This is a genomic window from Brevundimonas lenta, assembly GCF_014196335.1.
Lineage (GTDB): Bacteria > Pseudomonadota > Alphaproteobacteria > Caulobacterales > Caulobacteraceae > Brevundimonas > Brevundimonas lenta.
This window is the reverse complement of the sequence record NZ_JACIDM010000001.1, coordinates 1,330,106-1,436,953: the sequence shown is the minus strand read 5'-3', so window position 1 is coordinate 1,436,953 and position 106,848 is coordinate 1,330,106. Positions and strand designations below refer to the sequence as shown.

Annotated in this window: 124 protein-coding genes, 7 tRNA genes and 2 pseudogenes (2 of these 133 only partly in view); 52 read left to right on the top strand and 81 right to left on the bottom strand. The window is 67.8% G+C overall.

What is annotated here, in order from left to right:
• On the top strand, positions 1 to 255 hold the 3' portion of the coding sequence (locus tag GGR12_RS07205) for a hypothetical protein (RefSeq protein WP_183203646.1). It extends 624 nt beyond the left edge of the window; 255 of the gene's 879 nt are visible here — the last part of the coding sequence; the start codon falls outside the window, past its left edge; it ends in the stop codon at positions 253 to 255.
• A gap of 3 nt (positions 256 to 258) precedes the next feature.
• Here the strand turns inward: GGR12_RS07205 and GGR12_RS07200 are convergent, their stop codons facing one another.
• The 30 genes from GGR12_RS07200 to rpsJ all read right to left on the bottom strand — a co-directional run bounded on the left by GGR12_RS07200 (position 259) and on the right by rpsJ (position 18,575).
• The gene (locus tag GGR12_RS07200; protein WP_183203645.1) at positions 259 to 732 is read right to left on the bottom strand and encodes a GNAT family N-acetyltransferase; all 474 of its coding nucleotides are present in this window, start codon (positions 730 to 732) and stop codon (positions 259 to 261) included.
• A 95-nt stretch (positions 733 to 827) separates the two neighbouring features.
• The gene (locus GGR12_RS07195; protein WP_183203644.1) at positions 828 to 3,215 is read right to left on the bottom strand and encodes a TonB-dependent receptor; all 2,388 of its coding nucleotides are present in this window, start codon (positions 3,213 to 3,215) and stop codon (positions 828 to 830) included.
• Between the two features lie 284 nt (positions 3,216 to 3,499).
• Positions 3,500 to 3,919, bottom strand: coding sequence for a 50S ribosomal protein L17 (gene rplQ, locus GGR12_RS07190; protein ID WP_183203643.1), 420 nt, complete (start codon positions 3,917 to 3,919; stop codon positions 3,500 to 3,502).
• 108 nt (positions 3,920 to 4,027) lie between these two features.
• Positions 4,028 to 5,047, bottom strand: coding sequence for a DNA-directed RNA polymerase subunit alpha (locus tag GGR12_RS07185; RefSeq protein ID WP_183203642.1), 1,020 nt, complete (start codon positions 5,045 to 5,047; stop codon positions 4,028 to 4,030).
• An 86-nt stretch (positions 5,048 to 5,133) separates the two neighbouring features.
• Positions 5,134 to 5,523 (bottom strand): 30S ribosomal protein S11, encoded by a 390-nt coding sequence (gene rpsK, locus GGR12_RS07180; protein ID WP_183203641.1) that lies wholly within the window; start codon positions 5,521 to 5,523, stop codon positions 5,134 to 5,136.
• A 16-nt stretch (positions 5,524 to 5,539) separates the two neighbouring features.
• On the bottom strand, positions 5,540 to 5,908 hold the full coding sequence (rpsM, locus tag GGR12_RS07175) for a 30S ribosomal protein S13 (RefSeq protein WP_183203640.1): 369 nt from the start codon (positions 5,906 to 5,908) through the stop codon (positions 5,540 to 5,542).
• A 128-nt stretch (positions 5,909 to 6,036) separates the two neighbouring features.
• The gene (locus tag GGR12_RS16825; RefSeq protein WP_221212215.1) at positions 6,037 to 6,786 is read right to left on the bottom strand and encodes a TonB family protein; all 750 of its coding nucleotides are present in this window, start codon (positions 6,784 to 6,786) and stop codon (positions 6,037 to 6,039) included.
• 72 nt (positions 6,787 to 6,858) lie between these two features.
• Positions 6,859 to 7,419, bottom strand: a complete 561-nt coding sequence (locus GGR12_RS07165; RefSeq protein WP_183203638.1) for an adenylate kinase — start codon at positions 7,417 to 7,419, stop codon at positions 6,859 to 6,861.
• Between the two features lie 21 nt (positions 7,420 to 7,440).
• Positions 7,441 to 8,817 (bottom strand): preprotein translocase subunit SecY, encoded by a 1,377-nt coding sequence (gene secY, locus GGR12_RS07160; protein ID WP_183203637.1) that lies wholly within the window; start codon positions 8,815 to 8,817, stop codon positions 7,441 to 7,443.
• Positions 8,818 to 8,924: 107 nt separating this feature from the next.
• Complete coding sequence (rplO, locus tag GGR12_RS07155; protein WP_183203636.1) at positions 8,925 to 9,515, bottom strand: 50S ribosomal protein L15; 591 nt, start codon at positions 9,513 to 9,515, stop codon at positions 8,925 to 8,927.
• A 172-nt stretch (positions 9,516 to 9,687) separates the two neighbouring features.
• On the bottom strand, positions 9,688 to 9,885 hold the full coding sequence (gene rpmD / locus GGR12_RS07150; protein ID WP_183203635.1) for a 50S ribosomal protein L30: 198 nt from the start codon (positions 9,883 to 9,885) through the stop codon (positions 9,688 to 9,690).
• Positions 9,886 to 9,887: 2 nt separating this feature from the next.
• Positions 9,888 to 10,493 carry a 30S ribosomal protein S5 gene (gene rpsE / locus GGR12_RS07145; RefSeq protein WP_183203634.1) on the bottom strand — a complete coding sequence of 202 codons (606 nt, stop codon included), beginning with the start codon at positions 10,491 to 10,493 and terminating at the stop codon, positions 9,888 to 9,890.
• Positions 10,494 to 10,505: 12 nt separating this feature from the next.
• On the bottom strand, positions 10,506 to 10,862 hold the full coding sequence (rplR, locus tag GGR12_RS07140) for a 50S ribosomal protein L18 (RefSeq protein WP_183203633.1): 357 nt from the start codon (positions 10,860 to 10,862) through the stop codon (positions 10,506 to 10,508).
• Positions 10,863 to 10,865: 3 nt separating this feature from the next.
• Positions 10,866 to 11,399: a 50S ribosomal protein L6 gene (gene rplF, locus GGR12_RS07135; protein ID WP_183203632.1), complete on the bottom strand. Its 534-nt coding sequence runs from the start codon at positions 11,397 to 11,399 to the stop codon at positions 10,866 to 10,868.
• 1 nt (position 11,400) lies between these two features.
• Positions 11,401 to 11,799 (bottom strand): 30S ribosomal protein S8, encoded by a 399-nt coding sequence (rpsH, locus tag GGR12_RS07130; protein ID WP_141626265.1) that lies wholly within the window; start codon positions 11,797 to 11,799, stop codon positions 11,401 to 11,403.
• 14 nt (positions 11,800 to 11,813) lie between these two features.
• Positions 11,814 to 12,119 (bottom strand): 30S ribosomal protein S14, encoded by a 306-nt coding sequence (rpsN, locus tag GGR12_RS07125; RefSeq protein WP_183203631.1) that lies wholly within the window; start codon positions 12,117 to 12,119, stop codon positions 11,814 to 11,816.
• A gap of 19 nt (positions 12,120 to 12,138) precedes the next feature.
• A complete protein-coding gene (gene rplE / locus GGR12_RS07120; RefSeq protein ID WP_183203630.1) occupies positions 12,139 to 12,696 on the bottom strand; it encodes a 50S ribosomal protein L5 in 558 nt (185 codons plus the stop codon).
• Positions 12,696 to 13,004: a 50S ribosomal protein L24 gene (gene rplX / locus GGR12_RS07115; RefSeq protein ID WP_183203629.1), complete on the bottom strand. Its 309-nt coding sequence runs from the start codon at positions 13,002 to 13,004 to the stop codon at positions 12,696 to 12,698. The genes rplE and rplX overlap by 1 nt, the downstream gene beginning before the upstream one ends.
• A 1-nt stretch (position 13,005) precedes the next feature.
• Entirely contained in the window at positions 13,006 to 13,374 is a 369-nt protein-coding gene (rplN, locus tag GGR12_RS07110) for a 50S ribosomal protein L14 (protein ID WP_055832151.1), read from the bottom strand.
• An 18-nt stretch (positions 13,375 to 13,392) separates the two neighbouring features.
• On the bottom strand, positions 13,393 to 13,641 hold the full coding sequence (gene rpsQ / locus GGR12_RS07105) for a 30S ribosomal protein S17 (protein ID WP_183203628.1): 249 nt from the start codon (positions 13,639 to 13,641) through the stop codon (positions 13,393 to 13,395).
• 10 nt (positions 13,642 to 13,651) lie between these two features.
• A complete protein-coding gene (rpmC, locus tag GGR12_RS07100) occupies positions 13,652 to 13,849 on the bottom strand; it encodes a 50S ribosomal protein L29 (RefSeq protein ID WP_183203627.1) in 198 nt (65 codons plus the stop codon).
• Entirely contained in the window at positions 13,849 to 14,289 is a 441-nt protein-coding gene (rplP, locus tag GGR12_RS07095; protein WP_183203626.1) for a 50S ribosomal protein L16, read from the bottom strand. The genes rpmC and rplP overlap by 1 nt, the downstream gene beginning before the upstream one ends.
• 3 nt (positions 14,290 to 14,292) lie before the next feature.
• A complete protein-coding gene (gene rpsC, locus GGR12_RS07090) occupies positions 14,293 to 15,048 on the bottom strand; it encodes a 30S ribosomal protein S3 (protein WP_183203625.1) in 756 nt (251 codons plus the stop codon).
• A complete protein-coding gene (gene rplV / locus GGR12_RS07085; protein WP_056450358.1) occupies positions 15,048 to 15,428 on the bottom strand; it encodes a 50S ribosomal protein L22 in 381 nt (126 codons plus the stop codon). The genes rpsC and rplV overlap by 1 nt, the downstream gene beginning before the upstream one ends.
• A gap of 3 nt (positions 15,429 to 15,431) precedes the next feature.
• Positions 15,432 to 15,710, bottom strand: a complete 279-nt coding sequence (gene rpsS / locus GGR12_RS07080) for a 30S ribosomal protein S19 (protein ID WP_183203624.1) — start codon at positions 15,708 to 15,710, stop codon at positions 15,432 to 15,434.
• A gap of 2 nt (positions 15,711 to 15,712) precedes the next feature.
• Positions 15,713 to 16,546: a 50S ribosomal protein L2 gene (rplB, locus tag GGR12_RS07075; RefSeq protein ID WP_183203623.1), complete on the bottom strand. Its 834-nt coding sequence runs from the start codon at positions 16,544 to 16,546 to the stop codon at positions 15,713 to 15,715.
• 4 nt (positions 16,547 to 16,550) lie between these two features.
• Positions 16,551 to 16,856: a 50S ribosomal protein L23 gene (locus GGR12_RS07070; protein WP_056450366.1), complete on the bottom strand. Its 306-nt coding sequence runs from the start codon at positions 16,854 to 16,856 to the stop codon at positions 16,551 to 16,553.
• Positions 16,856 to 17,494, bottom strand: coding sequence for a 50S ribosomal protein L4 (gene rplD, locus GGR12_RS07065; protein ID WP_183203622.1), 639 nt, complete (start codon positions 17,492 to 17,494; stop codon positions 16,856 to 16,858). Before rplD ends, GGR12_RS07070 begins: the two co-directional genes overlap by 1 nt.
• Positions 17,494 to 18,249 (bottom strand): 50S ribosomal protein L3, encoded by a 756-nt coding sequence (rplC, locus tag GGR12_RS07060; RefSeq protein ID WP_183203621.1) that lies wholly within the window; start codon positions 18,247 to 18,249, stop codon positions 17,494 to 17,496. The genes rplD and rplC overlap by 1 nt, the downstream gene beginning before the upstream one ends.
• Positions 18,250 to 18,269: 20 nt before the next feature.
• Positions 18,270 to 18,575, bottom strand: coding sequence for a 30S ribosomal protein S10 (gene rpsJ, locus GGR12_RS07055; protein ID WP_003164367.1), 306 nt, complete (start codon positions 18,573 to 18,575; stop codon positions 18,270 to 18,272).
• A 620-nt stretch (positions 18,576 to 19,195) separates the two neighbouring features.
• On the opposite strand from rpsJ, the gene GGR12_RS07050 reads away from it, so the two are divergent.
• Together GGR12_RS07050 and GGR12_RS07045 are read left to right on the top strand one after the other, a co-directional pair.
• Entirely contained in the window at positions 19,196 to 19,966 is a 771-nt protein-coding gene (locus tag GGR12_RS07050) for a hypothetical protein (RefSeq protein ID WP_183203620.1), read from the top strand.
• 289 nt (positions 19,967 to 20,255) lie between these two features.
• The gene (locus tag GGR12_RS07045; RefSeq protein ID WP_183203619.1) at positions 20,256 to 21,038 is read left to right on the top strand and encodes a hypothetical protein; all 783 of its coding nucleotides are present in this window, start codon (positions 20,256 to 20,258) and stop codon (positions 21,036 to 21,038) included.
• A 145-nt stretch (positions 21,039 to 21,183) separates the two neighbouring features.
• Here GGR12_RS07045 and GGR12_RS07040 read toward each other — a convergent pair whose 3' ends face one another.
• The 3 genes from GGR12_RS07040 to GGR12_RS07030 all read right to left on the bottom strand — a co-directional run bounded on the left by GGR12_RS07040 (position 21,184) and on the right by GGR12_RS07030 (position 24,285).
• Entirely contained in the window at positions 21,184 to 22,068 is an 885-nt protein-coding gene (locus tag GGR12_RS07040; protein WP_183203618.1) for a GIN domain-containing protein, read from the bottom strand.
• A 148-nt stretch (positions 22,069 to 22,216) separates the two neighbouring features.
• On the bottom strand, positions 22,217 to 23,125 hold the full coding sequence (locus GGR12_RS07035) for a cupin-like domain-containing protein (RefSeq protein ID WP_183203617.1): 909 nt from the start codon (positions 23,123 to 23,125) through the stop codon (positions 22,217 to 22,219).
• An 8-nt stretch (positions 23,126 to 23,133) separates the two neighbouring features.
• On the bottom strand, positions 23,134 to 24,285 hold the full coding sequence (locus GGR12_RS07030; protein WP_183203616.1) for a GNAT family N-acetyltransferase: 1,152 nt from the start codon (positions 24,283 to 24,285) through the stop codon (positions 23,134 to 23,136).
• Between the two features lie 169 nt (positions 24,286 to 24,454).
• Between GGR12_RS07030 and GGR12_RS07025 the strand changes: the two genes are divergently transcribed.
• The 3 genes from GGR12_RS07025 (at position 24,455) to GGR12_RS07015 (ending at position 26,443) form a co-directional block, all read left to right on the top strand.
• Positions 24,455 to 24,622, top strand: a complete 168-nt coding sequence (locus GGR12_RS07025) for a hypothetical protein (RefSeq protein ID WP_183203615.1) — start codon at positions 24,455 to 24,457, stop codon at positions 24,620 to 24,622.
• Positions 24,619 to 25,362: an SGNH/GDSL hydrolase family protein gene (locus tag GGR12_RS07020; protein ID WP_183203614.1), complete on the top strand. Its 744-nt coding sequence runs from the start codon at positions 24,619 to 24,621 to the stop codon at positions 25,360 to 25,362. The genes GGR12_RS07025 and GGR12_RS07020 overlap by 4 nt, the downstream gene beginning before the upstream one ends.
• A gap of 64 nt (positions 25,363 to 25,426) precedes the next feature.
• Positions 25,427 to 26,443 carry a L,D-transpeptidase family protein gene (locus GGR12_RS07015; protein WP_183203613.1) on the top strand — a complete coding sequence of 339 codons (1,017 nt, stop codon included), beginning with the start codon at positions 25,427 to 25,429 and terminating at the stop codon, positions 26,441 to 26,443.
• A gap of 9 nt (positions 26,444 to 26,452) precedes the next feature.
• Here the strand turns inward: GGR12_RS07015 and GGR12_RS07010 are convergent, their stop codons facing one another.
• From GGR12_RS07010 to GGR12_RS06995, 4 genes are all read right to left on the bottom strand, one after another.
• Positions 26,453 to 26,977, bottom strand: coding sequence for a hypothetical protein (locus GGR12_RS07010; protein WP_183203612.1), 525 nt, complete (start codon positions 26,975 to 26,977; stop codon positions 26,453 to 26,455).
• Between the two features lie 79 nt (positions 26,978 to 27,056).
• Positions 27,057 to 28,247: an elongation factor Tu gene (gene tuf / locus GGR12_RS07005; RefSeq protein ID WP_183203611.1), complete on the bottom strand. Its 1,191-nt coding sequence runs from the start codon at positions 28,245 to 28,247 to the stop codon at positions 27,057 to 27,059.
• A 51-nt stretch (positions 28,248 to 28,298) separates the two neighbouring features.
• Positions 28,299 to 28,372: transfer RNA gene (locus GGR12_RS07000), tRNA-Gly, on the bottom strand.
• Between the two features lie 76 nt (positions 28,373 to 28,448).
• Positions 28,449 to 28,532 (bottom strand) — tRNA-Tyr (locus GGR12_RS06995).
• Between the two features lie 148 nt (positions 28,533 to 28,680).
• On the opposite strand from GGR12_RS06995, the gene rlmB reads away from it, so the two are divergent.
• Genes rlmB through GGR12_RS06975 form a run of 4 tightly spaced genes read left to right on the top strand, consistent with a single transcriptional unit; the run spans position 28,681 to position 31,900 of the window.
• Complete coding sequence (gene rlmB / locus GGR12_RS06990; RefSeq protein ID WP_183203610.1) at positions 28,681 to 29,571, top strand: 23S rRNA (guanosine(2251)-2'-O)-methyltransferase RlmB; 891 nt, start codon at positions 28,681 to 28,683, stop codon at positions 29,569 to 29,571.
• A 49-nt stretch (positions 29,572 to 29,620) separates the two neighbouring features.
• Entirely contained in the window at positions 29,621 to 30,466 is an 846-nt protein-coding gene (locus tag GGR12_RS06985) for a TerC family protein (protein WP_183203609.1), read from the top strand.
• Between the two features lie 14 nt (positions 30,467 to 30,480).
• Positions 30,481 to 30,768, top strand: coding sequence for a hypothetical protein (locus tag GGR12_RS06980; RefSeq protein ID WP_183203608.1), 288 nt, complete (start codon positions 30,481 to 30,483; stop codon positions 30,766 to 30,768).
• A gap of 4 nt (positions 30,769 to 30,772) precedes the next feature.
• Positions 30,773 to 31,900: a glutathionylspermidine synthase family protein gene (locus GGR12_RS06975; protein ID WP_183203607.1), complete on the top strand. Its 1,128-nt coding sequence runs from the start codon at positions 30,773 to 30,775 to the stop codon at positions 31,898 to 31,900.
• Here GGR12_RS06975 and GGR12_RS06970 read toward each other — a convergent pair.
• The gene (locus GGR12_RS06970) at positions 31,890 to 32,336 is read right to left on the bottom strand and encodes a hypothetical protein (protein ID WP_183203606.1); all 447 of its coding nucleotides are present in this window, start codon (positions 32,334 to 32,336) and stop codon (positions 31,890 to 31,892) included. The genes GGR12_RS06975 and GGR12_RS06970 overlap by 11 nt on opposite strands.
• Before the next feature lie 91 nt (positions 32,337 to 32,427).
• Positions 32,428 to 32,802, bottom strand: a complete 375-nt coding sequence (locus GGR12_RS06965) for a UrcA family protein (RefSeq protein ID WP_183203605.1) — start codon at positions 32,800 to 32,802, stop codon at positions 32,428 to 32,430.
• A gap of 388 nt (positions 32,803 to 33,190) precedes the next feature.
• On the opposite strand from GGR12_RS06965, the gene GGR12_RS06960 reads away from it, so the two are divergent.
• Positions 33,191 to 33,946 (top strand): winged helix-turn-helix domain-containing protein, encoded by a 756-nt coding sequence (locus GGR12_RS06960; RefSeq protein ID WP_246328815.1) that lies wholly within the window; start codon positions 33,191 to 33,193, stop codon positions 33,944 to 33,946.
• On the opposite strand, the gene metG is transcribed toward GGR12_RS06960, so the two are convergent.
• Positions 33,937 to 35,643 carry a methionine--tRNA ligase gene (metG, locus tag GGR12_RS06955; RefSeq protein ID WP_183203603.1) on the bottom strand — a complete coding sequence of 569 codons (1,707 nt, stop codon included), beginning with the start codon at positions 35,641 to 35,643 and terminating at the stop codon, positions 33,937 to 33,939. The two genes, GGR12_RS06960 and metG, sit on opposite strands and share 10 nt — an antisense overlap.
• A 159-nt stretch (positions 35,644 to 35,802) precedes the next feature.
• Between metG and GGR12_RS06950 the strand changes: the two genes are divergently transcribed.
• A complete protein-coding gene (locus GGR12_RS06950; protein WP_183203602.1) occupies positions 35,803 to 36,171 on the top strand; it encodes a glyoxalase superfamily protein in 369 nt (122 codons plus the stop codon).
• On the opposite strand, the gene GGR12_RS06945 is transcribed toward GGR12_RS06950, so the two are convergent.
• On the bottom strand, positions 36,162 to 36,656 hold the full coding sequence (locus GGR12_RS06945) for a GNAT family N-acetyltransferase (RefSeq protein WP_221212214.1): 495 nt from the start codon (positions 36,654 to 36,656) through the stop codon (positions 36,162 to 36,164). The two genes, GGR12_RS06950 and GGR12_RS06945, sit on opposite strands and share 10 nt — an antisense overlap.
• Before the next feature lie 17 nt (positions 36,657 to 36,673).
• Positions 36,674 to 38,014, bottom strand: coding sequence for an MATE family efflux transporter (locus tag GGR12_RS06940; protein ID WP_183203601.1), 1,341 nt, complete (start codon positions 38,012 to 38,014; stop codon positions 36,674 to 36,676).
• A gap of 320 nt (positions 38,015 to 38,334) precedes the next feature.
• On the opposite strand from GGR12_RS06940, the gene GGR12_RS06935 reads away from it, so the two are divergent.
• The 7 genes from GGR12_RS06935 to GGR12_RS06905 all read left to right on the top strand — a co-directional run bounded on the left by GGR12_RS06935 (position 38,335) and on the right by GGR12_RS06905 (position 47,066).
• A complete protein-coding gene (locus GGR12_RS06935) occupies positions 38,335 to 39,927 on the top strand; it encodes a carboxyl transferase domain-containing protein (RefSeq protein WP_183203600.1) in 1,593 nt (530 codons plus the stop codon).
• Between the two features lie 3 nt (positions 39,928 to 39,930).
• Positions 39,931 to 40,611, top strand: a complete 681-nt coding sequence (locus tag GGR12_RS06930) for a restriction endonuclease (protein WP_183203599.1) — start codon at positions 39,931 to 39,933, stop codon at positions 40,609 to 40,611.
• Between the two features lie 10 nt (positions 40,612 to 40,621).
• Positions 40,622 to 41,521, top strand: a complete 900-nt coding sequence (locus GGR12_RS06925) for an enoyl-CoA hydratase-related protein (RefSeq protein ID WP_183203598.1) — start codon at positions 40,622 to 40,624, stop codon at positions 41,519 to 41,521.
• Positions 41,522 to 41,545: 24 nt separating this feature from the next.
• Positions 41,546 to 42,643 (top strand): DUF3667 domain-containing protein, encoded by a 1,098-nt coding sequence (locus tag GGR12_RS06920; protein WP_183203597.1) that lies wholly within the window; start codon positions 41,546 to 41,548, stop codon positions 42,641 to 42,643.
• Between the two features lie 36 nt (positions 42,644 to 42,679).
• Positions 42,680 to 44,578 carry an acetyl/propionyl/methylcrotonyl-CoA carboxylase subunit alpha gene (locus GGR12_RS06915; protein WP_183203596.1) on the top strand — a complete coding sequence of 633 codons (1,899 nt, stop codon included), beginning with the start codon at positions 42,680 to 42,682 and terminating at the stop codon, positions 44,576 to 44,578.
• 203 nt (positions 44,579 to 44,781) lie between these two features.
• A complete protein-coding gene (locus tag GGR12_RS06910; RefSeq protein ID WP_183203595.1) occupies positions 44,782 to 45,177 on the top strand; it encodes a DUF1489 family protein in 396 nt (131 codons plus the stop codon).
• 41 nt (positions 45,178 to 45,218) lie between these two features.
• Complete coding sequence (locus GGR12_RS06905) at positions 45,219 to 47,066, top strand: patatin-like phospholipase family protein (protein ID WP_246328743.1); 1,848 nt, start codon at positions 45,219 to 45,221, stop codon at positions 47,064 to 47,066.
• A 253-nt stretch (positions 47,067 to 47,319) separates the two neighbouring features.
• On the opposite strand, the pseudogene GGR12_RS16550 reads toward GGR12_RS06905, so the two are convergent.
• From GGR12_RS16550 to GGR12_RS06830, 15 genes and pseudogenes are all read right to left on the bottom strand, one after another.
• Positions 47,320 to 47,736, bottom strand: a pseudogene (locus GGR12_RS16550) (methyltransferase domain-containing protein); the annotation flags it as partial.
• A 29-nt stretch (positions 47,737 to 47,765) separates the two neighbouring features.
• A tRNA-His gene (locus tag GGR12_RS06895) sits at positions 47,766 to 47,842 on the bottom strand.
• A 207-nt stretch (positions 47,843 to 48,049) separates the two neighbouring features.
• Complete coding sequence (locus GGR12_RS06890; protein WP_183203593.1) at positions 48,050 to 48,793, bottom strand: M48 family metallopeptidase; 744 nt, start codon at positions 48,791 to 48,793, stop codon at positions 48,050 to 48,052.
• 120 nt (positions 48,794 to 48,913) lie between these two features.
• Positions 48,914 to 49,630: a TonB family protein gene (locus GGR12_RS06885; RefSeq protein WP_183203592.1), complete on the bottom strand. Its 717-nt coding sequence runs from the start codon at positions 49,628 to 49,630 to the stop codon at positions 48,914 to 48,916.
• 13 nt (positions 49,631 to 49,643) lie between these two features.
• Positions 49,644 to 50,081, bottom strand: coding sequence for a biopolymer transporter ExbD (locus GGR12_RS06880; RefSeq protein WP_183203591.1), 438 nt, complete (start codon positions 50,079 to 50,081; stop codon positions 49,644 to 49,646).
• A 5-nt stretch (positions 50,082 to 50,086) separates the two neighbouring features.
• Positions 50,087 to 50,992 carry a tonB-system energizer ExbB gene (gene exbB / locus GGR12_RS06875; protein WP_183203590.1) on the bottom strand — a complete coding sequence of 302 codons (906 nt, stop codon included), beginning with the start codon at positions 50,990 to 50,992 and terminating at the stop codon, positions 50,087 to 50,089.
• Positions 50,993 to 51,372: 380 nt separating this feature from the next.
• Positions 51,373 to 51,448: transfer RNA gene (locus tag GGR12_RS06870), tRNA-Phe, on the bottom strand.
• Between the two features lie 64 nt (positions 51,449 to 51,512).
• Positions 51,513 to 51,677, bottom strand: a complete 165-nt coding sequence (locus GGR12_RS06865) for a DNA gyrase inhibitor YacG (RefSeq protein WP_183203589.1) — start codon at positions 51,675 to 51,677, stop codon at positions 51,513 to 51,515.
• A gap of 2 nt (positions 51,678 to 51,679) precedes the next feature.
• Positions 51,680 to 52,705, bottom strand: coding sequence for a ribonuclease E/G (locus GGR12_RS06860; RefSeq protein WP_343053132.1), 1,026 nt, complete (start codon positions 52,703 to 52,705; stop codon positions 51,680 to 51,682).
• Positions 52,702 to 53,280, bottom strand: a complete 579-nt coding sequence (locus tag GGR12_RS06855; RefSeq protein ID WP_183203588.1) for a Maf family nucleotide pyrophosphatase — start codon at positions 53,278 to 53,280, stop codon at positions 52,702 to 52,704. Before GGR12_RS06855 ends, GGR12_RS06860 begins: the two co-directional genes overlap by 4 nt.
• Before the next feature lie 12 nt (positions 53,281 to 53,292).
• On the bottom strand, positions 53,293 to 53,511 hold the full coding sequence (infA, locus tag GGR12_RS06850; RefSeq protein ID WP_003164348.1) for a translation initiation factor IF-1: 219 nt from the start codon (positions 53,509 to 53,511) through the stop codon (positions 53,293 to 53,295).
• A 102-nt stretch (positions 53,512 to 53,613) separates the two neighbouring features.
• Positions 53,614 to 54,075, bottom strand: a complete 462-nt coding sequence (locus GGR12_RS06845) for a UPF0262 family protein (RefSeq protein WP_343053131.1) — start codon at positions 54,073 to 54,075, stop codon at positions 53,614 to 53,616.
• A complete protein-coding gene (locus GGR12_RS06840) occupies positions 54,072 to 54,563 on the bottom strand; it encodes a DUF2948 family protein (protein WP_183203586.1) in 492 nt (163 codons plus the stop codon). The genes GGR12_RS06845 and GGR12_RS06840 overlap by 4 nt, the downstream gene beginning before the upstream one ends.
• Positions 54,553 to 55,842, bottom strand: a complete 1,290-nt coding sequence (murA, locus tag GGR12_RS06835) for a UDP-N-acetylglucosamine 1-carboxyvinyltransferase (protein ID WP_183203585.1) — start codon at positions 55,840 to 55,842, stop codon at positions 54,553 to 54,555. Before murA ends, GGR12_RS06840 begins: the two co-directional genes overlap by 11 nt.
• A gap of 115 nt (positions 55,843 to 55,957) precedes the next feature.
• Positions 55,958 to 56,170 carry a hypothetical protein gene (locus tag GGR12_RS06830; protein ID WP_183203815.1) on the bottom strand — a complete coding sequence of 71 codons (213 nt, stop codon included), beginning with the start codon at positions 56,168 to 56,170 and terminating at the stop codon, positions 55,958 to 55,960.
• 114 nt (positions 56,171 to 56,284) lie between these two features.
• On the opposite strand from GGR12_RS06830, the gene GGR12_RS06825 reads away from it, so the two are divergent.
• Positions 56,285 to 56,359 (top strand) — tRNA-Thr (locus GGR12_RS06825).
• A gap of 155 nt (positions 56,360 to 56,514) precedes the next feature.
• On the opposite strand, the gene GGR12_RS06820 is transcribed toward GGR12_RS06825, so the two are convergent.
• From GGR12_RS06820 to GGR12_RS06810, 3 genes are all read right to left on the bottom strand, one after another.
• Positions 56,515 to 57,048 carry a hypothetical protein gene (locus GGR12_RS06820; RefSeq protein ID WP_183203584.1) on the bottom strand — a complete coding sequence of 178 codons (534 nt, stop codon included), beginning with the start codon at positions 57,046 to 57,048 and terminating at the stop codon, positions 56,515 to 56,517.
• Positions 57,049 to 57,097: 49 nt separating this feature from the next.
• Positions 57,098 to 57,574 carry a peptide-methionine (R)-S-oxide reductase MsrB gene (gene msrB, locus GGR12_RS06815; RefSeq protein ID WP_183203583.1) on the bottom strand — a complete coding sequence of 159 codons (477 nt, stop codon included), beginning with the start codon at positions 57,572 to 57,574 and terminating at the stop codon, positions 57,098 to 57,100.
• A 105-nt stretch (positions 57,575 to 57,679) separates the two neighbouring features.
• The gene (locus tag GGR12_RS06810) at positions 57,680 to 59,170 is read right to left on the bottom strand and encodes a hypothetical protein (RefSeq protein ID WP_183203582.1); all 1,491 of its coding nucleotides are present in this window, start codon (positions 59,168 to 59,170) and stop codon (positions 57,680 to 57,682) included.
• 161 nt (positions 59,171 to 59,331) lie between these two features.
• Between GGR12_RS06810 and GGR12_RS06805 the strand changes: the two genes are divergently transcribed.
• From GGR12_RS06805 to GGR12_RS06795, 3 genes are all read left to right on the top strand, one after another.
• Positions 59,332 to 61,314 carry an acetyl-CoA carboxylase biotin carboxylase subunit gene (locus tag GGR12_RS06805; RefSeq protein ID WP_183203581.1) on the top strand — a complete coding sequence of 661 codons (1,983 nt, stop codon included), beginning with the start codon at positions 59,332 to 59,334 and terminating at the stop codon, positions 61,312 to 61,314.
• 173 nt (positions 61,315 to 61,487) lie between these two features.
• A complete protein-coding gene (locus tag GGR12_RS06800) occupies positions 61,488 to 62,876 on the top strand; it encodes an HD-GYP domain-containing protein (RefSeq protein WP_183203580.1) in 1,389 nt (462 codons plus the stop codon).
• A 99-nt stretch (positions 62,877 to 62,975) separates the two neighbouring features.
• Positions 62,976 to 63,377, top strand: a complete 402-nt coding sequence (locus tag GGR12_RS06795) for a hypothetical protein (protein ID WP_183203579.1) — start codon at positions 62,976 to 62,978, stop codon at positions 63,375 to 63,377.
• A 3-nt stretch (positions 63,378 to 63,380) separates the two neighbouring features.
• On the opposite strand, the gene GGR12_RS06790 is transcribed toward GGR12_RS06795, so the two are convergent.
• Positions 63,381 to 63,953: an NADPH-dependent FMN reductase gene (locus tag GGR12_RS06790; protein ID WP_183203578.1), complete on the bottom strand. Its 573-nt coding sequence runs from the start codon at positions 63,951 to 63,953 to the stop codon at positions 63,381 to 63,383.
• A gap of 282 nt (positions 63,954 to 64,235) precedes the next feature.
• Here GGR12_RS06790 and GGR12_RS06785 point away from each other — a divergent pair, with 282 nt between their 5' ends.
• On the top strand, positions 64,236 to 66,590 hold the full coding sequence (locus GGR12_RS06785; protein ID WP_183203577.1) for a TonB-dependent receptor: 2,355 nt from the start codon (positions 64,236 to 64,238) through the stop codon (positions 66,588 to 66,590).
• Positions 66,591 to 66,636: 46 nt separating this feature from the next.
• Here GGR12_RS06785 and lipB read toward each other — a convergent pair whose 3' ends face one another.
• Entirely contained in the window at positions 66,637 to 67,353 is a 717-nt protein-coding gene (gene lipB, locus GGR12_RS06780; RefSeq protein WP_183203576.1) for a lipoyl(octanoyl) transferase LipB, read from the bottom strand.
• A gap of 75 nt (positions 67,354 to 67,428) precedes the next feature.
• Here lipB and GGR12_RS06775 point away from each other — a divergent pair, with 75 nt between their 5' ends.
• The 5 genes from GGR12_RS06775 (at position 67,429) to GGR12_RS06755 (ending at position 71,897) form a co-directional block, all read left to right on the top strand.
• A complete protein-coding gene (locus GGR12_RS06775) occupies positions 67,429 to 67,680 on the top strand; it encodes a FliM/FliN family flagellar motor switch protein (protein ID WP_425486209.1) in 252 nt (83 codons plus the stop codon).
• A gap of 64 nt (positions 67,681 to 67,744) precedes the next feature.
• Positions 67,745 to 67,829, top strand: a tRNA-Leu gene (locus tag GGR12_RS06770).
• Positions 67,830 to 67,952: 123 nt separating this feature from the next.
• Entirely contained in the window at positions 67,953 to 69,365 is a 1,413-nt protein-coding gene (gene mgtE / locus GGR12_RS06765; RefSeq protein WP_183203574.1) for a magnesium transporter, read from the top strand.
• Between the two features lie 75 nt (positions 69,366 to 69,440).
• Complete coding sequence (locus GGR12_RS06760; RefSeq protein ID WP_183203573.1) at positions 69,441 to 70,697, top strand: glycoside hydrolase family protein; 1,257 nt, start codon at positions 69,441 to 69,443, stop codon at positions 70,695 to 70,697.
• Between the two features lie 36 nt (positions 70,698 to 70,733).
• Entirely contained in the window at positions 70,734 to 71,897 is a 1,164-nt protein-coding gene (locus GGR12_RS06755; RefSeq protein WP_183203572.1) for an isovaleryl-CoA dehydrogenase, read from the top strand.
• On the opposite strand, the gene GGR12_RS06750 is transcribed toward GGR12_RS06755, so the two are convergent.
• Positions 71,883 to 72,398 carry a DUF3617 domain-containing protein gene (locus tag GGR12_RS06750; protein WP_183203571.1) on the bottom strand — a complete coding sequence of 172 codons (516 nt, stop codon included), beginning with the start codon at positions 72,396 to 72,398 and terminating at the stop codon, positions 71,883 to 71,885. The genes GGR12_RS06755 and GGR12_RS06750 overlap by 15 nt on opposite strands.
• A gap of 126 nt (positions 72,399 to 72,524) precedes the next feature.
• Here GGR12_RS06750 and GGR12_RS06745 point away from each other — a divergent pair, with 126 nt between their 5' ends.
• Both GGR12_RS06745 and GGR12_RS06740 read left to right on the top strand, forming a co-directional pair.
• Positions 72,525 to 72,710, top strand: coding sequence for a DUF3008 family protein (locus GGR12_RS06745; RefSeq protein WP_183203570.1), 186 nt, complete (start codon positions 72,525 to 72,527; stop codon positions 72,708 to 72,710).
• Positions 72,711 to 72,823: 113 nt separating this feature from the next.
• On the top strand, positions 72,824 to 73,459 hold the full coding sequence (locus GGR12_RS06740) for an exopolysaccharide biosynthesis protein (protein ID WP_183203569.1): 636 nt from the start codon (positions 72,824 to 72,826) through the stop codon (positions 73,457 to 73,459).
• 67 nt (positions 73,460 to 73,526) lie between these two features.
• Here the strand turns inward: GGR12_RS06740 and GGR12_RS06735 are convergent, their stop codons facing one another.
• The 3 genes from GGR12_RS06735 to flbT form a co-directional block, all read right to left on the bottom strand.
• Complete coding sequence (locus GGR12_RS06735; protein ID WP_183203568.1) at positions 73,527 to 74,357, bottom strand: flagellin; 831 nt, start codon at positions 74,355 to 74,357, stop codon at positions 73,527 to 73,529.
• A 972-nt stretch (positions 74,358 to 75,329) separates the two neighbouring features.
• Positions 75,330 to 75,695 carry a flagellar biosynthesis regulator FlaF gene (gene flaF, locus GGR12_RS06730; RefSeq protein WP_183203567.1) on the bottom strand — a complete coding sequence of 122 codons (366 nt, stop codon included), beginning with the start codon at positions 75,693 to 75,695 and terminating at the stop codon, positions 75,330 to 75,332.
• Positions 75,655 to 76,077 carry a flagellar biosynthesis repressor FlbT gene (gene flbT / locus GGR12_RS06725; protein ID WP_183203566.1) on the bottom strand — a complete coding sequence of 141 codons (423 nt, stop codon included), beginning with the start codon at positions 76,075 to 76,077 and terminating at the stop codon, positions 75,655 to 75,657. Before flbT ends, flaF begins: the two co-directional genes overlap by 41 nt.
• Positions 76,078 to 76,206: 129 nt before the next feature.
• On the opposite strand from flbT, the gene GGR12_RS06720 reads away from it, so the two are divergent.
• The 3 genes from GGR12_RS06720 (at position 76,207) to GGR12_RS06710 (ending at position 78,772) form a co-directional block, all read left to right on the top strand.
• On the top strand, positions 76,207 to 78,000 hold the full coding sequence (locus GGR12_RS06720) for a tetratricopeptide repeat protein (protein ID WP_183203565.1): 1,794 nt from the start codon (positions 76,207 to 76,209) through the stop codon (positions 77,998 to 78,000).
• 97 nt (positions 78,001 to 78,097) lie between these two features.
• Entirely contained in the window at positions 78,098 to 78,547 is a 450-nt protein-coding gene (locus GGR12_RS06715; RefSeq protein ID WP_183203564.1) for a hypothetical protein, read from the top strand.
• Positions 78,548 to 78,559: 12 nt separating this feature from the next.
• On the top strand, positions 78,560 to 78,772 hold the full coding sequence (locus GGR12_RS06710; protein ID WP_183203563.1) for a hypothetical protein: 213 nt from the start codon (positions 78,560 to 78,562) through the stop codon (positions 78,770 to 78,772).
• 165 nt (positions 78,773 to 78,937) lie between these two features.
• Here the strand turns inward: GGR12_RS06710 and cysS are convergent, their stop codons facing one another.
• Positions 78,938 to 80,347: a cysteine--tRNA ligase gene (gene cysS / locus GGR12_RS06705; protein WP_183203562.1), complete on the bottom strand. Its 1,410-nt coding sequence runs from the start codon at positions 80,345 to 80,347 to the stop codon at positions 78,938 to 78,940.
• A gap of 162 nt (positions 80,348 to 80,509) precedes the next feature.
• Between cysS and folE the strand changes: the two genes are divergently transcribed.
• From folE to GGR12_RS06690, 3 genes are all read left to right on the top strand, one after another.
• Positions 80,510 to 81,127: a GTP cyclohydrolase I FolE gene (gene folE, locus GGR12_RS06700; protein ID WP_183203561.1), complete on the top strand. Its 618-nt coding sequence runs from the start codon at positions 80,510 to 80,512 to the stop codon at positions 81,125 to 81,127.
• Positions 81,128 to 81,288: 161 nt separating this feature from the next.
• Entirely contained in the window at positions 81,289 to 81,729 is a 441-nt protein-coding gene (locus tag GGR12_RS06695) for a biopolymer transporter ExbD (RefSeq protein WP_183203560.1), read from the top strand.
• Positions 81,730 to 81,880: 151 nt separating this feature from the next.
• Complete coding sequence (locus GGR12_RS06690) at positions 81,881 to 82,312, top strand: biopolymer transporter ExbD (RefSeq protein WP_183203559.1); 432 nt, start codon at positions 81,881 to 81,883, stop codon at positions 82,310 to 82,312.
• Positions 82,313 to 82,387: 75 nt separating this feature from the next.
• On the opposite strand, the gene GGR12_RS06685 is transcribed toward GGR12_RS06690, so the two are convergent.
• From GGR12_RS06685 to GGR12_RS06670, 4 genes are read right to left on the bottom strand one after another with little or no spacing between them, the layout of a single operon-like run.
• Positions 82,388 to 83,275 carry a MotE family protein gene (locus GGR12_RS06685; protein WP_183203558.1) on the bottom strand — a complete coding sequence of 296 codons (888 nt, stop codon included), beginning with the start codon at positions 83,273 to 83,275 and terminating at the stop codon, positions 82,388 to 82,390.
• A 17-nt stretch (positions 83,276 to 83,292) separates the two neighbouring features.
• Positions 83,293 to 83,862, bottom strand: coding sequence for a DUF6468 domain-containing protein (locus tag GGR12_RS06680; protein ID WP_183203557.1), 570 nt, complete (start codon positions 83,860 to 83,862; stop codon positions 83,293 to 83,295).
• Positions 83,862 to 84,926: a flagellar motor switch protein FliM gene (gene fliM / locus GGR12_RS06675; RefSeq protein WP_183203556.1), complete on the bottom strand. Its 1,065-nt coding sequence runs from the start codon at positions 84,924 to 84,926 to the stop codon at positions 83,862 to 83,864. Before fliM ends, GGR12_RS06680 begins: the two co-directional genes overlap by 1 nt.
• Before the next feature lie 2 nt (positions 84,927 to 84,928).
• Positions 84,929 to 85,567, bottom strand: coding sequence for a flagellar basal body-associated FliL family protein (locus tag GGR12_RS06670; RefSeq protein WP_183203555.1), 639 nt, complete (start codon positions 85,565 to 85,567; stop codon positions 84,929 to 84,931).
• 176 nt (positions 85,568 to 85,743) lie between these two features.
• Between GGR12_RS06670 and flgF the strand changes: the two genes are divergently transcribed.
• The 4 genes from flgF to flgH are packed head-to-tail and all read left to right on the top strand — an operon-like array spanning position 85,744 to position 88,647.
• Positions 85,744 to 86,481 (top strand): flagellar basal-body rod protein FlgF, encoded by a 738-nt coding sequence (flgF, locus tag GGR12_RS06665; RefSeq protein WP_183203554.1) that lies wholly within the window; start codon positions 85,744 to 85,746, stop codon positions 86,479 to 86,481.
• A gap of 14 nt (positions 86,482 to 86,495) precedes the next feature.
• Entirely contained in the window at positions 86,496 to 87,284 is a 789-nt protein-coding gene (gene flgG, locus GGR12_RS06660; RefSeq protein ID WP_183203553.1) for a flagellar basal-body rod protein FlgG, read from the top strand.
• Complete coding sequence (locus tag GGR12_RS06655) at positions 87,281 to 87,886, top strand: flagella basal body P-ring formation protein FlgA (RefSeq protein WP_343053130.1); 606 nt, start codon at positions 87,281 to 87,283, stop codon at positions 87,884 to 87,886. The genes flgG and GGR12_RS06655 overlap by 4 nt, the downstream gene beginning before the upstream one ends.
• Positions 87,887 to 87,900: 14 nt before the next feature.
• Positions 87,901 to 88,647: a flagellar basal body L-ring protein FlgH gene (flgH, locus tag GGR12_RS06650; protein ID WP_183203552.1), complete on the top strand. Its 747-nt coding sequence runs from the start codon at positions 87,901 to 87,903 to the stop codon at positions 88,645 to 88,647.
• Between the two features lie 4 nt (positions 88,648 to 88,651).
• Here the strand turns inward: flgH and GGR12_RS06645 are convergent, their stop codons facing one another.
• The 5 genes and pseudogenes from GGR12_RS06645 to GGR12_RS16540 all read right to left on the bottom strand — a co-directional run.
• Positions 88,652 to 89,032, bottom strand: a complete 381-nt coding sequence (locus GGR12_RS06645) for a helix-turn-helix domain-containing protein (protein WP_183203551.1) — start codon at positions 89,030 to 89,032, stop codon at positions 88,652 to 88,654.
• Between the two features lie 50 nt (positions 89,033 to 89,082).
• Complete coding sequence (locus GGR12_RS06640; RefSeq protein ID WP_183203550.1) at positions 89,083 to 89,460, bottom strand: hypothetical protein; 378 nt, start codon at positions 89,458 to 89,460, stop codon at positions 89,083 to 89,085.
• A gap of 76 nt (positions 89,461 to 89,536) precedes the next feature.
• Complete coding sequence (locus GGR12_RS06635) at positions 89,537 to 89,875, bottom strand: hypothetical protein (protein WP_183203549.1); 339 nt, start codon at positions 89,873 to 89,875, stop codon at positions 89,537 to 89,539.
• Positions 89,876 to 90,018: 143 nt separating this feature from the next.
• A complete protein-coding gene (locus tag GGR12_RS16545) occupies positions 90,019 to 90,267 on the bottom strand; it encodes a hypothetical protein (protein ID WP_246328820.1) in 249 nt (82 codons plus the stop codon).
• Between the two features lie 115 nt (positions 90,268 to 90,382).
• Positions 90,383 to 90,550, bottom strand: a pseudogene (locus GGR12_RS16540) (response regulator transcription factor); the annotation flags it as partial.
• A 213-nt stretch (positions 90,551 to 90,763) separates the two neighbouring features.
• On the opposite strand from GGR12_RS16540, the gene GGR12_RS06625 reads away from it, so the two are divergent.
• The 4 genes from GGR12_RS06625 to GGR12_RS06610 are packed head-to-tail and all read left to right on the top strand — an operon-like array spanning position 90,764 to position 94,065.
• On the top strand, positions 90,764 to 91,231 hold the full coding sequence (locus GGR12_RS06625; RefSeq protein ID WP_183203547.1) for a hypothetical protein: 468 nt from the start codon (positions 90,764 to 90,766) through the stop codon (positions 91,229 to 91,231).
• Between the two features lie 33 nt (positions 91,232 to 91,264).
• Positions 91,265 to 91,699 (top strand): hypothetical protein, encoded by a 435-nt coding sequence (locus tag GGR12_RS06620; RefSeq protein ID WP_183203546.1) that lies wholly within the window; start codon positions 91,265 to 91,267, stop codon positions 91,697 to 91,699.
• 15 nt (positions 91,700 to 91,714) lie between these two features.
• Complete coding sequence (locus tag GGR12_RS06615; RefSeq protein WP_183203545.1) at positions 91,715 to 92,212, top strand: hypothetical protein; 498 nt, start codon at positions 91,715 to 91,717, stop codon at positions 92,210 to 92,212.
• Between the two features lie 50 nt (positions 92,213 to 92,262).
• Entirely contained in the window at positions 92,263 to 94,065 is a 1,803-nt protein-coding gene (locus GGR12_RS06610) for a DUF885 domain-containing protein (RefSeq protein ID WP_183203544.1), read from the top strand.
• A 137-nt stretch (positions 94,066 to 94,202) separates the two neighbouring features.
• On the opposite strand, the gene GGR12_RS06605 is transcribed toward GGR12_RS06610, so the two are convergent.
• Entirely contained in the window at positions 94,203 to 94,547 is a 345-nt protein-coding gene (locus tag GGR12_RS06605) for an MmcQ/YjbR family DNA-binding protein (RefSeq protein ID WP_183203543.1), read from the bottom strand.
• A 2-nt stretch (positions 94,548 to 94,549) separates the two neighbouring features.
• Positions 94,550 to 95,203, bottom strand: a complete 654-nt coding sequence (gene msrA / locus GGR12_RS06600; protein ID WP_183203542.1) for a peptide-methionine (S)-S-oxide reductase MsrA — start codon at positions 95,201 to 95,203, stop codon at positions 94,550 to 94,552.
• Positions 95,204 to 95,337: 134 nt separating this feature from the next.
• Here msrA and GGR12_RS06595 point away from each other — a divergent pair.
• From GGR12_RS06595 to GGR12_RS06565, 7 genes are all read left to right on the top strand, one after another.
• A tRNA-Ser gene (locus GGR12_RS06595) sits at positions 95,338 to 95,427 on the top strand.
• 280 nt (positions 95,428 to 95,707) lie between these two features.
• Positions 95,708 to 97,999, top strand: coding sequence for a TonB-dependent receptor (locus tag GGR12_RS06590; RefSeq protein WP_183203541.1), 2,292 nt, complete (start codon positions 95,708 to 95,710; stop codon positions 97,997 to 97,999).
• 61 nt (positions 98,000 to 98,060) lie between these two features.
• On the top strand, positions 98,061 to 99,704 hold the full coding sequence (locus GGR12_RS06585; RefSeq protein WP_343053128.1) for a carboxylesterase/lipase family protein: 1,644 nt from the start codon (positions 98,061 to 98,063) through the stop codon (positions 99,702 to 99,704).
• Positions 99,701 to 101,281 carry an AMP-binding protein gene (locus GGR12_RS06580; RefSeq protein WP_183203540.1) on the top strand — a complete coding sequence of 527 codons (1,581 nt, stop codon included), beginning with the start codon at positions 99,701 to 99,703 and terminating at the stop codon, positions 101,279 to 101,281. Before GGR12_RS06585 ends, GGR12_RS06580 begins: the two co-directional genes overlap by 4 nt.
• A 40-nt stretch (positions 101,282 to 101,321) precedes the next feature.
• A complete protein-coding gene (locus GGR12_RS06575) occupies positions 101,322 to 102,014 on the top strand; it encodes a TetR/AcrR family transcriptional regulator (protein WP_343053126.1) in 693 nt (230 codons plus the stop codon).
• A 109-nt stretch (positions 102,015 to 102,123) separates the two neighbouring features.
• The gene (locus GGR12_RS06570; RefSeq protein ID WP_183203539.1) at positions 102,124 to 102,891 is read left to right on the top strand and encodes an SDR family NAD(P)-dependent oxidoreductase; all 768 of its coding nucleotides are present in this window, start codon (positions 102,124 to 102,126) and stop codon (positions 102,889 to 102,891) included.
• 308 nt (positions 102,892 to 103,199) lie between these two features.
• Complete coding sequence (locus GGR12_RS06565) at positions 103,200 to 104,057, top strand: helix-turn-helix transcriptional regulator (RefSeq protein ID WP_183203538.1); 858 nt, start codon at positions 103,200 to 103,202, stop codon at positions 104,055 to 104,057.
• On the opposite strand, the gene GGR12_RS16820 is transcribed toward GGR12_RS06565, so the two are convergent.
• The 3 genes from GGR12_RS16820 to GGR12_RS06550 form a co-directional block, all read right to left on the bottom strand.
• Positions 104,054 to 105,109 carry a helix-turn-helix domain-containing protein gene (locus GGR12_RS16820; protein ID WP_183203537.1) on the bottom strand — a complete coding sequence of 352 codons (1,056 nt, stop codon included), beginning with the start codon at positions 105,107 to 105,109 and terminating at the stop codon, positions 104,054 to 104,056. The two genes, GGR12_RS06565 and GGR12_RS16820, sit on opposite strands and share 4 nt — an antisense overlap.
• 84 nt (positions 105,110 to 105,193) lie before the next feature.
• Positions 105,194 to 106,501: an MFS transporter gene (locus tag GGR12_RS06555; RefSeq protein WP_183203536.1), complete on the bottom strand. Its 1,308-nt coding sequence runs from the start codon at positions 106,499 to 106,501 to the stop codon at positions 105,194 to 105,196.
• A gap of 101 nt (positions 106,502 to 106,602) precedes the next feature.
• A protein-coding gene (locus GGR12_RS06550) for an SDR family NAD(P)-dependent oxidoreductase (RefSeq protein WP_183203535.1) crosses the window boundary here: on the bottom strand, positions 106,603 to 106,848 show its 3' end. 528 nt of this gene lie beyond the right edge of the window; the window shows 246 of its 774 coding nt (coding positions 529-774); its start codon lies beyond the right edge, outside the window — the gene reads right to left on this strand; it ends in the stop codon at positions 106,603 to 106,605.

The window sequence follows — 106,848 nt, the reverse complement described above, 5'->3', positions numbered from 1 at the left end:
TTCGCGCAGTCGATCCTGGGCATTCCGCCGTTCATGGCCCTGATGAAATTGCATCCGGACGGCTGGGCGGCGCAGCTGCTGCTCCCGGGCATGGCCTATGACACGCTGAAGACCCTGCTGATCCCCGGCATCACCCAGGTCCCGATCACCTCCGCGGCCCTGTGGCCGGCGGTCGTGAGTCTGACCGCCTGGGTCCTTCTGCCCCTCCTCGGCGCCCTGGCCTGGTTCCGGCAGCAGGACCTGTCGAAGGAGTAGCGGCTACAGCCGCTTCTCCATCCAGACGTCGGCCCGGACATAGGGGCTGGGCCGCGGCGGGAGGTCGACGAAGCCGAAGCCGCGGTAGAGGGCGCCTGCGGGCGCGAGGGTGCTGCTGGTCTCCAGATAGAGGCGCGGGGCGCCGGCGGCGCGGGCCTCGGCCTCGCACGCCTCCAGCAGAAGCCGGCCCAGACCCAGGCCGCGCGCGGCGGGCGAGACCGTCATCTTGGCGACCTCGAAGCCGCCGTCGTCCATGGCCATCAGGGCGCAGCAGCCGATGGCCTCCCCTTCTCTTTCGGCGATGAAGATGCGGCCGCCGCCGTCGAGGATGGAGCCCTGCGGGTCGTCCAGCACCTTGCGGTCCTTAGCCTCGACCGCAAACCCGCCTTCGGCCAGCCAGGCCTCGTTCAGGGTGCGCCAGGCGTCGGCGTGGTCGGGTCGGTAGTGGACGATGTCGGCGGCGCCGCTGGTCTGCATGGATGTCTCCCTCCGGCCCAATCTGGGGTCCGGACCGGCAAAGAAAAGGGGCGGCCGGATCGCGCCGGCCGCCCCTCCTTCCGGCTCCCCGGGGGTCAGAACGTCTTGCGCACGGTGACGCCGACCGTCCTGGGCTGGCCGACGGTGAAGCCCAGCCGCGCCCGACCGCCGCGTTCGCGGTCGAACGACAGGAGCGCGTCGTCATCGAAGATGTTGTTGCCGTAGGCGATGATGTCGACGCCGTTGTCCATCTGCAGACCGACGCTGACGTTGACGAGGTCGTAGCGGGGCAGCTCCAGATTGACGACGGTCGGGTCGTTGCCCGACGCGCCGCCGAACGGCAGGCCGGACACGAACGACCGCGGATTGTTCTCTTGGTCGCTGGCCTGGGTGTAGCGGCTGCCGACGTGCTGGAACGAGATCGAAACGTAGCCGTCGGCGTCTTCGCTGACTTCGTACGAATAGGTCGCGTTCAGCGAGATCTGGAATTCGGGCACCGACGGCAGGCGGTTGCCCTTGCGGATGCCGCCGATGACGGCGCCGGTGCCGTCGACGACCGTGGAGTCGAACTCGGCGTTCACCCAGCTGCCGGACACGCCGATCTCGAGGCCCTCCATCACCTCGGCCCACAGTTCACCCTCGACCCCCATGGTGTGGGCCTTGGGCACGTTGAAGACGACGCGGGACGAGCATGAGCCGGCGTCCAGCGTCGTCTGCAGGTCGTTGATGTCGGTGTAGAAGGCGGCGGTGTTGAAGGTGAACCGGCTCGAGCGCGCCTTGAGCCCGATCTCGTAATTCCACAGCGTCTCGTCCTCATAGGACTGGAAGCTGCCGAAGATGGCTTCGTCCTCCGGCGAGCAGAGCGGCAGGTTGAGCGGATCGTTGACCCCGCCCAGCCGGAAGCCCTGGGCGACCTGGGCGTTCACGATGACACTGTCGGAAGCCTCGTAGCTGACCAGCACGCGCGGGGTGAAGCCGCTGGACGAGGTCTCGTCCGACTGGTCGTCGCCATTGGCGAACAGGCCGCCCGAGGTGAACCGACGCTCCTCGGAGAAGTCGTAGAAGCGGCCACCGGCGGTCAGGGTCCAGCGATCGAGGATGACGCTGCCCTCGCCGAAGAAGGCGAACTGTTCGATGTCGTAGGGGAGCCTGGCGTTGTAGGGCGAGTCCGGCCCGAAGCCGTTGGCCACCGCCGCCGAGGTTCCGGCGCCCAGTTCCGCGTCGGTGACGGCGTCGTAGCCCGGCGTGGGCAGGCGCTGGTTATAGAGACGGTCCACCTTCGAATAGAAGGCGCCCAGCAGCCACTGGAACGGGCCGTCGTCGTTGGAGCTGAGGCGCAGTTCCTGGGTGAACTGCTCGAGGTCCGTGGTGTCCACCAGGGTGGACGGCAGCAGGACCGCCGACTCGGGGAAGCCCAGATCCACCGAGACGCTGCCGGTCAACGTGCTGGCGTCGCGGTCCAGCCGGATGTTCCGGTCGATGTAGGTGGTGACCGAAGTCAGTTCGACGACGCCCAGGCCGAACGTGGCCGTGATGTCGGCCAGCATGGTGTCGTCGGCGAAGCTTTCGTCGAGCAGCAGATACTGCTCCCGCTCGCGCAGGGTGATGGGCGGGCGGGTGGTGGTGTTGGGATTGGCGAACAGGTTGAACGCCTCCTGACGGTTGAAGCCGTCAGCGCGGATCTCCTGATAGACGATCCGCGGCGTGATGCTGATGTTCGGGTTCGGCTGGAACAGAACGGCGAAGCGGCCGCCGGCGCGGGAACCGCCGTTGACGTTCCGATCGCGTCCGCCGCCCTCGCGCAGCGCGTCGATGAAGCCGCCGTACTCGGTGTAGTAGCCGACCGCGCGGACCGCCACGGTCTCGCCCACCGGCATGTTGATCGCGCCCTTCAGGTAGCCGCCCATGTCCTGAAGATCGACGGCGTTGAGGTTGCCCTCGATGACGCCCTCGTTGACGCCCAGCTGCGGCTGGTTGGTGATGTAGCGAATGGTGCCGCCGACCGAACCGGATCCGAACAGCGTGCCCTGCGGCCCGCGCAGGGTCTCGACGCGGTTCAGGTCGAACAGGTCGATGTCCGGCGTGAACAGCGACAGCGAGATGACAGACTCGTCGAGGTAGACCCCGACCTGTTCCTTCACGCCCGGCTGGTCGCGGACGACCTGGCCCGCCGAGACGCCGCGGACGGCGACCTGGCTCTGTCCCGGCCCGAGGTTCTGGATGGTGAGGCCGGCCACGTTGCGTGACAGGTCCTCGAGGGTCACAGCGCCCGATCGCTGGATGTCCTCCTGGGTCTGCGCATTGATGGAGAACGGCACCTCGAAGATGGTCGAGTCCCGTTTGGTGCCTGTGACGATGATCTCGTCGAGTTGGCTGGCTTGCTCCTGCGCGACCGCCAGGGTCGGGGCGCCCACAACGACCGCCAGGGCGGTTGCGGACAGCAGGAGCGTCTTCGTCAGGGTGCAGGAATAGCCGTAACGCATAGGGGTCCCCTCGCTGAATTCAGCCCCCCCGCGAATAATAGGGAACAGAATCCGTTGATCGGGAAGACGCGAAGCGGTCGATAGAACACTGTTACGGAAGCCCGTTTCCTAAATGTCACGCTTGGCGGACGCCCGGGGAATGGCGGTTTCGCCCTGCCGCGAGGCCACAGCCGATGCGCGATCCGGCCGGAAAACGGCTGTGGACGACTCAGTCCGGACAAAGAGAAAGGGCGGCCGGATTGCTCCGACCGCCCTTTCAGGGTGCCCCAACGAGCGAAGCCGACTCAGGCTTCGTCGTCGCCCTCGAAAATCTGGACCGGACCCGAGTCCATGCCCTTGGCGTCCACGTCGCGATCGACGAACTCGATCACGGCCATGGCGGCGTTGTCGCCGTGGCGATAGCCGGCCTTCATGATGCGGATGTAGCCGCCGTTACGGTCGGCGTAGCGCGGGCCGATCGTTTCGAACAGCTTGCCCACCTGCGGCACGTCACGGACGTGGCTGATGGCCTGACGACGAGCGTGCAGGTCGCCCTTCTTGGCGAGGGTGACCAGCTTCTCGACGAAGGGACGCAGTTCCTTCGCCTTGGGCAGGGTCGTCGTGATCTGCTCGTGCTTGATCAGCGACGCCGCCATGTTGGCGAACATTGCGGTCCGGTGGCTGGCCGTACGACCGAGCTTACGATAGGCGGCGCCGTGGCGCATCGGGGTCTCTCCTACTCAACCCGGTTTCCAGAGGACTGGACCTGGGCCTTCTCATTCTAACCGCTCCGCAGCCCCCTCGATTTCGGGGCCTTGGGCGGAGGGTTGAAACTAGATCTGGTCGTCGAACTTCTTGGCCAGGTCTTCGATATTTTCGGGCGGCCAGTTCGGCACGTCCATGCCGAGCGACAGGCCCATCGTCGCGAGAACTTCCTTGATCTCGTTCAGCGACTTGCGGCCGAAGTTCGGGGTGCGAAGCATTTCGCCCTCGGTCTTCTGGATCAGGTCGCCGATGTAGACGATGTTGTCGTTCTTCAGGCAGTTGGCCGAACGGACCGAAAGCTCGAGTTCGTCGACCTTCTTCAGCAGGGCCGGGTTGAACGGCAGGTCGGGCTTGCCGTCCGCCGCTTCCACAGCCTTCTTCGGCTCGTCGAAGGTGATGAAGATCTGGAGCTGGTCCTGCAGGATGCGCGAGGCGTAGGCCACCGCGTCAACCGGCGAGACAGCGCCGTTGGTTTCGACTTCCAGCACCAGCTTGTCGTAGTCGAGCGACTGACCCTGACGGGTCGGCTCGACGCGATAGGCGACGCGCTTGACCGGCGAGTACAGGGCGTCGACCGCGATCAGGCCGATCGGGGCGTCTTCCGGACGGTTGAACTCCGAAGCGACATAGCCCTTGCCGTTCTGGACGGTCAGTTCCATGCGCACCGAAGCGCCGTCGTCCAGCGTGCAGATGACGTGATCCGGGTTCAGAACCTCGATGTCCGCGGGGACGTCGATCTGGCCGGCGGTCACTGCGCCCGGGCCGGTGGCGCGGAGCGTCATGCGCTTCGGGCCCTCGGCGTGCATGCGCAGCGCCAGTTGCTTGATGTTGAGCACGATGTCGACGACGTCTTCCCGCACGCCTTCCAGCGACGAGAATTCGTGGACGACGCCGTCGATCTGGATGGCCGTCACCGCCGCGCCTTGCAGCGACGACAGGAGGACCCGGCGCAGGGCGTTGCCGAGCGTCACACCGAAGCCGCGTTCCAGGGGCTCAGCGACCAGGCGCGCCTTGCGCTGGGGGTCGGAGCTCGCCTCGATTTGCGGCTTCTCGGGACGGATCAGCTCTTGCCAGTTACGTTCGATCATGGATGTCCCTCGAAAACGGAGTTCGCCGGTCCCTCGCTCCTCGTCAGGGCGGCAGGACCGGCGGAGAATTAGTCGGTCGTGTTCGCTTAGACGCGGCGGCGCTTGGGCGGACGGCAACCGTTGTGCGGCATCGGGGTGACGTCACGGATGGTCGTGATCGTCATGCCGACGGCCTGCAGGGCGCGCAGGGCCGACTCGCGGCCGGAACCCGGACCCGAGACGTTGACTTCCAGCGTCTTCACGCCGTGTTCCTGCGCCTTCTTGCCTGCGTCTTCAGCAGCCATCTGGGCAGCATAAGGGGTCGACTTACGCGAACCCTTGAAGCCCATGTGACCGGCCGAGGACCAGGAGATCGCGTTCCCCTGGGCGTCGGTGATGGTCACCATGGTGTTGTTGAAGCTGGCGTTCACGTGAGCGACGCCCGACGTGATGTTCTTGCGCTCGCGCTTCTTTACGCGACCCGGTTCCTTGGCCATCGGTCAGGTCTTTCTCTTACTTCTTCTTGCCGGCGATCGGCTTGGCCGGACCCTTGCGGGTACGTGCGTTGGTGTGCGTGCGCTGACCGCGGACCGGCAGGCCCTTACGGTGACGCAGGCCGCGGTAGCAGGCCAGGTCCATCAGGCGCTTGATGTTCATCGACGTCTCGCGGCGCAGATCGCCCTCGACGGTGTGATCGCGGTCGATCGTTTCACGGATCTGCAGCACCTCGGCGTCGGTCAGTTGGTTGACGCGACGGGCCGGCTCGATACCGACCTTGGTGGTGATATCCTTGGCGGCGTGAGCGCCGATGCCATGGATGTACTGCAGCGCGATTTCGACGCGCTTGTTGGTCGGGATGTTGACGCCAGCGATACGGGCCACGAAGCTCTCCAAATACGCGTTGGCGGACGCAACAAACGCTCCGGTCAACAGACCAGGAGCGTTACGCGCCCTTCGCGGAAGCGGGCCTTATACAGGGGATTCACGGCGCGTCAACGGTTTGCTCGCGTTCAACCGCGTGTCCGTTGTCTTCCGAACTCGATGGTCACCGTCACCCCCTGATCCTCGACCACCACGCCGTTCCGCGTCGGGGGGCGGAATCGATAGTAGGTCGTGGCCACGGACATTCCGGCCGCGCCGAAGCCGTCGCCGGGCGGCGATTCGCTGATGATGCGGCAGCGGTTCAGCCGGGTGTCCGCACCGATCTTGCAGTTCACCACGGCCACGCCCGACCGCCCTGCCCGCAAGGCCTGGGGCGGATGGCTGGAGCGGAGCTCGCCGACCGTGGGGCCGCGCAGGAACCGCGGCGGGGTCATGCCGGAGCCGGGGCCGTCGCCCTCGCCGGTTCCGCTGCCCGTGCCGGTCCCCTGCCCGCCCTGCCCCATGCCGGACGTCGGCGAGGCGATGGGCGCGACGCCGACGACCAGGGCGGGCTCGGGCGCCTGCACCCGGGGCGCGGGCACTTCGGGCGGGACCGGTTCGCGCGGCGGCGGCGGGACATGGATTCGCGACGGCGCGGCGGGCGCGCCCCCGCCGGCCACGGGCGAGAGCTTCGCCGGTTCAGGCGGCGGCGGAGGTGGAGGCGGGACCGGCGGACGGACCAGAACCACGTCGAACGGCGGCAGGGGCGGAATGAAGGGCGGCGACGGCGCGCCGCGGCTGATCGCCAGGAAGACGACGAGGTGCGCGGCGACGATGCCGCCGACGATGCCCGCGTTGCGAAGCCCGCGGCGTTTAAGGATCTGGAGTCCCCTGGTCACGCGTTCGGTGTGCCACATGCAACATGAACGCACGGCGCCGGGGAACGGCAGCCTCCGGTCACCCGGGGTGGATCAGGCCAGTGCGCCGTCCAGGGCGCCCGAGACGGCGTCGATCGAGCCCATGCCGTCGATCTCGACCAGCTTGCCCTGCGCTTCGTAGTACGGAAGCAGCGGCGCGGTCTGGCGATTGTAGACGGCCAGACGGTCCTTGAAGGTGTCGGGATTGTCGTCCGGACGGCCCTGCTCGGCGAAGCGTTTCGCGATACGGGCGGTCAGGGCCTCGTCGTCGACCTTGAGGCGGACGACGCGGTCGATCTTCGCGCCGCGCTTTTCCAGCATGGCGTCGAGCGCCTCGGCCTGGGCGACGGTGCGCGGGAAGCCGTCGAAGATGGCGCCGCCGGCGGCCTCGGCCTCGGGCAGGCGGTCCTCGATCAGGGCGATGACGATCTCGTCGGTGACCAGATCGCCGCGCGCCAGCACGTCCTTGACCGTCAGGCCCAGTTCCGAGCCGGAAGCGATGGCAGCGCGCAGCATGTCGCCGGTCGACAGCTGGACCATGCCGCGCGTCTCGACCAGGCGCTTGGCCTGCGTGCCTTTGCCGGCCGCAGGCGGCCCGAACAGGATCAGGTTCATGGCCGCCCCTCCGGCTTCAGGTTAGCGGCGCGCCGGCGCCGTAGCGCCACGGCCGCGGCCACGCAGCTTGGCCTTCTTGATCAGGCCTTCGTACTGGTGCGCCAGCAGATGCGACTGGATCTGCGCCACGGTGTCCATGGTCACCGAGACCACGATCAGCACCGAGGTGCCGCCGAAATACAGGCCGTTGCCAAAGTTGGCGACGACGATCTCGGGCAGCAGGCAGACGGCGGTGATGTAGGCGGCGCCGATCACGGTCAGACGGGTCAGGACGTAGTCCAGATACTCGGCCGTGCGCTTGCCCGGACGGATGCCCGGCAGGAAGCCGCCGTACTTGCGCAGGTTCTCGGCCGTGTCCTCGGGGTTGAAGGTGATCGAGGTGTAGAAGAAGCAGAAGAAGATGATCAGGACCGCGTACAGCACGCTGAACAGCGGCTGGCCGTGCTGCATCTGGGCCGTGACGAGCGGCAGCCAGTCCATCCACGACGGCAGGTTCGCGTTCGCGGTCATCTGGGCGACGGTCGCCGGCAGCATCAGCAGCGACGAGGCGAAGATCGGCGGGATGACGCCGGCGGTGTTGACCTTCAGCGGCAGGAACGAACGTTCGCCCCCGGCCATGCGGTTGCCTTCCTGGCGCTTCGGATACTGGATCAGAAGGCGGCGCTGGGCGCGCTCCATGAAGACGATGAAGACCACCACGGCCACCGCCATCGCGGCGATGAACAGCAGGGCGAAGGCCGACATCTGACCCTGTTGGGCCAGGCCGAACAGGCGGGCGACGGTGCCCGGCAGGACGGCGACGATGCCGGCGAAGATGATCAGCGAGATGCCGTTGCCGACGCCGCGGGCCGTCACCTGCTCGCCCAGCCACATCAGGAACATGGTGCCGCCCGTCAGGACGGTGATGGTCGAGATGATGAAGAACAGGCCCGGGTTATCAACGAAGCCCGGCGAGGCGTTCAGGCTGATGGCGATGCCGGCCGACTGGAACAGGGCCAGCACGACGGTCAGGTAGCGGGTGTACTGGTTCAGCTGCTTGCGGCCGCTTTCGCCGCCTTCCTTGCGCAGCTTTTCCCACGGCGGATACACAGCGCCCAGCAGCTGGACGATGATCGACGCCGAAATGTAGGGCATCACGTTCAGGGCGAAGACCGCGAAGCGCTCGACCGCGCCGCCCGAGAACATGTTGAACATGTCCAGGATGCCGCGCTGGCTGTCCGGGTTCTGGAAGAACGCCAGGAAGGCTTCGGAGTTGATGCCCGGAACCGGCACATAGGTGCCGATGCGGTAGACCAGCAGGGCAAGAAGCGTGAACAGCAAACGTTTGTGCAGCTCGGTCGCACGCGCGAACGAGCCCATGTTCATATTTGCTGCAAGTTGTTCGGCGGCCGAAGCCATGTGTCGTCACCCCGACTGATCAGAACGCGGCGCATCGAACTTCGAGTCCGGGCCCCGCGTCCAGATAGGAGAAGGGCGCCCCCGTGGCGAGGGCGCCCTGCAGCTTTTTACTTCGCGGCCGTGCGCTTGGCGCGGGCCGAGACCTTGTTGGCGTCGCCCAGCGGAGCCTTGGGAGCCGGAGCCTTGCCCTTGGCGGCGTTGCGCTTTTCGACGCGGGCAGCGGCCTTGGCTTCAGCAGCGATTCGCTCCTGAACGACCGAACCGCCGGCGGCTTCGATGGCCTTGATCGCGCCGGCCGTGGCCGACCAGACGACCAGGTTCAGCTTGCCCTTGATTTCACCGGTGCCCAGCAGACGGACGCCGTCCTTGACGCGGCGGATCACGCCGGCGGCGACCAGGGCTTCGCCCTTGATCTCGCCCTTGATGTCCAGCTTGCCGGCGTCGATGGCGTCCTGCAGGCGCCACAGGTTCACTTCAGCCAGCTTCAGCGCGTTCGGATTGTTGAAGCCGCGCTTCGGCATACGCATGTACAGCGGCATCTGGCCGCCTTCGAAGCCGCCGATGGCGACGCCCGAACGCGACTTCTGACCCTTGACGCCGCGACCGGCGGTCTTGCCCTTGCCCGAGCCCGGGCCACGGCCGACGCGCATGCGCTTCTTGTGGGCGCCTTCGTTGTCGCGGATTTCGTTCAGTTTCATGTGCCTGATCCTTTCGGGTTCTAGCGCCAGCCCGAAGGACTGACTCGGCGTTGATGTCTGTATCGCGCTCCGGACGGGTCCGGAACGCAAGGAAGGGCGGCCTATAGCCGCCCCTGCCCTGCCGCCGCAAGCGGCGACTTGATGAACCCGCCCCCGAAGAGGCGGGCTCAGCTTACTTTTCGACCACTTCCACCATGTGCGCGACCTTGGCGATCATGCCGCGGACCGACGGGGTGTCTTCCAGCGTGGACTCGCGGCCCATGCGGTTCAGGCCGAGACCGGCCAGGGTGGCGCGCTGATCCGACTTGCGGCGGATCGGGCTGCCCGTCTGGCGGACGGTGACGGTGGCTTTGGATTCAGTCTTGGCCATGATCAGCTCTCGATGGCTTCGGGCGCCGAGGCGCCGTCGTTACGACGACCCATCAGATCCGCGACCTTCTTGCCGCGCTTGGACGCGACCTGACGGGGCGAGGATTGAACCTTCAGGGCTTCGAAGGTGGCGCGGATCATGTTGTACGGGTTCGACGAACCGGTCGACTTGCCGACGACGTCCTGGACGCCGAGGGTTTCGAGGACCGCACGCATCGGACCGCCCGCGATGACGCCGGTCCCGGGAGGGGCGGCGCGCATCATGATCTTGCCGGCGCCCCAACGGCCGTTGCCGTCGTGGTGCAGGGTGCGGTTCTCGCGCAGCGGAACCTTGATCATCGTCTTCTTGGCTTCTTCAGTCGCCTTGCGGATGGCTTCCGGCACTTCGCGCGCCTTGCCGTGACCGAAGCCGACGCGGCCCTTGCCGTCGCCGACGACCATCAGGGCCGCGAACGAGAACCGGCGGCCGCCTTTGACGGTGGCTGCGACGCGGTTGATGTGCACCAGCTTCTCGACGATGTCCGAATCCGGACCGTCGACAGCGGGAGCGTTGCGGTTGTCACGACGGTTGCGATCACCGCCGCCGCCGCGTTGGGGTTGTTGCGCCATCTGTCGCGTCCCTTAGAAGTTCAGGCCGGCTTCACGCGCGGCTTCCGCCAGCGCCTTCACCCGTCCGTGATAGATGTAACCGCCGCGGTCGAAGACGACGTCCTTGACGCCCTTCTCGATGGCGCGTTCGGCGATCAGCTTGCCGATGGCGGCGGCTGCAGCGACGTCCGAGCCCTTGGAGCCCTTGCCGGTTTGCAGCGACGAGGCGGCGGCCACCGTGACGCCCTGGGCGTCGTCGATGATCTGGGCCGAGATGTGCTTGTCCGAACGGTGCACCGACAGGCGCAGACGGCCGTTGGCGACAGCCTTCAGGCGACGACGGGTACGCTCGGCGCGGCGCTTGGCTTGCTGTTGAAGAGAGAGAGCCATGACTTACTTCTTCTTGCCTTCCTTGCGACGGACCTTTTCGCCCGTGTAGCGGACGCCCTTGCCCTTGTAGGGCTCCGGCGGACGCAGCTTGCGGATGACGGCGGCGATCTGACCAACGGCCTGTTTGTCGGCGCCCGAGATCTTGATCTCGGTCTGCTTCGGCACTGCGAAGCTGACGCCTGCCGGCGGTTCGATGTCGACGTCGTGCGAGAAGCCGAGCTGCAGCGACAGGGCGTTGCCCTTCATCGCAGCGCGATAACCCACGCCGACCAGGTCGAGGGACTTTTCGAAGCCCGTGGTGACGCCAACGACCATGTTGTCGACCAGGGTGCGCGACAGGCCCCACATGGCGCGGCCACGCTGGGTGTCGACGCGCAGGCCGAGGGTCAGACCCTCTTCACCTTGCGAGACTTCGATTTCCTCGGCGACGGTCCAGGAGCGCTCGCCCTTGGGACCCTTCACCGACACGGTCTGCCCATCGAGCGTGACAGTCACGCCCTTCGGAACAGCAACGATTTTCTTGCCGATACGGGACATCTTAGTAGACCCTGCAGAGAACTTCGCCGCCGACGTTCGCGTCGCGAGCGGCGGCATCCGACATGACGCCCTTGGACGTCGAAAGGATCGAGATGCCGAGGCCGTTCTTGATCGGCTTCAGATCGCTGATGGCCGAGTAGACGCGGCGGCCGGGCTTCGACACGCGGGCGATCTCGGCGATCACCGGCTGGCCGTCGAAGTACTTCAGCTCGATCTCGAACTGCGGGAACTCACCCGGGTTCTGAACCAGGTTGTAGCCGCGGATGTAACCTTCGTCCTGCAGCACGTCGAGGACGCGTTGACGGAGACGCGAGGCCGGGGTCAGCACCTTGGAACGCTTGCGGGTCGCGGCGTTCTTGATGCGAGCGATCATGTCGCTCAGGGGATCGTTGATCATCATATCTGTTGCTCCCCTTACCAGCTCGACTTCGTCAGGCCAGGAACCTGACCCAGGTTGCCGAGTTCGCGCAGGGCGATCCGGCTCATCTTGAGCTTGCGATAGTAGGCGCGCGGGCGGCCGGTCACTTCGCAGCGATTGCGAATGCGGTTCGGCGCCGAGTTGCGCGGCAGTTGAGCCAGCTTCAGGCGCGCCTCGAAGCGCTCCTCCAGCGGCAGGGACTCGTCGTTCGCGATCGCCTTCAGGGCGGCGCGCTTGTCGGCGTACTTCGCGACGAGGGCCTTGACCATCTCGTTACGGTTTACAGCGGACTTCTTAGCCATTGTGCTCTTCCCTTCCCGCTCAGTTCACGAACGGGAACTTGAACTCGGTGAGGAGAGCCTTGGCTTCCTCATCGGTCTTGGCCGTGGTGCAGACGATGACGTCCATGCCCCACATCTGGTCGATCTGGTCGTAGTTGATCTCCGGGAACACGATGTGCTCCTTCAGACCGGTGGCGTAGTTGCCGCGACCGTCAAACGAAGTGCCCTTCAGGCCACGGAAATCCTTCACGCGCGGCAGCGCGATCGTGATGAACCGGTCCAGGAACTCGTACATCTGGTCGCCGCGCAGCGTCACCTTGCCGCCGATGATCATGCCTTCGCGCAGCTTGAAGCCGGCGATGGAGTTGCGGGCCTTGGTCGGCACCGCTTTCTGGCCGGCGATCGCGGTCAGATCCTTGAGGGCGGCAGTCGCCTTCTTGGAGTCAGCCACGGCTTCACCGATGCCCATGTTCAGGACGATCTTGTCGAGCTTCGGCGTCTGCATCGGGTTCGTGTAACCGAACTTCTCGGTCATCACGGCCTTGATGCGGTCGTTGTACTCGGCCTTGAGGCGCGGGGTGTATTTGGTGTCAGCCATCAGATGACGTCTCCCGTCGTCTTGGCGAAGCGGACCTTCTTGTCGCCTTCAATCTTGAAGCCGACGCGGGTCGCCTTGCCGTTGGCGTCGGCGATCGCGACGTTCGACAGGTGCAGCGACGCTTCCTTGTTCTTGATGCCGCCTTGCGGATCAGCCTGGGTCGGGCGCGTGTGGCGCTGAACCATGTTGATGCCTTGCACGACGACGCGGTTTTCGGTCGGCAGGACCTTGGTGACCTTGCCGGTCCGGCCCTTGTCCTTGCCGGTCAGGACGACGACGGTGTCGCCCGATTTGATCTTGGCGGCCATGTTACAGGACCTCCGGAGCCAGCGAGATGATCTTCATGTGGTTCTTGGCGCGCAGTTCGCGGGGAACCGGGCCGAAGATCCGCGTGCCGACAGGCTCGTTCTGCTTGTTGACGATGACGGCGGCCGACTTGTCGAAACGGATGACAGAGCCGTCCTTGCGCATGATGTCCTTGGCGGTGCGCACGACGATGGCGCGAACGACGTCGCCCTTCTTCACGCGGCCGCGCGGAATCGCTTCCTTCACCGAGGCGACGATAGTGTCGCCCACCGAGGCGTAGCGGCGCTTGGAGCCGCCCAACACCTTGATGCACATGACCCGGCGAGCGCCCGAGTTATCGGCGACCTCCAGGTTAGTTTGCATCTGGATCATGAGATCCGATCCTTCTTCTTACGAAGCCGAGGCGGAGGAGTCCGACAGGACTTCCCAGCGCTTCAGCTTGGACTTCGGGGCGCACTCGACGATGCGGGCCAGGTCACCGACCTTGAGGGCGTTCGCTTCGTCGTGGGCGTGATACTTCTTGGACAGACGGACGGTCTTCTTCAGGACCGGGTGCAGCAGGGTGCGCTCGACCTTGACGACGACGGTCTTGTCGCCCTTGTCGGAGACGACCACGCCTTCGAGAATACGTTTCGGCATCGGTGTTTCCTTAACCCGCCGCGCGGTTCGCACGCAGAAGCGTGGAAATGCGGGCGATGTCCTTGCGCACTTCCGAGACCCGGTGGGTCTTTTCCATCTGGCCGGTGGCCGCCTGGAAGCGCAGGTTGAACTGTTCCTTCTTGAGCTTGAGCAGCTCGTCGGCCAGTTGGTCCGGGGTCTGGGACCGGAGATCAGCGATCTTGGTCATCAGGCAGCAGCCTCCACATGGGCGATGCCGGCGTCGAGGCGGGTGACCACCTTGGTGCGGACCGGCAGCTTGGCGGCGCCGAGGCGCAGCGCTTCGCGAGCGATGTCGTCCGGCACGCCGTCGATTTCGAACAGGATGCGGCCCGGGTGGCAACGCGCGGCCCAGTGGTCCACGGCGCCCTTGCCCTTACCCATCCGGACTTCAGCCGGCTTGCCGGTGACCGGCAGGTCCGGGAAGACCCGGATCCAGACGCGGCCCTGACGCTTCATCTGGCGGGTGATCGCGCGGCGGGCCGCTTCGATCTGACGCGCAGTGATGCGTTCCGGTTCAACGGTCTTGAGACCGTACGAGCCGAAGTTCAGCGAGAAACCGCCCTTGGCCGAGCCATGGATCCGGCCCTTGAAGGCCTTGCGGTACTTGGTCTTTTTCGGTTGCAGCATGACTTAGCTCTCACGTCCCCGGTCGCGACGCGGACCACGATCCCCACGGGGACCGCCGCGCTCGCGGCCTTCGTTCGACGACGGGCCGGCAGCTTCCTGGGCCCAACGCTTGTCCTGGGCCATCGGATCGTGCTCGAGCACTTCGCCCTTGAAGACCCACACCTTCACACCGATGATTCCGTACGTCGTCTTGGCTTCAATGAAGCCGTAGTCGATGTCGGCGCGCAGGGTGTGCAGCGGCACGCGGCCTTCGCGGTACCATTCCATGCGGGCGATTTCAGCACCGCCGAGGCGGCCCGAAACGTTGATGCGGACGCCCTTGGCGCCGAGGCGCATGGCCGACTGCATCGCGCGCTTCATGGCGCGGCGGAACGCGATACGGCGCTCCAGCTGCTGTGCGATGTTTTCAGCGATCAGCTGCGCGTCGGTTTCCGGCTTGCGGACTTCGACGATGTTCAGGTGAACCTCGCCTTCGGTCTGGGCCGAGATGTCCTTGCGGAGCTTCTCGATATCAGCGCCCTTCTTGCCGATCACGACACCCGGACGGGCGGCGTAGATCGTCACGCGGCACTTCTTGTGCGGGCGCTCGATGATGATGCGCGACACGCCGGCGGCCTGCAGACGTTCCTTGAGCCACGTGCGCAGCTTCAGGTCCTGGTGCAGGAGCTTTGCGTAGTCCGCGCCGCCGGCGAACCAGCGGCTGTCCCACGTACGGTTGACGCCGAGGCGCAGACCGATCGGATTGACTTTCTGACCCATCAGGCGGCCTCACCAGCTTCGCGGACCACGATGGTGATCTCCGCGAAAGGTTTCAGGATGCGCGACGAGCGGCCACGAGCGCGGCTCGCGAAACGCTTCATCACCAGGTTCTTGCCCACGAAGGCCTCGGCGACGACGAGGTTGTCGATGTCGAGGTTGTGGTTGTTTTCGGCGTTCGAGACGGCCGAATACAGGACCTTGCGGACGTCGGTGGCGATGCGCTTACGGCTGAATTCCAGCTCGTTCAGCGCCTTCTGCACCGGCAGGCCGCGGATCGACTGGGCGACCAGGTTCAGCTTCTGAGGGCTGATCCGGACGTTTACCAGCTTGGCGCGGGCTTCGGTCGGGGCGACCCGACGGGGGTTCTTGGTCTGGGCCATGGATTACTTCCTCTTGGCCTTCTTGTCCGCCGCGTGGCCCGGGAAGTTCCGGGTCGGGGCGAACTCGCCGAACTTCATGCCGACCATCTCTTCAGAGACCGACACGGGAACGTGCTTCTGGCCGTTGTGGACGCCGAAAGTCAGGCCCACGAACTGCGGCAGGATGGTGGAGCGGCGCGACCAGGTCTTGATCACGTCCTTGCGGCCCGACGTCTGAACGGCGTCGGCCTTCTTGAGCAGATACCCGTCGACAAACGGGCCTTTCCAGGAGGAGCGGGCCATTCTTAGCGAGCCTTCTTAACGTGGCGGGTACGGATGATGAACTTGTCCGTAGCCTTGTTCTTGCGGGTCCGGGTCCCCTTGGTGTCCTTGCCCCACGGCGTAACCGGGGTGCGACCACCAGAGGTCCGGCCTTCACCACCACCGTGCGGGTGGTCGATCGGGTTCATGGCGACGCCGCGAACGTGCGGACGGAAGCCCATGTGACGCTTGCGACCGGCCTTGCCGAGGTTCTGGTTCATGTGGTCGGGGTTCGAAACCGCGCCCACCGTGGCCATGCAGCCGTCCAGGACCATGCGAAGCTCGCCCGAGCCGAGACGGATCTGGGCGTAGCCCTGATCGCGACCGACCAGCTGGGCGTAGGCGCCGGCCGAACGGGCCAGCTGGGCGCCCTTGCCCGGCTTCATTTCGATGTTGTGGATGATCGTACCCACCGGCATCGAACGCAGCGGCATGGCGTTGCCCGGCTTCACGTCGACCTTTTCACCAGCCACGACCATGTCGCCCGCCTTCAGGCGTTGCGGCGCGATGATGTAGGCCTTTTCGCCGTCCTCATAGGTGATGAGGGCGATGAAGGCGGTGCGGTTCGGATCGTATTCCAGGCGTTCGACGGTCGCCGAGGCGAACTTGCGACGCTTGAAGTCGATCTTGCGGTACAGCGTTTTGGCGCCGCCGCCGCGGAAGCGAACGGCGATACGACCGCCCTGACCGCGTCCGCCCGACTTGGTCAGGCCTTCGGTCAGCGACTTCTCGGGACGGCCCTTGTGGAGCTCCGAGCGGTCGATCAGCACCAGGGCGCGGCGGCCCGGCGACGTCGGATTGTAAGTCTTCAAGGCCATCTGATCAGAGCCCCGTGGTGACGTCGATCGACTGGCCTTCAGCCAGCGTCACGATCGCTTTTTTGATGTCGACCCGACGGCCCATGATGCCGCGGAAACGCTTGGTCTTGCCCTTCTGGACGAGGGTGTTGACCTTCAGCACGTTGACCTTGAACAGGGCTTCGACCGCAGCGGCGATCTCGTCCTTCGAGGCGTTGTCCGCGACGCGGAAAACGACCTTGTTCTGTTCCGACAGGATCGTGGCCTTCTCGGTGATCACCGGAGCCAGGATGGTGTCGTAGTGACGCGCGGTGGGTTGTGCGCCGGCCATTACGCGGCCTCCTTCACAGAGAAGCGCGCCTCGATGGCTTCAACAGCCGCCTTGGTCAGCACCAGCTTGTCGGCCCGCAGGATGTCATAGACGTTCAGGCCGGCGTTCGGCAGCACGTCGATGTGCGGGATGTTGCGAGCGGCCAGGCCGAAGTTCACGTCGACTTCCGGACCAGCGATGATCAGGGCCTTGGCCCAGCCCAGCTTGCCGAAGGTTTCGCGCAGCGAGGCGGTCTTGGCTTCCTTGACCGAGACGGTGTCGACGACGACCAGGTCGCCGGCCTTGGCCTTCGACGAGAGCGCGTGACGCAGGGCCAGGGCGCGAACCTTCTTCGGCAGCGAGAAGCCGTGGTCGCGAACGACCGGACCGAAGGCGCGCGAACCACCAACGAACTGCGGTGCACGGCGCGAACCGTGACGAGCGCCGCCGGTGCCCTTTTGCTTGTACATCTTCTTGCCCGTACGAGAGTTCTCGTTGCGGGTTTGAACCTTGTGCGTACCGGCGCGGCGCTTGGCCAGTTGCCAGTTGACGTAACGGGCCAGCAGGTCGCCGCGGATGTCGGTGATGCCGAAGACGGCGTCCGACAGCTCAACGTCGCCAGCAGCCTTGCCGTCGAGTTTGATGACCGAGAGTTTCATTACGCTTCACCGCCTTCGGTCGCTTCGACGGCCGGGGCTTCTTCAGCCGGCGTCTCAGCGGGTTGAGCAGCCGCGGCCTTGCTCGACTTGACGCCGCCCGGGAAGGGAGCGTCGGCCGGACGGGCCTTCTTCACGGCGTCGCGGATCTTGACCCACGTGCCTTCGTGACCGGGGACAGCGCCCTTGATCATGATCAGGCCGCGGTCGGCGTCGACGCGGAAGACGGTCAGGTTCTGGGTCGTGACGACTTCCTGACCGAGGTGGCCGGCCATCTTCTTGCCCGGGAACGTACGGCCCGGGTCCTGACGGTTACCCGTCGAACCGTGCGAGCGGTGCGAGACCGACACACCGTGCGTGGCGCGAAGACCGCCGAAGTTCCAGCGCTTCATGGCGCCGGCGAAGCCCTTACCGATGGTCTCGGCCTGGACATCGACCTTCTGGCCGGCGACGAAGTGGTCAGCCGAGAACTCGGAGCCCACATCCATCATCGCGTCCGCATCGATGCGGAATTCAGTGACATAGGCCTTCGGTTCCACTTCCAGCTTCGCGAAAGCTTCGCGTTGAGCCTTGTTGGTGTTCTTGGCCTTTTTGGTGCCAGCGCCCAGCTGGAGAGCGACGTAGCCGTCACGCTCCTGGGTACGTTGGCCGACGACCTGGCAGCCGTCGAGCTGCAGCACAGTGACCGGAACGTGCGCGCCGTCATCGGCGAACACGCGGGTCATGCCCAGCTTCTTGGCGATCACGCCCGTGCGCATCGGATCCCGCCTCTTTCTTCTTAGATCTTGATCTCGACGTCCACGCCGGCGGACAGGTCGAGCTTCATGAGCGCGTCCACGGTCTGCGGGGTGGGGTCGACGATGTCGAGCACGCGTTTGTGCGTGCGGATTTCAAACTGCTCGCGCGACTTCTTATCGACGTGCGGAGAGCGGTTCACGGTGAACTTTTCGATCAGGGTCGGCAGCGGGATCGGACCACGAACGGTCGCGCCCGTGCGCTTGGCGGTGTTGACGATCTCGCGCGTCGAAAAGTCGAGGACGCGGTGATCGAAGGCCTTGAGCCTGATGCGGATGCTTTGATCCATATCGGTAGCTATTCCCAAGCAGGCGAACCTGCGTCCCTGTGAACCATTTCAAAGACCGGAGTCCTTGGGCTTTCGAGAAGCCCTCAGAGTACGCACGTCCGCAAAAACGATCGGCCCACGCAGGTCACCCGCGAAGGCCGCTGAAGTCCTGAAGCGCTGCAAAGAACAGTAACTCAGGTCGTTCCTGCGGACCGCGTCTGCACCCGGGGGTGCACAGCCGGTCCAACAAGAGTGGGGGCTTATGCCGATTGAGTCCCTTCTCGTCAAGCGGCGAAAACGAGGCAGGGCCTTATTCTTCGGACATCCGCCCGATCCCGGCAGGAGCCCTCCCCTTACATAGATATAGAGTGCGTCCGAACCGGGTCGGCGATTGCCCCGAACTCGCGCCAGGGGCGCCGGCGCAGCGCTCTACCCCCGGTTTATGACGTCCGGTTGAACGAACGGCACTATACGTCCACACGTGTGCCGCATCTGCGCCACAATGCGTGACGCAAGGGCAACAGTGCGTACAAGCCGCTGTTTTGTGACGGGTTTGTAATGGCCAAGCCTGAGAGGCCGCTGATAGCTCCACCGTATACCGGCGCGACTCCCCGACGCCGGAGACAACGGATAATAGAACAGTGAAGTCTCTCTTCCTCGCCACGGCCGCCGTGGCCGCCTTCGCCGCCGCCCCCGCCCTGGCCCAGGACGCCGCCGTCGGTTCGGTCGGCTCCAGCTACACGTACAGCGAAGCCGACGTCGCCGGTTTCTCGGGCGACGCTGACTCGATCGTCGTCGACGCTTCGTTCGCCGCCCCGGTCACGGCCGACTGGACCGTCAGCTTCGACGGCGGCATCACCATCAACCTCGGCGACGAGCCGGGCACCGACGACTCGAGCCTGAACGGCCGCGTGCACGTCAGCCGCACCTTCGGCGACGTCCGCGTCGCCACCTTCGCCGGCGCCGCCGACGGCGGTGAAGCCAACCTGTGGAGCTTCGGCGCCCAGGCCCAGACCTACATCGACAACATCACCCTGACCGGCGGCTTCGCCTACGAGACCCCGGAAGGCGTGGACGCCGACATCTGGAGCCTGAACGTCGACGGCGCCTACTATGTCAGCCCCACCCTGCGCCTGAACGCCGGCGCCGGCTGGACCACCGCTGAAATGGGCGGCCTGGACACCGACGCCTGGACGGCCAACGTCGGTGGCGAATACCAGATCGCCAACACCCCGTTCAGCATCACGGGCGGCTACACCCACGCCGAGCTGGAAGACCTGGACCTGCAGATCGACACCCTGAACGTCGGCCTGCGCTACACCTTCGGTACGGACCTGCAGTCGCGCGAACGCGCGGGCGCCGATCTGGGCCGCACCGTCGCCGGCATCGGCGGCCTGGCCAGCGTCTTCTAAGGACCCTCCAGTCCCGAAGGCATGGGAGCCCCGGCGGAGCGATCCGCCGGGGCTTTTCGTTGCCCGGAACAGGCCCGGACAGGCAAGTTTATTACGGGAGATTGAGGTAGCGGCGCTATAAGTCCGCACATGCGCCGCACCACCGCCACATTGCGTGACGCAAGCGCCACAACCCACACAAGTCACTGTTTTATGACGGCTTTGTAATGGCCAAGCCAGAGAGCCGGCTGATAGCTCCACCGTATACCGGCGCGACCCCCGACGCCGGAGAACAATGGAAATCACAACAGTGAAGTCTCTCTTCCTCGCCACCGCCGCCGTGGCCGCCCTCGCCGCCGCCCCCGCTCTCGCCCAGGACGGCGCCACCGTCGGTTCGGCCGGCATCGCCTACGCAAACAGCCAGGCTGACATCGGCCCGTTCGAAGCCGAAGGCGAAGGCGCCGTGGGCGACGTCTCGGTCGCCACCGTGGTCGGTGACTGGACCCTGACCGGCGCCACCCAGGTGACCTATGCGGATTCCGACGCCGACTTCGGCGACAACGTCGACGTCTCGGGCTCCGTCCACGTGACCCGCGAGTTCGGCAATGTGCGCGCCGGCGGCTTCGTCTCGGGCACCGACGTCGGCGACACCCTGTGGACCGTCGGCGCCCAGGCCCAGACTTACCTCGGCAACGCGACCGTCGGCGGCGTGGCCTCGTACGGCACCGTCAAGAACGTCGACGTTTGGACCCTCGGCGCCGACGTTGGCTACTTCGTCACGCCTGACCTGCGCATCGACGCCAACGCCGGCTACAACTCGATCGACTTCGACGGCTTCGACACCGAGGCCCTGACCTACGGCGTGGGCGGCGAGTACAAGTTCGCCGGTTCGCCGGTCAGCGTCTTCGGCGGCTGGGATCGCGTCTCGCTGGACGACGCCGACCTGGACATCGACACCTTCTCGCTCGGCGTTCGCATCAGCTTCGGCGGCGACCTGAAGGCCCGTGACCGTTCGGGCGCGGACCTGGGCCGCAAGCTCGGCGGCGTGACCGGCGCTGTCGGCTTCCTGACCGACTTCTCGGTCGCCCCCTAAGCGCTATCAGCGTTGAACGACAGAAGCCCCGGCGGAGCGATCCGCCGGGGCTTTTCGTTGCCCGCAACGACTGAACGGCGGGCGCGAAAAAGGCCCGGGGGGTTCCACGCTCCCGGGCCTTCTCCGTCACGGCAGCTGCAGGGACTCAGCTGCCGATGCGAACGTCTCCACCGCCCATGATGGAGCGGCTGACCGAGCCGGTGGCGCGGGCGATGTTCACATCGCCGCCGCCCACGATCGAGACGTCGACATCACCGGCCACGCCGCCGAACTGGACGTCGCCCGAACCGGCGATGCTGACGTCAACAGTGGGCGAGGTCCCGTCGCGGACGTTCACGTCGCCCGAGCCGCCGATCGAGATGTCCAGCGGACCGTCGATGCGCGCCACGACCACATCGCCCGAACCGCCGATGGCGACATCCAGGCCGCGCGTGGCGCCGGCCGTGACCGAACCCGAGCCGCCGATGGCGACTTCCAGCGACGACGAGGTTCCGGCGCGCATGTCGCCCGACCCGCCGATGCTCAGCGACAGCGGACCTTCGACGTTGGCGATGTCCCAGGCGCCGCAGCCGCCGTTGCCCAGATCCACCGAGGTGGCGCCGCGGCCGACCGAGCCGAACACCGCGCCCTGGGCGTTGACGTTCACATCGCGCGGGGTGCGGATCACGATCAGCGGGGCGTCGGCCAGGTTGACCCGGCCGATGTCGCGGACCTCCGCCCAGGCGCCTTCGCCGGCGCGCTCGCCGCTGCCGTTATGGCAGCTGCGGATGCCGTCGTTGCCGCCGAACACGCTGCCGCGGCGCAGGCCGCCGTTGATGCGGACTTCATTGCCTTCGCGGGTCACAGTGATCTGCGGCAGGCGCGAATTGCCCTGCTCGACCTCGACGGCGACGTCGGTGCGATCCTCGACGATGACCGCGACGCGGGCCACGGCGTAGCGGATCTCGACCTCAGGCCCCTTGGCGAGGGCCGGGCCGGCGACGGCGGCCAGTGCGACGGCGGATACGGCGGATGCGATAGCGAGTTTCATGTGGTGGGAGCTCCCTTGCCCGAATGTGACGGAAAGGTGCGGCGGCTCCCGCTCTGAGTCACTTTAAATCGAGGTCATGACCTCGATGTAAGGTAGCGGTCGGAAACCCAGGCGTGGCGGGCGGGACAGACGACCTCTGACAAGCTTGTCAGGCGCGCAGCGCCCCCGCCCCGTCGGCGACACCGACCTCGGGCTCGAACTCGCGCTCGAAATGTTCGAGTCGGCTCTTCAACGCGCCCATCCGCTTCAGCGCCAGCGAGGCGGCCCAGCGAGCGGCCAGCTCCGGCGTCGCCATACGGTCGGTCATGCGCGGACGCGCGCCCCGACTGCGCAGCACGGCGTTGGTGTAGAGCGCGCCGTTGCGGAAGCGCGACGGCCAGGTCTGGAAGTCCATCGACAGGGAGACGCAGAACCGGTCGAGGTTCTCGACCCGGTGCGGGGCGTAGACCGGCCAGGTGAGCGCCTGCCCCGGCTCCAGATCCATGACCTGGGCGTCCTGTTCGAAGGCCAGGACGTAGGGCAGCTCCTCGGTCGTCTGGCGGGCGACGACCTGTTCCATGTTCCGCTCGGGCAGATGCGCCTCGTCGCCGGGATAGACGAAGACCCGCTTGCGGCCGCGCATGTGGAACAACACCACGCCGGCGGCGTCGAAATGATAGGGCACGCGGGCCTTGGGCGAGGACAGGATCAGCTGCCCGGCGTTGCGGACGGCGCGGAGGCCCGGATAGGCCGACTGCACCTTGCCGAACTCGGCCATGGCGGCGGCCCAGAGTTCGGGCCAACCGGTCTCGACTTCGCGCATGTTGACCCACAGTCGGCCCTGCTGGATCGCCTCCAGCAGTTCGCCGCCGTTCAGGCGGCCGCGCGCGCCGGTTCGCAGCGAGACCTGACCCTCGTCGTCGTAGTCGTACAGGTTGATGTCGAACAGGTCGGCCGGATAGCGGTCCAGCACGGCGGCCAGCGCCTCGTCGGTGGCGAAGCCCTGCTCGACCAGGCTGTGCGGATGGGCGCGGGCCTCGGTGATCGGACCGGAATAGCGCGTGCGGGCGTGGGTCATGGTCTGTCTCAGGCCGCAACCGGACGGGTCGAGGCCGACTTCGCCTTGGCGAGCGCGGCGCCCGCGGCCTGGACCGCGCCGCGAAGGCGGTCGGCGTGGCTGGTCTCGCAAGCCTCGATGGCGGCCCAGCGACGGCGCACGCTGGCGCGCAGACGCTCGCCCCTGCCCTCGCCCGCCAGGTCCAGCGCCCGGACCGCGGCCTGGCTGACCGCCGCGCCGAGACCCGGCTTGAGCACCATGGCCTCGCGGACGATGTGCGCCCCGTTGCAGAAGTACTTCTTGTAGTGTTCGCCCTCGAATCCGTAGTCGAAGGTGCGGTAGCCCCGCTCCGCCGCCAGACGCATGGTGTCCATGCTCAGCAGGATGCCGGGCGAGCAGCGGGCCAGCGACGGCTCATAGGCCGGAAACCAGAAATGGTACTGGTCATCGGCGTGCAGCGAATATTCGATCGCCGTCAGCCGGTCGCCCGCCCACAGCCCGGCCATCGAGGCGCCGAAGCCGTCGATATCGGTCTGCAGCAAGGCGTGCAGCAGTTCGGCCGTCCAGCCGCAGGCGAAGATGTCGTGCCGCGAGGTGCGCCGGTACTGGTCGCGCTTCAGATCGATCAGCCAGTCCAGCAGCGCCGGGTCGCGCAGGCCGCGCTCGACCCGCAGGGTGCCGAGCTCGGTCTCCATGCTACGGCGGGCGCGTTCCTTGTCCTTGAAGAATTTGCCGTGGGTGGTGCGGCGTTCCGCGTACCAGGCGTCATAGCCGGTTTCGCCCAGCTCGACCTGCACCGTGCGGCGATCCTCGCCCATGCCCGTGTCCCCGACCCAGGCGGTGACGTTCAGGCGCGAGCCGCCCAGCAGAGCCGAAGCCTCGGCCAGGGTCGGACCCTCGCCGGGACGGGCGATGATCCCGTGATAGTCGTTCATCGGCGCGCCCAGCGGCTGGACCGCCGAGCCGCGCCGCTGATGCGGGAAGAAGCCGGCCACCTCGCCGCCGTGCGAGAAGACGGCGACCGCGGCGCGCGGGCTGATGCGTCCGGCGACCTGGGTGAACTCGGGCCGGAAATACGGGCTGGTCAGCGCCGGGTTAGCCGCGCGGAAGGCGCGCCAGGCGGCCCATTCGGCCTCGCCCATCGCATCGACGTGCAGGATGTCGACCTTGAATCCGGTCATGCCTTTTCCTTCGCCCCCGCCCGGACGGGCGTTCGCAGGCGGGCTTCATGCCACAGGCCCCGTTTCAGGCCGGTGAGCGTTCATGGTGAACGAAGCGTCTCCACGGAGCCCCACCCGGCCGCGAGGCGTTGCCTTGCGACCCGCAATTCGATTTTCTGGAGTTCCCTCGATGTCCGACCCCCGCCCCGAGTCCCGCGAAACCGAGAACGAGAACCAGCGCACGCCCGCCCGCGAAGGCGAGCCGCCGCGCCCCGCTACCGAGCCGAAGGGTTCAGAGGGCTCGTCCAACCCAGGCGACACCGCCACAGACCCCGCCACCGGAAAGCCCAATCCTTGAAGTCAGCCGTCCTCCCCGCCGCCCTCGCCCTTTCGCTTCTCGCCACCGTCGTTCAGGCGCAGACCGCGCCGGCGGCCTGCCCGGTCAGTCCTGAGCACGTCGTCGCCAACGCCGGCCTGTCGAAGAGCCGGGCCGCCGTCGCCGGTGGAAAGCTGACCATCCTCGCCATGGGCTCGTCCTCGATCGAGGGCGTCGGCGCGAGCCGCCGGGAGTTGAGCTTCGTGCCCCTGCTGGAAGCCGGGCTGGAACGCCGCCTTCCGGGCGTCGAGGTGACGGTGATCAACCGCGGCATCGGCGGCGAGACGGCGAAGGAGACCGCCGACCGGCTGAGCGGCGAGATCGCCGCCAACAGCCCGGACCTGGTGATCTGGCAGCTGGGCACCAACGACGTGCTGCGCGACCGGCCGATGGCTGACGTCTTCGCCGACTTCCGCCGCGGCGAGGCGATCCTCGACGCCGCCGGGGTCGAGGTGCTGTTGATCGATCCGCAGCGTGTGCCGGAGGGAACCAGCAATCCGTCGTTCCGCGGCCGCAACCCGGCGCTGGGCGAAATGGCCCGGCTCATCGATCTCGAGGGCGGCCGCAAGAACTACGCCGTCCTGCGCCGCTTCGACGCCATGGAGGCCTGGTCGGGCCTGGACCGGGGCGGCGTCGGACCCGACGACCTGCATCTGAACGACCAGGGCTACGCCTGCTGGGCCGAGGTCACCGCCGAAGGTCTGGCCGCCGCCCTGCGCTGACGACGATCGGGAACAAGCGCGGCTGCGAGGGATTGGGCTTGTCCCTGCAAGCTCGTGGAATCGCATGTCCTTTCGTTTGATCGCCGCCTCGTCGTGTCTGTTCGCCCTCGCCGCCTGCGGCGGCCCTGAACCCCAGGCCGAGCCCGGCCCGTCCACCGCCTCCCCGGCGCCGGTGCTGACCGCGCGGCAGATCGAGACGGCCCTCCCGGCCGCGGTCATCACGCCTGCCCCCGCTGGTTCGGCCGTACCCGACGCCGGTCTGGTGCGCCTACAGGTGCTGCTGGATCGCACGCCCTTCTCGCCCGGCGTGGTCGACGGCCTGCCCGGGGAGAACACGCGCCAGGCTGTGGCCGCCTTCCGCAAGGCCAACGGCTTGACCGGCGACGCCATGGACGCCGCCCTGGTTCAGCGCCTCGCCGCGGCGGATGCGGGCCCGGTCATGGCCAGCCACACCCTGACCGCCGCCGACCTCGCCGGCCCCTTCAGCCCGCCGCCGGGCCCGGACCTGGCCGCCCAGGCCGCCGGCGGCGCTGACTACTCCAGCCCGCGCGAGCGCCTCGCTGAGCGCTTCCACATCACCGAAGACCTGCTGCAGGGCCTGAACCCCGGCGTCGACTTCCGCACGCCCGGCCAGCGCATCGTCGTGCCGGCCGTCAGAGATCGCCCGCTGGGCGAGGTGGCGCGCGTGGTGATCGACAAGACCGAGCGCTCGGCCCGGGCCTTCGACGCCTCGGGCCGCCTGCTGGCCTTCTACCCCGCCACGATCGGCTCGACCGAACGGCCGGCGCCGTCGGGCACCCTGAAGGTGAAGGGCGTGGCGAAGGAGCCGGACTACACCTACGACCCGGCGAAGCTCAGCTACGACCGCGGCGATCGCAAGGTCGTGGTGCCGGCGGGACCGAACAATCCGGTCGGCTCGGTGTGGATCGAGCTGTCGCGCGACGGCTACGGCATCCACGGCTCGCCCGATCCGTCGAAGATCGCCAAGACCGCCTCGAACGGCTGCGTCCGCCTGACCAACTGGGACGCGGAGCAACTGGCCGCGGCGGTCAAGCCCGGGGTCGAGGTGCGCTTCATCTAGGCGAAGGCGTCAGCCGGGACCTTCACAGCCCGAAAGGAAGGTCCCGGTCATCGCGGCGGACGGCGCGGGCGCGATGCGGGACTGGAGACCCAGACCGTGCTTCAGTCCCGTCCAGAAATGAGGGACCACCGTGACCTTGATGGTCTCGCCGGAAAGCATCTGAACGAGTTCCGGCTTTCGCAGCCGAAGATCTGTCGCGGGCCAGGTCTCATAGCCGCTGGTCCGACGAACGATCGGCCCGGCGGCCCGCTCGCCGCCGCCCGTGACGATCATGCTTCGCCAGTCAGCCGGATCCCCGCCCCCGACGTCGGTTCCGATCGGCAGGCCCCGCGCCTCGACATACAGACGGCCTCCCTCGCAATGAAACGTGACCACCTCCCGGCCTCCGAGTTCCGGAGGAACCGACGGGTCCGGTCTGATCAAGGTGAGCCATTGGGGCCGGGCGCGCCATGCGAGTTCCCTCTCCACCTCGACCGCTTCGGGGCGGCAACCGGAGAGCAGCACCAGCAGGGCGAGGGACGCGAAGCGATCCATAATCAGCTTCAATAGCAAAACGGCCCCGGAGTTTCCTCCGGGGCCGCTCTGTCAGTTCAGTCTCTGGGACCGACCGATATTACTCGGTGATCTTGGAGACGACGCCGGCGCCGACGGTGCGGCCGCCTTCACGGATGGCGAAGCGCAGCTTCTCTTCCATGGCGATCGGGGTGATCAGCTCGACGTTCAGCTCGGCGTTGTCGCCGGGCATGATCATCTCGACACCTTCCTTGAGGTGCACGATGCCGGTCACGTCCGTGGTGCGGAAGTAGAACTGCGGGCGGTAGTTGGTGAAGAACGGCGTGTGACGGCCGCCCTCTTCCTTGGTCAGGATGTAGGCTTCGGCGACGAACTTGGTGTGCGGGGTGATCGAACCCGGCTTGCACAGCACCTGGCCGCGCTCGACGTCTTCACGCTTGGTGCCGCGCAGCAGCACGCCGACGTTGTCGCCCGCTTGACCTTGATCGAGCAGCTTGCGGAACATTTCCACGCCCGTGCAGGTCGTCTTCTGGACCGGACGGATGCCGACGATCTCGACTTCCTCACCGACCTTGACGATGCCGCGCTCGACGCGACCCGTGACCACGGTGCCGCGGCCCGAGATCGAGAACACGTCTTCGACCGGCATCAGGAACGGCAGGTCGACCGGACGTTCCGGCTGCGGGATGTAGGCGTCGACGGTTTCCATCAGCGCCAGGACCTGGTTTTCGCCGATTTCCGGGTTCACGCCGTCGGTCGCGGCCTTGGCCGAACCCATGGTGATCGGAATGTCGTCGCCCGGGAACTGGTACGACGAGAGCAGCTCGCGCACTTCCATCTCGACCAGCTCGAGCAGTTCCTTGTCGTCGACCAGGTCGACCTTGTTCATGAACACCACCAGCGCCGGCACGCCGACCTGACGGGCCAGCAGGATGTGCTCGCGGGTCTGCGGCATCGGACCGTCAGCGGCCGACACGACCAGGATCGCGCCGTCCATCTGGGCGGCGCCCGTGATCATGTTCTTCACGTAGTCGGCGTGGCCCGGGCAATCGACGTGCGCGTAGTGACGGTTGGCCGTCTCGTATTCCACGTGCGCCGTGTTGATCGTGATGCCGCGCGCCTTCTCTTCCGGCGCCGCGTCGATGTCGGCGTAGTTCATCGCCTTGGCGCCGCCGGCCTTGGCCAGCGTCATCGTGATCGCCGCCGTCAGCGTCGTCTTGCCGTGGTCAACGTGACCGATCGTGCCGATGTTGCAGTGCGGCTTCGTGCGTTCGAACTTTTCCTTGGCCATGGCCAAAACTCCTGTGGCCCGGAAAGGGGCGGTTGGATCAGCTTAGAATTCTGGAGCGGGTAGACGGGATCGAACCGACATCCTCAGCTTGGAAGGCTGCTGCACTACCATTGTGCTATACCCGCGCGGAGAATGCGTCGGGTCTCCCCTTCGCACCCGGTCCTCAGCGAGGTCCGATCCGTTCCGGTCTTCATCAGCGCGTGGTGGGGGAAGCAGGACTCGAACCTGCGAAGCTTACGCAGCGGATTTACAGTCCGCCCCCTTTGCCGCTCGGGACATTCCCCCTCGCGCGATGTGAAGACCGATCCGGAACGATCGAAAGCGGTCAAAAGACCGTTCTCGAACAAAAGCCTTCGAAGTCCGGCAAGCCCTGGTTTAGAGGAAGCGCCTGACCCGGAATGCCCTTGGGCCCCAAATCGGAGGGCGTCTTATAGTGTCGTCGAAAACAGAACGCAACGACCGGAAAACCGGTAAAAAGACAAGCTTCGGCGGGCGCTCCGGCGCACCCCGCGAGCGAGGCTGGACGCCAAATCCGCCGCCGAAGGGCGGGAGTGATTCTGCGCCGCGGGGCCGCGCCCCGAAGGTGGACGCCGACAACTGGCTGTGGGGCCGCCACCCGGTTGTGGCCGCGCTGGCGAATCCCGCCCGCAAGGGCATGGGCCGGCTGCTGGTCACCGAGGACCGCGCCGCCGAGATCGACCGCGACCGACTCGCCCCCAACGGCCACCGGGCCGAGATCATCGACGGCCAGGCGCTGGCGAAGATGCTGCCCGCGGGCGCGGTGCACCAGGGCATGGCCTTCAAGGTGCAGCCGCTGGAAGGCGTGGCGATCGAGGACGTGGCCGAGCCCGCCGAGGGCGTCATCGTCATGCTGGACCAGCTGACCGATCCGCAGAACGTCGGGGCCATCTTCCGCTCGGCCCTGGCCTTCGGCGCGAAAGCGATCGTGGTGCAGGACCGGCACTCCCCCGCCCTCGCCGGCGCGCTGGCCAAGGCGGCGGCCGGGGCGACCGAGCGTCTCCCGTGCGTGCGCGCGACGAATCTGTCCCGGGCGCTGGAAAAGCTGTCGGACCTGGGGTGGCAGGCGGTGGGGCTGGACGGCTCGGCCGAGCTGACGCTGGAGCAGGCGCTGGATTCACGGCCCACCGTGCTGGTGATGGGATCCGAAGGCGACGGCATTCGCCGGCTGGTGGCCGAGCACTGCGACGTGCTGGCGAAAATCCCGATGCCGGGCGGGTTTGAAAGCCTGAACGTGTCCAACGCCGCGGCGGTCGCTCTTTATGAAGCCGCGCGCGCGCAAGGCCGGGCCGGTACCCACAGCTGAGAACGGGTCGCGCTTGCCGAACCGGCCTTTGCTGCAATAGACGCCGATCATGGAATTTCTGAGCGATCCCCAACTGGCCTCCCAGCTCTCCGCGCTGGGCAAGGTCGTCATGATGGACCTGGTGCTGGCCGGCGATAACGCTGTCGCCGTCGGCCTGGCCGCCGCCGCCCTGCCGCAGGAGCAGCGCAAGAAGGCGATCATGATCGGCCTGGTCGCGGCCGTCGTCATGCGCATCGGCTTCGCGCTGATCACGGTGCAGCTGCTGGCCATCGTCGGCCTGCTGCTGGCCGGCGGCCTGCTGCTGCTCTGGGTGTGCTGGAAGATGTGGCGCGAGCTGCAGGAGCAGAAGACCCACAATCAGGAAGAGGCCGAGCGCGAGCTGGAGCTGGCGCTGAGCATCGAGCACGGCAAGGGTCCGTCGCCGGAAGAACTGGGCCTGAAGCGCAAGACCTTCGGCGCGGCGCTCGTCCAGATCATGATCGCCGACATCACCATGTCGCTGGACAACGTGCTGGCCGTGGCCGGCGCGGCGCACGAACACCCGTGGATCATGGTGTTCGGCCTCGTGCTGTCGATCGCCCTGATGGGCGTGGCCGCGACCTACATCGCCAAGCTGCTGCACAAGTACCGCTGGATCGGTTACGTCGGCCTGATCGTCGTCCTGTACGTCGCCCTGCACATGATCTGGGACGGCTATCGTTCGACCGTGGTCCGCACCCAGAACGTGGCCCAGCACAACGCCGCCCTGCCCGCCATGCTGGCGATCGACCAGGCCGAGCTGGACAAGTTCTGCAAGGCCGAGCGGGAAGCGACGCGTCAGGCCTGTCTGACCCAGCCCCTGACGCGATCGGACTCGCCGCCGGCGGCGGTTCCCGTGACCCAGCCCGCCGCCTGACGGACCGTTAGACCATGCCTCCGATGAAGACCGTTGCACGACAGCTGTCGTTCGTGACCACCGTGGCCGCCGCGCTGTCGATCAGCGCCTGCGAGCAGCGTCCCCAGACGCGCATTTGCACCGACGGCGCCGGCGTGCGCGTGCCGGAACAGAACTGCCGCCGCTCCGGTGGGGGCGGCTTCTGGTACTATGGCGGCGCGGCCCTGGCAGGCGCGGCCTATGGCCAACGGGTGTCGGGCGGTTCGCACAAGGCGCCGCGCGGCGGTTTCGGCGCCTCGGCGCGCGGATCAGGCGGCGGCTGACCCCATGGATCGCCTGCCTCTGACGCCGCGCCACGACTGGCGCGAGCGGGTCGAGGCCCTGGGCCTCGTCTGGCACACCGCGGAGGGCGTTCCCTACTGGAACGAGGCCGCCTGCTACCGTTTCGACCGGCGTCAGATCCGGCAGATCGAACTAGCGACCGAAGAGCTGTACGCCCTGTGCCTGAAGGCCGGGCAGCACATCATCGACCACGACCTGTTCCACCGCTTCGGCATCCCGGACTTCGCCGTCCCGATGATCCGCAAGGCGTGGGACGACGAGCCGCCGGCGCTGAACTACGGCCGCCTCGACCTGGGCTACGACGGCGTCTCGCCGCCGAAGATGTTCGAGTTCAACTGCGACACCCCGACGTCCCTGCTCGAGGCGGCGGTGATTCAGTGGGACTGGCTGGAAGAGGTCTTTCCGGGACGCGACCAGTTCAACGGCATCCATGACGCGCTGATCGCGCGCTGGCGCGAGATCGCGCCGCGGCTGCAGTCGCCGCTGGCCCATTTCACCCACTCGTCGCAGGGCGCGGCCGAGGACGCGGTCACCGTGGCCTATATGCGGGATGTGGCGCGCGAGGGCGGGGTCGGAAGCGTGCAGACGCCGATCGAGGAGATCGCCTGGGACGGCCGACGGTTCATCGACGACGCGGGCCGACCGATCGAAGTCCTGTACCACCTCTATCCGTGGGAATGGCTGCTGGCCGAGGACTTCGGACGGCTGATCGCGACCGCGCCTACGCAGTGGATCGAGCCGGTCTGGAAGATGATCTGGTCGAACAAGGCGCTGCTGCCGATCCTGTGGGATCTGTTCCCGCATCATCCGAACCTGCTGGAGGCCTCGTTCGAGCCGTTGACCGGCGACCATGTCCGCAAACCGGTGCTGGCCCGCGAAGGCGCCAACATCTCGGTGGTGAAGGGCGGCCGGGTCGTCGAGGCGACCGGCGGCGACTACGGCGACGAAGGCTACGTCTGGCAGCGGCTGTACGATCTACCCGATTTCGACGGACACCGGCCGGTGATCGGCAGCTGGATCGTCGACGGCGAGGCGGTCGGCATGGGCATCCGCGAGGCCGGTCTGATCACCGGCAATACGGCGCGCTTCACGCCGCATATGATCAAGGCGTAGGCGCGGGCGCCTTGACGATGTCGGAGATGTCGTTGGTGCTGAAGGGCTCCGGCATCTGCTGCTGCCGGCAGAAGCGCGCAGAGTAGGCCGAGCCATCGTCTCCACGGATGGTGAAGGCCATGTCGCTGCTAACCTCGTAGACGGTGGACGAGTCCGTGGTCCCCTCGCCTCCCCTGTCGTCGGAGCAGCGGTCGTTCAGGCGGTAGCGGGTCGGGCTGAGGCGCTCGATCGACACGGTTTCGCAGTTGAGCCCGAAGCCATCGCCCTTGAACAGCATCACGGTGGCGCGGGAGGCTTCATCGCAGCCGGTGTCGGAGGCTACGTAATATCCACGACGCAGGGGGATCGACTGGACCTGCTCCACGGCCTGCCAGGCGGGCAGCAACCCCAGAAGCGGAGCCCCCAGACAGGCCGTCACGACCGCGAGCGAGCGCATCACGCCCTCCAGATCAGAGGGACTACGGAATACCGCCGTATGGGCGCAGCGTCGAGGCGGCCGGACGACCTAGTCCGTTTGAGGCGAACAGCTAATGAGCGATCGCCATGACCAGCACGCGCTCGTTCTGGGCGTAGCTTCTGGCCATATTGTTGGCGAGTTGCTGGTTGGCGCCGCGACGGGCCTCGTTCACGCATTGCAGCCTGTCGAACTGCTGAACCAGGGGCTGACGGTTCACCTGGCAAACATGGAAGCTCGCCCGATGAATCCGGGCGTCCATGGCGTCCCGGCCCGCAACGGTGGCCAGATCGAGGTCGCCGTATTGAATGCGCACGGAGTCACGAAGCACCTCGACCGGCGCGATGCGGGTGGTCTGGTCAGGATAGGTCTGGGATTGGGCGCTGCTGGCGGCCAGCGCGAGCGTCGATACTGCGACGACGGCCAGGGCCCTGGAAATGCCGGTCATGGGGAGGTCTCCGGAAACTCGATGACGCAGGATGACGCCGCGTCCAGAGTCCGGTTTACGGCCGATGCCGGAAAGGTCGGACAGCCGATCTTAAGCCGATGGATCGCGGTCCGGACCACCTCGTCGCCTCCAACATTGAGCCGATTTAATGCGACCCGGCCGGGCGCGAGGCGTACATTAAGAACTGCAACAATCAGGTATTTTCAGCTGACTGGTCGCGATAGCCGGAAGCCCGGCGCGCCGCGCTCCTGCACGACCGGTTTTGCGCCTTCAGACGAAGTCAGGCAGCCGCTTTCCGGCTGACGTAACGCCGATGACCGCCTACGGATCGGGCTCCGATCAAACAGCGCGAGGTCTGGCACACGAACCGGATCTCCTTGTGGGCGACATGACCTTGCGGCCATCGCTGTGCGAGGCGGAGGCCCATGGCGACGCACAGCATATCGAGCCGCGTGTGGCCCTGGTTCTGGTCGCGCTGGCGAAGGCCGAGGGCTCGGTTCTGTCGCGGGACGATCTGATCGCCCGCTGCTGGGACGGGGTGATCGTCGGCGACGACGCGATCAACCGGATTATCGGCAAGATCCGCCGCCTGGCGGAAGGCTTCGAGGCCGGCTTTGCCATCGAGACCGTGCCCCGGGTCGGATACCGACTGGTCAGGACGAAGGCCATGTCGCCGGCGCCTGTCCGGGTGACGGAAGCGAAGTCCTGGGCGCCGGCGGACGGCGCGTACTGGCGCGCCGAGGCCGCCGAGGAGAGCGTGGATCCGCTGGTGGCTGTTCTGGCCTTCGACGGAACCGGCGATCCCGCCGCCGCATCCCTGGCCGAAGGGGTGTCGGACTGCATCCTGTCGATGCTGGCGCGGGACAGCGGCACGGCGGTGGTCGGGCGCCCCGACAGCTTCCGGTTCCGCGGAACGAGCAAGAGCCACGCGGCCCGGTCGCTTGGCGCCAGCCACGTAGTCGACGGCGCCGTCAGCGTGTGCGGCGACGACGTCAGGGTCACCGCCTTCCTGATCGACGGGAACGCCGGCGTCACCCTGTGGTCAGAGCAGTTCCGGGGCTCGGCTGCGGATCCGTTCACCCTGCAGGCGCGCAGCGCGCTGCGGGTGACAGAGGCCTTGCGCCGGAACCACGGCTACGCCTGAGCGCCGCCGAAGCGCTCTGACCATTCCACGACCTGGCCATCCTCGATTTTGGTGAAGAGCACGCCGCCCGCAGCGACCGCCCGGCCGCGCGGCAGGACGTCCAGCAACGGCTCGTCGGCGGTCGGCCAGCTGAGGTCGGTCGAGCCGACCGAGGCGGCGATGCGGGCGGCCGCGAACGGCATGACCGGCGCGGCCAGACGGGCGAACAGGGCCACCAGGTTCAGGCCGGTGCGCACGCCGACGGCCGAGCGCGGCACATCGGTCTTGTATGCGGTCCAGGGGGCGGCCTCCTGCAGATACTCGTTGCCCAGCACCCAGACGGCGCGCAGGGCCTGGGCGGCCTTGCGGAACTCCATGGCCTCGAACTGGGCCGTGGCGTCGGCGATGCCGGCGCGGATGTCGGCCTCCAGCTTCGCTTCCAGCGGGCCCGGCTCGCCCTCGTCGGGAACGACGCCCTCGAATTTCGACTCCGCGAACTTGACGATGCGGTTGACGAAATTGCCCAGCACGTCGGCCAGGTCCTTGTTCGTCGTCGACTGGAACTGCTCCCAGGTGAAGGCTGCGTCCGAATGTTCGGGGCCATAGGCGGTCAGGTGCCAACGCCAGTAGTCGGCGGGCAGCAGCTCCAGCGCCTGGTCCATGAAGACGCCGCGCTTCTGGCTGGTCGAGAATTTGCCGCCGTACCAGTTGAGCCAGTTGAAGGCCTTGAGCGTGTCGACGGTCTTCCACGGCTCGCCCGAGCCGAGGATGGTCGCCGGGAAGCTGACGGTGTGGAAGGCGACGTTGTCCTTGCCCATGAACTGGACGTAGCGGACGTCGTCGGCGCCTTCGTCGGTGCGCCACCAGTCGCGCCAGGTGCGGCCGGTCGCGTCGGCCCATTCCTCGGTCGCCCCGATGTATTCAATGGGGGCGTCGAACCAGACGTAGAAGACCTTGCCTTCCATACCGGGGCGCGGCCCGCCGTCCTCGGCCACCACCGGAACGCCCCACTTCAGGTCGCGGGTGATGCCGCGATCGATCAGACCTTCGTCGAGATGTTTGTAGGCGATGGACCGGGCCAGGGTCTGCCAGTCGGCCTTGGTCCCGATCCAGTCGCGGATCGGCTGCTCCAGCTTCGTCTGCAGCAAATAGAGGTGACGGGTGTCCCGGACTTCCAGGTTCTTCGAACCGGACACCGAGGAATACGGATCGATCAGGTCGGTCGGGTCAAGCAGACGGCCGCAGTTGTCGCACTGATCACCGCGCGCGCCGACGTGGCCGCAGTGCGGGCAGGTGCCCTCGACGTAGCGGTCGGGCAGGAAGCGGGCGTCGTCGATCGAATAGATCATCCGGTCGACGCGTTCCTCGATGAGGCCGTTCTTTTCCAGCACCTCGGCGAAATGCTGCGTCAGGCGGTGGTTCGGCTTGTTCGAGGAGCGGCCGAACCAGTCGTAGGACAGGCCGAACTTCTCGCCGGCGCTCTTCTGGATGTCGTGCTGCTCGTCGCAATACGTCTTCACGTCCTGACCGGCGGCGGCGGCGGCCAGCTCGGCCGGGGTGCCATGCTCGTCGGTGGCGCAGATGTAGAGGACCTCATGGCCCTGGGCGCGCTTGAAGCGGGCGTATACGTCGGCCGGCAGCATCGAGCCCGCCAGGTTCCCCAGGTGCTTGATGCCGTTGATGTAGGGCAGCGCCGAGGTGATGAGGATGCGGGACATGGAGGCCTAAGGGTCGAGGGGCGAGGGTCGAGGGGAGGTCGACTGGCAGCGAGACAGGTTAGTGGCGAGTGCGGCGGGATTTCGCAACACCCACGGCCCACCCTCGCCCCTCGACCCTCGCCCCTCGACCCTCCATCTCCCCCGGCATAGGCTTCGGCCATGGCCATCATCCCCACCGTCAAATGCAGCGACATGGCCCGGTCGGTGGCCTTCTACACCGGCGTGCTGGACTTCGAGGCCCGAGGGATCTGGCCGTCGGAGGGCGATCCGGCGTTCGCCGAGCTGACGCGCGGCGGGGACCTGCTGTTCCTGTCGAGCCATTCGGGCGACGGGGTGGTCGGGCAGGCGGTCGTGGTCGTCGTGGAGGACGTAGACGCCCTGTTCGCGAGCTTCCGGTCGCGCGGGCTGGATCCGTCGCACAAGCCGGACTCGCCCGTGCATCAGGGGCCGGTGGATCAGACGTGGGGCACGCGGGAGTTCTACGCCGACGACCCGGACGGCAATACGCTGAGGTTCGTTCAGGCCTGAGGCCGCGGAAATTCGAAGACGTCGCGTTCCTTCCCGTCGGGGAAGACCTCCCGCGCGAACTTCGTCCCGCCGAGGGCGCCGATCAGGCTCCGGGCCGGTTCGTTGGCGTCGTCGCAGTGGGTCTCGATCCGGTCCCAGCCGAGGGTGTCGTAGCCCCAGGCGATGGCGGCGCAGGACGCCTCGGCGGCGAAGCCCCGGCGGCGCTGTTCCGGCAGAACCCACCAGGTGAGCTCGGACCGGGGCCAGCCCAGCGGCCAGTACAAGCCGCATCCGCCGACCGGTGCGCCGTCGTCCAGGCGTTCGACGAACCACAGGCCGTAGCCGCGCAGCACCCAGTGGCCGACATCGCGCGCCAGCCGGCTCCATGCCTGGTTGGGCGTCAGCGGCCCGCCGTAGAAGGCCGAGGCCTCGGTGTCGCCGTAGAACCGGATGTAAGTCTCGAGATCGGTCTCGCGCGGGGCCCGGAGCCGCAGCCGTTCGGTCACGAGCTCCGGGATCGCAGTCACGCCGGCAGCCGCCGCGCCACGCGCACGAACCGCCCGGTCAGCAGGGCCGCCGAGACCAGGCTGGCGACGATCACCGCCCAGACCAGGCCGTTCACGCCGATGCGGTGGGCCAGCCACCAGCCCAGCGGCATCATGATCGCCGTGTAGCTGACGAAATGCATGATCGTCGGCCACCAGACGTCGCCCGCCGCGCGGTTGGCCTGGGCGGCGACCACCTGCATGGCGTCGGCGACGAAGAACAGGGTCGCCAGCACGATCGCCGGAATGGCGACCGCCAGCAGCGCCGGGTCGCGGTTGTAGGCGGACGCGAGCCACGGCGCCGTCGGCCAGACGACGAAGGCTATGACCGTGGCCAGAACCGTCACCACGCCGATGCCGACAAGGCCTGCGCGCATCACGCCCCTCCCGTCCGCCGCACCATAGGATTTGCCGACCAGCACCGCCGTCGCCGACGACAGGCCCATGGGCACCATGAAGACGATGGCCGAGATGTTGAGCACGATGGTCCAGGCCGAAGTTTCGACCGCGCCCAGCTGACCGGCGATGAAGGTCATGGCGGCGAAAGCGCCGACCTCGATGAAGTAGGAGCTGCCGGCGCCGTAGCCGACCTTGCGCTGCTCGCGCTCGGCGGGGATGTCGCGCTTGGGCCGGTCGAACACGCCCAGCGCCCGCGCCTCGGGCAGGCGCAGGATGTACCAGATCAGGAAGACGGCCAGCGCCAGCCGCGCGCCGAAGGTCGCCCAGGCCGAGGCCGCCGCGCCGGACCAACCAATGCCGAGCAAGTCGGGCACCAGCACCAGGTTCAGCGCCAGATTGACGCCGTTGGCGATCCACATGGCCCACATGCCCGGCTTGGGCTTGTGCAGGGCCTCGAGGAAGAACTGGCCGGCGACGGACACCAGATAGGCGGGCATCGACAGGGCGAAGATGACCAGCGGGCCGCCCGCGCCCTCGCCCAGCCCCTCGGCCAGGTTGGCGTGACGCAGGCCCCACGGGCCCAGCGCGATCAGGGCGATCATGGAGACGACGCCGATCTGCAGGGCGTAGACCACGCCGCGCCGGAACACGGCCCCGACCTCGTGCGTGCGGCCCTCGCCCAGCATGCGCGCGGTCATGACCTGCACGCCCAGCATCAGGCCGACGGCGGTGGTCACCAGGATGGCGGTCGGCGCCCAGGCCAGGGCGTGGAAGGCCAGTTGCTCGCCCGAATAGTTGCCGACCACGATCGCATCGGTCAGGCCCATGGTCATGATGCCGATGCGCGCGAGCACGACCGGCCATGCGAGATGGAGCAGGTCTTTCAGGGTGACGCGGGTCTGGGAGCTGAGGCCGAACATGGGACGGGCGACAGGCCACGGTCGGGCTTGCGGGTCAACCCGGCATTCCTTGGCCTGCCATAAGCTGGGCTACCCCTTCACTTGGGAAGGTTCATCACAACGGGCACGACGAGTCACGACGGGAACGTGCCCGCAGAGGACGCCCGCGGGCCAAAGGCCCGCATTCGGAATGAATGGCGTCGCCCGGCGGACGCCGCAGGACGCCAGCCCCGTCGTGTTCGTCGTGTCTCGTTGTGCCCGTTGTGACGAATCCAGCGCCGCCAGTCCGCCAGGCAGCAGGAGAACTTCCCCGCGCCCTCGAAGCCGCCTAAACCACCCGCATGCCCAAGCTCTCTTCCGCGATCGATCCCCACGGCGCCGCCTTCAAGGCGCTGGACGCTCACAACCGCGCGCTTCGCGACGAGTTGCACGAGAAGGTGGCGAAGGCCGCGCGCGGGGGCTCCGACTCCAGCCGCGAGCGGCACGTGGCCCGCGGCAAGCTGCTGCCCCGCGACCGGGTCGAGCGCCTGCTGGATCCCGGTTCGCCGTTCCTCGAGGTCGGCCAGCTGGCCGCCGGCGGCATGTACAATGACGAGGCGCCGGGCGCCGGCATGATCTGCGGCGTCGGCCGTGTGGCGGGCCGCGAGGTGATGATCGTCGCCAACGATCCGACGGTGAAGGGCGGCGCCTACTTCCCGATGACGGTGAAGAAGCACCTGCGGGCGCAGGAGATCGCGGAGCAGAATAGCCTGCCCTGCGTCTATCTGGTCGATTCCGGCGGCGCGAACCTGCCGCACCAGGCCGAGGTCTTCCCCGACCGCGACCATTTCGGACGGATCTTCTTCAACCAGGCGCGCATGTCGGCCAAGGCGATCCCGCAGATCGCCTGCGTCATGGGCAGCTGCACCGCCGGCGGCGCCTATGTGCCGGCGATGTCGGACGAGACCGTCATCGTCCGCAACCAGGGCACCATCTTCCTGGCCGGCCCGCCGCTGGTGAAGGCCGCGACCGGCGAGGTCATCTCGGCCGAGGAGCTGGGCGGCGCCGAGACCCACGGCCGCAAGTCCGGCGTGGTCGACTATGTCGCCGAGAACGACGAACACGCGCTGGAGATCGTGCGCACCATCGTGGACGGCCTCAATACGGTGAAAAAGGTCGAGCTGGACGTGCGCGAGCCGAAGGCCCCGGCCTATGACGCCGAGGAGCTGTACGGCCTGATCCCCGACGACGTGCGCGCGCCCTATGACGTGCGCGAGGTCATCGCCCGGTTGGTCGACGGCTCGGAGTTCGACGAGTTCAAGGCCCTGTACGGCACCACCCTGGTGTGCGGCTTCGCCCGCATCTGGGGCTATCCGGTCGCCATCCTGGCCAACAACGGCGTGCTGTTCTCGGAGAGCGCGTTGAAGGGCGCCCACTTCATCGAACTGGCCTGCAAGCGGAAGATCCCGCTGCTGTTCCTGCAGAACATCTCCGGCTTCATGGTCGGCGGCCGCTACGAGGCCGAGGGCATCGCCAAGAACGGGGCCAAGCTGGTCACCGCCGTGGCCTCCGCCGAGGTGCCCAAGTTCACGGTGCTGATCGGCGGCAGCTTCGGCGCCGGCAACTACGGCATGTGCGGCCGCGCCTATTCCCCGCGCTTCCTGTTCACCTGGCCGAACAGCCGGATCAGCGTCATGGGCGGCGAACAGGCCGCCGCCGTGCTGGCCACCGTCCACCGCGACGCCGACAGTTGGACGCCGGAACAGGCCGAAGCCTTCAAGGCCCCGGTGCGCCAGAAATACGAGGACGAGGGCAATCCGTACTACGCCACCGCCCGCCTGTGGGACGACGGCGTCATCGACCCGGCCCAGACCCGCGACGTGCTAGGGCTGGCGATCAGCGCCTCGCTGAACGCCCCGGTGCCGGAGACGACGTTCGGCGTGTTCCGGATGTAGGGAATGCAAGACGAAGCCAGACGAGTACTGATTGGGTTCCGACAGTCACTCACGCGCGAAAGCCTGATGGCCGTTCTATCAAGCACGGCTGTTCATCCCACCAATATGGGAGAGGCAATCGATCTGGGGCTTCAACTTGGGCTGCTGCAAGAACGCGAACTTGAAGAGCCAAGGCGTCCTCGCCCAGTTGAGCCAGTCCACGGGGCGCAACTCCGATGGTGGGATGGCCATTGGAACCCCTTGGGAGCGCATCAGCGGGCCCTCCGCGCGCATAGCCGAGAGCTGATCGCCTACGATGAGCATCGTCGCATTTCTAGCTCGTGGACAATGGCCCAAACCGCCAATCTTTGGCGGAACGCAGACGGCGCGATGTTCGAACGACTGGTCGCTCGATACTTCCGCCAGAAAGGTTGGGATGTCACTTCAGTTGGCGGTGCCGGAGATGGCGGAATAGACCTCGTCATGCGGCGTGACGCAGAACATGTCATCGTTCAGTGCAAAGCCCATAGAAGGCCTCTCTCGCCATCAGTTGTTCGGGAGCTTTATGGTGCTCTTCAGCATTCCGGTGCACAGGGTGCGATCTTGGCCACCTTCGATGGCGTGACTCGCGCTGCTCACAACTGGATAGCCGACAAGCCAATTGCGGTTTTGAACCTCAGGCATTTTGTCAAAGCCCCCCACTGAAAGCTCCCCCATGAACGACAAGCCCACCGACGCCGAGCCCGAAGACGCCCTCGACATCACCGACGCCGAGGCGGCCGAGATCAATGCGATCGCCCAGCCGCTGGTGGCCGGTGCGGCGCCGGACGCCAACGACGATCTGGTGCGCATCGAGTCCACCGCCGACGGGGTGGTCTTCGTCACCATCAACCGACCGGAGAAGCGCAACGCCTTCGACGCCGCGACCATCGCGGCGCTGTATGAGGCGTTCGAGACCCTGCACGGCGCGGACCACGTGCGCGTCGTCTTCATTCGCGGCGCCGGCGGGACGTTCAGCGCCGGGGCGGACCTGGCCTGGATGCGGGACGCCGCGGGCTGGTCGGAATCCGACAACCGCAGCGATGCCATGGGCCTGGCGAAGATGCTGAAGGCGCTGCACGACGTGCCGGCGCTGACCGTGGCGCTGGTCGAGGGCGCGGCCATGGGCGGCGGCGCCGGCATCGTGGCGGCCTGCGACATGGCGGTGGCGGTCGAGGGCGCGCGCTTCGCCTTCTCCGAGGTCAAGCTGGGCCTGATCCCGGCGACCATCGCCCCCTATGTGATCGAGGCTATCGGCCCGCGCCGCGCGCGTCAGCTGTTCCTGACCGCCAACATCTTCGACGCCGACTACGCCGCGCACGCCGGTCTGATCGACATGGTCCTGCCCGAGGGCTCGATGGACGAGTTCATCTCCATGCTGACCGACAGCCTGTCGGCCAATGCGCCGGGCGCCATGGGCGACGCCAAGCGGCTGGTGCACGACGTGGCCCACCACAAGGTGGACGGCGGCCTGATGGAGGAGACCGCCCGACGGATCGCACGGGCGCGCGTTTCATCCGAAGGTCAGGAAGGCGTGCGCGCTTTCCTTGAAAAGCGTAAGCCGGGCTGGGCCTGACAGGAATCAATCGGAGGGGGCGACATGGCGGAACTGGAAACGGCGGCGCTGGCCTCGGCCGGCGGCTGGCTGAAATGGAAACGTCAGCACGCGGACATTCCGCCGGGCACCCCCTGCGCCAACTGCCAGACGGTCTTGCAGGGCCCGCACTGCCATGAGTGCGGCCAGCTGGCCGAGGACTTCCACAAGTCGATCTGGAAGCTGACGGTCGAGGCGGTTGAGAGCCTGCTGCACCTCGACGGGCGGCTGTTCACGACCCTGCCCAACCTGCTGCGCCGCCCCGGCCAGCTGACCCGCGACTATCTGGACGGCAAGCGCGCCGCCCAGGTGCAGCCGTTCCGCATGTTCCTGGTCATCCTGCTGATCGCCTTCTTCGTCGGCCACGCCGCGATGAAGGCCGACGCCGACCGCCGGCATGACGCCGAGGCCGCGCGCGGCGGCGCCACCATGAAATACAACGGCCGCACCATCACACCCGGCACGGCGGCGATGGACGAGTTCCGTACGCAGGTCATGAACGACCCCACCCTGACCGAGGCCGAGAAGAAGACGCAGATCGCGGCCGCCGAGGGCGACTGGGTCACCTTCGGCCGCAGCCTCGGCACGGACGTGGCCGAGAAGGCCCGCGACAACGCCGCCGACGCCCCGAAGATGGAGGGCGACGACGCCGAGAAGCTGCGCAGCGTGCAGCACTGGTTCGACGCCCGCATCGCGGCCGTGCGCGACGACCCGGCCCGCTTCTCCCTGATCCTCGAGATCTGGGCCCACCGCGTGGCCATCCTAGCCCTGCCCGTCTCGGCGCTGATGCTGACGCTGCTGTTCGCCTTCAACCGCCGCTATTTCGTGTTCGACCACGTGATTTTCTCGATGCACTCGCTGTCGTTCCAGCTGCTGCTGCTGATCGCCATCATGGGGCTGTCGATCGTGACGGGGCCGGTGGCCTGGTGGCTGCTGTGGCTGGCGCCGGCGCATCTGTATCTGCACATGAAGGGCGCCTATCAGCGCAGCGTTTTCGGAACCCTGGCGCGGATGTTCGTGCTCTTCGTGCTGACGACCTGCACCTTCTCGCTGCTCGCCCTGCTGTGGCTGTACCTGGGCTTCAACGAGATGGCCGGTCACTGAGTGGCCCCGGGCCGCGCGAGCCGCTAGAGAGACGCCATGTTCAAGTCCGTACTGGTCGCCAATCGCGGCGAGATCGCCTGCCGTGTCTTCCGCACCGCCAAGCGGATGGGCATCCGCACCATCGCCGTCTACTCGGAGGCTGACGCCGACGCCCTGCACGTGCGCGAGGCGGACGAGGCCGTGCTGATCGGGCCGGCGGCCGCGCGCGAGTCCTATCTGGTCGCCGAGAAGGTGCTGGCGGCGGCGAAGGCCACGGGAGCCGAGGCCATCCACCCGGGCTACGGCTTCCTGTCCGAGAACGCCGACTTCGCGGAAGCGGTCGCGGCGGCCGGCATCGTCTGGATCGGGCCGAAGCCGGCGTCGATCCGGGCTATGGGCCTGAAGGACGCGGCCAAGAAGCTGATGATCGAGGCCGGCGTGCCGGTCACCCCGGGCTACCAGGGCGAGGACCAGTCCGACGCCACCCTGACCGCCGAGGCGAGCCGCATCGGCTTCCCGGTGCTGATCAAGGCCGTGGCCGGCGGCGGCGGCAAGGGCATGAAGAAGGTCGACAGGGCCGAGGACTTCGCCGACGGCCTGGCCAGCGCGCGGCGCGAGGGCAAGGCCTCGTTCGGCGACGACCGCGTGCTGATCGAGAGCTACATCACCCGCCCGCGCCACATCGAGGTGCAGGTCTTCGGCGACAGCCACGGGAACGTGGTGCACCTGTATGAGCGCGACTGCTCGCTGCAGCGCCGCCACCAGAAGGTCATCGAGGAAGCCCCCGCCCCCGGCATGGACGCGGCCACCCGCAAGGCCGTCACCGACGCCGCCGTGCGCGCCGCGAAGGCCGTGAACTATCAGGGCGCCGGCACCATCGAGTTCATCGCGGACGCCTCGAACGGCCTGAAGGCCGACCGCATCTGGTTCATGGAGATGAACACCCGCCTGCAGGTCGAGCACCCGGTCACCGAGGAGGTCACCGGCGTCGATCTGGTCGAATGGCAGTTCCGCGTCGCCGCTGGCGAGCCGATCCCGCTGAAGCAGGAAGAGATCCACCTGAACGGCTGGGCCATGGAGGCCCGCCTCTACGCTGAGGACCCCGCCAACGGCTTCCTCCCCTCGATTGGGAAGCTGGAGCATTTCGTCCTGCCCGACGACGTCCGCGTCGACACCGGCGTCATGGCCGGCGGCGAGGTCAGCCAGTTCTACGACCCAATGATCGCCAAGCTGATCGTCCACGCCGAGACCCGCGAGGACGCGGCGGCCGAGCTGAGCATCGCCTGCTCCGAGGTCGAGGTCTGGCCGGTGAAGACAAACGCCGGCTTCCTGGTGCGTTGCCTCGACCATCCGAGGTTCGTCGAGGGCGACGTGGATACGGGATTCATCGCCGCCGAGGAGGCCGCGCTGGCTGCGCTCCCGTTGTCGGAAGACGCACTCGAAGACGCCGCTCGTTACCTACGCTTCCAGTGCAGCAACCACTGGGAGGGTGACCCCCATAGTCCTTGGCACGGATACGACGGCACTCTTGGGTTCCGGGCAAACGGCCCGTCGACAGGCCTTCAAGACGTCGTGGTCGACGGCGTTCGGCGACGGGTTCGGATTAGCCCCGACAAATATGCGGTGTCTGGGTACCTGCCGCTTTCGACGAATTCAGGCGTGAGCTTCGAGGACGGACAGGCCTTCGAAATACGGACGTTCGCAAAGGCGGGGGCGGGCGCCGGCGCCGCCTCCGACGGCTCTCTCCGTGCACCCATGCCGGGCAAGATCGTCGCCACGCCCGCCATGGCCGGCGACGCGGTGCCGAAGGGCGCACCGATCGTGGTGCTGGAAGCGATGAAGATGGAGCACGCCCTGGTCGCCCCGTTCGACGGCGTGGTCGAGACCGTCGGGGTCGCCGTCGGCGAACAGGTCGGCGAAGGCACGGTGCTGGCGGTGGTGAGAGCCGCGGAATAACTCCTTCCCCCATTTCGGGGGAAGGTGGCAGGCGGAGCCTGACGGATGGGGGCTCTTCCCGCGCCTTCCTGACCTCAAGCAGCCGCGCCCTCAACAGCCCCCATCCGAGCCGCTCCGCGGCCCACCTTCCCCCGAAATGGGGGAAGGATGCTGATCCCGGACCTGCCTTACTTCCTCGCCAAATCCGCGCTAGGCCGCGCCCCATGCCCCTGAACATGATCAAGCTGTGCGTCGGCGTCTCCGACGTCGAGACGCTGGAGCGGAACGCCGAGCGCAGCGACTGGCGCATCGTCCACACGCGGATGACGCCCAAACGCGCAGCAGAGATCGAGGACGGCGGTTCGCTGTACTGGGTCATCAAGGGCTCGGTGCTGTGCCGCCAGCCGATCCTGGACATCTCCACCGTGGGCGAGGGCGCGGCCAGCCGCTGCGAGATCAAGCTGGAGTCGCGCGTCATCCGCACCGCCCCGCTGGCGCGGCGACCGTTCCAGGGCTGGCGCTATTTCGACAAGGATGTGCCGCCCGACCTGACGGCGGCCGAGGCCACCGACCTTCCCGGCGATCTGGTCCGCGAACTGAGGGAACTCGGGGCGTGGTGAGACGCTCTCGCGTCTCCCGCGACTCTCGTTAGGCTTCCTGCATGGCCCCTGCCCGCTCCGATCGGCTGGAAGACGCCCTGCACCGCATCTTCGAGGGCGGGAAGAACACGCGCGCCAGCTGGTTCGCCCTGACCGGCGGCGAGACCCTGTTCGCGGAAGGCGACCCGGCCGACACCCTGTATCTGCTGCGCTCGGGCCGTCTCGGCGTGTTCCGGCGCGAGGTCGCCGAACAGCCGCCCCAGTTCGTCGGCGTCATCCGGCCCGGCGATCCGGCCGGCGAGATGGCCATGCTGGCCGGCAGCCCGCACACCGCCGACGTCGTGGCCCTGCGCGATTCCGAAATCCTCGCCCTGCCCCGCGAGGCCTTCTTCGAGGCCGCCCGCACCGAGCCGGACCTGATGGTCGAGCTGTCGCGCCTGATGATCCAGCGCGCGCGCGACCGGCGCTCGGGCGGCGGCGAACCCAGTGTGTTCGGCTTCGTCTCGGCCCGCCCCCAGCCCATCCGCGCCTTCGTCGAGCGGGTGGCCGCCGCCATCGAGGCCGACGGCTTCACCTGCGAAGTCATCGACCATTCCGCCCTCGCCTCGGCGGCCGAATGGTTCAGCCGGGTCGAGGATGCGCACGACTTCGTCCTGTACGTCGCCGAGATGGACGAGCCCGCCTGGGCCGCCCTGTGCGCCCGCCAGGTGGATCGCGTGTTCGTCGTCGGCTCGGGCCTGATGGCCCCGCCGAACAGACCCATGCCCCACGCCGGCGTGCTGGACGCCCAGCGCCGCACCGACCTGGTGCTGCTGCGCGATCCGCGCATGGCCCGGCCGGCCAACACCGCCGTCTGGCTGGACGCGGTGCAGCCCGGCCGGTGGTTCCAGGCGGTCGAGGGCGATCACGCAGACGCGGCCCGCATCGCCCGCGTGGTCACCGGCTCGGCCGTGGGCGTGGTCATGTCAGGCGGCGGCGCCCGGGCCTATTCGCACATCGGCGCGCTGAGGGCCCTGAAGGAGGCCGGCGTGCCGATCGACTTCGTCGGCGGCTCGTCGATGGGCGCCGTCGTGGCCGCGGGTCCGGCCATGGGCTGGTCCCAGGACGAGCTTGAGGACCGCATCCGCAACTCGTTCGTGAAGAGCGACCCGCTGTCGGACATCACCTTCCCGATGCTGGCCATGAGCCGGGCCCGGAAGGTCGAGCGCCTGCTGGAAGACGCCTACGGCGACATCGACATGGCCGATCTGGTGCGGCCGTTCTTCTGCGTCTCGACCAATCTGACGACCGGGAAGATCGAGGTGCATCGCCGCGGCCTGATGCGCCGGGCCATGCGCGCCTCCATCGCCATCCCGGGCATTCTGCCGCCCATCGTCATCGACGGCCAGGTGCTGGTCGACGGCGCCGTGCTGAAGAATTTCCCGGCCGAGGTCATGCGCCAGATGACCAGCGGCCCGATCGTCGGCATCGACATGTCCGAGGCCCGCGGCGTCGATCCCGACCTGATCGAGAACCCGCCGTCGATCTGGCGGCTGATCGCCACCGGCGCATGGAAGCGCGGCCCGCCGATCGTCTCGATCATGATGCGCTCCGCGACCCTGACGACCGACGCGGATCTGGAAAGCTCGCGCGCCGCGACGGACGTGCTTGTGCAGCCGACGCCCGACGGCATCGATATCCGCGACTGGAAGGGCTTCGTTCCCGCCGTGGACGCCGGCTATCGCGCCATGAAGGATGCACTGGCCAAACTGGACGGGCCGGTGACGGGTCTTCGTCGCCGTCGCGCCCTCAGCGACGACGCGCCACCAGAAACAGGCGGGGAAACGGCAGCAGGGTCACCCCATCCCACCGTCGCGGGAAAGCTTCGGAAAGCCGTTCGCCGAGGGCGGAAAGATAAGACGAACGCATAGCCGGATCGTCCGCCAAGGCCGTCATGTAGGGACGCAGCGCCGTGCCCTTCATCCATTCCAGCACCGCATCCGCCCCGTTCAGCACGTGCAGATAGGTGGTCGACCAGATGTCGATGTCGCGGCAGGCGGGCGCCAGCAGATCGTAGTAGCGCTCGACCGCCAGCAACGGTCGGATGGTGTTCACGGATTCAAGCCTGGCCGCCCACGGTCCGTCCGCCGCCACGGCGCGCATCAGGGTGTGTTGCCGGCTCTCGTGCGCCAGGGGCATCTGCGCCGCCAGCACGCCGCCTGACGCCAGCGCGGCGGTCAGCCGGGGCAGCAGGCCCTCATGATCCGGCAACCACTGCAGCGAGGCGTTGGCGAAGATCAGGTCGACCGGCCAGTCCGCGGACCACGATCCGATATCGCCCGCGCGCCAGTCGACGTCGACACTGAGCTCCCGCGCCTGCTTGAGCATGGCCGGGCTCGAATCGAGGCCGTGGACACGGGCGCCGGGATGGCGACGCTTGAGCAAGGCGGCGTGCTGTCCGGTTCCGCAGCCCAGATCCCAGATCTCGCGCGGCTCCAGATCGCCGGGCACGCGCAGCAACAGGTCCAGCGCGGCGCGATCCCGCTCGGCTTCGAAACGACTGTATTGCGTGGGGTCCCAGGCGGGCGACGAGTCGGTCATGCCTGACATCGTCCCCTGGTGGGCGGGGATGGTACAGCCTCTCAGGATTGAACTGAGGACCTCCGGCTCCACAAACCGGCGCTCTAACCAGCTGAGCTAAGGCTGCACATATCCGCGCGAGCGGCGTCTGTAGCGGGGTCGCGTGCGCCGATCAAGCTGGATTTCAACATAGTGACGATAGGCAGGGTCGAGGGGCGAGGGTCGAGGGTCGAAGTGTCGGAGACGGCAACCTGCAGACGGCCTTCCGTGGCTCCATCATCTGGTCCCATACGCTTTCGACCCTCGCCCCTGGGCCCTCGCCCCTCATCAGGCGTCAGCTCCAGCCGCGGCTGGCGATGTACTGCTCCAGCGCCGCAATGCGGGTCGTGTCGGACGGGTGGGTCGAGGCGAATTCCGGGGTCGAGCCCTCCCGCTGCTGTTGCATCAGCCGCCACAGGACGATCGCCTGCGAAGGCCGGTAGCCGGCCCGCTCCATGTAGTCGACGCCGAGGCGGTCGGCCTCCAGCTCGTCACGGCGCGAGAACGGCAGCAGGACGCCGAACTGGGCCCCGAGTCCGCCGATGGCGCCCACGGCCTGTCCATAGTCGCCGGCGACGCCCTGAACCCCGCTGAGGACGATGCTGCTGGCGGCCGTGGTCGAATAGCGCTCGGCGGCGTGGCGGGCCACCACATGGCCGACCTCATGGCCCAGGACGGCGGCCAGCTGGTCGTCGTTCTCGACCAGGGCCAGAAGGCTGGTGGTCACCCCGATCTTGCCGGACGGCAGGACGAAGGCGTTCGGGCTGGTGCTGACGAAGACCGCATACTCCCAGCGGCGGTCGGTCAGGCCCGCGGCCCCGACGATACGCTCGCCCACACGGCGGATACGGGCGTTGGCGGCGGCGTCGCTGGAGGTGCGCTCCGTACGCAGCATCTCGGCCCAGGCGGCGTCCGCCTGCTGATCCAGGGCACGGTCGTCGACGATCAGGAACTGGTCGCGGCCGAGGGTGTCGTTGTAGGCGCAGGCCGACAGGGCGAGGCCCGCGGCGAAGAGGGGGATCAGGGTCGTTCGGGTCATGCGGTCTCCGGCTCAAGCTTCACCGCACAACGCCGGCCAGGGCGGATCGCTCCGCACCGCGCAAACGAAAACGCCCCGGAGGTGATCCTCCGGGGCGTCATCGTCTTTAGTCCTGTCGGCCTAGTCTGCCGGCGGGAGGAAGCGAACCGACCAGCGGACGGTTGCGCCTTCAGCCGCGCCGTCGACGGTACGGGGCGAAACCCGCGAGCGTCGAGCGGCTGCCAGGGCCGCCTGGCCGAAGCCCATACCAGCGGGCTCTTCCGAGACGACCGAGCAGTTCTGCAGGCTGCCGTTCGGCTGCACCGTGCACTGCACCGTAGCGCGACCACCGTCGACGCCGCGATCCATGGCGCGCTGCGGGAAGTCCGGAGCCACCTGACGAGCCCAGGTCGGGTTCGTGATGACCGACGGACGCGCCGGAGCCGGCGGGGCCGGAGGCGGCGGAGGTCCGGGGACGATCGCCGGGGGCCCCGAGTACTCGACCCGTTCTTCCTTCTTCGTCGGCTCAATGTAGACCGGCGGAGGCGGAGTCGTGGTCGCGACCGGAGCCGGGACGCGAACCTGCAGCTTGGGCGGCGGGGGCGTGTCCGGCGGCGGCGGCGGCGGCGGGGGCGGAGGAGGCGGCGGGACCGGCTCGATCAGCTCCACGTCGACGGCGTCGTCCGAGTAGCGCACTTCACGCAGCTTGAACTGCATGTTCACGAAGTAGAACGCCAGCAGGGCGAAGAGAATGCTGACGACCGCCAGGCTGGTGATCAGGACCCCCGGGGGAACCCCGAGGAAACCCTTGGGCTTGGGCGGGTCGTAGCGACTGCGGTGATATTCAACGTCTGTCATGATTCACCGGCCCTTACTTCGTGGACGTGTCTTCGCCGACCAGGGCCACGCTGTAGAAGCCGTGATCCTGCAGCGAATTCATGACCTGCATGAAATCACCGTAGCGGGTTTGCTGGTCCGCACGGATGAAGATCCGTTCGTCCGACGGCGGCTTGTTGCCGATCATCGTGCCCAGCGTGCTTCCGACCGCATCGATGTCCACCCGGTTGTCCCCGATGTAGGCCGATCCATCGTTCTGGATAGAAACGAAGAACGGCTTCGGCGGGTTTTCTTGGGGCGGTGCGACCGCGCGCGGCAGTTTGACCTCCACCGACACGGTGGCGAGCGGAGCCGCCACCATGAAGATGATGAGCAGGACAAGCATGATGTCCACGAACGGCGTGACGTTAATCTCGCTGTTCTGCTCGATGGCGTACTTGCCGCCGCCGCCACCTGAAAGTTTGGCGGCCATGCTGCTTACGCCCCCTTGTCGAGGTTACGCGAGATCGCGTTGATCAGCTCGGCGTTGAAGCCGTCCGAACGGGTGCCGTACGAGGCGATGCGCGTGTTGAAGTAGTTGTAGAAGATAACGGCCGGGATAGCGGCGAACAGACCGATACCGGTGGCGAGCAGGGCTTCGGCGATGCCGGGAGCCACGACGGCCAGGTTGGTCGTGTTGGAGTTCGCGATGCCGATGAACGAGTTCATGATGCCGTACACGGTGCCGAACAGACCGATGAACGGACCGGTCGAACCCACCGAGGCGAGGAACTGCTGGCCGCCCGACAGGCGCTTGGCCAGACCCGACTGCACTGCAGCCACGGCCGTTTGGGCGCGGAGCAGAGCCGAGTCACGGTGATCGCCGGTGACCGACAGACCAGCCTGACGCGACAGTTCGATTTCGTCGGTGGCCGCGGCGGCCATGTCGGCCAGCGGGTTGCCTTCGAACTCGTCCGAGGTTGCGACCTTACGCATGTCCGCGATGGTGCGGGCGCCGCGGAAGGATTCCAGGAAGCGGTCGGTGGCGCGGTTCAGCGAGCCGAACTCGAACAGCTTGATGAGCAGCAGGGTCCAGGAGAAGACCGAAGCCAGAACGAGGCCGATCATCACGACCTTAACGACGATGTCCGCGTCCATGAACATGGAGGCGACGGTCATCTTGCCGTGGCTTTCGGCGGCGGGAGCTTCCTCGGCCGGAGCGGCCTCGGGAGCCGGGGTCGCGGCGGCGGCGGCAGCGGCGTCAGCCGGAGCAGCAGTGGTGGTGGTCGCGGCGGCCGGAGCGGCCGGAGCGGCGGCATCCTGCGCGAGGACCGGCGTACCGGCCATCAGGACGGCGGCGCCGGCCATGGCCAGGAGGATGTTGGTCTTCTTGAAATCGAGCATAGTTCGCCAGTTCCTGCTTTGGTCTGACACGTGGAACCCTGGAGATCGGCCGCATTCGCGACCGCCCCCGATGAAAATCTCTCGTCCACATCGCCGGGGTTCACGGAACCCCGCTCTGCGGAACGCCTCCTGACGCTTCCGGTTGCCTTGCGGCGATCCGGGGCGGTGTCGACTGCCTTGGGAAACCGTTTTCCCTCGTCAAGTCGGCCGCTCGCAAAGGAAAGCGGTCAAGCTCCTTTGGCGAACGGTTACCAGAGCGTCAAGTGCGCAACGGCGCTTTTCCCCCCACGGGGGACAAACGCGTTCAATCCCGAAGATTGGGGCCGAAAGCGACATTTTGATGATGGGTGTTCACCGATTTCCGACTGGGGAAACGGGAATGGTGCCTGGGGGCGGATTCGAACCACCGACACGCGGATTTTCAATCCGCTGCTCTACCAACTGAGCTACCCAGGCGCACGCTTTGAAGCGAGGGAGCGGGGTCTATAAGCGAGCCGCTTTCGGGTGGCAAGCGGTCAGATCAGTCTTCTTCGCGGTCATTCGTCGAAGCGTCGTCGACGCTGTCCGGAATGGCGTATCCGCCGCTGAACCAGCGCTGCAGATCGACATCGGCGCAGCGCTTTGAGCAGAAGGGTTTGTACTTGGGGCCGGCCGGCTGGCGGCGGCAGATCGGACAGGTGGCCATGGTCAGCCCTCCTCGACGACTATAGCGCCCGGCGCAAGCGCCGGATCCGCCCGCACCCCGGCCCTCGGCCCCAGCCTCGCGACCAGGGGAGCCGCCAGCGCCGCATCATCCGGCGCACAGCGCGCAACGACCCGGGCCCGGGTGGTGTCGGACATCAACTCCAGTTTCAGCCGGCGGGTCACGGCGATCGCCCGGGTCAGGACCGAGCGGGAATCAATCACCTCCTCCAGCGGCGTCCGGCGCCACGGCAGGGCCAGCTGGAGCACGCCGAAGCGGTTGATCGGGCCGTAGACGATGTCGGGATCCGATCCGAAGGCCTCCCGCGCGGCCGAAAGAATCGCCGCGCCGTCGTGTCCGACCCCGATCAGGTCGATGGCGACCAGTCCGCCCCACCGTCTCAGCCGCATGATGCGGGCCGCCTCACGCAGGCCCTGGCGATTCGCCCGGTCGCGCGCCTTGCCTCCGGTACCCGGCCCAGGGGTCGCGGCGAGGTCCAGATCGACCGCGATCAGCGCCCGCGTGCGCTCGACCATCAGGTCCAGGCCGGTGTCGGGATATTTCCCGACAGAGGAAGCGGCCTCCTCCTCAGCCTCCAGGCCGGCCTCGATCGCGGCGCGTCCGGCGATCTGTTCGACGCCCGGCGCCAGCTGTTCAAGAATCTCCGGGACCGTGGGCGCCGGGCTCAGCAGACGCGGCGCGCCCTCCCCTGCCCCCAGCATGCGAAGCACGACGCCCTTTGATTCCCGGCGTTCGGCGACGACCTCGACCTCGACCTTGGCCCCGACCAGCACCTTTTCACTGGCCCGAAGCGGCAGGAAGCCCGGCGCGGAGGTCGATCCCAGCTCGATGAAGGCGCCCTTCAGGCCCGCGGGGGCGTCGATGACCCGCCCGACCGAGCGCGCGCCCAGCCGCAGCTGCGGGTCGTCGTCGTCCCTGTATATAATGAGATGTTCCGGCCGGCCGTCCCGCATGACGACGCCCCGGACCTCCCCGGGCGTGTTGTCGAGGAAGGCCTCCAGCCGGCTCACGACGGCCGCCAGCCCGCGCCGGCCAGCAGATTCACGCTTTCGGGCAGCGGCAGGCCCATTACGGCCGGATAGCTGCCGACCAGTCGTGTGACGAAGGCGCCGGCCCGGCCCTGGATGCCGTAGGCCCCCGCCTTGCCCCTCCATTCGCCGGACGCGACGTAGGCGGCGATCTCGGCGTCGGACAGGACCTTGAAGCTGACCCGCGTATCGACGACGCGATGGCGCACCTGGCCGCCCGCGGCCACGGCCACGCCGGTCAGCACCCGGTGATTGCGGCCGGACAGCAGTTTCAGAAAGCGGGTCGCCTCGGCCTCGTCGGCGGCCTTTTCAAGCAGGCGGCGGCCGACGGCGACGACGGTGTCGGCGGCCAGCACCACGGCCCCCGGCGCCCGGTCGGCGACGGCGCGGGCCTTGCTGACGGCCAGACGCGCGGCGAGACGCGGCGGCGTCTCGTCCTTCAGCGGCGTTTCGTCGATGTCGGCGGGGTCGATGCGGTCGGGGACGATCCCGACCAGCGCCAGCAGTTCAACGCGGCGCGGGCTGGCCGAAGCCAGCACCAATTCAGGACGGCTCACCCGAGCCCGTCCTTACTTGAAGCGATAGGTGATGCGGCCCTTGGTCAGGTCGTAGGGCGTCATTTCGACCAGGACCTTGTCGCCGGCCAGAACGCGGATGCGGTTCTTGCGCATCTTGCCGGCGGTGTGGGCGATGATTTCGTGGTCGTTCTCGAGCGTCACGCGGAACGTCGCGTTCGGCAGCAGTTCGCTGACGACGCCGGGAAACTCGAGCAGTTCTTCCTTAGCCATGCGGCCTCTCACGCCCGGTGGATACGAGTCGGGACGCGCGCCGGGCGGAGCGCGCGTCGAAATGAGGGCGCCTAATGCCCCAAAACGCGTCGTTAGTCGAGGTCAGCGGCGGTAAAGCGCCGTCACCAGCGTGAACAGGCGCCGCGCCGTCTCGTGGTCGATGCCGATCTTGCCGTCCAGGCGGGTCTGAAGCACCTCCGCCCCCTCGTTGTGCAAACCGCGGCGGCCCATGTCGACCGCCTCGATCTTGCCGACGTCGGTCCCGCGCAGCACCTCGTAGTAGCTGTCGCAGATCTCGATGTAGTCCTTGATGATCTTGTTCAGGGGCGACATCGACAGGCCGTGGGCCTTCGAGAATCCGGGGCCGGTCACATCGAAGACCAGGCGGCCGTCCTGGGACGACATCTTCAGGGCGTAGGGGCCGCGTTCAGCGCCCACGGGCTCGAAACTGTTCTTCTCGACCAGGTCGAAGATGGCGACGCGGCGCTCATGCTCGATTTCAGCCGTCGCCGCCGGCAGGCTGGCGGCGTCCAGTTCGATCGACGACAGGCGATGGTCGCTCACGCGGCGGCGTCTCCGGTCTCCGGCGAATCCGCCAGATGGGTCGGGGCGATGCGGGCGGGCCAGCGCTCCGACAGGTCCGTCAGCACGGCGTCGAGGCATTCCACGTCGATACGCAGGTCGCCGCCCCCGGCGAACATCAGGATGACCCGTCCGCCCGGCGCCTCGGTCGGCTCGAAATCCATCGCCAACAGCTCCAGCGCGCTTTCAGGACCGCGAGGCAGGCGGCGGCTTTTCACCGCCAGCACGTCGCCGAACTGCATCGCCGCCATCACCCGGGTGCCGCCGCACTCCCAGCAGAACCGGCTCAGCGCCAGGGTCACCCGGCGTGCCGAGCGCTCCCAGACGATGTCGACCGGCCGCATGATCGCGTCCTGTAGCGCGGCCGAGATGATGTGCAGGTCGTCGGCGTCCTCGGCCAGCAGGCGCAGGGGCTCGATCGCCGTTCCCGGGATCGCCTCCTCCTCCGCGCCCGTAGCCTCAGTGTTCATTCGACTCGCCCTTGATCCGCCGGATATCGGCGCCGCACGCGCCCAGCTTCTCTTCCAAACGCTCGAAACCGCGATCCAGATGATACACGCGGCCGACGGTCGTCTCACCTTCAGCGACCAGGCCGGCGATCACGAGGCTGACCGAGGCCCGCAGGTCGGTGGCCATGACGGGTGCGCCATGCAGGACCGGCACGCCCTTCACGACGGCCTCGCCCGCCTGGACGTGGATGTCCGCGCCCAGACGCGCCAGTTCGGGCGCGTGCATGAAGCGGTTCTCGAAGATGTTCTCATGGATGACGCTCTCGCCCTCGGCGGTGGTCATCAGGGCCATGAACTGGGCCTGCAGGTCGGTGGCGAAGCCCGGATAGACTTCGGTCGTCACATTGACGGCCTTCAGACGCTGCTTCGGATCGCGCTTCACGATGACGCCGTCTTCGGTGGGAATCACCTCGACGCCGGCCTCGATCATCTTGTCGGTCAGGGCGCTCATCAGCTCGGGACGCGCCTTCGTCAGCCGCACCTCGCCCCCGGCCATGGCGGCCGCCACGGCGTAGGAGCCCATTTCGATCCGGTCGGCGATCACCGGCCAGTTCGCCCCGCCCAGCGACGTGACGCCGGTGATGGTCAGGACGTCGGTGTCGATTCCCTCGATCTTCGCGCCCATCGCCGTCAGGCAGCGGGCCAGGTCGCCGATCTCGGGCTCGCGCGCCGCCTTGCGCAGCACGGTCGTTCCCTGGGCCAGCACGGCGGCCAGCATGGCGTGCTCGGTCGCGCCGACGGAAACGAACGGGAATTCGATCTCGGCGCCCTTCAGGCCCTTCGGGGCGCGGGCGGTGACATAGCCCTCGTCCAGCTCGATCTCGGCGCCCAGCGCCGTCAGCGCCTGCAGGTGCAGATCGACCGGCCGCGCGCCGATGGTGCAGCCGCCCGGCAGCGAGACCTTGGCCTCGCCGGTGCGCGCCAGCAGCGGGCCCAGCACGTTGAATGAAGCCCGCATCTGCCGGACCAGATCGTAGGGCGCGAAGGTCGAACGAATCTGCGCCGCGTGGAACAGCGTCTCCTGCCCGTCGGCGCCGTCACGCTCGCTCACCTCGACGCCCAGCTCCTGCAGCAGGCGGCCAAGGAATTTGGTGTCCGCCAGGCGCGGCATGTTGGTGAGCAGCAGCGGCTGATCCGTCAGGATCGAGGCGGCCATCAACTTGAGGGCGGAGTTCTTGGCGCCGCTGACGGGAATCGATCCGTTCAGCGTGGCGCCGCCGGTGATGGCGATGCTGTCCATGTCGTCTCTTGCAACCCGGCGCCTGAAAAACCGAAAGGGGACGACGGGGGATCGGCTATCTAGCGCGGACGGCCCCGGTTGCGAAAGGCCGTCGACGGCGTACCGCCGATGACTTTCAGTTGCTCGGTCTTGCGGGCTTCACGGCCACCTTGCGGCGACGCAGGTTCTCGCGGAGCGCCTTGGCCAGCCGAAGCGCCTTCTCGGACTTCGCCTTGGGCGGCGCCGTCACGGGCGTGGTCACCTCCGGCGCGGCGGCCGGAGCGGCCTTCGCCACAGGCGTCGCGGGCGGCGGAACGTCGGTCGCCGGATCGGCGGCGGATGGCGTCATCGCGGGCTTGTCCATGAGGTGATGAGAGCCCGCGCAAAACTTTTCCGCAAGCTTCTGATTTCGGGGCTTCCCCAGTTGTCCCCGGTTAGCTATAGGGCCGCTTCCTCAGTTTCCGCCGCCGTAGCTCAGTGGTAGAGCGCATCCTTGGTAAGGCTGAGGTCGTGGGTTCGATTCCCCCCGGCGGCACCATTTAAAAGAAAGGCCCGATCGCGAGATCGGGCCTTTTTTCTTTGCGTTTTCAATGACCCGTGCGCGCACGTCTTTCGCGAACTGCTCAACGGCCGGATTGAACGGCGCGGGACCGGATGCGGGAATCAGCGATTCCCCGACACCGTCCTGACAGCCTACTGCCCGAGCGGAGGCAGACGGGTCGCACGCATCCCGCGCGATTCCAGTTCGTAGGCCGCACCGGCCTTCGAGCGTTCCGGAATGCCGAACAGGACATCCTCGGAATAGGGCCCGTAACCGTAGCCGTATCCATACGGATAGTAGCCGTTCTCGATCTGACGATAGCTCAGGTTCAGGCGGGCGTTGTCGCCGATCGGCAGCGACACCGCCGCGCCGTAGTCGCGATAGCCGCCGGTGCCGATTCCAAAGCTGAGCTGGCCGTGCATTTCGCGGTCGTCCTGCATCGCCACCGGCGCGCCGCCGTCGGCGTAGGGCACGGCGGCGGGATCGCGGTCCGACAGCCAGCGGTCGATCTGCTGATCGGTGGTCAGGCCGTGCGGGGCGGCCTCCTGGGTGGCTCCGATGACGCTGGGCGCGACCGGCTGGGTCGCGGCCGTCAGATCGACGGAGGTCGCAGGCGCGGTGGCGACAACGCCGTCCTGGTCGCTCGCGACGAGCGCGGCGGCCATCATCAGTGCGGAAACCAGCATGCGCCCAACTCCTGTACCAACCCCACCCTAGCCGCGATTAAGGCCAAGGTCAGGCGTTTCCGTCTCCCCGGTGCAACGGGTCGGGAAGCGGCTCGCCTTCGGCGACGAACTCGAGCGACACCGAGTTGATGCAGTAGCGCAGACCGGCGGGTCCGGGGCCGTCCGGGAAGACATGGCCCTGGTGGCTGCCGCAGCGGGCGCACAGGGTCTCGGTGCGCACCATGCCGTAGCTGGTGTCGGAGATCGCCTGGACGTGGGCCTCGTCCACCGGTTCGGTGAAACTGGGCCAGCCGGTGCCGCTTTCGAACTTGGTCACGCTGCGGAACAGCGGCAGGCCGCATTCGCGGCAGCAGAACACCCCTGCCCGCTTCTCGCCCAGCAGGGTGCCGCAGAACGGCGCCTCGGTGCCGTGGGCCAGCATGACGCGCTTCTCTTCGGGCGACAGGGCCGCTTCCAGCGCCGTCCGCTCGGCGTCGGTCGGGGGCGTGAGGTCGAAACCGGAGGGGGAGCGATGATCCTGGGTCATGCAGCCCAAATAGGAAGGGCCGGACGGGGGTTCCACCCCGTCCGGCCCTGATGTTCCGCTCCCGCGCTCAAGCAGCGCGAAGCGCGGTAGCGCTACTTACAACGCTTAACCGCCGAACAGCGTGCCCACCCAGGTGCGCACCGCGGCCTCGTCGGTCGGGTTGCCGGTGTAGGCCAGGCCTTGCGCCGGGGCGTAGGGCTGGCCGTTGGCGCGGGCGCGCGACGTCCAGGCCTTGTGACCGTAGCTGAGGTCCGAATAGTTCGACGGCAGACGCATGATGGTCGGCTCGATGAAGATCGTGTCCGTCGCCGTGGTCGAACCGGCGATGCGCACGTTCGGCAGCTTGGACAGCAGGTCCAGGGTGTCGAGGCAGCCGCCCGAGCAGCCGGCGTCAACCAGAACGACGACCGGACCCTGAACCGGGTTGGACGCGCCGGTGTCGGCAGCGACCGCGCGGCCCGGGACGGTGAAGGTCGACTGACCGGCGGCCAGGGCCGTGTCGAAGGCCGCGACGATGGCGCGGGTCTGTTCGATCACCGGACCGGCTTCCTGGACGAAGCGCGGATCGGCTTCCATGCGGCCAAGCGTGGCCGCGTACCAGTCGCGGTTACCCTGGGTGGCGCGGTAGGTGATGTCGCCGGCGGCCGGCTGGCGGCTGGAGGTGAACTCCGGCGTCCAGATGCGGTTGGCCAGCGCATAGCCGCGCGCGGTCGAGGTGTAGATCGAGCTGCCGGCGGCGCCGCGCAGATCCAGCACGAAGCCTTGCGGACCGCGCAGGGCGGCGGCCTGGGCCTCGATCTGGCTGTTGAAGGCGTCCCAGCCCGCCGAGTCGGCGAACGAGTGGACGTTGACCCACGGACGGCCGTTGACGGTCTCGATCGCCAGCGGCGTGGCCGACGGCATCCAGACGGTGGCGCGGTAGGCGGCCTCGAGGTCGCCCGGGGCCACCGGCACCGGCTTGATCTCGATGGCGCGGTTACGGCCGCGGCGTTCGAAGTTGCACAGCGACGGCACGCCGGCGGTGAACGGGTTGTTCCGGTTCCACATCAGATAGGGAGCGGTGGTGACGCGGCCGGCCTCGGTGTCGAGGTTGCCTTCCCAGCGGTCCAGCTTGGAGCGGGCGAACTGCTCGATCGGGATGGTGTTGCAGTCGACCAGCACGTCACCGACCTGCGGCGCATTGCGCACGCCCGGCTTCACATAGGTGACGACGTATTTGCCGTTGCGCCAGCCGGTGGTGAAGCCCGGCCAGCTGATGCCGAAATACGGGCCGACGCCTTCGAAGGTCGGGGTGGCCGAGATGTTCGAGTCGCGGAAGCCGCCGGTGTAGTAGCGCAGCAGATAGGCGTGGCTGTCGCCGCTGTTGACGCGATTGACCATGCCCAGGGATTCCTGGAGGCCGCTGTCCAGCCAGCCGCGGAAGCTGGTGCTGGCCTCGCCGGGAATGGCGGGCGCGGGGTGGTTGGCGGCCAGCTCGTCATGAGCGGTCTGCAGGTCCTGGCGGGCCAGGGCGCGGAAATCCTGGGCCTGAACGGCGCCGGCGCTGATGGCGACAGCCAGGGCCGCGGAGGCGGCGATGGGGAGGAAACGGGACATCAGAGTCAGGCTCCAGGGCCGATTGAACGGGAGACGGCAGCGTTTAAACCCGTCAGCAGCGACCTTGCCAAGCCTCTACCCCGTTCGGATGAACGCCCCCGGTCGGTTTACTCACGGAGGATCGCGGCCTAATCGGGGCGAAGCCTCACCCCCGGATACGCATGTTCAAGAAGATCCTGATCGCCAATCGCGGCGAGATCGCCGTCCGCATCATCAAGACCTGCCGCCGCATGGGCATCCAGACGGTGCAGGTTTATTCGGAGGCGGACGCCGGTTCGCTGGCCGTCGAAATGGCGGACGAGTCCGTACTGATCGGCCCCGCGCCGGCCGCCCAGAGCTATCTGCTGGCCGACAAAATCGTCGAGGCGGTCAAACAGACCGGCGCGGAAGCTGTGCACCCCGGCTTCGGCTTCCTGAGCGAAAATGCCGCATTCGCGCGCCGTCTGCGCGACGAGGGCATCGCCTTCATCGGCCCGAACCCCGAGGCGATCGACGCCATGGGCGACAAGATCACCTCCAAGAAATTCGCCCAGGACGCCGGCGTCTCGACCGTTCCCGGCCACATGGGCCTGATTGAATCGACCGAAGAGGCGGTGAAGATCGCCCGCGAGATCGGCTATCCGGTGATGATCAAGGCCTCCGCCGGCGGCGGCGGCAAGGGCATCCGCGTCGCCCACGGCGACGACGACATGGCCGAGGGCTTCGCGGCGGTGAAGGCCGAGGCGCTGAACGCCTTCGGCGACGACCGCGTCTTCCTCGAAAAATTCATCATCGATCCGCGCCACATCGAGATTCAGGTGCTGGGCGACAAGCACGGCAACGTCGTTCACCTGTTCGAGCGCGAATGCTCGATCCAGCGCCGCAATCAGAAGGTCATCGAGGAGGCCCCCTCCCCGCTGCTGGACGAAGCGACCCGCATGGCCATGGGCGCCCAGGCCGTCGCTCTGGCGAAGGCCGTCAACTACGATAGCGCCGGCACCGTCGAGTTCGTCGCCGGTCAGGACCGCAGCTTCTTCTTCCTCGAGATGAACACCCGCCTGCAGGTCGAGCACCCGGTCACCGAACTGATCACCGGCGTCGACCTGGTCGAGCAGATGATCCGCTCCGCCTGGGGTGAGAAGCTGGCCTTCGAACAGTCGGACCTGGCCATCAACGGCTGGGCCATCGAGAGCCGCATCTACGCCGAGGACCCCTACCGCGGCTTCCTGCCCTCCATCGGCCGCCTCGTCCGCTACGAGCAGCCCGAAGAGGGCGAGCACGAGGACGGCTACGTCGTGCGCAACGATTCCGGCGTCCGCGAGGGCGACGAGATCAGCATGTTCTACGACCCCATGATCGCCAAACTGTGCGCCTGGGCCCCGACCCGCGACGAAGCCCTGACCGGCATGGCCCGCGCGCTTGAGGACACCCACCTGGCCGGCGTCGGGCACAACGTGCCCTTCCTCGCCGCCGTCATGGACCAGCCGCGCTTCCGCAGCGGGAACATCTCGACCAGCTACATCAAGGACGAGTTCCCCGACGGCTTCCACGGCCTCAAGCCCGACGCGCGCCAGACCCACATCCTCATCGCCGCCGCCGTGGCCATGAACGAGATCCAGGCCGAGCAGGATGGCGACCCGTCGGACCGCACCGACTGGGTCGTCCTGATCGACAAGGAACCGCACGGCGTCACCCTGAGCTACGACGCCGACGAAGCCCTGCTGCTGGGCCTGACCGGCGGCGGTCACGTGCGCCTGTCCGACATCGAGTGGCGTCCCGGCCTGGCCCAGTTCCAGGCCGACCTGGACGGCGAGTCCTTCACGGCCGAGGTCAAGCGCGTCGCCGACGGCTTCGTCATCCGCCACCGCGCCGCCCGCGCCCGCGTCCGCGTGCTGCGCCCGCGCCTGGCCGACCTCTACGCCCGCCTGCCGGAGAAGGTCGCCGCCGACACCTCCAAACTGGTGCTGTCGCCCATGCCCGGCCTCGTCGTCGCCATCCCGGTGACCCTCGGCCAAGAGGTCAAGACCGGCGAGACCGTCGCCATCATCGAAGCCATGAAGATGCAGAACATCCTCAAGGCCGAGCGCGACGGCGTGGTGAAGTCCGTATCCGCCAAGGCCGGCGATCCGGTCGCCGCCGACGACGTGCTGGTGGAGTTCGGATAGCTCCGCCAAGCTTCTCCCGACCCCGACCGCTTCGCCCCCTCGCCAAAGCCGGCGGCGGCCGGTGTTCCTGAAACCGCCCGGCGTCAGGGGCGGAGGCCGCAACCTCCGCACGAAGGCTTAACCGCGCTTCTCGTACGGTGCCTCCCGTCGACGTCGACGAGGGGACCCGCGCCATGCCGAACCGGACCGCACCGCCCTCCCCGCCCGAGGCCTCGGCGGAGAGACTGCAACTGGCGGAGCTGCTGTCGGCGCTCAGCTATGCGCTCGATATCACCGAGGGCCAGCCGGCCGGGCATTGTGTGCGGGCGTGCTGGATCGGCATGCGGATCGGACGCCGGATCGGTCTGCCTGACGATGCGTTGTGGGAGCTCTACTACGCCCTGCTGCTCAAGGATCTGGGGTGCAGCAGCAACGCGGCGCGCATTTGCGAACTGTATCTGACTGACGATCTCAGCTTCAAACGCGACTTCAAATTCGTGAACCGCAGCCTGCCGCAGGTGCTGGGCTTCGTCTTCGCCCACACCGGGGTGCAGTCCGGCCTCGGGGCGCGGCTGCGGGCCGTCGCCAACATCATGCGCAACGGCGGCGACATCGCCCAGGAGCTGATCGAGACGCGCTGTCACCGGGGGGCCGACATCGCCCGCCGGCTGCGCTTCTCCGAGGCAGTGGCGCAAGGGATCCAGCACCTCGACGAGCACTGGGACGGCCGCGGCCGGCCGACGGGCGCGGCGGGCGAAGCGATCCCGGTCTACGCGCGCATCGCCCTGCTGGCGCAGGTGATAGACGTCTTCCAGACGGCGGGCGGGGCGGCGGCGGCGCGGCGCGAGGCGAAGGCGCGACGCGGGACGTGGTTCGATCCGGCGCTGGTCGACGCCTTCCTCGGGATCGCCGGGGAGCCCGACTTCTGGACCGGCCTTGCCGACCCCGACCTGCGCACCCGGATCTACGATCTGGAGCCGGCGCAGCACCGGGTGGCGGTGGACGAGGACTATCTGGACGACATCGCCGCCGCCTTCGGCCACGTGGTCGACGCCAAGAGTCCCTACACCAGCGGCCATAGCGAGCGGGTCGCCGGCTACGCCGACCGGCTGGGCGAGGCGATGGGCGTCGGGACCGAGCGGCGGCGCTGGCTGCGGCGCGCCGCCCTGCTGCACGACGTCGGCAAGCTGGGGGTCAGCAACGCCGTCCTCGACAAGCCCGCGCGGCTGGACGAGGACGAATGGGCCGCCGTTCAAGCGCATGCCACGCATACCGAGGCGATCCTGTCGCGCATCTCCTCCTTCCGCGAGATGGCGCGGGTGTCGGCGGCCCACCACGAGCGGCTGGACGGCGCTGGCTATCCGCACGCGCTGTCAGGCGGCGAGATCACCCTCGAGACCCGGATCATCACCGTCGCCGACTTCTTCGACGCGCTGACCGCCGAGCGACCCTATCGCGGCGCCCTGCCCGTCACGGAGGCGCTGGACATCATGCGCAAGACGGTCGGCGGAGCGCTGGATCCGGACGTTTTCGCCGCGCTGGAAACCATGGTCGGGGCGGAGCCGGCCGCTCAGGCGGCGTAGGCCATCCCTACGCAGCCGGGCTGAGCGGGATGGCGCGGACCTTGCCTTGCGCGCCCGACGGGCGGAAGGAGCGCGTGAAGCCACCACGGAGCGCCCCCGATGACCCAGCATGATGATGATCTCGACGACTCCGGCGGCTTCGACGTCGACGACTGGTCGCGCCTGAAGCCGTTCACGGGCCGCATCGCCGCCCTCGACGACGTCCGCGCCCGCCACGCGGTCTTTGCGCTGGACGACACCGAGAATCCCTCGCTCATCGACATGGACCTGCCCCAGCCCGTGATCTGGTGGGACGACGACGGCGAACAGGCGGCGGTCGCCGTCCAGGCCGAGGCCCACGTCAGCGCCGACGGTGAGACCATGGAGGTGCTGGGCCTCATCCTGCCCGACGGCGGCTCGGCTGTAGCGCTGCTGGAGGACGTCGACCTGGTCGACGACACCGATCCCGTCTGGCGCGAACTGGTCGAAAATGCGATCGGCCCGGCCGACGACGAGGACTGAGCCCTACGCCAGCGCCGCCCGCGCCCGGATGATCACATCCACCCAGTCGTGGAAGGCTTCGGACAGTTTGCGGATCAGGTCCTTCAGGTCGCCGTCCTTCAGGCAGCCGCCCTCGTCGAAACTGGCGTCGGACACCTGGCCCAGATAGGCCTCCGGGTGCTGCATCACCGGCATGTCGAGGAAGACGCAGGCCTGCCGCACCTGGTGGTTGGCGCCGAAGCCGCCGATCATGCCGGGAGAGGCGCTGACGATCGCGCCCGGCTTCTTGAAGAAGACGCTCTGCCCATAGGGTCGCGAGCCCACGTCGATGGCGTTCTTCAGCACGCCGGGAATCCCGCGATTGTACTCCGGCGTCACGAACAGCACGCCGTCGGCGGCCCGGATATCTTGCCGGAAGCGCACCCACGCGGCCGGCGGCGTCCCCTCCAGGTCCTGGTTGAACAGCGGCAGGTCGCCGATCTCGACGATGGTGCAGTCGAGGTTCTCCGCAAAGGCGCAGATCGACTTCGCCACCTTGAGGTTCAGGCTGTCCTTGCGAAGGCTGCCGACGATGATCGCAATCTTGTGGCTGGGCATGCAGCCGGAATGCGCGAGGGTGCCGGTGGGTTTCTATTGCGGGACGGCTTAGGGTCGTGGAAGGCGCCGAAGCCTCTGCGATCGCACCGCGAAGCGCGTGTAAATCCCAACACCGAACATTCACACAAACAACATGTGACACCGGTCAAACCAGTCGATGTCTGACATATGAACGTCCCATGTCAGTCACGACATAGAAGATATACATAAGCGTCGCCGCACCGCGACAGTACAGACGCAAGGCGCCGCTAGAGCCGTCCCTCACCTAACGGGGGACGACTCATGACCTGCAACACCACCTTCCGCACACGCCTGCTGCTGGGCAGCATCCTTATGGCCGTCGCCACGCCCGCGCTGGCGCAGACGGCTCCGGCCGCCGATACCGCCATGGCCGCCCAGCCCGGCGAGCCCGGTCCGGGCGACGTCACCGGCCTGGACGAGGTCATCGTCACCGCCACCAAGCGCGAGACCAATCTGCAGGAGACGCCGATCTCGATCTCGGTCGTAGGCTCGGAAGACCTGTCCAATCGCCACGTGCAGAGCCTGATCGATCTGGCCGACGGCGCGGTCCCCAGCCTGCGCGTCGCCACGTTCGAGGCCCGCCAGTCGGCCCTGACCATCGGTATCCGCGGCATCGTGCCCCTGGACGCCAACCAGCCCGCCCGCGAACAGGGCGTCGGCGTCTATATCGACGGCGTCTATCTGGGCCGGCAGCACGGCCTCGGCTCCGCCCTGCTCGACATCGAACGCGTCGAAGTCCTGAAGGGCCCGCAAGGCACCCTGTTCGGCCGGAACACGGAAGGCGGCGCCCTGTCGCTGGTGACCCGCAGACCGTCGGGCGAGTTCGGCGTGCGCGCCGTCGCCGGCGTCGGCAACCTGGAATCCTACAACTCGGAACTGCACGTCGACTTCCCGGCCTTCGGCGACTTCGCCTTCAAGGTGGACGGCGTCATTCAGGTGCAAGGTCCGGTGACCAGCAACATCCTGCCGGGCGAGGAAGGCTTCGGCCAGTATGACCGCCGCGGGCTGCGCGCCCAGGTTCGGTGGACCCCGACGGACAACTTCACCGCCGATCTCGCGGCGGATACGGGCCTCGACAAGAACACCCCGTTCTACAGCCAGCTGCTGAACTTCAACCCGCTGGGCCGGCCGGTCGTGCCGTGGACCTCCGCCAGCGTGCCGTCCGGCAGCATCCGTGACCTGGCCCCGATCGTCATCGTCGAGGGCGAGGACCGCATGACCGTCGCCGACATCGGCGTGCCGCAGCAGTGGAGCACGGACGAGACCCAGGGCACGGACCTGCACCTGTCGTGGCGCCCGACCGATGCGCTGGAAGTGCGCTCGATCACCGCCTATCGCGAAGTCGACGTCGACCAGTACGACAACATCGCGGGCGCCCACCGTCCGCCGGTCGTCGGACCGAACTCCAACTTCAGCCGCTACTCGCTGGCCGGCCTGTGGCAGCACCAGTTCAGCCAGGAGTTCCAGGCGGTCGGCTCGGCGGGCGACCGGCTCGATTACGTCGGCGGCCTCTACTACTTCAAGGAAACCGTGTCCGACGACGCGGCGACGCCGTCGACCAACCGCTGGAACTCTGACGGCACGGGCTACACCATCCTGGACCCGACCCCGACCATTCGCGGCTTCCGCTTCGTCGACCGCGCCTCGACGGCCCACTCGGAATCGAAGGCCATCTACGGTCAGGCGACCTGGACGCCCGACGTCATGGCGGACGCCCTGCACATCACCGTGGGCGGCCGCTACACCTGGGATGACAAGGACGGCGTGCTGTCCACGGTCAACAACGTGGCGACCAACTTCACCTTCGAGACCTCGACCGACCGCTTCGACCCGCTGGTCACGGTGGCGTGGGAAGCGACCGACGAGGTCAACGTCTACGCCAAATACTCGACCGGCTACCGGGCCGGCGGCGCATCCTCGCGCTCGCTGACCTACCGCTCGTTCGACGCGGAAGAGGTCAAGGCGTACGAGATCGGTCTGAAGAGCGACCTGTTCGACAACCGGCTCCGCCTGAACGCCGCGCTCTACGCCATGGATCGCGAAGGCAGCCAGATCGACTTCAGCCTGGTCACGGTGATCGGCGCCTCGACCCGCAACACGCTCGAGACGGTCAATGCGCCGGGCACGACCAAAATCCGGGGCCTCGAGCTGGAAGGCCAGTTCCAGGCCACTGAAAACCTGCGTCTGTCGGCCGCCTACGCCTATACCGACACGGAGATCCCGCCCACGGAGAACCCGTTCACGGGCGTGGTCCAGCCGGTGTTCATCGTCTTCACGCCGAAGAACGCCGCCAACGTGGCCGCCGACTGGGAATCGCCGCTGTCGAACGGCACGTTCCGGGCCCACATCGACGCCAGCTACGCCGATGCGACCCAGACCTTCGACCAGTCCGCGGTCAAGAACGACTCCTCGTTCATCGTCAACGGCCGCCTCGCCATCTCCGACCTCCAGTTCGCCGCCGGTGCGCCGATGGTGGAATTGGCCCTGTGGTCGCGCAACCTGCTGGACGAAGCGCATGTCTACCGCCGCGATCCGGCCAACCGGGCGACGCTGGGCGACTACGGCAACTTCAACGCTCCGCGCACCTTCGGCCTGGAGATGACGGTCCGGTATTGATCCGGTGAGAGACGGGTCCGCTGCCTGGCGGGCCCGTCATATCGTTTCAGATAGGCGCTGCGCCCGCTGCGACCGGCCCGAACACGCGCCGGAAGCTTGTGCGCAGCGCCTCGTCGGCCTCGTCCATGGTGGCGGGGACGCCGAGGTCGACCAGACTGGTGACGCCGTGCTCGCTGATGCCGCAGGGCACGATGCCGCCGAAGTGCGACAGGTCGGGCTCCACGTTCAGGCTGATGCCGTGGAAGCTGACCCATTTGCGGACCTTGACGCCGATGGCGGCGATCTTGTCCTCGCGTGACCAGCCCGGCCCCTTGCGCTCGACCCACACGCCGACGCGGCCGTCGCGAACGTCGGCGTTGACGCCGAACTCCCCCAGACCGCCGATGATCCATTGTTCGAGGCCGCGCACGAAGGCGCGCACGTCCTTGCCGCGCTGGTTCAGGTCCAGCATGACGTAGGCCACGCGCTGGCCGGGGCCGTGATAGGTGAACTGGCCGCCACGTCCGCTGCGGTGGACCGGGAAGCGGCCGGCGTCCAGCAGGTCATCGTCCTTCGACGAGACGCCGGCGGTGTACAGCGGCGGGTGCTCCAGCAGCCAGATCAGTTCGGGGGCCTCGCCCGCCGCGATCGCCGCGGCGCGGGCCTCCATGGCCTCGACCGCCTCCGGATAGTCGACATAGCCGCTCGAGACCGCCCATTCGGCCGGGCGGCCGTCGGCGCGGATCAGCTTTGAAACAGTGTCGCTTAATGTCCGGGAAACCATGTCGCCCTCAATGTGGGGGTCGGGAGCGCCATGCAAGACCGTCCAGCGCCAGTCCAGTCAGTGTCCGAGTCCTCCATGAGCCAGATCGAAGCCGTCGATGTCGAGATCTCGGTCGTCCTGGGGCGCTCCGTCCTGCCGATGAGCCAGCTGCTGCGGATGGGCCGCGGGGCGGTGATTCCGCTCGACGCATCCGAGCATGACGAGGTCTGGATCCTCGCCAATAATCACCCCGTGGCGCGCGGCGAGATCGAGATCCGCGAGGATCGGATCGCCATCACCGTGACCCGCCCGGCGGACGTCTACGACTTCATGGCCGGCGCCGCCTGATTTCGCGCGCAAACGCCCCTTCCCTTTCTCCAATCTCTCCGCTATCAGCCCCCCTCCGATGCGAGCGGTCGTGGCGGAATTGGTAGACGCGCAGCGTTGAGGTCGCTGTGGGGCAACCCGTGGAAGTTCGAGTCTTCTCGACCGCACCATCGTTATTTGCCGTGTGTCCCCCTACCAAGGGACAGGCAGTCACTTCAGACGGAAACGGATATCGTTTCCAAGGGCGAATCATCGGCTTACGGCTGATCTGACAGACTGAGGGAGGCCGAGGCGTGAACACCACCGCAACAGCCCCCTTGTCGCCCGCTCCCGACGACGAAATCGAACACGTCGCGCTGGACGAGGATTACGTCCTGACGCCGGCCTTCGTGGAGAAGGTCGTCGACGCCGCCGATGACGGCGACGGGATGAAGCTTCGTTCGCTGCTGGAAGACCTGCACCCGGCCGACGTGGCCGACCTGATGGGCTTCCTGACCGCCGAACACCGGGGCGTGGTCACTGTGTGGCTGCCGGCGGACCTGCTGGCCGAGACCCTGCCCGAACTGGACGACGGGATTCGCGAGGAGGTGCTGGAGCGCGTTCCGCACCTGACGCTTGCCGAGGCGCTGCAGGAACTGGACTCCGACGACGCCGCGGCGGTGGTCGAGGATCTGGAGGACGACCAGCGCGAGAAGGTTCTGGCGGCCATGCCCGAGGTCGATCGCGCCGCGATCGAGAGCTCGCTGGGCTATGCCGAGGATTCGGCCGGCCGCCTGATGCAGCGCGAGGTGATGGCCGCGCCGGCGTTCTGGAACGTCGGCGACACCATCGACCACATCCGCAAGCAGGGCGAGGAGCTGCCCGAGCTGTTCTTCGACATCTATGTCGTGGACCCGGTGAACCGCCCGGTCGGCGGCGTCGCCATCAGCCAGCTGCTGCGCGCGCCCCGAACGACCGCCCTGACCGAGATCATGGACCCGGTGAACGAGATCACCGTCGACCAGGATCAGGAAGAGGTCGCCTACATCTTCGAGAAATATCACCTGATCTCGGCGCCGGTCATCGACAGCGCCGGCCGTCTCGTCGGCCAGATCACGGTCGATGACATCGTCAACATCATTCAGGAAGAGAACCGCGAGGACATCCTGCGTCTGGCCGGCGTGTCCGACGAGGACCGCGGGTCCTCGGTGCCGGAGATCGTGCGCGGCCGCGTGCCGTGGCTGGCGATCAACCTGGGCACGGCGGTGCTCGGCGCCAGCGTCATCTCCTTCTTCGGCGCGACCATCCAGCAGATCGTGGCCCTGGCCGTCCTGATGCCCATCGTCTCGGCCATCGGCGGCAACGCCGGCACCCAGGCCCTGACGGTGACCGTCCGCGCCCTGGCCATGCGCGAGTTGAACAGCTCCAACGCCAACCGCACCTTCTGGCGCGAACTGGCGGTCGGTTTGGCCAACGGCCTGCTGCTGGCGCCGCTGATCGGCCTCGCGGCGGGCTTCTGGTCCGGCGACTGGCGGATCGGGGCGGTGATCGCCTCGTCCATGGTGCTGAACCTGATGGTGGCGGCCTCGGTCGGGGTGCTGACGCCGCTGACCCTGTCGCGGCTGAAGTTCGACCCGGCGGTGTCTTCCGCCGTCTTCGTCACGGCGACGACCGATTTCTTCGGTTTCCTGATCTTCCTCGGCCTGGCCACACTCGTCCTGCTCTAGGCAGGTCCGGACCGGCGCGGGGCTTGCTGGTTCTCCCGGCAAGCGAGCGCTTCCGTCTCGATTTGGATCAAACCGGTGTCCGAAACGACCAGGTCACGTCTGAAGGTCTCCCGCGAGGGAGTCGTCCTCATCAAGAGTTTTGAGGGCTTCCGTCCGCGCGCCGTGCGCGACGAGGATGGCCGCTGGGTCATCGGCTATGGCCACACCGCCTCCGCACGCGAAGGCCTGACGGTCGGCGAACAGGACGCCGAACTGCTGCTGCAGTACGACCTGATGCCGGTGGTGAAGGCGCTGAACGAGCAGGTGTCGGCCCCGCTGAACCAGCACCAGTTCGACGCCCTCGCCAGCTTCGCCGTGTCGGTGGGTGTGGATCGTTTCCTGACTTCGGACGTGCTGCAGCGCCTGAACGCCGGACAGGCGGGCGAAGCCGCCGACGCGCTGGTCGGCTGGCCCGAGACGGTGACGCCGGAAGTGTCGCTGCGCCGCCGCGCCGCAGAGCGCGCCCTGTTCGTGGCGGATCCCGCCGGGCCGGTGCATCTGGCGGATCTGCTGGCCGCCCCGCTGCCCCCGCCGCCGGTCCAGACCGCCCCGGTGGTGGAAACGCCCATCATCCGTCCCGATTTCGGTCACGCCGAGACTGTCGCAGAACCGGCCGTCGAGGCGCCTGCCCCGCCACCGGCTGCGCTGCAGCTGCAGCGCTACTCGCCCTATGCGGCCGCCATCATCGGGCCCCTGCCCGGCTTCGCGCCGCTGGCGCAGAGCGCGCCAGTACCCGTGCAGGAGGCCCCCGAGGTCGTCGAACCGGAGCCGGTCGCTATCCCGGAACCGGTGCCCGTCGAAACGGTCGCCGCGCCGGAGCCGGCGCCGGAGCCCGTCGCCGCCCGGCCGGTCGCGCCGTTGGTGCCGCCCGCGCCCGGTCCATCGCCTTTTCCGCCGATGGACGAGCCGCTGGTTCTGACCCCGGCGGTCGAGGCGGACTTTGTCGAGTCGGAGGTCCGTCCCGTGTGGCCGGCCGAAGACCGCGCCGATCCTGCAGCGCCTGAAGAGACCGTTCTGTTCGAGGACGAGCCGACCCTGTCGGTGCTGCGCCATGAGGTGGAGCCGAAGCAGCCGCGTCGGTTCGACTGGGCCGACACCGGGGCGTTCCTGATCATGGGCGTGGTCGGGCTGGGCGCATGCGGCGCGTCGGCCGCGTCGTTCCGCAAGGCCATGCTGGAGGAGTCGTTCAACGGCGACTTCATCCTGATTGGATGGGTGCTGGCGCTGATCGGCGTGATCTGCGTCGGGGTGTCGTCCTGGAACCTGTATGTGCGGGCGGGCAAATCGAGCTGACTTTGCCTGCCGCGCGGGCGGTGCTACCCCCGGCCCATGAGCATTCCCAACGCCCCCCAATCGATGGAATTCGGCCTCGGCGAGACCGCTGACGCCATTCGCGAAACCACGGCCCGCTGGGCCGCCGACCGGCTGGCCCCGCTGGCCGCCGAGATCGACGAGAAGAACCAGTTCCGGCGCGAGCTGTGGCCCGAGATGGGCGAGCTGGGCCTGCACGGCATCACCGTCGAGGAAGAGTTCGGCGGCCTCGGCCTCGGCTACCTCGAGCATGTGGTGGCCATGGAGGAGGTGTCGCGCGCCTCGGCCTCGATCGGCCTGAGCTACGGCGCCCACTCCAACCTGTGCGTCAACCAGATCCGCCGCTGGGGCACGACGGAGCAGAAGAACCGGTATCTGCCGAAGCTGATCTCGGGCGAGCACGTCGGTTCGCTGGCGATGTCGGAGGCCGGCTCGGGCTCGGACGTGATGTCGATGCGGACCCAGGCCCGCAAGGAGGGCGACCGCTACGTCCTGAACGGCACGAAATTCTGGATCACCAACGCGCCCTCGGCCGACACCCTGGTGGTCTACGCCCGCACCGGCGAAGGCAACGGCGGGGTCACCGCCTTCCTGATCGAGCGCGGCATGAAGGGCTTCAGCGTCTCCAAAAAGCTGGACAAGATGGGCATGCGCGGTTCGGACACCGCCGAGCTGGTGTTCGAGGACTGCGAGGTCCCGGAGGAGAACGTGATGGGTCCGGTCGGCGGCGGCGCCGGCGTGCTGATGAGCGGCCTGGACTATGAGCGCGCCGTGCTGTCGGCCGGCCCGCTGGGCATCATGCAGGCGGCGCTGGACGTGGTCCTGCCCTACGTCCGCGAGCGCAAGCAGTTCGGCAAGGCCATCGGCAGCTTCCAGCTGATGCAGGCCAAGGTCGCCGACATGTACGTGGCCCTGAACTCGGCCCGCGCCTACGTCTATGCGGTGGCCCGCGCCTGCGACCAGGGCAAGACGACCCGCTACGACGCGGCGGGCGCGATTCTGCTGGCCAGCGAGAATGCGGTGAAGGTCAGCCTGGAGGCCGTGCAGGCCCTGGGCGGGGCCGGCTACACGAAGGAGTGGCCGGTGGAGCGGCTGGTGCGCGACGCCAAGCTGTACGACATCGGCGCCGGCACCAACGAGATCCGCCGCTTCCTGATCGGCCGCGAGCTACTGGGCGGCTGACGCCGGACAGTCGCCGAGACGCTCCAGATTCATCGTCATGGTCGTGGAGGCCATGGCGGGGGTCGGAGCGGGCGTGGTCGTGGTCTTCACCTCCATCGTGTAGCGGCGGGTGAAGTCGCCGGTCAGGCGGTAGTCCGACTCCATGCGGACGCCCTCGGTGGAGGTGCAGACCGACCGGCCGAGCACGGCGTCGCCGTCGCGGCGGAAGGTCGGGTGTTCGCACGTCATGCCGGGGGTCTCCGGCGCCGGGCCCTGGGACTCGAATTTCGATTCGGTGATGCAGGTTTCCATAGCGGGCGGGGTAACGCTGGCGGGCATGCCGGCGATGCTGGTGGTCACCCGCCAGAGGCCGGGTGTCGGTCCTTCGGGCAGGCCCGTCGCCGCAGCAGGCGCTGCGGCGTCGACCGCGGCCCCGGGGGCGTCCTTCGCCTTGTCGCCGGCCTGATTGCAGCCCGCCAGCGTCAGCGTCGCCAGACCGGCGACCATGATGATCGTGCGCATATCCACCCCTCCTGGCGGGCCTGTCCCGCAGCGCTGCAACGGGCATCAAGGATCGGCGTTCTGCAAGTCACAACTGCGGAACCGCCGGGACGATTGCGGGTTTCCGGGTCCCGAAGGAGCCGTGACATGCCCGCAAAATCCGCCGCCCAGCAGAAGGCCGCCGGAGCCGCCCTGTCCGCCAAACGCGGCGATACGCCGAAATCGGAGCTGAAGGGCGCCTCGAAGCACATGGCCGAGTCCATGACCGAGGCGCAGCTTGAGGAATTCGCCCATACGAAGCGGACGGGCAAACCGGAGCACGTGAAGCACTGACCCGGCCTTCAAGTTCGCCTGCGACATCTGCAACGGATGGACGTTTGTTAAGTGGCGCGTCACCGCCAGCGTGCATAGATCAGCGCACACACCTTCGGATCCCCCCGTCGCCGATGCCAGACTACGACTATCAGAGCGACGACCGGCCCTTCTCGCAGGTCATCGAGGACATCGGCGCCAAGACCGACCCCAAGCTGTATCTGGGGGAGCTGGTCAATGCGTTCGGCGAGCGCGGGATCGGGGCCCTGCTGCTGTTCCTGGGGCTGATCAGCGCGCTGATCGGGGCCCTGCCCGGCACCACGACCGTGATCGGCCTGCCGATCCTGCTGATCGCCCTGCAGCTGGTGATCCGCCGCGACCAGCTGTGGATGCCGGCCTGGGTGCTGCGGAGCAGCATCGACCGGGGCGGATACCGGACTGCGATTTCCAAGGTGCTGAAACCGCTGCGCAAGGTCGAGCGCTGGTCCCGCCCGCGGTATTCGCCGATGACCAACGAGGTCGGCGAGGTGATGATCGGCCTGGCCTGCACGGGCCTGGTGGTGATCCTGATGCTGCCGATCATCTTCGCCAATCTGGTCCCGTCGCTGATCATCGCCGCCTTCGGCTTCGGCCTGATGCAGCGCGACGGGGCGGTGATCGTGGTCGCCTGGATCGGCACGATCGCCTTCGCGCTGGCGGCCTGGCTGGCGTGGGAGGTGGTGAGCGCCGCCATCACCAACTCATGGGAATGGGTCACCGGCCTGTTCTGACGCGGGCCGGAAACGCGAGACGCCGGAGAGGTTTCCCCCTCCGGCGCCTGCGAGAGCCTGATGTGAATCAGCTGCGAAACAGCGACAGAACCAGCTGCGGCGTCTGATTGGCGATGCCCAGAGCCTGAACCCCCAGCTGCTGCTTCGTCTGCAGGGCCTGGAGTTTGGCGCTTTCCTTCGCCAGATCGGCATCGACCAGATTGCCCACACCCGCTTCCAGAGCATCCGTCAGCTTGCCGACGAAGGTCAGGTGGGTGGAGAGCGCCTTCGACTTGGTGCCCAGACGCGCCAGGGCGCCCGAAACACGGTCGATGGAGGTGGAAACGGCCGAAAGGGAGGCCGTCGCCTTGGTCAGGGTGTCGATCGATTGCGTCGTCGTAACCGTGACGGACGTGCTGCCCAGGGCGAGAACTTCCGACTGCACCGTGAGGGTGGCAGTGCCCGCCGCATTGGCCAGTGCCGAGAAACCGGTGGCGCCGGTCTTCAGCAGGTTGATCCCGTTGAAATCGGCGTTGTTGGTCACAGAGGCGATCTGGTCGCGAAGGGACTTGAAGTCCTCATTGAGGGCCGCGCGGGACGCGGTCTTGAGCGACGCATCAGTCGCTGCGAGAGCCTTCTCCTTCATCTGGAGCAAGAGGTCGGAGACCGTCTCGCCCGCCGCCAGCGCCACGTCGACTGCGGCCACGCCACGGTCGAGCGACTGTTTCACCGCGCCCAGTGCTCCAATGTCGGCACGTTGGCCCTGGGCGATAGCCCAGATGGCCCCGTTGTCCTTGGCGTTCGAAACAGACTTGCCGGTGTTGATCCGGTTCTGCGTCGTCGCCAGTTGGGCGTTGGTCGCGTTCAGGTTCTGGAGCGCAATCTGGGCGCCCACGTTCGTGTTGACCGACATAACCATCGGGTAGTTCCTTCCATTCTGGTCGGTTGTTAACGGCCTTCTGGCCGTAGAACCGGTTTCTGGTTCGAAGGGGCCTACGCAAGAACGGGGCCTGATCGGTAACCGTCTATCTCATTGTATTTGTTGGGACGCGGACGGGGCACGGGCGCGGCCACCCGGCAATTTTCGCCGCCCGGAAGTTCTCCCTGTCCAGAAGCGCCCCTTCCCCATTTCGGGGGAAGGTGGCCCGGAGGGCCGGATGGGGGCTCTGTCTGCAGCCGCCAGGCCAGACGAGGGATCGCCATCGACAGCCCCCATCCGAGCTGCTCCGCAGCCCACCTTCCCCCGAAATGGGGGAAGGACGTGCGGGTGCATCCTCCGGCGGGAGCCGCCGGAAGGGAGGGGAAGGCGCGGGGCGTCCGGGCCTCGCCCGGTGCTTTGATAGTTTTACCGTTTCGACGAGACAGGCCGCCCCGCGTGGTCGTTGGTTTCGCGCGCCCTCCGGCTGGCGGCCCTGTTAGAGCCTTGACGGATCTCCGCCGCCGCCATTGCTGGAAGCGACGTGGGTGGGACATCGGCTGAGCCAGCGGTCCGCACCTTCGATGCGCGGCGAGCAAGCGGACAGCATCCATCGCTGTCCGACGAGGCCCCCCGGACTACCCTTCGCCCGGGCTTCATCGCTCGACCACAGCCCGTCGTCGTCGAGGCGCTGGATCCGACGCCCTCCCCATCGACGGGATGGGGAGATTATGGGGGAGGCGGATACCTCGCTGCGTAGAGGGAATTTAGGTGGGGGAAATCCGCGGGTTGGCGAAAAGAGTTCGGGAATAGCCAGCAAGATTTCCTTCTCCCGATGGGAGAAGGTGGCCGGGCGGAGCCCGGTCGGATGAGGGTCGGGTGGTGACGAGCATCCGACGACGACCCTCACCCTTTCGCGCAGCCACTCGCTTCGCTCGCGGGCGCTCAAGCCCTCTCCCATCGGGAGAGGGCGGGCTACGCCGCTTGCGCGCCCGGGCCGGCGAGGCCCTGCATGATCATCTTGTTGATGTCGATGAGGGCTTCGAAGTCGTCCTCGCCGCGCATGACCGCGGACGAGTGGCGGCCGACGAAGAGGCTGATGGAGATGATCTGGGCCCGCAGCGCCATGGGCATGGCGTTGTCGGGGTTGGAGCAGTCGGTGGCGAGCGTCGACCACAGGCGACGGTTCCAGTCGAGCGCGTCGATGCGGGTGGCGATGTCGGAGGCATCGACCGTCGAGGCGTGCATCAGCGCCCGGGTCACCTGCCCGAACAGCCGATACTCCATTTCACGGGGGTTCTCAGCCCGCGTGGCTGCGGTCTTGTATGCCTGAAGCGACATTCGCCAGACCTTCCTCGTAATCCACCAGTTTTCGGGCCGCCATCAGCGCCTTGTAGTATTCGCGGGCCATCACGTGCCGGGACGCCGCGACGCAGTCGGCGAGAACGTCCGGATTGCGCGTGGCCCCCATGAACTCGGTCAGGCGAAGCGCGAATTCGTCGTAAACCTTGGGGGCCGCGACCTCGTCCAGGTACATCATCATGACCGGGAAATAGATCCGCTTCGCCGGCGAGTTCACATCCTCGGGCTGGAGGATGTCCTTCTCGCGCAGCACGCTGGCCTTGTTCTGAAGGATCAGCACGCCGCGGCGGTCGCCGTTCTGGACGACGGCTCCGTTCAACACGAATTTCTCGCCCGGTTTGAGCGACAGCTTGAGCGGCATTGGGCGGCTTTCCCCTTCGGCCCGGCGCAAACGTTAGGAAGCCGGGAACCAACGCAGGCTAAACAGACGTGGTTAACCATCTCTTGTGACCCCGCCCGCAAAGGTGGGTCGTCGCTTCAGGATCGCCGAATGTCCGCCGTCGAACTCGTCCCCGAACAGATCCACGGGATCGCCCCCATCGCCCAGGGCACCGCAGGCGACTCCGCCTCCCCCGAGGCGATCCGCAAGCTGTCGCACCAGCTGGCCAGTCCGAAGCTGAACGTGAAGACGCAGCGCAAGGCGCTGGAGAAGCTGAAGGCCTCGCTGATGGCGATCCGGGCCGGCGACTTCGAGCTGGGCGCGCGGCGCGCGCTGGACGCGCTGAAGATGGACGAGACCAACGGCCTCGCCTGGCATGTGCTGGCCATCTGCCAGGAGAAGTCCGGGCGGCTGGGTCAGGCCCTGCAGGCCTATGAGGCGGCGCTGAAGCTGCTGCCCAACGAGACCGACGTGGCCCACGACCTGGGCCGGCTGGCGCAGCAGATGGGCTATCTGGAGATCGCCGAGAAGCTGCTGCTGAAATATCTGGCGGTCGAGCCGGGACATATCGAGGCGACCAACAACCTGGCCTGCGTGCAGCGCGACCAGAAGCGTTACGGCGATGCCGTGGAGACGCTGCGGGCGTTGATCGCGGTGGAGCCCGAATCGCCGGTGCTGTGGAACACGCTGGGCACGGTGCTGAGCGACCAGGGCGAGATGGGCACGGCCCTGACCTTCTTCGAGGAGGCGCTGCGGCACGACCCGAATTTCGCCAAGGCCCGCTACAACCGCGCCAACGCCCGCCAGCCGCTGGGCGATGCGCTGGGGGCGCTGGAGGACCTGGACGCCGCCATGCCGGGCGCGGAGAATCCGTACGAGCGGGCGATGATGAACATGGCGCGGGCCATGCTGCTGATGACGCTGGGCCGGATCCCCGAGGGCTTCGAGGCCTATGAGGTGCGGCTGGATCCGCATCTGCCGGAATCGATGCGGGTGGCGGTGGACGCGCCGCGCTGGGACCCGAAGACGGAGGATATCCGCGGCAAGCGGCTGCTGATCGTGGGTGAACAGGGCATCGCCGACGAGATGGTGTTCGGCACCGTGATCGGCGACGCGATCAAGGCCGTGGGGCCCGAGGGCAAGGTGTTCGTGGCCGTGGAGCCGCGCCTGATCGGCCTGTTCCAGCGCGCGCATCCGGAGGCTGTGTTCGGCGGCCACAAGGCGGTGAAGCTGGAGGGCCGGATCACCCGCTATGTGCCGTTCGCCGAGGAGCTGGAAGGCGGCGTCGACGCCTGGGTCCCGATGGCGTCGCTGCTGGCGATCTACCGGCCGACGGTGGAGAGCTTCCCGAACCGCCGGGGCTATCTGGTCGCCGATCCGGCGAAGGTGGCGCACTGGAAGGCCGAGCTGGAGAAGCTGGGTCCGGGGCTGAAGGTCGGGCTGCACTGGAAGAGCCTGGTGCTGACCGGATCGCGGGCGCGGTATTTCTCGAGCTTCGAGCGCTGGAAGCCAGTGCTGACGACGCCGGGCGCGGTGATGGTCAATCTGCAGTGCGGCGACGTGGCCGAGGACCTGGCGGCGGCCGAGGCGGCCGGGGTGAAGATCTGGACCCCGCCGATCGACCTGAAGGACGACCTGGAGGATGTGGCGGCCCTGTCGGCGGCGCTGGACCTGGTGGTCGGACCGGGCATCGCCGGGACCAACCTGGCGGCGGCCGTGGGCGGCACGGCGTGGATGATCACCGCGCCGGACGACTGGCACTATCTGGCGACGGACAAATACCCCTTCTATCCGCACCTGGAGTTCTTCCGCCGCGACACCTTCGACGACTGGGAAGGCGTGATCGCGCGGGTGCGCACAGCGCTGGACGAAGCGGTCGCCAACCCGGCGTCGCTGGCGGCCTGACGGCCGATCCATCCACACAAGGTTCGGAAACGCAGGTTTCCCGGCGCGGAACATCGTCCGCAGGCGTGGCGTTTAGGCCCTGAAGAAGGGACGACCCATGCCGCAACTCGACGACTATCAGGACGATCAGGAACAGTCTGAAACCTTTGACGAAACTCACATCGACGACGAAGGCGACGGCGATGTGATGCTCGACGAGGCGGACGATGTCCTGGACGTCACCCAGGCCGACGGCGACGCCGACGAGGAAGAGTTCGACGAGGACGAGGAGGTCGACGACCTCGACGAGGAGCTGGGCGCGTCAGGCATCGAGGCCGAGGCGGACGCCCTGCTGGGCGTCGACGGCGAACGGCTGACCGAGATCGACGGCGAGAGCAACGGACAGCGCGGCGCCGACGAGGTCGAGCTGGTCTATTCCGGCCTGATGGAGAACTCGCGCGGCGCCCAGGCGAGCGCCGCCCACTGGGAGGCCAAGCGGCTTTCCGACGATGACATAGCCGACCTGGGCTACGGCCCGGACGGCGACGAAGATCACCCCAGGAACTGAGGCGTGAACCCCATGACGACACACACACCCGGCCAGACCGATCACCAGCAGGCGTCGCCCGACGACGTGCCCTACGCCAAAAAGGCGCCGCGCGAGACCGGCAAGCCGGACCAGCTGTGCGAGGAAGAACGCATGGCCGAGGACCGGCAGGAGGCGCTGGTCGACGAAGGCATCGAGGAGACGTTCCCGGCCAGCGATCCGGTGAGCGTGAAGCGGATTACGTAGGGAGCGCGCTGGCCCATGCGCCGGTGCCGATTAGTGATTAGTGGCTAGTGATTAGTGGTTGAAGCGGCTGCCGTCGGCGCCCGCTCATCACCATCGGAGAACCAGCAATCACTAATCACTAGCCACTAACCACTTGGCCTGCGCCGTCCGTGGGCGGACGCGGTCCTACCCCTTGACCCGCCAGGTGGCGCCCTGGGGGCCGTCCATGACGACGACCTTGAGGGCGTTGAGGCGGTCGCGGATGCGGTCCGCCTCGGGCCAGTCCTTGGCCGCGCGGGCGGTGGCGCGCTGTTCCAGCAGGGCCTCGACCTCGGTGCGGAGGTCGTCGGAGACCTCGCCTTCCAGCCATTCGGCCGGGGCCGCCTGAAGCACGCCGAGGATGGCGGCCGAGGCGATCAGCTCGCCGCGGGCCCGGGCGACGGCGTCGAGATCGCCGGCGGTCATGCCGCGCTCGATCTCGCTGGACAGGGCGAACAGGACGGCCATGGCGCCGGGCGTGTTCAGATCATCCTCGATGGCCTTGAGGAATTCCGCCGGCGGCTGGTCGGTCGAGGGCTCGACCGCGGCCGAGCGGTGGAGCGCGCCGTAGAGGCGGTCCAGCGCCTTGCGGCTCTGGTCCAGCAGCGACTGGTTCCAGTCGAGCGGCTGGCGGTAGTGGGCCGACAGCAGGCCCCAGCGGACGACCTCGCCCGGGATGGACTGGACCAGGTCGTGCAGGAGCAGGACGTTGCCGATCGACTTGGACATCTTCTCGGCGTCCATGGTCAGGAAGCCGTTGTGCATCCAGTAGCGGCTGTATTCCGCGTGCGGCTGGTCACCGTGGGCGTGGCCGTGGGCGCAGACGCCCTGGGCGATCTCGTTCTCATGGTGCGGGAAGACCAGGTCGATGCCGCCGCCGTGGATGTCGATGGGCAGGCCGAGGGTCTCCTCGATCATGGCCGAGCATTCGATGTGCCAGCCCGGACGGCCGTCGCCCCAGGGCGAGGGCCACGAGGGCTCATTCTCCCTGGCCGGCTTCCACAGGACGAAGTCGTGCGGGTTCTTCTTGTAGGGGGCGACCTCGACGCGGGCGCCGGCGATCATGTCGTCGAGGTTGCGGCCCGAGAGGCGGCCGTAGGCCTCGTAGGACGAGACGTCGAACAGGACGTGGCCCTCGGCGGCGTAGGCGCAGCCGTGCTCGATGATGGCGGCGATCTGGGCGACGATGGCGTCCATATGGTCGGTGACGTGCGGCGCCAGATCGGGCGGCGAGACGTTGAGCCGGCCCATGTCCTCCAGATAGGCGGCCTCGTAGCGGGCCGTGATCTTGCCGATGGGCGCGCCTTCCTTGAAGGCCTTCGCATTGATCTTGTCGTCCACGTCGGTGACGTTGCGGGCGTAGATGACCTTGTCGGCGCCGTAGGTGCGGCGCAGCAGGCGGACGAGGACGTCGAAGACGACCGGCGGGCGCGCGTTGCCGATGTGGGCGAAGTCGTAGACCGTGGGGCCGCAGACGTAGAGGGTCACCCGGTTCGGATCGCGCGGTTCGAAGACGCGCTTTTCGCGGTGAAGGGTGTCGTGGATCGTCAGCGGCATCGGGCTGCAGTCGCCTCAGTTTTCTTGCGGAACTTACGGGATCGCCCATATAGCCGCCTTGCCGCATACTCGACAGGGTATCGGCTGAGAATAAAGGGAGAGCGGCGCGCGTCCTTCCGGTGGCCTTCGCCCCGGCGCTACTTCGCCGCTTCGAGATCGAGAATGAGCGTCACCCCCGTCAAGCCCGTCCTGGTCGGCGAAAACGACGAAGTCATCCGCCCCAGCCGCGAACAGGCGCTGGAAGCCGTGCGGACGCTGCTGGCCTGGGCCGGCGACAATCCGGACCGCCCGGGCCTGATCGACACACCCAAGCGCGTGGTCGACGCCTATGGCGAATGGTTCGACGGCTATGACGCCGACGCCGCCAAGGAGCTGAGCCGCACGTTCGAGGACGTGCAGGGCTATGACGACATGGTGCTGCTGCGCGACATCGAGGTCGAAAGCCACTGCGAGCACCACATGGCGCCGTTCCTGGGCAAGGCGTACGTCGCCTACATCCCGAACGAGAAGGTCGTGGGCATTTCGAAGCTGGCGCGGGTCGTGGAGATCTATTCGCGCCGCCTGCAGACCCAGGAAGTGCTGACCAACCAGATCGCCGACGCCATCGAATCGAATCTGCAGCCGCAGGGCGTCGCCATCCTGATCGACGCCGAACATCAGTGCATGACGACTCGCGGCGTGCACCATCGCCACGTTTCGACCATCACCACGCGTTTCACTGGCGTCTTCAAGACCGACGCGGCGCTGAAGGATCGCTTCCTGAAGCTCGCCAAGGGCTGATCGGCTCGCCTGGGAGGGGATTTCCGGGCAAAGGCGTCGCTCTGGAACCCCCAGGGCTGCGAAGCCGCTTTACAAGCGGGTTCCGGGACGCCAAGAGACGATCCGAAGCTTTCAGCGACGCTCGCCGCATGACGCGCCGGGCCTGATGGAGACACCCGCTTATGGGCGCCAAACTTTCCGGTCCGGGCAGCAAGGCCGGCACGATCCAGCAGAACTCGGACATCAACGTCACGCCGTTCGTGGACATCATGCTCGTGCTGCTGATCATCTTCATGGTCGCCGCGCCGCTGGCCACCGTGTCGATCCGCCTCGACCTGCCGCCGGCGGTGCCGCCGGTGAACCCGACCGAACAAAAAGAGCCGGTCTACATCACCATCCAGGAATCGGGCGCGATCTTCCTGCCGGGCGGTGAAACCTCGATCGAGCGCCTGCCGGCCGACGTCTGCGCCGCTCTCGGCGGCGGCGACCCGGGCTGCAAGCAGGAGCGCGTGTTCGTCCGCGCCCAGCCGGAAGTGAAGTACAACCAGTTCATGGAAGTCATGAACAAGCTGCAGGAAACCGGCTTCTTCAAGGTCGGCCTGCTGAACGAAGACATCGAATAGGCGTCACGCCGGTTCGCACGGATCAGGGCCGCTTCCTTCGGGAGGCGGCCCTTTTTCATGCCCTGATCCGGCCCCGGAAAAGCCCACGGCCAAGCTCGACATCGCCCTGTCGGCCGCATCACGCGACGGACATGACAGGGAGGATACGCCCATGGGCGCGAGGCTTTCAGGACCGGCGGGCGCTGCCGGGCGCACGGTCGAGCAGAACGCGGACATCAACGTCACGCCGTTCGTGGACATCATGCTGGTGCTGCTGATCATCTTCATGGTGGCCGCGCCGCTTGCCACGGTGTCGCTGAACCTGGACCTGCCGCCGCCGAAGGAGAGCGCGCTGCCGCACAGGGACCCGGTCTATGTGACGGTGCAGAACGACGGCTCCCTGTACATCGCCGAAAAGGCCACCGGCATGGCGACCCTCGCCGCCGACGTCTGCGACGCCCTGGGCGGGGGCGAGTGCCGCAAGGAGCGGGTGTTCGTGCGGGCGCAGGCGGAGGTGCCGTACGAGCGCTTCATGGCGGTGATGAACGACCTGCAGCTCAACGGCTTCCACCAGGTCGGCCTGCTGAACGAGGACATCGTCTAGGCGCGACGCCCGGCTCAAACGAAGGAGGGCCGCCCCGGCAAGGAGCGGCCCTCTGCTTTTGTCTGCGTCCCTACCCTACTGCACCGACTGGCGGGGCTGGCTGGGGGGTGAGGCCGGCGTGGCGGCCGGGGCCTGGTAGGGGCGCTCGCCTTGCGGTTCGGCCTGAGCGGGCGCCGGGGGCGGCGTGCGCGTGGCGGCGGGACGCGGCGTCGGGCGGCGGGCCGGCGGACGGGCCGCGGCGCGGGCCGGAGCGGGCGCCGGGGCAGCGGCGGCCGGCGGCGGGGCGGCCTCGGCGGTCTGGGTCGGGGCGGACGCGCCTGCTGCAGCGGCGGCGGCGCGGGCGGCCAGTTGTTGCTGGGCCTCGAAGCGGCGGGCCAGCTTTTCGGTCAGGACGCGGGCGGCGGAGGGCTCCATCTGGGCCATGACGGCGGCCAGGGAGCGCGGGCGCATGGCGGCGGCGACCGGCAGGCGGACGTCGTCGTCGAGGGTGGCGAAGACGCGGGCGGCCTCGCGCGGACGCATGGCGGAATAGACGGCGACCAGACGGTCGATCTCGGCCTTCTCGCGCTCGTCGACCTGACCCAGCAGGGTCGCGACCTCGGCCTTCACGGCTTCGAGCGCCTGGACCTTGGCGTCGAGTTTCTGCTCGGCGGCGGTCATGAGGGGGAGCATGGAGGCCAGATCGGCGTCGCGGGCGTCCAGTTCGGTGCGGCGCTGCGACAGCGACTGGATGATGCGCAGTTCGGCCGGCGAGATGCCCGCCTGCTGGGCCAGCTGCTCGGGCGTCAGGGCGCAGACGGCCGGCGCGGCCGGACGGGCGGCGGCTTCGGCGGCCGGCACGGCTTCCTCGGCCCAGGCCTTGGCGCCCTCGAACAGGCCGGGAGCGACACCGATGGCGCGCACCAGAACGACCCCGCCGATGGCGACGGCGACGAGCGGCAGAATACGGGGAATCTTGCGCATGATCAGCTACTCGGGGTTCAGGCGGCGAACAGGTCTTCGTCGAGACTGCGACGCGCCCGGTTGAGGCTTTGCTTCGCGGATTGGTTAGCGGTCAGCGCGCCGACGATGGCGGCGACGTTGTCGCGTGCGGGCGCGGCGCGAGCCGGGGCGCCGATGCCCTGGATGCGCTCGGCCAGGGCCGCCATGCGCTGGGCGCGCTCGTCGGCCTCGGGCGTTGCGGCGACAGGAACCGGCCGCGGGGCCGGCGCGCGTTGCGAGACCTCGACCGCCGGAGCGGCCGGCGCGGCCTCGACGGCGCGCGGACGGGAGAATTCGCCGCCGCGAGTGATCAGGGTTTCGAGCTGGGCCTTCACCTCGCGCGCCTTGACGATGCGGTCGTGCAGGAGGTCGGTCTCCTGACCGGAGGCGCGGAGCGAGGCCAGGGCGGACTCGGCCCGGCCGGCGGCGGCGTTCAGTTCGGTGACCGCGGAGGCGAAGGCCAGCTGGCCGGCGCGAAGGGCGGTGAGCTTCTTCTCAAGCCGCACGCCGTAGCCGAGCGCGGCGACGAGCAGCAGCATCAGGACGCCGTCGAGGATCATTCCGGTCATCAGCGTTTCCCCTTCGTCAGGCTGGTGGCGGCCTCGACATTGATCGGAGCCTCGACCCGGACGGCGATGTGCTGGCCCTTGCGGCCCATGCGACCGATGGTCAGCGGGATGGTCCCGGCCCGGATCGAAATCTCCGAATCCGGCGTGGCGTTGAGCATCAGGGTGTCCCCGACCTTGAAATCCAGCACCTGGGAGAGCGGCAGCTGCTGCTCGTCCAGCACGGCGCGGACCTCGGTTTCGGTGGTCCAGAGTTCGGTGGCCAGGTGGCCTTCCCAGATGTTGTCGCGACCGAACTTCTCACCCATGAACTGCTGCAGCAGCATCTTCCGGATAGGTTCGAGCGTGGCGTAGGGCAGCAGCAATTCGATGCGGCCGCCGCGGTCTTCCATGTCGATGCGCAGCTTGACCAGGATGGCGGCGTTGGCCGGCCGGGCGATAGCGGCGAAGCGCGGATTGGTCTCGAGGCGATCCAGGTTGAAGTGGACCGGGGTCAGCGGCTCGAAGGCGGCGCGGGCGTCGGCCAGCACGACCTCGACCATGCGCTGGACCAGGACGCGTTCGATGGTGGTGTAGGGCCGGCCCTCGATGCGCAGGGCGGCGGTGCCGCGGCGGCCGCCGAGCAGAACGTCGACGATCGAGTAGATGAGGTTCGAATCGACCGTCAGCAGGCCGTAGTTGTCGAGCTCCTCGGCCCGGAAGACGGCGAGGATGGCCGGCAGGGGGATGGAGTTCAGATAGTCGCCGAACCGGATCGACGAAATGTTGTCGAGGGAGACCTCGACGTTGTCCGATGTGAAGTTGCGCAGCGACGTCGTCATCAGCCGCACGAGGCGGTCGAAGACGATCTCCAGCATCGGCAGGCGCTCGTACGAGACGAGGGCCGAGTTGATGATGGCGCGGATGCCCGAGCGTTCGGAGCCGTCGTCGTCGCCGAGGTCGAAACCCAGCAGGCTGTCGATCTCGTCCTGGTTCAGAACGCGCTCGGACATCGCCGGACGATCGCCCAGCGGGTCGAGCGGTTCGGCGAAGGGATCGGCGTCGTCGGCGAAGGCGGCGTCGCTCATGCCTACTGCACCAGCATTTCTTCGATCAGGACTGCGTCGACCTTGCCGGGGGCCGCGATCAGGTTCACGCGGCGGAGGATCTCGGCCTTCAGCTGATAGCTGCCGGCGGACCCGGCCAGGTCCTCGGGACGCAGTTCGCGCAGGAAGCCCTGGAACATGTCCTGCATCCGCGGCATCTCGGCCTGGATGTGCTCGGCCAGGGCGGCGTCCTTCATCTCCAGCGTGATCTTGAGCTTGAGGAAGGTCGGGCGTCCGTCGGCGGACTGAATGTTCACGACCATGTCGGGCAGGGTGTAGAACGTCACCCCGTCAGGGCCTTCGGCGATCACGCCCAGAGCGGGATTGGCCTCGCCCTCGGCGCCGGCGCCGTGTCCCCCGCCCTTCTTGTCGGCCTTCTTCTCGTGCCCGCCCTTCTTCTCGGCGCCGTGCCCGCCCTCTTCGGCGGCGGCCGATTTAGGCTGCATCAGCAGGAAGGCGGCGCCCCCGCCCCCGCCCAGCACGACCAGCGCGGCCGGGATGGCGATGAACAGGAGAGGCAGCTTCTTTTTCGCGGGCGCGGCTTCGCCGTCGACGGTCTCGCCATCTGTGACGGCGGGCAGGTTGGCGTCACCGCCACCCTTCTTCTTGCCGAACTTCAGCATGTGTACGCGCCCCGGGAATCTTCACGACCATTCGAGCGGGTTTTGGTTAACGAGGCGTTTAGAACCGGCAAATCCTGCCGGGCGCCCGGGGGGACGAAATGGCCCAAATGCCCGCCACGACTGGATTCACCCTGTTGGCACGGGCGTTGCGATGGTGATGGCGAAAGGAGCCGCCCGTGGAAAACGCCGCATACGCCGGACTGTCACGCCAGATGACGCTGCGCCGCGAACTCGATGTCGTGGCCAACAACATCGCCAATGCGGACACGAACGGCTTCAAGGTCGAACAGCTGCTGGTCGGCACCGAGGTGGGCGAACGCGCCCGCAACGCCTTCGTCCGCCCCGGCGTCAGCTTCGTGCTGGATAACGGCGTGGGCCGCGACTTCGGCCAGGGCGCACTTGAACAGACCGGCCGGACGCTGGACTTCGCCATCGAGGGCGAAGGCGCGTTCTTCAAGCTGCAGTACGGCGGCGGCGAGGCCTACACCCGCGACGGCGCCTTCACGCTGGATCCGGAAGGCCGCCTGACCACCGAGGGCGGCGCGATCGTGCAGGGCGACGCCGGCGAGATCATCCTCGACACCACGCTGGGCCAGCCCGCGGTGGCCGCCGACGGCACCATCAGCCAGAACGGACAGCCGGTCGGCCGTCTGTCGGTCGTCCGCTTCGATGCGCTGGCCGCGCTCGAGAAGGGCGGCGACGGCCTGTACCGCAACGCCTCCAACGCCGTCGCCATCGAGGCGACCGACGCCCGCGTGCGTCAGGGGATGCTGGAAGGCTCGAACGTCAATCCGATCCTCGAGATCACCAATCTGATCGAGATTCAGCGCGCCTACGAGAGCGTGTCGAAGATGATCGAAAACACCAACGACCTGTCGCGCCGCTCGGTCGAGCGGCTGGGCCGGGTTTCGTAAGGGAGCACTGAGACATGCGCGCGCTCAGAACCGCAGCTTCGGGCATGGCCGCCCAGCAGCTGAACGTCGAGGTCATCTCGAACAACATCGCCAACATGAACACGGTCGGGTTCAAGCGGCAGCGGGCCGAGTTCCAGGACCTGCTGTACCAGAACGTCGAGCGGATGGGCGCGCAGTCGTCCAGCCAGGGCACCGTGGTTCCGACCGGCATCCAGATCGGCGCCGGCGTGAAGGCCGGGGCGGTCTATCGCGTGACCGAACAGGGCACGCCGACCCAGACCGGCGGCCGCTACGACGTGGCCATCGACGGCCGCGGCTACTTCCAGATCCAGCTGCCCTCGGGCGAGACAGCCTACACCCGGGCCGGCAATTTCTCCGTCAACGGCGAGGGCCAGCTGGTCACCGACGACGGCTATGCGGTGCAGCCGAACATCACGATCCCGCAGGACGCGGTCGATGTGGCGATCTCCAAGTCGGGCCAGGTGCAGGTCATCTCGGCCGGCCAGACCGACCCGGCCATCGTCGGCCAGCTGGAGCTGGCGACCTTCTTCAACGAGGCGGGTCTGGAAGCGGTCGGCGACAACCTGCTGATGGAAACCGCCGCCTCGGGTGCGGCCAGCGTGGGCTCGCCCGGCGACCTGGGCTTCGGCGAGCTGCTGCACGGCTACACCGAGTCCTCGAACGTCGACGCGGTGGCCGAGATCAGCGCCCTGATCATCGCCCAGCGGGCCTATGAGATGAACTCGAAGGTCATCACCACCGCCGACCAGATGCTGTCGGTCAGCGCGCAGGTGAAGTCGTGAGGGCCCTGATCTTCGGCGCCGTCGCGGCGCTGGCGTTCGCGGGCTCGGCCATGGCCGGTCCGGTCACGCTGAAAGCCAATCCCGTCGACGACGACGGCCGCGTCACCCTGGGCGACCTGTTCGACGGCGCCGGATCGGCGGCCAATGTGGTCGTCGGCAACCGCGCCGGGCCCTCGATCGTGTTCGAGGCCGGCCAGCTGCAGAGCATGGCCCGCCAGGCCGGGCTGGACTGGGCAAATCCGACCGGGTTGCGCCGCGTGGTCGTGCGCAACGCCGCGATGGCCCCGCAAGGCGCCGTAACCCAGGCCGCCGCGGCCGCCGGACCGGCCCCGGCGCTGGCTCGCGCCGCCCCCGTGCGGGCCCCGGCCTACGCCGACCGGATCATCAGCCGCAACGACATGGTCGAGGTCGCCTACGAAGTCGGCGGCGTCCGCCTGGCCATCACCGGCCGCGCCGAGGGCAACGCCGCAGAAGGCCAGCGGATCGCCGTCCGCAACCTGCAATCCGGCCGCACCATCGACGCCGTCGCCGTCGCTCCGGGACAGGCCGTCGCCGGTCCCGCGGCGCAATCCGCCCGCACCCAACAGTTCGCCGCCCGATAGAGGGAAGAGTACCGATGCGCACCGCTCTGATCGTCACCGCCGCCGCCCTCGCCTCCTCGATGGCCCTGACCGCCTGCTCGTCCGTCGTCGAGACGGTCCGCGGGCCGGAATTGGCCCCCATGTCCTATCCGGCGGCCATGGTGCCGGCGAGCCAGACCTATCTGCCGTCGGCGGAGCAGCAGCGCGCCGACCGCGCCGCCAGCGCCAACAGCCTGTGGCGCACGGGCTCGCGCACCTTCTTCGGCGACCAGCGCGCGCGCCGGATCGGCGACATCGTCACCGTCAACATCGACATCGACGACCGCGCCCAGACGCAGAACTCGACCCAGCGCACCCGCAGCAACGACATCTCGGCCGGGGTGACCAATCTGTTCGGCCTCGAAGGCAGCCTGGGCCAGCTGTTCCCGGGCGGTTTCGACCCGGAGAACATGGTCGGCATGGGCGGCGAATCGAACGCCGCGGGCTCCGGCTCGGTGAATCGGGCCGAGCGGGTCAACCTGACCATCGCCGCCGTGGTCTCCGACGTGCTGCCCAACGGCAACCTGGTGATCCAGGGTCGGCAGGAAGTGCGCACCAACCGCGAGGTCCGCGAACTGACCGTCGCCGGCATCGTGCGGCCCGAGGACATCAGCTCGGCCAACACCATCATGCACACCCAGATCGCCGAGGCGCGGATCAGCTACGGCGGCCGCGGCGACATCAGCCGCGTGCAGGCCACGCCGGCGGCGCAGTCGCTGGTGGAGCGGTTCAGCCCGTTCTGAGGCCCTAGCCGGCCTTGGCCGTTCCGGCGAATTGTCGCGCGATTTCAAGCAGCAGGGTGCGCTGCTTGGGCGACATGGCCGCGTAGCAATCGGTCAGGGCCACACCGCCCTCGATGTCGCCGATGAGGACCTTCTGGCCCCCGGTCGGCGGATCGAGATCCGGGAACAGGCGGATGACCGGAACGCCCAGGGCCTTGGCGGCGCGGGCGAGGGTCGAGGCCGAGACGCGGTTCACGCCGCGCTCGTACTTCTGGATCTGCTGGAAGGTGACCCCGACGGCGGCGCCGAGCTGGGTCTGGGTCAGGCCCGCGGCCATGCGTTCGGCGCGAATGCGCTCCCCGACGTAGCGGTCAACGGGATCAATAGCTTCAGCATCAAAAGACATGGCGACCTCTTACCCTGAAGGTCGCGCAACCTGAACGACGCTGCAAGCTTTCACGCGTCGCGGGCGGACGATTTTGCCGACAGGGCGCCCACGGCGATGCAGGCGAGGACGCCCCAGCTCCACAGATAGTAGGCGGTGAAATAGCCCCACTGCTCCAGCTGGATGCGCAGGGCGAAGGTGGCGTGGGTGGCCACGATCAGCAGCTGGAAGCCCGCCGCCACCACCGGCCAGAACCGTTTGGCGAAGGCCGCCTGGTAGAGCAGGTACAGCAGCAGGCCGACGTCGATGGCGACGAGCAGCCACGCCGGGCCGATGCGGCCGCCGAGCGGCACCAGGGCGGATGCGATCCAGGCGGCGCCGACGACGCCCGCGACCTGTTTCTCCAGCGCGCCGCCGCGCAGGAAGGCGAGCAGCACGGTGAGGCCCATGGCGACGAAGCCGGCGATGTAGGTGACGATTGCTGGAATGGCGCGAGCTCCCCTGCCCGCGCCACCCTTCGCGCTCCTAGCTTACGAGGGCAAGACGGCCCTGGGGCCGCTCCACAGGTTCGTCTTCCTTGAGACCGCCGCCGATGGCGACCGCGCGATACGGGGAGTTCGCCTTCAGGCGGGCGAGCTCCTGGTGGACCAGGATCATGGCGCTGCGGGACTGCACCTGGCCCGCCATCGATTCCATCAGCCCCTGGAAAGCCGCCTGGCCGACCGTGGACGACATGCCGGATCGCGCCCGGGCTTCCGGCAAGGCCTGGGCGAGCGCCCCGATCTTGCAATACGCGGCCTCGATCGCGGCCTCGGCCTCAAACAGCTGCTCGGCGAGATTGGTCGCCACATCCATACGTTTCATCTCAGTGCCTCCTCCAAAGAGACGGCGAGGTCAGGGCCCTCCTTCCCCGTAGCGGAGCCACTGGAAGAGAAACGCCACCTGTTCCGCGCCGAAGAAAAGCGTCGCGGTCGCCGCGATGAAGGCGGCGAAACCGACGACAAGGGTCAGGCGCGCAAGGGGGCTGTAGGCGCTTGCGGGCGGAAGTCGCCATCCATCAGCGCGAAGCTGATGCACAGCACCTCCCGGATAGTCTCCTCGACCGGAAGGAAAGCCGCCTGCTTGCGGGTGCCCTCCACCAGATGCCGGACCATCAGACGTTTGGCGTCCGTATCCGCGAGGCTGATCATCACAGATTCCAGCTGGCTCCAGCGCATGGCCGGCAGCTCGTCCGGGTAAAGATTCGACTGGCTCATAGAAGCTCCCTTTCGCCAGGTCATCCGACCCGACGGGAGCGCTTTTCTCGATTGGGAATGGTCCCCATTCCGAGTCATTCGGTATGCCTTCGGCGGCCGCCAGCATCAGCGCCGCGGTCACCCGGTCGCCCGCGCTGAGCTTGCGCATGGCCTTTTCGCAATGCCGGTCGACCGTCGAAGGACTGATGCCGAGACGACGGGCGATCTGTTTGGACTGCATATGTCCGGCGACGAGGCGAAGGCATTCGCGCTCGCGCGGCGTCAGTGTCTCCAGCAGGCCCATCACCCTTCCCCTCACCGCCCGGATACCAGTGAGCCCGGACGGTTCCATCGATCAACCATACTCCGGAACAACGGCCAACCCGACGCTCATCACGACGTTCGTCGAACAAGAGGCAATTCGGTCACAAACCGAATCCGCTTCGACTCAGTCAAGCGGAGCCGTGAACCGTTAACGGAGAGCAGCGTTTGCCCGGTCAGACGTGAGTGTTTTCCCATGCTTAAGTTCGCCATTCCCGCCGTCGCCGCCCTGGGTTTGATCGCCGCAGCCGCGCATTCCAGCGCCTCCAACTCGGACGTTCAGACGGTATCCGGCGAGATGGGCTGGCACCTGACGCATGAGGCCGGGATGGCCAAGCTGGCCTACGGCGTCGAGAATTCGGATCAACTGGCGCTGATGATGACCTGCGAACAGGGCGGGTCGCTGGCGACGGTGTACGGCGACGTTCAACCGGCCAGTCCGCGCCTGATCCACACGGCGATGACTTCGGCGATCGATCCGCTGAGCGGTGGGCTGGCCGACGAGGCCCGCATCTCGACCCGCGATCCGGCGATGCGCGACCTGGCCCGCAAGGGCAAGCTGGCGGTCGAAGGCGACGCCGGGACGTTTGAGCTGACGGCCACGCCGAAAGAGCGCCGGCTGATCGGCGAGTTCTTCGCCTATTGCGGAAACGACCACGCCTGACCCATACCGGGTCGGTCATCAGCGGGGGCTGCCATGTTTGCATACCTGATCGCCCTCGCGGCGAGCGTGGCTCTCGGGGGCCAGATACTGAACGAGTCGGCCTGGACCTGGACGCTGTACGAAGACGCGCCGATCGTGCTGGCGAATGAGGTGCCGGACACGGCCAACCTTCGCTCGACCCTGGAATGCGCGCCGGGAAGCAGCGTCGCCTTGCTGACGCTGTACGGCAGCGACACCCCGGCGGGCGTGGCGCGGATCACCGCGGGTACTGTGTCGGCGCTGGCGGAAGTGGAGCCGGCCCGCGCGGGCACGACGAAGATGGCGGTGCGGACCGACCATCCGGTGTTCGCGGCCTTCGCCGTCGACGGCAAGCTGACGATCACCGTGGGCGAGCAACGACGCGCCATCGAGGTGCCGGCCGCCCATCTTGCCAAGCTGCGCCGCTTCGCCGAACTGTGCTCGGGTTGATCCCCGGAGCCGTGCATGCGCCTGCCTATCCTGTTGTCGCTGAGTTTGCTGGCGGGCGTCGCCGCGTGCGCGACCGCGCCTGAACCGGCGCCTCCGGTCGCCACCGCAGCAGGGCCGGCCCCGGTAGCCGGATACGACTGGTTCTTCCATGAGGATGAGAACGACGCCCGGCTGGCCTACGGGACCGAGGCCACCGACGACCTGAAGCTGGGCCTGGACTGCCGTCGGGGGTCCGGCCGACTGGATTTGAGCGCCAATGCGCCCGCGGGGACGGCTCCGGAAATCCACATCGAATCCGGCGGCGACACCGAGCGCTATCGGGCGAAGTCCGAGCCGTCGATGGTCAACGAGGGCGTCTTCCTGTCGGCCGAGGCCCGCGCCGACGAGCCGGTGTTCCAGCGCTTCCGCCGCGTCGGCTGGCTGGCGCTGTGGCAGGGCGACGAGCGTCAGCCGTTCGCGCCGCACCCCGGATCGGCCGGACGGATCGAACAGTTCTTCGCCTTCTGCGGTTGACGGCGCCGCTTCGCCGGAGTGCAGTCCCGCACCGATTTGGGAGGGACTCCATGAAGACCGTCGTCGCCGTCAGCGCCATCGCCCTGTTCGCCGCCTGCGCCGCCCCGGCGTTCGCACAGACGCCCGCACCGGCGACCGCCGCGCGGCACGCCGAGAACCCGGCCCTGGCCTCGGTGCTGGCGGACTACGAAGCCTACCTGCGCTCGATCGATCCGATCACCGCGGGCATGGAAGGCGACCGGGCGGCGCAGTCGAAACTGCCGGACAGCTCGCGCGCCTTCGAGGTCGCCCAGGAGCCGACGCTGAAGGGATTCGCCGACCGGCTGGCGGCCATCGACGCATCGACGCTGAACGCCGACGACCGGATCAACCACGCCTTCCTGACCTATGTGATCAAGCGGTCGCGTGACCGGATCCCGCTTGATACGGGGCGTATCGACGCCTTCAACTCGGAAGGCGGACCCGGACAGCTGGCCGGCTATCTGGCCAGCTCGACCCGGATCGCCTCGCGCGCGGATGCGGACGCGTGGATCGCCCGCCTGGAGGGACTGGCGCAGATCTACAAGGACCAGCTGGCCAATGCGCGGCGCGGCCTGGAGACCGGCATGGTTCAGCCGCGCTCGATCGTCGAGAACGCCCTGACCCTGGTGGAGCCTGAAGCGGCCCTCACGCCGGCGACCGATCCGCTGCTGCGCCCGCTGGCCAACCTGCCCGCCTCGATCCCCGCCGCCGAACAGACCGCACTGCGCGAACGCGCCGCAAAGGTCGTCAACGACAGCATCATGCCGGAGCGGCGCGAATGGGCCCGCTTCCTGCGCGAGGACTATCTGCCGGCCGCGCCGGAGACCCTGGGCCTGGTCAACCGCCCGGGCGGCCGCGATATGTACGCCTATCTGGTGCGCGGCTACACGACGACGGACCTGACCCCGGACCAGGTGCACGAGATCGGCCGCCAGGAAGTGGCGCGCATCCGCGCCCGGATGGACACCGAGATGCAGGCGGCGGGATGGACCGGCGACTTCGCCTCGTTCCTGAACTTCCTGCGCACCGATCCGCAGTTCTACGCCACCAGCCGCGAGGACCTGCTGGAGAAGGCGTCGGAGATGGCCAAGCGGTCGGACGACGGCCTGCCGGCCCTGTTCGGCACCCTGCCCCGGACGCCCTACGGCGTGCGCCCGGTGCCGCGCGAGATCGAGGCCAACTACACCACCGGCCGCTACAATCCCGGCTCGATGGAGAACGGCATCGCCGGCGGCTACATGGTCAACACCTCGTCGCTGGACCAGCGGCCGCTGTACGAACTGCCGGCCCTGACGCTGCACGAGGCCGTGCCCGGCCACCATCTGCAGATCGCCCTGCAGCAGGAGGCCGAGGAAGGCCCCTACTTCCGCCGCAGCGTGGACGTGACCGCCTTCGTCGAGGGCTGGGGGCTGTACTCCGAGTTTCTCGGCGAGGAGATGCGGTTCTACCGCACGCCGTACGAGCGGTTCGGTCGCCTGAGCTATGAGATGTGGCGCGCCTGCCGTCTGGTGGCCGACACCGGCATTCACTGGATGGGCTGGGACATCGAACAGGCGCGCGCCTGTTTCCGCGACAACTCGGCCCTGGCGCCGCTGAACATCGAGACGGAGCTGCAGCGCTACATCGGCTGGCCGGGCCAGGCGACGGCCTACAAGATCGGCGAAATCCGTCTGCGCGAAATCCGGACCCGGGCCGAGCGCGAGCTGGGCGACCGGTTCGACGTGCGCCGCTTCCACGACGCCCTGCTGGTCGACGGCCCGCTGCCGATGGCGCTGCTGGACGAGCGCATGGACCGCTGGATCGCGGAAGAGAAGGCGCGGGCCGCGAACTAAATAGTCCGCTCATCCCGGCGAAAGCCGGGACCCAGCGCTTGTGTTCGAGCGCTGGCGCATGGAGCCGGGTGAGATTGCAACGGCTCGTTCCGCGCGCCCAAAGGACTGGGTCCCGGCTTTCGCCGGGATGAGCGGAATTACGAGAGCCCCAGCTCCGCCCGCTGCTTCTTCGTCAGTTTCGACGCGACGATGGCGTGGGCGATGGCGAGGTGCTCGGCCAGCTCCTGGTTGGTCCAGGCGTCGATGCGTTCGAGGTTCACCCATTTCGCGCGGGCGAGGTAGGGCGCCGGACGGGCGCGCCCCTCCTCGGTCAGGACCTCATAGGCGATGTCGGAGACCTTGAAGGAGATGCCGCCCATCTCGCCGACCATGGCGAACATCTTGCCGCCGATGCGATAGGCGTCGTGATGTTCGCCGAAGGGGTGATCAAGCGTGGCGCCGGGCAGCGCCAGACAGACCCTGCCGACGCCCGCCCGGTCCATGATCAGGCATCCGCCGGGACGCCGACGCCGATCGGGCAGGTCACGCCCGTGCCGCCGATGCCGCAGTAGCCGGCCGGGTTCTTGGCCAGATAGCCCTGGTGATAGTCTTCGGCGAAATAGTACGGACCCGCCGGCGTGATCTCGGTGGTGATCTGGCCACGGCCCGCCTTGGTCAGGGCGGCCTGGTACGCATCACGCGACGCCTCGGCCTCGCGGCGCTGCTCGTCGTTCAGATAATAGATGGCCGAGCGGTAGGTGGTGCCGATGTCGTTGCCCTGGCGCATGCCCTGGGTGGGGTCGTGGTTCTCCCAGAAGGCCTTCAGCAGTTCGCCGTAGCTGATCTCATGCGGGTTGAAGACAACCTGGACGACCTCGGCGTGACCGGTGCGGCCGGTGCAGGTCTCCTCATACGTCGGGTTCGGCGTGTAGCCGCCCGAATAGCCGACCGAGGTCACCCAGACGCCGGGGATCTGCCAGAAGATGCGCTCGACGCCCCAGAAGCAGCCCATGCCGAAAATGGCGGTCTCGAACCCTTCCGGATGCGGGCCTTTCAGCGGGCGGCCGGTGACGTAGTGGACCTCATCGGTGTGCAGCGGCTTCTCGCGGCCCGGCAGGGCGGCGTCGGCGGCGGGCATGGTGGTCTTTTGCGAGAGCATGGGGAGAACTCCGGACAATTCGTTCGTCGCCCATATGGGGGGTTATGAGGCGCTTGCCGAGGGGGCCTGTGTGTTCTATCAGCGCGCCTCGCGCCGGAACGACCGTCCGGCGCATTCACGCACGTCGTGGAAACGGACAGGTGGCGGAGTGGTCGATCGCGCACGCTTGGAAAGCGTGTGTAGGTGAAAGCCTACCGAGGGTTCGAATCCCTCTCTGTCCGCCACGGCTGCGCAAACTTCGCATTACTTCCCAACATGCTTGCGGGTGGCGGCGCGCTTCGGCGCCCTTGTCGTCATGCTGCCCGGCCCGGACCGACCGATGCGTAATCGCCGACACCGCGGCCTGTGGCCTCGGCCCTTGTTGGTCGCCCCGGGGCCATTCGGAGAACGACAATCCGCAAGATACTCACGCACCCGATAGTGAATATTGACAGCCCCGGATTCCCGTGTCCCACTGTTACGCGAGCGTCGGCGATAACGACTGGCGCCAGGGAGGGAAATCAGATGAGGGCGATACTTCTCGCGTCGGCTTGCGCCGTCGCGGTGCTGGCTCCGACTATGGCGCTGGCCCAGCAGGCCACCCCCGCGAGGGAGGCGAATTCCGAAGAGAACGAGGCGACCGCGCTCGAGGAGGTCATCGTTACGGCGACCCGTCGCGAAGAGCGGCTTCAGGACGTCCCGCTCAGCATCACGGCGCTGTCGCAGGAAGAGCTGACCGAACGGGGCATAGTCAACTACGACGGCCTCGCCACCGCGACCCCTGGCGTCGTGCTGAACCGCGCCTCGGCGAACTTCAACAATTTCACCGCGCGGGGCATCGCCACCAACGGCTACGGCGCCAACCTGCAAAGCACCGTCGCCATCTACCTCGACGAGCTGCCGATCTCGTCAAACGGCAACTCGACCATCCTCGACCCCAGCCTCTACGACGTGGAGCGGATCGAATTCCTGCGCGGGCCGCAGGGCACGCTGTTCGGGTCCGGCTCGCTGGCCGGCGCCCTGCGCATCCTGTCGCATGACCCGGACCCGTCCGGATTCGACGCCTCGGCCCTGGTGGACCTGGGGGTGATGGAGGAAGGCGGTCTGATCCAGCGCTACAGCGGGATGCTGAACGTCCCCCTGATCGAGGACCAGCTGGCCCTGCGCGTCGTCGGCTTCTCGCGCAATGAAGAAGGCTGGGTCGACAACGTCGGCACCGGCATCGAGAACTCCAATACGCTGGTCCAGTACGGCGGCCGCGCCATCCTGCAATGGGAGCCGAACGACCGGTTCACGGCGCGCCTGATGTACTCGCGGGAAATCTCCAACCCGCACGATTCGTCGCTGACCAATCCGAACCTGGGCGAATACGTCCGCCGTTCGGACCGGCCGGACCTCTTCCAGAGCGACATGACCAACTACAATGCGACCTTCGACTACCAGTTCGACGGCGCGCGCCTGACCAGCTCCTCGACCTATTCGGACTATACGGGTCTGTTCTACGTCGACCTGGCCGGCAGCTATGGCCAGGCCTTCCCGTTCGCCCTGGATGCGGACGCCTGGGACTCGACCTTCGTGCAGGAGGTGCGACTGGTGTCCGACGCCGGCGGTCAGTGGGACTGGTCGGTCGGCGGCTTCTATTTCAAGAAGCGTCGCGACGTGGACTACAACTACCGCTCGACCGAGGAATTCCTCGCGGCCCAAGGCTTCACCGGCCTTCCGGACGAATACTATCAACGCTTCGACTCGCACTTCATCAGCCATGAAGTGGCGGCGTTCGGTCAGCTCACGTACCGGTTCACGCCGGATCTGTGGGTGACCGGCGGTCTGCGCTACGGCTCCACGGACGCCCAGGGCTTCACCGAAGCCGGCGGCTACAACTCCGACTATCTCACCCGGGCCTACTGGGCGACCATTCTCCACTTCCCCACGCCGGGTCCGCTCAATGTGACCGGGCCGTACGCCGCCGCACAGGGCGTGAAGGTCAAGGAAGAAGGGCCGTCGTACCGGCTGAGCCTGTCGTGGCGCCCAAGCCCGGCGATCACCACCTACGCCGCCGTATCGACCGGCTTCCGCCCGCCGATCGTCAACGCCCAGGCCGGCTCCGTCAGCACGATCGACCCGACCGATATCGTCATCCCCTACGGGGCGACCTCCGACGAACTGACCAACTACGAGGTCGGCGTGAAGGGGCGCTGGTTCGGCGGCCGGCTGTACGGCGACGCGGCCCTGTACTGGATCGACTGGAACAACATCCAGGTCCAGGCCAACCGCGTCTCGGACTCGATCCAGTTCGCCACCAACATCGGCGGCGCGACCAGCAAGGGGGTCGAGCTCTCGCTGGTCGCCCTGCCTGCCGACGGCCTGACGGTGGCGCTGAGCGGCGGCTGGAACCACTCCGAAGTGGACGACCTGACTCCCCAGGAGGCGGCCATCTCGGGCGCCGTGCTCGGCGCGCCGCTGGCGGGACCGAAGCTCTCGGGCTCGCTGCGCTTCAACTACGAGTGGGATCCCATGGCGGGCGTCGTGGCCAACGCCTCGGTGGCCGTCTCCTATGTCGACAGCTTCCCGAACGCCTTCCCGAACACGCCGGGCAAGCCGCTCATCCCGCTGCCGACCTACGACCACACCGACAGCTACACCTTCGTGAACGCCAACCTGGCCTTCGCCTTCCAGGAGTTCACGGTAGCCGCCTACGTCGAGAACCTCTTCGACGATCATTCGGTGAACTACGTCCACCCCGAGGCCTTCATCGATGGTCGCTACGGTCGCTTGCGGCCGCGCACCATCGGCGTCCGGATCGGCTACGAGTACTAGGGTGGCTGTCTCCTCCGGAAGCCGGTCCCCGGGCGCGCGATCTGCGCGCCCGGGAGCGGGGGTGCGCGGCGCCGTCAGCCTGATGGCTGCGCTGCTCATCCTGGGCTGTACGCATGTCGAGGCCGCGCGCGCCCAGCCCGTGGTCGACGCACCCGCCGGTTCGCTGCGAGGCGAGGCGCTGGCGGGCGTCGACGTCTATCGGGGCGTGCCCTACGCCCTGCCGCCGAGCGGCTGGCGGCGCTGGCGACCGCCGGCGGAAATACCGCGCTGGAGAGGAACCCGGGACGCCTCCCGGTTCGGCCCGGCGTGCCATCAGCCGGTGGGTCGCAGCACCAGCATCTATGCCGCGGCCGAAGACCCGGTGATGAGCGAGGACTGCCTGTTCCTCAACGTCTGGACCCCGCAGGGCGCGAGCAAGGCCCCCGTGTTCGTCTGGATTCACGGCGGCGCTCTGGTGGGCGGCGCCAGCAATGAAACCACCTATGACGCGGCTCGCATGGCGGCGTCGCAGGGCATGGTGGTGGTGTCGATCAACTACCGTCTCGGCGTCCTCGGCTACATGGCGCACCCGGAACTGAGCGTCGAGTCGCGGCGCAACGTCTCGGGCAACTACGGCCTGCTCGACCAGATCGCCGCACTGAAATGGGTCGAGGCCAATATCGCCGCCTTCGGGGGCGATCCGGACAACGTCACCATCGCCGGCGAGTCCGCAGGCGGCCTGAGCGTCATGTATCTGATGGCGGCCCCGCAGGCCCGCGGTCTGTTCGACCGGGCCATCGCCCAGAGCGCCTACATGATCTCGACCTCCGAGTTGCGGTCGAGCCGTTATGGCGATCCCCCCGCCGAGGGCGTGGGATACTGGGTGCAGGGCGTTGTCGGGGCGGAGAACCTCGCCGCCATGCGCGCCATGGACCCCCAGGCCCTGACCATGGCCGCCGCCGGGGCAGGGTTCACGCCGCGGGGAACCATCGACGGCGATGTCCTGCCCGAGGAACTGGTGACGATCTTCGATCGGGGTGAACAGGCGCCGGTGCCGCTGCTGGCCGGATTCAACGCCGGCGAAATCCGCTCGCTGCGGGCCCTTGCGCCCGCGGAGCCGGCCGACGCGGCCGCCTATGAAGGGGAAATCCGCGCCCGGTACGGCGAACTGGCGGAGGCCTTCCTCGCCCTCTATCCCTCCAGCGACATCCCCGGGAGCATCCTGGCCACCCCGCGCGACGGCCTCTACGGCTGGACCGCGGAACGCCTCGTCCGGCGCCAGACCCGGCTCGGCCAGCCCGCCTTCCTCTACTATTTCGATCACGGCTATCCGGCCGCGGACGACGCGGGTCTGCACGCCTTCCACGCCGCCGAGCTGCCCTATGTGTTCGGAACGGCGGACCGTACGCCGCCCCGCTGGCCGGCCATTCCCGACACCGCCGTCGAGCACGACCTGTCGGCGGCCATGATGGCCTACTGGGGTTCATTCGCCCGCGACGGCGCGCCAAAGGCGCCGGACCAGCCGGATTGGCCCGCCTACGGAAGCACCCGGAGCTATATGGCCTTCGAACAGGGGCCCGTGGTTCGTGAGCGGCTCATGCCGGGCATGTACGAACTGCATGAGGCCGTGGTGTGCCGACGACGGGTCGCGGGGGGCGTGCCCTGGACCTTCAACTTCGGCGTCATCTCGCCGCCGCTGCCGCCTGCCGCCCCGGCCTGCCCATGATCCACGGGGAAATGCAGGCCTATGCGCTGACCCTCGACAAATTCCTGGACCATGCGGCGAAATGGACCCCGCGCGGGCAGGTCGTCACGGCGAGGGAAGACGGCGGCCTCGACCGGATCGGCTATGACGGCCTCAGGCGCCGTAGCCGGAGGGTCACGGCGGTGCTGCTCGACCTCGGCGTGGAGATGGGCGACCAGGTGGCCACCCTCGCATGGAACACCCAGGCGCATGTCGAGACCTGGTACGCGATCATGGGCATGGGGGCGGTGTGCCACACGCTGAACCCGCGCCTGACCGAGGCCCAGCTGGCCTCCATGCTGGCCCGGTCCGGGGCCCGCATCCTGATCGTCAGCGCCGACCTGGTCCCCGTGGCCCGCGGCATCGCCGCCCGCACCCCGTCCGTGCAGCACATCCTTGCGATCGACGCTCCGGGGGACACGGCCGCGGCCCCTCCGATCCTCCTGCTCGATGACCTGATCGAACGGACGACGGAGGACGTCACCTGGGGCGAGTTTCCCGAAACCGCGCCCTGCGGTCTTTGCTTCACCTCCGGAACGACGGGTGATCCGAAGGGCGTCAGCTACAATCACCGGTCCAGCTTCCTGCACACCTTGCGGCAGCTCCAGGCCGACGTGATGGGGATTTCCGCCGTGGACAGCGTCCTGATGGTCGTTCCCATGTTCCACGCCAACGCCTGGGGTCTGCCGTTCGCGGCGCCGGCGGTCGGGGCGAAGCTGGTCCTGCCCGGACGGGGTCTGGACGGCGCGAGCCTCGCCCGGCTCATCAACGCCGAGGCGGTGACCGTCGCCGTGGGTATCGCCACGGTCTGGCTGGGTCTGATCGAGCATCTCGACGCCACCGGCGGCGAAACGCCGACGCTGAAGCGGATCATCGTCGGCGGCGCGCCCCTGTCCCCGGCGCTGATGGAGCGCATCGAAACGCGACTGGGCGTGACGGTCCAGATGAGCTGGGGGATGACCGAACTGTCGCCCCTGGGCACCTGCGCCTCACCCCATGACCCGAAGCGGTCGGCGCTGGTTTCGGGACGGCCTGCTATCGGCGTCGATCTGTTGCTGACCGATGCGGACGGGCATCCGCTGCCGGAGCAGCGCGGCGTCGAGGGCCATCTGCGGGTACGCGGCTCCGCCGTCATCGAGCGCTATTTCGGCGAGACCGCGAGCGCGACAGACGATGACGGCTGGTTCGCCACCGGCGATCTGGCGAGCATCGACGCGGATGGGAACCTGGCCATCACGGGGCGGGCCAAGGATCTGATCAAATCCGGCGGCGAATGGATCAACCCCGCCGAGATTGAAGCCGTCATCAGCGAGCACCCTTCCGTCTCGCTGGCGGCGGTGATCGGCAGGCCGGATCCCAAATGGGGAGAACGGCCGTTGCTGGTCGTCGAGACCCGCGGTACGGAACGCGTCAATAACGATGATCTGCTTGCGATCTTGCGCGGACGGGTCGCGCCGTGGTGGATTCCCGATGCGGTCATTCGCCTGGACCGGATGCCCCTGGCCTCCACCGGCAAGATCGACAAAATGCGTCTGAGAGCGGAACATGGCGGTTGCTGAAAAGACATCCGGGATTGAGGCAGCCAGACCGCCGGCAGGCGTGTCCGAGGCCGCCGCCAAACCGCGGCGCCGCCGAACCAAGATCGAGCAACGCGCCGACAAGATGGAGCAGATCCTCGACGCGGCGGAATCGCTGTTCTCGATCCACGGTCTGTATGGCGTCACGCTGAAAGACGTGGCGCAGCAGGTCGGCGTCCACCACACCCTGCTCAACTACTATTTCACCGACAAGAAGAAGCTCTTCGACGCCGTCATCGCCCGTCGCGCCGGGGAGACGATCACCCGCCGGACCGAGGCGCTCGAGGCCTATGACGCGAAGACGAACGGCAAGCCGACCGTCGAAGGCGCCTTGCGCGCCTTTCTGGACACCGACCTGGACCTCTACAGCCAGGGGGGCGAGAACTGGAAGAATTACGGCGTGCTCGGCGCCCAGGTGTCCAACACGCCCTATGGCGCGGAGCTGATGGACTATCACTTCGATCCGGTGGTTCTGCGCCTGATCGATCTGCTGAAGAAGGCGCTGCCCGATTGCGAGGAAGCGGACATCTTCTGGGGCTACCACTTCGTCACCGCCGGCCTGATGTTGTCGCTGGCCCGCACCGGCCGGATCGACCGGCTGTCGGGCGGTCTGTGCGACTCGAATGATTTCGAGGCGATCAAGGACCGCATGGCCACGTTCATGGCCGCCGGATTCCTCGCCATCTGCCGCGAGCGGCAGGGCCGGGCCGGCTAGAGGCCAGCGCCAGGGCCGAGGCCAGAAACCACCGCATTTTCCCGTCGCGCCGCCACCTGGGCGGCGTCATGAAGCCGCCTGAGCGGCGTCGATCACCGGAGCCTTGATCATGTCGAACCGTCCGCTCGCAAACCGCACGGCATTCATCACCGGCGCGTCCAGCGGCCTGGGTCTGCATTTCGCGCATCTGCTGTCCGACGCAGGCGCCAACGTTGTGCTCGCCGCGCGCCGGACGGACCGGCTGGAGGCCGCGGTCACGGCGATCCGCGCCAATGGCGGCGAGGCCCTGGCGGTCGCGCTGGATGTGACGGATGTCGACGCCATTGGCCCGGCCATGGATGCCGCCCAGGCCGCCCTCGGCCCGATCTCCATCCTGGTCAACAACGCCGGGGTCAGCGGCGACGGCGCGGCGCTGTCCCTGCCCGCCGCCGTCTTCGACCAGACCTTCGACGTCAATGTGCGCGGGGTCTTCATGGCCGCTCGCGAGGCGGCCAAGCGCATGCTGGACAGCGGCGTGGCGGCGGCGGGCGACGCGCGCATCGTCAACATCGCCTCGATCGCCGGTTTGACGCAGTTGCCCGGCCTGACCGCCTATTGCGCGTCGAAGGCCGCCGTCATCTCGCTGACCCAGGGCCTCGCCCGCGAATGGGCGAAGCGGCACATCGCCGTCAACGCCATCGCCCCCGGCTATATCGAGACGGAAATCAACGCGGACTGGTTCGCGACCGACGCCGGCAAGGCGCAGATCGAGAGCTTCCCGCGTCGTCGCCTCATGGACGGTGACGCGCTGGATCAGGCCCTGCTGCTGCTGGCCGGACCGGCGGCCCGCTTCATCACCGGCTCGATCATCGCTGTTGATGACGGGCAGTCGCTGTAGGCGACGTCGGGCCACCGCGCATCTGCGACGACCCGGTCCCGGGCTGATTCCCGGGCGGTCCCGACGCGCGACGCGCATCGGCGGAACGGATACCCAAGGTTGGGTACAGCGACCGGCTCGCGGCCACGTTACGTCGTGCGACCAACCCAAAAATATGCCCATCTGTCTCATCGACTTGTCTGCGCGTCTCACGGAAAGAGCAATTTATCCATGTGAGAGAAGGACTTGCGTCCGTTAACCAGGTCGAGCATCTTGCCCCCGCCGGTGCGACGCAGCGTCGTCCGGCGGGGGGAGTGCACGAAGCCGTCATGTCCGGGGACGCCGTCGAAGCCTGCGCCATGAACGACGAGGACGGCGCCGAAGCCTTCCTGGTCGTGCTCGAGGCGCTGGACTCCGTGTCCTCGGCCGACGCGTCCTTCCTGTTCGGCGATCATGTGCTGGCGCGCGGGGGGCGTGCGGAGCCGGGGTCGTTCGGCGATTTCGGCATCGTGCTGCGGCGACCGGCGACCGCGCCGGACGAGGCGGCGTCCTATGCGATCAGCATCGGCGAGCTGTCGCGCATGCCCCTGACGGATGACGGGGCGAACGAAATGATCGTCGTCGCCCTGCCCCGCTCGGCGGCGCCGGCGTGGATCCTCAAGGCGAAGGCGCCGATCGATATTCCGGCGGGCTCGGCCGTGGGGCGGCTGATCGCCAACCTGGCGGCCACCGCGGTGAAGCTGGCCGATACGATGAAGGCCGACGAAGGCGAGGCCGTGCTGGAGGCCGTGCTGGTGCTGGCCGAACAGGCTCTGGAAGGCGAGCGCCAGGCCGCCTTGACGAGCAATGCGGAGGCCGGGGGTGCGGCCTTCACGGCGGCCGTCCGTCACATCGAGGCGCATATCCTGAGCCCTGATCTGGGCGTGGACAGCCTGACCCAGGCGCTGGGCCTGTCGCGGGCCACGCTGTACCGGTCGTTCCTGCCCGCGGGCGGGGTCAACACCTTCATCCGGCAGCGACGGCTGGAACTGGCGCGTCAGGTGCTGGCGGGCCGGACCGGGCCGCATCCGACGATCTCGGAGATCGCCCACGCGCACGGCTTCGCCAGCGAGTCCCATTTCAGCCGGGCGTTCCGCAAGGCGTTCGGCCACGCGCCGGGCGCGCGCAAGGCGTCGGAGAAGGCCTAGGCCGCCAGCCTCGCGGCGCGGTCGCGGAGCCAGTCGACCACCACGCCGTGGCGCATCTCGGAGGAGCCGGACTCGTTGGCGGCGATGCCTTCAGGCTCGGGCATGGCGATCTCGGTCGGCGGATGTCCGAAGCGGGCGCGGAACAGGCGGCTGAAATGGGCCGCGCTGGCGAAACCGTGGCTGAAGGCGACTTCCGAGACCGTGCGGCGACGACCGTCCTGCCGACGGAGCATGGCCCTGGCGCGATCGAGGCGAAGGTTCTGAACATGGGCGCGGACCCCGCCGGGGCCGAAGGCGCGGAACACGGTCGTCCTGGAGGCGCCCGTCCCGTCGACGATGGCCTGAATGGTGAGCGTCGGATCCAGCAGGCGGCGCTCGATGATCTTCGTCGCGCGGTGCCGGACGGTCCGGTAGACCGCCTCGCTCTGGTCCGCGGTCGGATCAATCAGGCGGCCGGCGCCGCTGCCCGCGATCAGGATGGCCGCTTCGATGGCGGCGGCCCCCTGCTCGCGCGAGAGCTCGGGCGCCGTACGGGCGAGAACGACCAGATGGCCGGCCAGCAGGCGGCCAGCCGCCGTGTCGGGGCGCATGACCGCGCCGTGCATCGCGCCGTCGCACATCCAGGCGGGCGCGGCCTCGCGCAGGACCATGACGTTGATCAGGTCGACGCTGTCGAGATGCGAGGCGGACTCGCGCGCCATGTCGCGGAACTGGACGGCGCCCGGCTCGGTGCGGACGTCGGTGCCGCCGCAATCGCCCACCAGGGGCGAGAAGTTGAGCGCGATGTTGATGACGTCGAGGCCGGCGCGGCGGATGGCGGCGGGCGTGCGGCGCATGGTCTGGCCGACGGAGAAGCCGCGGCCCACGGTGCCGTTGGCGAACAGGGTGACGGTGGTGCGGCTGATGAAGACGCGGTCGTTGTCCGCAGGCTCGGCGGTGACATCGTAGAGGTCCGCCATGCTCTGGTGATAGCGATCGAACGCGTCCGGGCAGGTCGCCGAGGAGACGTCCCAGGCCAGAGAGGCCGGGCGTCGAACGTCCTGTGAACTCACCACGCCTCCCCCCTGGCAGCCGGTTTCGACAGCGATCCTAGGGGCAATGGATGCGCCTACATAGCGGGAAGTCGCAGGAGGCGATCAGACCGCGTCCGAGGCGGATTTCGGGGCGGCGCGCCAGGCCATGAAGAAGGCGACGAAGGCGAGGATGCTGGTGGCGACGCCGGTGATCGTGAGGGCCAGGCCCAGCTTGTCCTCGCCGCCCAGCAGGGTGCTGCCGAGGGTGACGGCGGTCGGGGCGACGCCCAGACCGACCAGGGCGCCGATGACGACGAAGGCGCCGAGGCACAGGCCCCGGATCTCGTTGGGCACCAGAACGGCGATGGCGGTGGCGGTGATCAGACCGGCGATGGTGCCGCACAGCAGCAGGAGCGAGAGCAGGACGCCGAAGCCGGCGACCTGCGGCATGATCGGGAACAGGGCCATCGGAATGGAGAGTCCCGAGGCGATCACGGCGCCGATCAGGATGCCCTTGCCGGGATAGCGCTTGTGGCCCCAGTCGGCCGCGAAGCCGCCCAGCACGGCGCCGAAGACGCCGGCGACGAGGAAGGCGAGGCCCATCCAGCCCGCGAAGTCGGCGGGCTGGAGGCCGTAGTTGCGCATCAGGACCGGGGCGGCCCAGACGCCCGCGGAGACGTCGGCCATGACGACGCCGACCTGGCCGATGAAGAGCGGGGCGAGGAAGCGGCGGCGCTCCCACAGCTCCTGCAGGGAGATGCCCAGCGCGGCGCCGGGTTTGCTGACTTCCTTGCGGGTCGGCTCGGCGAGGAAGAACAGCGGCAGGATCAGCGCTGCGCTGCCGACGGCGAACCAGACGTGGGTGGCGCGCCAGGCGGTGAGGCCGAACAGCGGGGCGGCGGTGGAGGCGGCCAGCACGCTGAACAGCATGCCGCCGATGGCGAAGGCGCCCGCCTGCCCGCCGACCTTGCCCATGGTGAGGAGCAGCAGGGAGCGGCCGCGGCGGTGCGGCAGGCAAAGGTCGGCGGCGATGGAGATGGCCACCGGCAGGCAGCAGGTGGCGCCGAGACCCGCGAGCATGCGGGCGACGAACAGCAGGCCGAAGCTGTCGGCGAAGGCCGTGCCCAGGGTGCCGAGCGTCCAGACGACCGCCATGGCGATGAGGATGCGCACCCGGGTGGTGTGATCCACCAGCCAGCCGAGCGGGATCGACAGGACCGCGACCGGAATCGAGGCGGCCAGGCCCTGGACCATGCTGATCTGCAGATCGCTGAGGCCCATGTCGGCCTTGGCGAACTCCTGCACCGGGCTGAAGGAGCCCTGCATGGCGGCGCCGCTGGCGATGGTCAGGGCCAGAAGGATCAGGCCGAGCGCCGTCCGGGTGGGACGGACTTCGGCGGTCGGGGCGGGAACGGCGGCGTCGGAGGGCATGGGCGTCGCTCGATGTTTGAGGTTCGCCCTACCCTAGGAGCCCGGGACGCCGATGCGGGCGGGGTGGCTGTGCGGACCCGCTCGCAGGCTTGGCGCCGTGGTCACCAGCAGGTGTAGCCGCCATCCGTCAGCACGATCGCGCCGGTCATCAGGCTGGCCGCGTCGGAGGCGAGGAAGGCGACGACCGACGCGACCTCTTCCGGTTCGCCCAGACGGCCCATCGGCGTGGAGTCGATCCAGCGCTTGAACATCGGCGCCTCGCGGTCGGCGAAGGCGTTGAGCGGCGTGGCGATATAGGTCGGGGCGACGGCGTTGACGCGCACGCCGCGGGCGCCCCACTCGGCCGC

Excerpts from the sequence above, each read along its gene's own strand:
- GGR12_RS07200 (WP_183203645.1), bottom strand. The coding sequence starts at position 732 with ATGCAGACCAGCGGCGCCGCCGACATCGTCCACTACCGACCCGACCAC.
- GGR12_RS07195 (WP_183203644.1), bottom strand. The coding sequence starts at position 3,215 with ATGCGTTACGGCTATTCCTGCACCCTGACGAAGACGCTCCTGCTGTCC.
- rplQ (WP_183203643.1), bottom strand. The coding sequence starts at position 3,919 with ATGCGCCACGGCGCCGCCTATCGTAAGCTCGGTCGTACGGCCAGCCAC.
- GGR12_RS07185 (WP_183203642.1), bottom strand. The coding sequence starts at position 5,047 with ATGATCGAACGTAACTGGCAAGAGCTGATCCGTCCCGAGAAGCCGCAA.
- rpsK (WP_183203641.1), bottom strand. The coding sequence starts at position 5,523 with ATGGCCAAGGAACCGGGTCGCGTAAAGAAGCGCGAGCGCAAGAACATC.
- GGR12_RS07165 (WP_183203638.1), bottom strand. The coding sequence starts at position 7,419 with ATGAACCTGATCCTGTTCGGGCCGCCTGCGGCCGGCAAAGGCACGCAG.
- secY (WP_183203637.1), bottom strand. The coding sequence starts at position 8,817 with ATGGCTTCGGCCGCCGAACAACTTGCAGCAAATATGAACATGGGCTCG.
- rplO (WP_183203636.1), bottom strand. The coding sequence starts at position 9,515 with ATGAAACTGAACGAAATCCGCGACAACGAAGGCGCCCACAAGAAGCGC.
- rpmD (WP_183203635.1), bottom strand. The coding sequence starts at position 9,885 with ATGGCCAAGACTGAATCCAAAGCCACCGTCACCGTCCGCCAGACGGGC.
- rpsE (WP_183203634.1), bottom strand. The coding sequence starts at position 10,493 with ATGGCGCAACAACCCCAACGCGGCGGCGGCGGTGATCGCAACCGTCGT.
- rplR (WP_183203633.1), bottom strand. The coding sequence starts at position 10,862 with ATGGCTCTCTCTCTTCAACAGCAAGCCAAGCGCCGCGCCGAGCGTACC.
- rplF (WP_183203632.1), bottom strand. The coding sequence starts at position 11,399 with ATGTCCCGTATCGGCAAGAAAATCGTTGCTGTTCCGAAGGGCGTGACT.
- rpsH (WP_141626265.1), bottom strand. The coding sequence starts at position 11,799 with ATGATGATCAACGATCCCCTGAGCGACATGATCGCTCGCATCAAGAAC.
- rpsN (WP_183203631.1), bottom strand. The coding sequence starts at position 12,119 with ATGGCTAAGAAGTCCGCTGTAAACCGTAACGAGATGGTCAAGGCCCTC.
- rplE (WP_183203630.1), bottom strand. The coding sequence starts at position 12,696 with ATGGCTGACACCAAATACACCCCGCGCCTCAAGGCCGAGTACAACGAC.
- rplX (WP_183203629.1), bottom strand. The coding sequence starts at position 13,004 with ATGGCCGCCAAGATCAAATCGGGCGACACCGTCGTCGTCCTGACCGGC.
- rplN (WP_055832151.1), bottom strand. The coding sequence starts at position 13,374 with ATGATCCAGATGCAAACTAACCTGGAGGTCGCCGATAACTCGGGCGCT.
- rpsQ (WP_183203628.1), bottom strand. The coding sequence starts at position 13,641 with ATGCCGAAACGTATTCTCGAAGGCGTGGTCGTCTCCGACAAGGGCGAC.
- rpmC (WP_183203627.1), bottom strand. The coding sequence starts at position 13,849 with ATGACCAAGATCGCTGATCTCCGGTCCCAGACCCCGGACCAACTGGCC.
- rplP (WP_183203626.1), bottom strand. The coding sequence starts at position 14,289 with ATGCTGCAACCGAAAAAGACCAAGTACCGCAAGGCCTTCAAGGGCCGG.
- rpsC (WP_183203625.1), bottom strand. The coding sequence starts at position 15,048 with ATGGGTCAGAAAGTCAATCCGATCGGTCTGCGCCTCGGCGTCAACCGT.
- rplV (WP_056450358.1), bottom strand. The coding sequence starts at position 15,428 with ATGGCCCAGACCAAGAACCCCCGTCGGGTCGCCCCGACCGAAGCCCGC.
- rpsS (WP_183203624.1), bottom strand. The coding sequence starts at position 15,710 with ATGGCCCGCTCCTCCTGGAAAGGCCCGTTTGTCGACGGGTATCTGCTC.
- rplB (WP_183203623.1), bottom strand. The coding sequence starts at position 16,546 with ATGGCCTTGAAGACTTACAATCCGACGTCGCCGGGCCGCCGCGCCCTG.
- GGR12_RS07070 (WP_056450366.1), bottom strand. The coding sequence starts at position 16,856 with ATGGCCGGCGCACAACCCACCGCGCGTCACTACGACACCATCCTGGCT.
- rplD (WP_183203622.1), bottom strand. The coding sequence starts at position 17,494 with ATGAAACTCTCGGTCATCAAACTCGACGGCAAGGCTGCTGGCGACGTT.
- rplC (WP_183203621.1), bottom strand. The coding sequence starts at position 18,249 with ATGCGCACGGGCGTGATCGCCAAGAAGCTGGGCATGACCCGCGTGTTC.
- rpsJ (WP_003164367.1), bottom strand. The coding sequence starts at position 18,575 with ATGGATCAAAGCATCCGCATCAGGCTCAAGGCCTTCGATCACCGCGTC.
- GGR12_RS07040 (WP_183203618.1), bottom strand. The coding sequence starts at position 22,068 with ATGAAACTCGCTATCGCATCCGCCGTATCCGCCGTCGCACTGGCCGCC.
- GGR12_RS07035 (WP_183203617.1), bottom strand. The coding sequence starts at position 23,125 with ATGACCCACGCCCGCACGCGCTATTCCGGTCCGATCACCGAGGCCCGC.
- GGR12_RS07030 (WP_183203616.1), bottom strand. The coding sequence starts at position 24,285 with ATGACCGGATTCAAGGTCGACATCCTGCACGTCGATGCGATGGGCGAG.
- GGR12_RS07025 (WP_183203615.1), top strand. The coding sequence starts at position 24,455 with ATGTCCGACCCCCGCCCCGAGTCCCGCGAAACCGAGAACGAGAACCAG.
- GGR12_RS07015 (WP_183203613.1), top strand. The coding sequence starts at position 25,427 with ATGTCCTTTCGTTTGATCGCCGCCTCGTCGTGTCTGTTCGCCCTCGCC.
- GGR12_RS07010 (WP_183203612.1), bottom strand. The coding sequence starts at position 26,977 with ATGGATCGCTTCGCGTCCCTCGCCCTGCTGGTGCTGCTCTCCGGTTGC.
- tuf (WP_183203611.1), bottom strand. The coding sequence starts at position 28,247 with ATGGCCAAGGAAAAGTTCGAACGCACGAAGCCGCACTGCAACATCGGC.
- GGR12_RS06985 (WP_183203609.1), top strand. The coding sequence starts at position 29,621 with ATGGAATTTCTGAGCGATCCCCAACTGGCCTCCCAGCTCTCCGCGCTG.
- GGR12_RS06980 (WP_183203608.1), top strand. The coding sequence starts at position 30,481 with ATGCCTCCGATGAAGACCGTTGCACGACAGCTGTCGTTCGTGACCACC.
- GGR12_RS06975 (WP_183203607.1), top strand. The coding sequence starts at position 30,773 with ATGGATCGCCTGCCTCTGACGCCGCGCCACGACTGGCGCGAGCGGGTC.
- GGR12_RS06970 (WP_183203606.1), bottom strand. The coding sequence starts at position 32,336 with ATGCGCTCGCTCGCGGTCGTGACGGCCTGTCTGGGGGCTCCGCTTCTG.
- GGR12_RS06965 (WP_183203605.1), bottom strand. The coding sequence starts at position 32,802 with ATGACCGGCATTTCCAGGGCCCTGGCCGTCGTCGCAGTATCGACGCTC.
- GGR12_RS06960 (WP_246328815.1), top strand. The coding sequence starts at position 33,191 with ATGACCTTGCGGCCATCGCTGTGCGAGGCGGAGGCCCATGGCGACGCA.
- metG (WP_183203603.1), bottom strand. The coding sequence starts at position 35,643 with ATGTCCCGCATCCTCATCACCTCGGCGCTGCCCTACATCAACGGCATC.
- GGR12_RS06950 (WP_183203602.1), top strand. The coding sequence starts at position 35,803 with ATGGCCATCATCCCCACCGTCAAATGCAGCGACATGGCCCGGTCGGTG.
- GGR12_RS06940 (WP_183203601.1), bottom strand. The coding sequence starts at position 38,014 with ATGTTCGGCCTCAGCTCCCAGACCCGCGTCACCCTGAAAGACCTGCTC.
- GGR12_RS06935 (WP_183203600.1), top strand. The coding sequence starts at position 38,335 with ATGCCCAAGCTCTCTTCCGCGATCGATCCCCACGGCGCCGCCTTCAAG.
- GGR12_RS06930 (WP_183203599.1), top strand. The coding sequence starts at position 39,931 with ATGCAAGACGAAGCCAGACGAGTACTGATTGGGTTCCGACAGTCACTC.
- GGR12_RS06925 (WP_183203598.1), top strand. The coding sequence starts at position 40,622 with ATGAACGACAAGCCCACCGACGCCGAGCCCGAAGACGCCCTCGACATC.
- GGR12_RS06920 (WP_183203597.1), top strand. The coding sequence starts at position 41,546 with ATGGCGGAACTGGAAACGGCGGCGCTGGCCTCGGCCGGCGGCTGGCTG.
- GGR12_RS06915 (WP_183203596.1), top strand. The coding sequence starts at position 42,680 with ATGTTCAAGTCCGTACTGGTCGCCAATCGCGGCGAGATCGCCTGCCGT.
- GGR12_RS06910 (WP_183203595.1), top strand. The coding sequence starts at position 44,782 with ATGCCCCTGAACATGATCAAGCTGTGCGTCGGCGTCTCCGACGTCGAG.
- GGR12_RS06905 (WP_246328743.1), top strand. The coding sequence starts at position 45,219 with ATGGCCCCTGCCCGCTCCGATCGGCTGGAAGACGCCCTGCACCGCATC.
- GGR12_RS06890 (WP_183203593.1), bottom strand. The coding sequence starts at position 48,793 with ATGACCCGAACGACCCTGATCCCCCTCTTCGCCGCGGGCCTCGCCCTG.
- GGR12_RS06885 (WP_183203592.1), bottom strand. The coding sequence starts at position 49,630 with ATGACAGACGTTGAATATCACCGCAGTCGCTACGACCCGCCCAAGCCC.
- GGR12_RS06880 (WP_183203591.1), bottom strand. The coding sequence starts at position 50,081 with ATGGCCGCCAAACTTTCAGGTGGCGGCGGCGGCAAGTACGCCATCGAG.
- exbB (WP_183203590.1), bottom strand. The coding sequence starts at position 50,992 with ATGCTCGATTTCAAGAAGACCAACATCCTCCTGGCCATGGCCGGCGCC.
- GGR12_RS06865 (WP_183203589.1), bottom strand. The coding sequence starts at position 51,677 with ATGGCCACCTGTCCGATCTGCCGCCGCCAGCCGGCCGGCCCCAAGTAC.
- infA (WP_003164348.1), bottom strand. The coding sequence starts at position 53,511 with ATGGCTAAGGAAGAACTGCTCGAGTTTCCCGGCGTCGTCAGCGAACTG.
- GGR12_RS06840 (WP_183203586.1), bottom strand. The coding sequence starts at position 54,563 with ATGAACACTGAGGCTACGGGCGCGGAGGAGGAGGCGATCCCGGGAACG.
- murA (WP_183203585.1), bottom strand. The coding sequence starts at position 55,842 with ATGGACAGCATCGCCATCACCGGCGGCGCCACGCTGAACGGATCGATT.
- GGR12_RS06830 (WP_183203815.1), bottom strand. The coding sequence starts at position 56,170 with ATGACGCCATCCGCCGCCGATCCGGCGACCGACGTTCCGCCGCCCGCG.
- GGR12_RS06820 (WP_183203584.1), bottom strand. The coding sequence starts at position 57,048 with ATGCTGGTTTCCGCACTGATGATGGCCGCCGCGCTCGTCGCGAGCGAC.
- msrB (WP_183203583.1), bottom strand. The coding sequence starts at position 57,574 with ATGACCCAGGATCATCGCTCCCCCTCCGGTTTCGACCTCACGCCCCCG.
- GGR12_RS06810 (WP_183203582.1), bottom strand. The coding sequence starts at position 59,170 with ATGTCCCGTTTCCTCCCCATCGCCGCCTCCGCGGCCCTGGCTGTCGCC.
- GGR12_RS06805 (WP_183203581.1), top strand. The coding sequence starts at position 59,332 with ATGTTCAAGAAGATCCTGATCGCCAATCGCGGCGAGATCGCCGTCCGC.
- GGR12_RS06800 (WP_183203580.1), top strand. The coding sequence starts at position 61,488 with ATGCCGAACCGGACCGCACCGCCCTCCCCGCCCGAGGCCTCGGCGGAG.
- GGR12_RS06795 (WP_183203579.1), top strand. The coding sequence starts at position 62,976 with ATGACCCAGCATGATGATGATCTCGACGACTCCGGCGGCTTCGACGTC.
- GGR12_RS06790 (WP_183203578.1), bottom strand. The coding sequence starts at position 63,953 with ATGCCCAGCCACAAGATTGCGATCATCGTCGGCAGCCTTCGCAAGGAC.
- GGR12_RS06785 (WP_183203577.1), top strand. The coding sequence starts at position 64,236 with ATGACCTGCAACACCACCTTCCGCACACGCCTGCTGCTGGGCAGCATC.
- lipB (WP_183203576.1), bottom strand. The coding sequence starts at position 67,353 with ATGGTTTCCCGGACATTAAGCGACACTGTTTCAAAGCTGATCCGCGCC.
- GGR12_RS06775 (WP_425486209.1), top strand. The coding sequence starts at position 67,429 with ATGAGCCAGATCGAAGCCGTCGATGTCGAGATCTCGGTCGTCCTGGGG.
- GGR12_RS06755 (WP_183203572.1), top strand. The coding sequence starts at position 70,734 with ATGAGCATTCCCAACGCCCCCCAATCGATGGAATTCGGCCTCGGCGAG.
- GGR12_RS06750 (WP_183203571.1), bottom strand. The coding sequence starts at position 72,398 with ATGCGCACGATCATCATGGTCGCCGGTCTGGCGACGCTGACGCTGGCG.
- GGR12_RS06745 (WP_183203570.1), top strand. The coding sequence starts at position 72,525 with ATGCCCGCAAAATCCGCCGCCCAGCAGAAGGCCGCCGGAGCCGCCCTG.
- GGR12_RS06740 (WP_183203569.1), top strand. The coding sequence starts at position 72,824 with ATGCCAGACTACGACTATCAGAGCGACGACCGGCCCTTCTCGCAGGTC.
- GGR12_RS06735 (WP_183203568.1), bottom strand. The coding sequence starts at position 74,357 with ATGGTTATGTCGGTCAACACGAACGTGGGCGCCCAGATTGCGCTCCAG.
- flaF (WP_183203567.1), bottom strand. The coding sequence starts at position 75,695 with ATGTCGCTTCAGGCATACAAGACCGCAGCCACGCGGGCTGAGAACCCC.
- flbT (WP_183203566.1), bottom strand. The coding sequence starts at position 76,077 with ATGCCGCTCAAGCTGTCGCTCAAACCGGGCGAGAAATTCGTGTTGAAC.
- GGR12_RS06720 (WP_183203565.1), top strand. The coding sequence starts at position 76,207 with ATGTCCGCCGTCGAACTCGTCCCCGAACAGATCCACGGGATCGCCCCC.
- GGR12_RS06715 (WP_183203564.1), top strand. The coding sequence starts at position 78,098 with ATGCCGCAACTCGACGACTATCAGGACGATCAGGAACAGTCTGAAACC.
- GGR12_RS06710 (WP_183203563.1), top strand. The coding sequence starts at position 78,560 with ATGACGACACACACACCCGGCCAGACCGATCACCAGCAGGCGTCGCCC.
- cysS (WP_183203562.1), bottom strand. The coding sequence starts at position 80,347 with ATGCCGCTGACGATCCACGACACCCTTCACCGCGAAAAGCGCGTCTTC.
- folE (WP_183203561.1), top strand. The coding sequence starts at position 80,510 with ATGAGCGTCACCCCCGTCAAGCCCGTCCTGGTCGGCGAAAACGACGAA.
- GGR12_RS06695 (WP_183203560.1), top strand. The coding sequence starts at position 81,289 with ATGGGCGCCAAACTTTCCGGTCCGGGCAGCAAGGCCGGCACGATCCAG.
- GGR12_RS06690 (WP_183203559.1), top strand. The coding sequence starts at position 81,881 with ATGGGCGCGAGGCTTTCAGGACCGGCGGGCGCTGCCGGGCGCACGGTC.
- GGR12_RS06685 (WP_183203558.1), bottom strand. The coding sequence starts at position 83,275 with ATGCGCAAGATTCCCCGTATTCTGCCGCTCGTCGCCGTCGCCATCGGC.
- GGR12_RS06680 (WP_183203557.1), bottom strand. The coding sequence starts at position 83,862 with ATGACCGGAATGATCCTCGACGGCGTCCTGATGCTGCTGCTCGTCGCC.
- fliM (WP_183203556.1), bottom strand. The coding sequence starts at position 84,926 with ATGAGCGACGCCGCCTTCGCCGACGACGCCGATCCCTTCGCCGAACCG.
- GGR12_RS06670 (WP_183203555.1), bottom strand. The coding sequence starts at position 85,567 with ATGCTGAAGTTCGGCAAGAAGAAGGGTGGCGGTGACGCCAACCTGCCC.
- flgG (WP_183203553.1), top strand. The coding sequence starts at position 86,496 with ATGCGCGCGCTCAGAACCGCAGCTTCGGGCATGGCCGCCCAGCAGCTG.
- flgH (WP_183203552.1), top strand. The coding sequence starts at position 87,901 with ATGCGCACCGCTCTGATCGTCACCGCCGCCGCCCTCGCCTCCTCGATG.
- GGR12_RS06645 (WP_183203551.1), bottom strand. The coding sequence starts at position 89,032 with ATGTCTTTTGATGCTGAAGCTATTGATCCCGTTGACCGCTACGTCGGG.
- GGR12_RS06640 (WP_183203550.1), bottom strand. The coding sequence starts at position 89,460 with ATGGGCCTCACCGTGCTGCTCGCCTTCCTGCGCGGCGGCGCGCTGGAG.
- GGR12_RS06635 (WP_183203549.1), bottom strand. The coding sequence starts at position 89,875 with ATGAAACGTATGGATGTGGCGACCAATCTCGCCGAGCAGCTGTTTGAG.
- GGR12_RS16545 (WP_246328820.1), bottom strand. The coding sequence starts at position 90,267 with ATGAGCCAGTCGAATCTTTACCCGGACGAGCTGCCGGCCATGCGCTGG.
- GGR12_RS06625 (WP_183203547.1), top strand. The coding sequence starts at position 90,764 with ATGCTTAAGTTCGCCATTCCCGCCGTCGCCGCCCTGGGTTTGATCGCC.
- GGR12_RS06620 (WP_183203546.1), top strand. The coding sequence starts at position 91,265 with ATGTTTGCATACCTGATCGCCCTCGCGGCGAGCGTGGCTCTCGGGGGC.
- GGR12_RS06615 (WP_183203545.1), top strand. The coding sequence starts at position 91,715 with ATGCGCCTGCCTATCCTGTTGTCGCTGAGTTTGCTGGCGGGCGTCGCC.
- GGR12_RS06610 (WP_183203544.1), top strand. The coding sequence starts at position 92,263 with ATGAAGACCGTCGTCGCCGTCAGCGCCATCGCCCTGTTCGCCGCCTGC.
- GGR12_RS06605 (WP_183203543.1), bottom strand. The coding sequence starts at position 94,547 with ATGGACCGGGCGGGCGTCGGCAGGGTCTGTCTGGCGCTGCCCGGCGCC.
- msrA (WP_183203542.1), bottom strand. The coding sequence starts at position 95,203 with ATGCTCTCGCAAAAGACCACCATGCCCGCCGCCGACGCCGCCCTGCCG.
- GGR12_RS06590 (WP_183203541.1), top strand. The coding sequence starts at position 95,708 with ATGAGGGCGATACTTCTCGCGTCGGCTTGCGCCGTCGCGGTGCTGGCT.
- GGR12_RS06580 (WP_183203540.1), top strand. The coding sequence starts at position 99,701 with ATGATCCACGGGGAAATGCAGGCCTATGCGCTGACCCTCGACAAATTC.
- GGR12_RS06570 (WP_183203539.1), top strand. The coding sequence starts at position 102,124 with ATGTCGAACCGTCCGCTCGCAAACCGCACGGCATTCATCACCGGCGCG.
- GGR12_RS06565 (WP_183203538.1), top strand. The coding sequence starts at position 103,200 with ATGTCCGGGGACGCCGTCGAAGCCTGCGCCATGAACGACGAGGACGGC.
- GGR12_RS06555 (WP_183203536.1), bottom strand. The coding sequence starts at position 106,501 with ATGCCCTCCGACGCCGCCGTTCCCGCCCCGACCGCCGAAGTCCGTCCC.